Annotated in this window: 104 protein-coding genes and 1 pseudogene (1 of these 105 running past the window's edge); 43 read left to right on the top strand and 62 right to left on the bottom strand. The window is 35.5% G+C overall.

Annotated elements, in window-relative coordinates; genetic code table 11:
• Positions 1 to 391 precede the first annotated feature (391 nt).
• The 26 genes from I5677_RS08105 (at position 392) to I5677_RS08230 (ending at position 33,026) form a co-directional block, all read left to right on the top strand.
• The gene (locus tag I5677_RS08105) at positions 392 to 943 is read left to right on the top strand and encodes an ATP-binding protein (protein ID WP_197661080.1); all 552 of its coding nucleotides are present in this window, start codon (positions 392 to 394) and stop codon (positions 941 to 943) included.
• A 174-nt stretch (positions 944 to 1,117) separates the two neighbouring features.
• Positions 1,118 to 2,977: an ABC transporter ATP-binding protein gene (locus tag I5677_RS08110; RefSeq protein WP_243456533.1), complete on the top strand. Its 1,860-nt coding sequence runs from the start codon at positions 1,118 to 1,120 to the stop codon at positions 2,975 to 2,977.
• Positions 2,977 to 4,812, top strand: a complete 1,836-nt coding sequence (locus I5677_RS08115; RefSeq protein WP_197661081.1) for an ABC transporter ATP-binding protein — start codon at positions 2,977 to 2,979, stop codon at positions 4,810 to 4,812. The genes I5677_RS08110 and I5677_RS08115 overlap by 1 nt, the downstream gene beginning before the upstream one ends.
• 150 nt (positions 4,813 to 4,962) lie before the next feature.
• Positions 4,963 to 5,415 carry a hypothetical protein gene (locus I5677_RS08120; protein WP_197661082.1) on the top strand — a complete coding sequence of 151 codons (453 nt, stop codon included), beginning with the start codon at positions 4,963 to 4,965 and terminating at the stop codon, positions 5,413 to 5,415.
• Between the two features lie 154 nt (positions 5,416 to 5,569).
• Entirely contained in the window at positions 5,570 to 6,325 is a 756-nt protein-coding gene (locus I5677_RS08125; protein WP_197661083.1) for an inositol monophosphatase family protein, read from the top strand.
• A gap of 229 nt (positions 6,326 to 6,554) precedes the next feature.
• Entirely contained in the window at positions 6,555 to 8,033 is a 1,479-nt protein-coding gene (spoIVA, locus tag I5677_RS08130) for a stage IV sporulation protein A (protein ID WP_197661084.1), read from the top strand.
• A 519-nt stretch (positions 8,034 to 8,552) separates the two neighbouring features.
• Positions 8,553 to 9,635: a C40 family peptidase gene (locus I5677_RS08135; RefSeq protein WP_197661085.1), complete on the top strand. Its 1,083-nt coding sequence runs from the start codon at positions 8,553 to 8,555 to the stop codon at positions 9,633 to 9,635.
• A 622-nt stretch (positions 9,636 to 10,257) separates the two neighbouring features.
• Complete coding sequence (locus tag I5677_RS08140) at positions 10,258 to 11,928, top strand: MutS-related protein (protein WP_197661086.1); 1,671 nt, start codon at positions 10,258 to 10,260, stop codon at positions 11,926 to 11,928.
• A gap of 188 nt (positions 11,929 to 12,116) precedes the next feature.
• Positions 12,117 to 12,593 (top strand): ribonuclease HI, encoded by a 477-nt coding sequence (gene rnhA / locus I5677_RS08145; RefSeq protein WP_197661087.1) that lies wholly within the window; start codon positions 12,117 to 12,119, stop codon positions 12,591 to 12,593.
• Between the two features lie 176 nt (positions 12,594 to 12,769).
• Positions 12,770 to 15,481: a DNA mismatch repair protein MutS gene (gene mutS, locus I5677_RS08150; protein ID WP_197661088.1), complete on the top strand. Its 2,712-nt coding sequence runs from the start codon at positions 12,770 to 12,772 to the stop codon at positions 15,479 to 15,481.
• 99 nt (positions 15,482 to 15,580) lie between these two features.
• On the top strand, positions 15,581 to 17,563 hold the full coding sequence (gene mutL / locus I5677_RS08155) for a DNA mismatch repair endonuclease MutL (RefSeq protein ID WP_197661089.1): 1,983 nt from the start codon (positions 15,581 to 15,583) through the stop codon (positions 17,561 to 17,563).
• Between the two features lie 324 nt (positions 17,564 to 17,887).
• Positions 17,888 to 18,856, top strand: coding sequence for a tRNA (adenosine(37)-N6)-dimethylallyltransferase MiaA (gene miaA / locus I5677_RS08160; RefSeq protein ID WP_197661090.1), 969 nt, complete (start codon positions 17,888 to 17,890; stop codon positions 18,854 to 18,856).
• A gap of 238 nt (positions 18,857 to 19,094) precedes the next feature.
• Positions 19,095 to 20,315 (top strand): methionine gamma-lyase family protein, encoded by a 1,221-nt coding sequence (locus I5677_RS08165; protein ID WP_206762685.1) that lies wholly within the window; start codon positions 19,095 to 19,097, stop codon positions 20,313 to 20,315.
• Positions 20,316 to 20,830: 515 nt separating this feature from the next.
• A complete protein-coding gene (locus I5677_RS08170; protein WP_197661092.1) occupies positions 20,831 to 21,106 on the top strand; it encodes a DUF4321 domain-containing protein in 276 nt (91 codons plus the stop codon).
• Positions 21,107 to 21,232: 126 nt separating this feature from the next.
• A complete protein-coding gene (gene radC, locus I5677_RS08175) occupies positions 21,233 to 21,931 on the top strand; it encodes a RadC family protein (protein ID WP_197661093.1) in 699 nt (232 codons plus the stop codon).
• A gap of 49 nt (positions 21,932 to 21,980) precedes the next feature.
• A complete protein-coding gene (gene mreB, locus I5677_RS08180) occupies positions 21,981 to 23,003 on the top strand; it encodes a rod shape-determining protein (protein WP_197661094.1) in 1,023 nt (340 codons plus the stop codon).
• 224 nt (positions 23,004 to 23,227) lie between these two features.
• On the top strand, positions 23,228 to 24,094 hold the full coding sequence (gene mreC, locus I5677_RS08185) for a rod shape-determining protein MreC (RefSeq protein ID WP_197661095.1): 867 nt from the start codon (positions 23,228 to 23,230) through the stop codon (positions 24,092 to 24,094).
• 18 nt (positions 24,095 to 24,112) lie between these two features.
• Positions 24,113 to 24,619 carry a rod shape-determining protein MreD gene (mreD, locus tag I5677_RS08190; protein ID WP_197661096.1) on the top strand — a complete coding sequence of 169 codons (507 nt, stop codon included), beginning with the start codon at positions 24,113 to 24,115 and terminating at the stop codon, positions 24,617 to 24,619.
• A gap of 2 nt (positions 24,620 to 24,621) precedes the next feature.
• Positions 24,622 to 27,471, top strand: a complete 2,850-nt coding sequence (locus I5677_RS08195) for a penicillin-binding transpeptidase domain-containing protein (RefSeq protein ID WP_197661097.1) — start codon at positions 24,622 to 24,624, stop codon at positions 27,469 to 27,471.
• Positions 27,472 to 27,507: 36 nt separating this feature from the next.
• Positions 27,508 to 28,182, top strand: a complete 675-nt coding sequence (gene minC, locus I5677_RS08200) for a septum site-determining protein MinC (RefSeq protein ID WP_197661098.1) — start codon at positions 27,508 to 27,510, stop codon at positions 28,180 to 28,182.
• A gap of 252 nt (positions 28,183 to 28,434) precedes the next feature.
• Positions 28,435 to 29,226: a septum site-determining protein MinD gene (gene minD / locus I5677_RS08205; RefSeq protein ID WP_197661099.1), complete on the top strand. Its 792-nt coding sequence runs from the start codon at positions 28,435 to 28,437 to the stop codon at positions 29,224 to 29,226.
• Positions 29,227 to 29,238: 12 nt separating this feature from the next.
• Positions 29,239 to 29,514, top strand: a complete 276-nt coding sequence (minE, locus tag I5677_RS08210) for a cell division topological specificity factor MinE (protein ID WP_197661100.1) — start codon at positions 29,239 to 29,241, stop codon at positions 29,512 to 29,514.
• Between the two features lie 12 nt (positions 29,515 to 29,526).
• Complete coding sequence (locus I5677_RS08215) at positions 29,527 to 30,648, top strand: FtsW/RodA/SpoVE family cell cycle protein (RefSeq protein WP_197661101.1); 1,122 nt, start codon at positions 29,527 to 29,529, stop codon at positions 30,646 to 30,648.
• A 4-nt stretch (positions 30,649 to 30,652) separates the two neighbouring features.
• Entirely contained in the window at positions 30,653 to 31,051 is a 399-nt protein-coding gene (locus I5677_RS08220; protein WP_197661102.1) for a methylglyoxal synthase, read from the top strand.
• 122 nt (positions 31,052 to 31,173) lie between these two features.
• The gene (locus I5677_RS08225; protein WP_197661103.1) at positions 31,174 to 32,145 is read left to right on the top strand and encodes a D-alanyl-D-alanine carboxypeptidase family protein; all 972 of its coding nucleotides are present in this window, start codon (positions 31,174 to 31,176) and stop codon (positions 32,143 to 32,145) included.
• A 461-nt stretch (positions 32,146 to 32,606) separates the two neighbouring features.
• Complete coding sequence (locus I5677_RS08230; RefSeq protein ID WP_197661104.1) at positions 32,607 to 33,026, top strand: twitching motility protein PilT; 420 nt, start codon at positions 32,607 to 32,609, stop codon at positions 33,024 to 33,026.
• A 118-nt stretch (positions 33,027 to 33,144) separates the two neighbouring features.
• On the opposite strand, the gene I5677_RS08235 is transcribed toward I5677_RS08230, so the two are convergent.
• Entirely contained in the window at positions 33,145 to 33,345 is a 201-nt protein-coding gene (locus tag I5677_RS08235; RefSeq protein WP_197661105.1) for a DUF378 domain-containing protein, read from the bottom strand.
• Positions 33,346 to 33,609: 264 nt separating this feature from the next.
• Here I5677_RS08235 and I5677_RS08240 point away from each other — a divergent pair, with 264 nt between their 5' ends.
• The 10 genes from I5677_RS08240 to I5677_RS08285 all read left to right on the top strand — a co-directional run bounded on the left by I5677_RS08240 (position 33,610) and on the right by I5677_RS08285 (position 43,142).
• Positions 33,610 to 34,995 carry an HlyD family efflux transporter periplasmic adaptor subunit gene (locus I5677_RS08240; RefSeq protein ID WP_197661106.1) on the top strand — a complete coding sequence of 462 codons (1,386 nt, stop codon included), beginning with the start codon at positions 33,610 to 33,612 and terminating at the stop codon, positions 34,993 to 34,995.
• A 221-nt stretch (positions 34,996 to 35,216) separates the two neighbouring features.
• Positions 35,217 to 36,080, top strand: a complete 864-nt coding sequence (locus I5677_RS08245) for a YggS family pyridoxal phosphate-dependent enzyme (protein ID WP_197661107.1) — start codon at positions 35,217 to 35,219, stop codon at positions 36,078 to 36,080.
• Between the two features lie 5 nt (positions 36,081 to 36,085).
• Positions 36,086 to 36,643 carry a cell division protein SepF gene (locus I5677_RS08250; RefSeq protein ID WP_197661108.1) on the top strand — a complete coding sequence of 186 codons (558 nt, stop codon included), beginning with the start codon at positions 36,086 to 36,088 and terminating at the stop codon, positions 36,641 to 36,643.
• Between the two features lie 9 nt (positions 36,644 to 36,652).
• Positions 36,653 to 37,426 (top strand): YlmH family RNA-binding protein, encoded by a 774-nt coding sequence (locus I5677_RS08255; RefSeq protein ID WP_197661109.1) that lies wholly within the window; start codon positions 36,653 to 36,655, stop codon positions 37,424 to 37,426.
• A 13-nt stretch (positions 37,427 to 37,439) separates the two neighbouring features.
• Positions 37,440 to 38,111 carry a DivIVA domain-containing protein gene (locus tag I5677_RS08260; protein ID WP_197661110.1) on the top strand — a complete coding sequence of 224 codons (672 nt, stop codon included), beginning with the start codon at positions 37,440 to 37,442 and terminating at the stop codon, positions 38,109 to 38,111.
• Positions 38,112 to 38,201: 90 nt separating this feature from the next.
• Positions 38,202 to 39,290 (top strand): 3-dehydroquinate synthase, encoded by a 1,089-nt coding sequence (gene aroB, locus I5677_RS08265; RefSeq protein WP_197661111.1) that lies wholly within the window; start codon positions 38,202 to 38,204, stop codon positions 39,288 to 39,290.
• Between the two features lie 258 nt (positions 39,291 to 39,548).
• Positions 39,549 to 40,091 (top strand): signal peptidase II, encoded by a 543-nt coding sequence (gene lspA, locus I5677_RS08270; RefSeq protein WP_197661112.1) that lies wholly within the window; start codon positions 39,549 to 39,551, stop codon positions 40,089 to 40,091.
• A 4-nt stretch (positions 40,092 to 40,095) separates the two neighbouring features.
• Entirely contained in the window at positions 40,096 to 41,049 is a 954-nt protein-coding gene (locus tag I5677_RS08275) for an RluA family pseudouridine synthase (protein WP_197661113.1), read from the top strand.
• Positions 41,050 to 41,061: 12 nt separating this feature from the next.
• Positions 41,062 to 42,354, top strand: a complete 1,293-nt coding sequence (locus tag I5677_RS08280; RefSeq protein ID WP_197661114.1) for an ATP-binding protein — start codon at positions 41,062 to 41,064, stop codon at positions 42,352 to 42,354.
• 416 nt (positions 42,355 to 42,770) lie between these two features.
• Positions 42,771 to 43,142 (top strand): BlaI/MecI/CopY family transcriptional regulator, encoded by a 372-nt coding sequence (locus I5677_RS08285; RefSeq protein ID WP_243456534.1) that lies wholly within the window; start codon positions 42,771 to 42,773, stop codon positions 43,140 to 43,142.
• A gap of 1,025 nt (positions 43,143 to 44,167) precedes the next feature.
• On the opposite strand, the gene I5677_RS08290 is transcribed toward I5677_RS08285, so the two are convergent.
• From I5677_RS08290 to I5677_RS08450, 33 genes are all read right to left on the bottom strand, one after another.
• A complete protein-coding gene (locus I5677_RS08290; RefSeq protein ID WP_197661115.1) occupies positions 44,168 to 44,488 on the bottom strand; it encodes a DsrE/DsrF/TusD sulfur relay family protein in 321 nt (106 codons plus the stop codon).
• 2 nt (positions 44,489 to 44,490) lie between these two features.
• Positions 44,491 to 45,075: a class I SAM-dependent methyltransferase gene (locus I5677_RS08295; protein ID WP_197661116.1), complete on the bottom strand. Its 585-nt coding sequence runs from the start codon at positions 45,073 to 45,075 to the stop codon at positions 44,491 to 44,493.
• A gap of 243 nt (positions 45,076 to 45,318) precedes the next feature.
• On the bottom strand, positions 45,319 to 47,595 hold the full coding sequence (locus I5677_RS08300; protein WP_197661117.1) for a glycoside hydrolase family 9 protein: 2,277 nt from the start codon (positions 47,593 to 47,595) through the stop codon (positions 45,319 to 45,321).
• Positions 47,596 to 47,808: 213 nt separating this feature from the next.
• Entirely contained in the window at positions 47,809 to 48,387 is a 579-nt protein-coding gene (locus I5677_RS08305; protein WP_197661118.1) for a sugar O-acetyltransferase, read from the bottom strand.
• 237 nt (positions 48,388 to 48,624) lie between these two features.
• Positions 48,625 to 48,981 carry a hypothetical protein gene (locus I5677_RS08310; RefSeq protein WP_197661119.1) on the bottom strand — a complete coding sequence of 119 codons (357 nt, stop codon included), beginning with the start codon at positions 48,979 to 48,981 and terminating at the stop codon, positions 48,625 to 48,627.
• 43 nt (positions 48,982 to 49,024) lie between these two features.
• Positions 49,025 to 49,969, bottom strand: a complete 945-nt coding sequence (locus tag I5677_RS08315; protein WP_197661120.1) for an amidohydrolase family protein — start codon at positions 49,967 to 49,969, stop codon at positions 49,025 to 49,027.
• Between the two features lie 255 nt (positions 49,970 to 50,224).
• Positions 50,225 to 50,791: a GNAT family N-acetyltransferase gene (locus I5677_RS08320; RefSeq protein WP_197661121.1), complete on the bottom strand. Its 567-nt coding sequence runs from the start codon at positions 50,789 to 50,791 to the stop codon at positions 50,225 to 50,227.
• A gap of 111 nt (positions 50,792 to 50,902) precedes the next feature.
• Positions 50,903 to 51,433 (bottom strand): AAA family ATPase, encoded by a 531-nt coding sequence (locus tag I5677_RS08325; RefSeq protein WP_197661122.1) that lies wholly within the window; start codon positions 51,431 to 51,433, stop codon positions 50,903 to 50,905.
• A gap of 158 nt (positions 51,434 to 51,591) precedes the next feature.
• Positions 51,592 to 52,293: a lysophospholipid acyltransferase family protein gene (locus tag I5677_RS08330; RefSeq protein WP_197661123.1), complete on the bottom strand. Its 702-nt coding sequence runs from the start codon at positions 52,291 to 52,293 to the stop codon at positions 51,592 to 51,594.
• Between the two features lie 53 nt (positions 52,294 to 52,346).
• Entirely contained in the window at positions 52,347 to 52,562 is a 216-nt protein-coding gene (locus tag I5677_RS08335; protein WP_330617881.1) for a DUF6019 family protein, read from the bottom strand.
• 84 nt (positions 52,563 to 52,646) lie between these two features.
• Positions 52,647 to 53,204: a histidine phosphatase family protein gene (locus tag I5677_RS08340; RefSeq protein WP_197661124.1), complete on the bottom strand. Its 558-nt coding sequence runs from the start codon at positions 53,202 to 53,204 to the stop codon at positions 52,647 to 52,649.
• A 601-nt stretch (positions 53,205 to 53,805) separates the two neighbouring features.
• Positions 53,806 to 54,711 (bottom strand): hypothetical protein, encoded by a 906-nt coding sequence (locus I5677_RS08345; protein ID WP_197661125.1) that lies wholly within the window; start codon positions 54,709 to 54,711, stop codon positions 53,806 to 53,808.
• Between the two features lie 24 nt (positions 54,712 to 54,735).
• Positions 54,736 to 57,660, bottom strand: coding sequence for a hypothetical protein (locus I5677_RS08350; RefSeq protein WP_197661126.1), 2,925 nt, complete (start codon positions 57,658 to 57,660; stop codon positions 54,736 to 54,738).
• A 16-nt stretch (positions 57,661 to 57,676) separates the two neighbouring features.
• Complete coding sequence (locus I5677_RS08355; protein WP_197661127.1) at positions 57,677 to 58,393, bottom strand: hypothetical protein; 717 nt, start codon at positions 58,391 to 58,393, stop codon at positions 57,677 to 57,679.
• A 438-nt stretch (positions 58,394 to 58,831) separates the two neighbouring features.
• On the bottom strand, positions 58,832 to 59,056 hold the full coding sequence (locus I5677_RS08360) for a hypothetical protein (RefSeq protein WP_197661128.1): 225 nt from the start codon (positions 59,054 to 59,056) through the stop codon (positions 58,832 to 58,834).
• A gap of 207 nt (positions 59,057 to 59,263) precedes the next feature.
• Entirely contained in the window at positions 59,264 to 59,713 is a 450-nt protein-coding gene (locus I5677_RS08365; RefSeq protein WP_197661129.1) for a hypothetical protein, read from the bottom strand.
• A 16-nt stretch (positions 59,714 to 59,729) separates the two neighbouring features.
• Positions 59,730 to 60,170 (bottom strand): GNAT family N-acetyltransferase, encoded by a 441-nt coding sequence (locus I5677_RS08370; RefSeq protein ID WP_197661130.1) that lies wholly within the window; start codon positions 60,168 to 60,170, stop codon positions 59,730 to 59,732.
• A gap of 27 nt (positions 60,171 to 60,197) precedes the next feature.
• A complete protein-coding gene (locus tag I5677_RS08375; protein WP_197661131.1) occupies positions 60,198 to 60,956 on the bottom strand; it encodes a class I SAM-dependent DNA methyltransferase in 759 nt (252 codons plus the stop codon).
• Between the two features lie 133 nt (positions 60,957 to 61,089).
• Positions 61,090 to 61,917 (bottom strand): amino acid kinase family protein, encoded by an 828-nt coding sequence (locus I5677_RS08380; protein ID WP_197661132.1) that lies wholly within the window; start codon positions 61,915 to 61,917, stop codon positions 61,090 to 61,092.
• A 55-nt stretch (positions 61,918 to 61,972) separates the two neighbouring features.
• On the bottom strand, positions 61,973 to 62,173 hold the full coding sequence (locus I5677_RS08385; protein ID WP_197661133.1) for a hypothetical protein: 201 nt from the start codon (positions 62,171 to 62,173) through the stop codon (positions 61,973 to 61,975).
• A gap of 166 nt (positions 62,174 to 62,339) precedes the next feature.
• Entirely contained in the window at positions 62,340 to 62,984 is a 645-nt protein-coding gene (locus I5677_RS08390; RefSeq protein ID WP_197661134.1) for a creatininase family protein, read from the bottom strand.
• Positions 62,965 to 63,108 carry a hypothetical protein gene (locus tag I5677_RS08395; RefSeq protein ID WP_197661135.1) on the bottom strand — a complete coding sequence of 48 codons (144 nt, stop codon included), beginning with the start codon at positions 63,106 to 63,108 and terminating at the stop codon, positions 62,965 to 62,967. Before I5677_RS08395 ends, I5677_RS08390 begins: the two co-directional genes overlap by 20 nt.
• Before the next feature lie 73 nt (positions 63,109 to 63,181).
• Positions 63,182 to 64,141 (bottom strand): metallophosphoesterase family protein, encoded by a 960-nt coding sequence (locus tag I5677_RS08400; protein ID WP_197661136.1) that lies wholly within the window; start codon positions 64,139 to 64,141, stop codon positions 63,182 to 63,184.
• Between the two features lie 135 nt (positions 64,142 to 64,276).
• Positions 64,277 to 64,552, bottom strand: coding sequence for a hypothetical protein (locus tag I5677_RS08405; protein WP_197661137.1), 276 nt, complete (start codon positions 64,550 to 64,552; stop codon positions 64,277 to 64,279).
• Between the two features lie 53 nt (positions 64,553 to 64,605).
• Positions 64,606 to 64,860, bottom strand: coding sequence for a class I SAM-dependent methyltransferase (locus tag I5677_RS08410; protein ID WP_197661138.1), 255 nt, complete (start codon positions 64,858 to 64,860; stop codon positions 64,606 to 64,608).
• Positions 64,861 to 65,488: 628 nt separating this feature from the next.
• Complete coding sequence (locus I5677_RS08415) at positions 65,489 to 65,971, bottom strand: GyrI-like domain-containing protein (RefSeq protein ID WP_197661139.1); 483 nt, start codon at positions 65,969 to 65,971, stop codon at positions 65,489 to 65,491.
• Between the two features lie 267 nt (positions 65,972 to 66,238).
• Positions 66,239 to 66,724: a GNAT family N-acetyltransferase gene (locus I5677_RS08420; RefSeq protein WP_243456535.1), complete on the bottom strand. Its 486-nt coding sequence runs from the start codon at positions 66,722 to 66,724 to the stop codon at positions 66,239 to 66,241.
• Positions 66,725 to 66,906: 182 nt separating this feature from the next.
• Entirely contained in the window at positions 66,907 to 68,757 is a 1,851-nt protein-coding gene (locus I5677_RS08425) for an ABC transporter ATP-binding protein (RefSeq protein WP_197661141.1), read from the bottom strand.
• The gene (locus I5677_RS08430) at positions 68,758 to 70,578 is read right to left on the bottom strand and encodes an ABC transporter ATP-binding protein (protein ID WP_197661142.1); all 1,821 of its coding nucleotides are present in this window, start codon (positions 70,576 to 70,578) and stop codon (positions 68,758 to 68,760) included.
• A gap of 336 nt (positions 70,579 to 70,914) precedes the next feature.
• The gene (locus I5677_RS08435) at positions 70,915 to 71,295 is read right to left on the bottom strand and encodes a hypothetical protein (protein WP_197661143.1); all 381 of its coding nucleotides are present in this window, start codon (positions 71,293 to 71,295) and stop codon (positions 70,915 to 70,917) included.
• A 184-nt stretch (positions 71,296 to 71,479) separates the two neighbouring features.
• A complete protein-coding gene (locus I5677_RS08440) occupies positions 71,480 to 71,848 on the bottom strand; it encodes a hypothetical protein (RefSeq protein WP_197661144.1) in 369 nt (122 codons plus the stop codon).
• Positions 71,849 to 72,018: 170 nt separating this feature from the next.
• Positions 72,019 to 72,441, bottom strand: a complete 423-nt coding sequence (locus I5677_RS08445) for a VOC family protein (RefSeq protein WP_197661145.1) — start codon at positions 72,439 to 72,441, stop codon at positions 72,019 to 72,021.
• 39 nt (positions 72,442 to 72,480) lie between these two features.
• Positions 72,481 to 72,927: a hypothetical protein gene (locus I5677_RS08450; RefSeq protein WP_197661146.1), complete on the bottom strand. Its 447-nt coding sequence runs from the start codon at positions 72,925 to 72,927 to the stop codon at positions 72,481 to 72,483.
• Between the two features lie 191 nt (positions 72,928 to 73,118).
• Between I5677_RS08450 and I5677_RS08455 the strand changes: the two genes are divergently transcribed.
• The 5 genes from I5677_RS08455 (at position 73,119) to I5677_RS08475 (ending at position 77,476) form a co-directional block, all read left to right on the top strand.
• Positions 73,119 to 74,435, top strand: coding sequence for a class B sortase (locus I5677_RS08455; protein WP_197661147.1), 1,317 nt, complete (start codon positions 73,119 to 73,121; stop codon positions 74,433 to 74,435).
• 133 nt (positions 74,436 to 74,568) lie between these two features.
• Positions 74,569 to 75,711, top strand: coding sequence for an aminotransferase class I/II-fold pyridoxal phosphate-dependent enzyme (locus I5677_RS08460; protein WP_197661148.1), 1,143 nt, complete (start codon positions 74,569 to 74,571; stop codon positions 75,709 to 75,711).
• Positions 75,712 to 75,792: 81 nt separating this feature from the next.
• Positions 75,793 to 76,470, top strand: coding sequence for a Pr6Pr family membrane protein (locus I5677_RS08465; RefSeq protein ID WP_197661149.1), 678 nt, complete (start codon positions 75,793 to 75,795; stop codon positions 76,468 to 76,470).
• Between the two features lie 260 nt (positions 76,471 to 76,730).
• Positions 76,731 to 76,964, top strand: a complete 234-nt coding sequence (locus I5677_RS08470) for a chorion class high-cysteine HCB protein 13 (protein ID WP_197661150.1) — start codon at positions 76,731 to 76,733, stop codon at positions 76,962 to 76,964.
• A gap of 335 nt (positions 76,965 to 77,299) precedes the next feature.
• Positions 77,300 to 77,476: an H-type small acid-soluble spore protein gene (locus I5677_RS08475; protein WP_197661151.1), complete on the top strand. Its 177-nt coding sequence runs from the start codon at positions 77,300 to 77,302 to the stop codon at positions 77,474 to 77,476.
• Between the two features lie 144 nt (positions 77,477 to 77,620).
• On the opposite strand, the gene I5677_RS08480 is transcribed toward I5677_RS08475, so the two are convergent.
• From I5677_RS08480 to I5677_RS08490, 3 genes are all read right to left on the bottom strand, one after another.
• On the bottom strand, positions 77,621 to 78,886 hold the full coding sequence (locus I5677_RS08480) for an MFS transporter (protein WP_197661152.1): 1,266 nt from the start codon (positions 78,884 to 78,886) through the stop codon (positions 77,621 to 77,623).
• Between the two features lie 231 nt (positions 78,887 to 79,117).
• On the bottom strand, positions 79,118 to 80,851 hold the full coding sequence (locus I5677_RS08485) for a glycoside hydrolase family 43 protein (protein ID WP_197661153.1): 1,734 nt from the start codon (positions 80,849 to 80,851) through the stop codon (positions 79,118 to 79,120).
• Positions 80,852 to 80,972: 121 nt separating this feature from the next.
• Complete coding sequence (locus tag I5677_RS08490) at positions 80,973 to 82,403, bottom strand: ABC transporter substrate-binding protein (protein WP_197661154.1); 1,431 nt, start codon at positions 82,401 to 82,403, stop codon at positions 80,973 to 80,975.
• Positions 82,404 to 82,629: 226 nt separating this feature from the next.
• On the opposite strand from I5677_RS08490, the gene I5677_RS08495 reads away from it, so the two are divergent.
• Entirely contained in the window at positions 82,630 to 83,718 is a 1,089-nt protein-coding gene (locus tag I5677_RS08495) for a GntR family transcriptional regulator (protein ID WP_197661155.1), read from the top strand.
• 157 nt (positions 83,719 to 83,875) lie between these two features.
• Here I5677_RS08495 and I5677_RS08500 read toward each other — a convergent pair whose 3' ends face one another.
• The 15 genes from I5677_RS08500 to I5677_RS08570 form a co-directional block, all read right to left on the bottom strand.
• Positions 83,876 to 85,900: a glycoside hydrolase family 127 protein gene (locus I5677_RS08500; RefSeq protein WP_197661156.1), complete on the bottom strand. Its 2,025-nt coding sequence runs from the start codon at positions 85,898 to 85,900 to the stop codon at positions 83,876 to 83,878.
• A gap of 70 nt (positions 85,901 to 85,970) precedes the next feature.
• On the bottom strand, positions 85,971 to 87,521 hold the full coding sequence (locus I5677_RS08505; protein ID WP_197661157.1) for a glycoside hydrolase family 43 protein: 1,551 nt from the start codon (positions 87,519 to 87,521) through the stop codon (positions 85,971 to 85,973).
• A gap of 245 nt (positions 87,522 to 87,766) precedes the next feature.
• Positions 87,767 to 89,260: a glycoside hydrolase family 43 protein gene (locus I5677_RS08510; protein ID WP_197661158.1), complete on the bottom strand. Its 1,494-nt coding sequence runs from the start codon at positions 89,258 to 89,260 to the stop codon at positions 87,767 to 87,769.
• Between the two features lie 321 nt (positions 89,261 to 89,581).
• A complete protein-coding gene (locus tag I5677_RS08515) occupies positions 89,582 to 91,276 on the bottom strand; it encodes a vWA domain-containing protein (RefSeq protein WP_243456536.1) in 1,695 nt (564 codons plus the stop codon).
• 1 nt (position 91,277) lies between these two features.
• Positions 91,278 to 92,000, bottom strand: a complete 723-nt coding sequence (locus I5677_RS08520; protein ID WP_197661160.1) for a hypothetical protein — start codon at positions 91,998 to 92,000, stop codon at positions 91,278 to 91,280.
• A gap of 394 nt (positions 92,001 to 92,394) precedes the next feature.
• Positions 92,395 to 94,128: an arsenical pump-driving ATPase gene (gene arsA / locus I5677_RS08525; protein ID WP_197661161.1), complete on the bottom strand. Its 1,734-nt coding sequence runs from the start codon at positions 94,126 to 94,128 to the stop codon at positions 92,395 to 92,397.
• Between the two features lie 117 nt (positions 94,129 to 94,245).
• Complete coding sequence (gene arsD, locus I5677_RS17340; RefSeq protein WP_197661162.1) at positions 94,246 to 94,833, bottom strand: arsenite efflux transporter metallochaperone ArsD; 588 nt, start codon at positions 94,831 to 94,833, stop codon at positions 94,246 to 94,248.
• Between the two features lie 204 nt (positions 94,834 to 95,037).
• Complete coding sequence (arsB, locus tag I5677_RS08535; RefSeq protein ID WP_197661163.1) at positions 95,038 to 96,093, bottom strand: ACR3 family arsenite efflux transporter; 1,056 nt, start codon at positions 96,091 to 96,093, stop codon at positions 95,038 to 95,040.
• Positions 96,094 to 96,127: 34 nt separating this feature from the next.
• Positions 96,128 to 96,481 (bottom strand): ArsR/SmtB family transcription factor, encoded by a 354-nt coding sequence (locus tag I5677_RS08540; RefSeq protein WP_197661164.1) that lies wholly within the window; start codon positions 96,479 to 96,481, stop codon positions 96,128 to 96,130.
• Positions 96,482 to 96,710: 229 nt separating this feature from the next.
• Positions 96,711 to 98,363 carry an FAD-dependent oxidoreductase gene (locus I5677_RS08545; protein WP_197661165.1) on the bottom strand — a complete coding sequence of 551 codons (1,653 nt, stop codon included), beginning with the start codon at positions 98,361 to 98,363 and terminating at the stop codon, positions 96,711 to 96,713.
• Positions 98,354 to 98,677, bottom strand: coding sequence for an ArsR/SmtB family transcription factor (locus tag I5677_RS08550; RefSeq protein WP_197661166.1), 324 nt, complete (start codon positions 98,675 to 98,677; stop codon positions 98,354 to 98,356). The genes I5677_RS08545 and I5677_RS08550 overlap by 10 nt, the downstream gene beginning before the upstream one ends.
• A gap of 396 nt (positions 98,678 to 99,073) precedes the next feature.
• On the bottom strand, positions 99,074 to 99,448 hold the full coding sequence (locus tag I5677_RS08555) for a hypothetical protein (protein ID WP_197661167.1): 375 nt from the start codon (positions 99,446 to 99,448) through the stop codon (positions 99,074 to 99,076).
• A gap of 227 nt (positions 99,449 to 99,675) precedes the next feature.
• Positions 99,676 to 103,821, bottom strand: coding sequence for a DEAD/DEAH box helicase (locus I5677_RS08560; protein ID WP_197661168.1), 4,146 nt, complete (start codon positions 103,819 to 103,821; stop codon positions 99,676 to 99,678).
• Positions 103,822 to 104,162: 341 nt separating this feature from the next.
• On the bottom strand, positions 104,163 to 105,650 hold the full coding sequence (locus I5677_RS08565) for a phytoene desaturase family protein (RefSeq protein WP_197661169.1): 1,488 nt from the start codon (positions 105,648 to 105,650) through the stop codon (positions 104,163 to 104,165).
• 2 nt (positions 105,651 to 105,652) lie between these two features.
• Positions 105,653 to 106,225 (bottom strand): TetR/AcrR family transcriptional regulator, encoded by a 573-nt coding sequence (locus tag I5677_RS08570; protein WP_197661170.1) that lies wholly within the window; start codon positions 106,223 to 106,225, stop codon positions 105,653 to 105,655.
• 366 nt (positions 106,226 to 106,591) lie between these two features.
• Here I5677_RS08570 and I5677_RS08575 point away from each other — a divergent pair, with 366 nt between their 5' ends.
• Positions 106,592 to 108,013 carry a PQQ-dependent sugar dehydrogenase gene (locus tag I5677_RS08575; protein ID WP_243456537.1) on the top strand — a complete coding sequence of 474 codons (1,422 nt, stop codon included), beginning with the start codon at positions 106,592 to 106,594 and terminating at the stop codon, positions 108,011 to 108,013.
• 177 nt (positions 108,014 to 108,190) lie between these two features.
• Here I5677_RS08575 and cysK read toward each other — a convergent pair whose 3' ends face one another.
• The 10 genes and pseudogenes from cysK to rpiA all read right to left on the bottom strand — a co-directional run.
• Positions 108,191 to 109,126, bottom strand: a complete 936-nt coding sequence (gene cysK / locus I5677_RS08580) for a cysteine synthase A (protein WP_197661171.1) — start codon at positions 109,124 to 109,126, stop codon at positions 108,191 to 108,193.
• A 205-nt stretch (positions 109,127 to 109,331) separates the two neighbouring features.
• Entirely contained in the window at positions 109,332 to 110,363 is a 1,032-nt protein-coding gene (locus I5677_RS08585; RefSeq protein WP_197661172.1) for a hypothetical protein, read from the bottom strand.
• Positions 110,364 to 110,525: 162 nt separating this feature from the next.
• Positions 110,526 to 110,669: pseudogene (locus tag I5677_RS08590) on the bottom strand (cysteine-rich KTR domain-containing protein); the annotation flags it as partial.
• Positions 110,670 to 110,699: 30 nt separating this feature from the next.
• Positions 110,700 to 110,882 carry a DUF1048 domain-containing protein gene (locus tag I5677_RS08595; RefSeq protein ID WP_330617882.1) on the bottom strand — a complete coding sequence of 61 codons (183 nt, stop codon included), beginning with the start codon at positions 110,880 to 110,882 and terminating at the stop codon, positions 110,700 to 110,702.
• A gap of 160 nt (positions 110,883 to 111,042) precedes the next feature.
• On the bottom strand, positions 111,043 to 111,468 hold the full coding sequence (locus I5677_RS08600; RefSeq protein ID WP_197661173.1) for an arsenate reductase ArsC: 426 nt from the start codon (positions 111,466 to 111,468) through the stop codon (positions 111,043 to 111,045).
• A gap of 201 nt (positions 111,469 to 111,669) precedes the next feature.
• Entirely contained in the window at positions 111,670 to 112,074 is a 405-nt protein-coding gene (locus I5677_RS08605; protein ID WP_197661174.1) for a thioredoxin family protein, read from the bottom strand.
• A 187-nt stretch (positions 112,075 to 112,261) separates the two neighbouring features.
• Positions 112,262 to 113,263, bottom strand: a complete 1,002-nt coding sequence (locus I5677_RS08610; RefSeq protein ID WP_243456538.1) for a permease — start codon at positions 113,261 to 113,263, stop codon at positions 112,262 to 112,264.
• Positions 113,264 to 113,470: 207 nt separating this feature from the next.
• On the bottom strand, positions 113,471 to 113,602 hold the full coding sequence (locus tag I5677_RS17345) for an LDCC motif putative metal-binding protein (protein WP_279380753.1): 132 nt from the start codon (positions 113,600 to 113,602) through the stop codon (positions 113,471 to 113,473).
• A gap of 238 nt (positions 113,603 to 113,840) precedes the next feature.
• Positions 113,841 to 115,238 (bottom strand): Na+/H+ antiporter NhaC family protein, encoded by a 1,398-nt coding sequence (locus I5677_RS08615; RefSeq protein WP_197661175.1) that lies wholly within the window; start codon positions 115,236 to 115,238, stop codon positions 113,841 to 113,843.
• A 71-nt stretch (positions 115,239 to 115,309) separates the two neighbouring features.
• Positions 115,310 to 115,343, bottom strand: the final stretch of a protein-coding gene (gene rpiA / locus I5677_RS08620; RefSeq protein ID WP_197661176.1) for a ribose-5-phosphate isomerase RpiA. It continues 641 nt past the right edge of the window; the window shows 34 of its 675 coding nt (coding positions 642–675); the start codon falls outside the window, past its right edge; it ends in the stop codon at positions 115,310 to 115,312.

Below are 115,343 nucleotides of genomic sequence, written 5' to 3' on the forward strand. Positions count from 1 at the left end.
CTTATAAATCACCTTCTTTCATAGTGTTAGCGAGGCAGTACGAAAGTAGTGGTAGGCGATTTATAAGTGTATTTTATTACAAATAAATATCGGGGTGAAGTACCACCCCAATATTTATTATAGAACCCCTTTTTTTTTGAGAATAGACAAAGGACCTAACTAAACGATATGTTTATTTTTTTAATAAAAATGGTTGGTATTACCAATTCGTTGTGATATAATATGCATATTTCTGTAAGATAATTAAATTAATACCTAATAAGCTTTTGCTAGTAAAGTATTCTAATATATAACATTAATCGAATGAAATAAAATCTAGACACAATAATCGAACAATTATTTTTTTATCTAGTGTCACAATATAAAATAAAATATTAGCGGAGGTATTAATATGATTCAAAAAATACATATTCTTGGTGCATCCGGTTCTGGAACAACAACCTTAGGAGAAGAATTATCGAAAAAGCTTGGATACCAGCATATTGACACAGACAATTATTTCTGGGTTCCTACCGATCCTCCTTTTCAAGTGAAGAGGGATACAAAGGATCGACAGGAATTATTAATGAAGGAACTAAAAAACCATTCCAACTGGATTTTAACTGGTTCCTTATGTGGATGGGGAGATATCTTTATTCCTATGTTTGATCTGGTTGTTTATCTTTGGATTCCTGCAGATCTAAGACTGAATAGACTCCATGTTCGAGAAGCAAAACGATACGGTAAAGATGCAGTCATGGAAGGTGGCTGCCATTATGAAAAAACAAAAGTTTTTCTTGATTGGGCATCAAAATACGATACCGGCGGTATGGAAGTAAGAAGCAGGGTATTACATGATCATTGGTTACAAAGCTTAACTTGTCCGGTTATTCGCTTGGAGGGTGATCTGACCGTGGAGGACCGGGTAAGAAAAGTTGAGGATTTTATAAGTAAAAACAATTAATGGTAAAAAGCTCTAACAGTATTAATACAGTCTGCAAATATAAGAGATATTAATTTGATTCATCAAAGTTATGTACTGTTTTATGTTAATATTAGTCACACCTGATTTTATTTACGTCATAGAAAAATTGATTCTATGTAACATGTGAGCGATTTTTTATCAACAAATAATTTTATGAAATATAGGATAGGGAGTGGAACATTAATGAAAAAACAGCCGGAGATTAAAAAAACCCGAGCATTGAAAAATAACCTTTACTGCGTCCGCCTGATGTGGGATATCAGTAGAGGTGCTGTTATTCATGCCGGTTTAATGACAGCTTTTAATTATATTGCCTGGGTATTTTACAGTGCATTCTTTATTAAGTATCTGGTAGGTGCTCTTAATAGGGCCGATAGCTTTTCTGATATATTCCGTTACATACTCTTAGCTGGTGGCTTCTTTATGGCGACCGCTATTTATTATGCCTATGTGGAGGGAGCTTACATACCTATGGCAGGTGTCAAGGTATATCATAAGCTTTACCGAAAACTCTACCAGAAGGCAAGAAATGTAGAGCTTCGTTGTTTTGAGGATAGTAGTTTCTATAATAAATATACCCTGGCGGTGGATGGCGCCAACGAGAAGTTAATACAAGTAATTATTAATCTATTTGGAATTATCTGCGGTGCAATCGCTGCAACTGTTGTCTTTACTCAGATGTTTCATATTGACAAAACGGCGGTATTATTCGTGTTTTTTCCGATCATAGGAAACTTTGTGTTTGGTTATATTTATAACAAGTATTTATTTAACAGAGATCGTGCCATGGCTCCATACAAGCGAAGGATTGAATATGTGAATCGTGTCATGTACCTGGCGGATTATTCTAAGGAAATGCGGTTATCGAATGTATTTTATCTAATGAAATATAAATACCTTAAGGCAATTGATGGCATCTTTGATGTCGTAGATCAGTATGCTTTTAAAATCAATCTACCCTTATGGTTTCGTAATTACTTTACCTTTACCATTATCTTTGAAGGGGTACTGTTGTACGGGGCTTACCGTACCATTGTAGGTAAAACCATGAGTCTGTCGGAATTAGCCGTCCTCTCCAGTATCATGGTATCTGCCACCTGGATATTAATCCGATTTGCAGAAAATATTCTGGAAAGTATGAAACAGGGGCTTTTTATCGAGAATTTGCGTACCTTTCTGGAATACGAAGAAAATCTTCCTGAGGATTACGACGGATTAACTCCGGAGCCGGAGATTACATCCATTGAGTTTCGTAATGTCAGCTTTGGCTATAAGAAAGAGGAATATATCATTAAAAATCTCTCCTTTCGAATTGAGGGTAAAAAAAGTATTGCGCTGGTTGGTCATAACGGAGCCGGCAAGACAACCATAATTAAATTGTTGTTTCGTCTCTACGATCCCGATGAAGGCGAGATTTTATTAAACGATAAAAATATCAAAGAGTACAATCTAAAAGCATACCGTTCTTTGTTTGCCGCAGCTTTTCAGGATTATAAGGTATTTGCCCTTTCTATTAAGGAAAATGTATTGATGCGCAAGGGAACCCCGAAGGATGATACTTTAGTGATCGAAGCTCTTAAAAAAGCAGGAGTATATGATAAAGTCATGACTTTACCTGACGGAATTAATACAAATTTAACGAAAGAGTTTGATGAACAGGGAGCTCAGCTTTCCGGAGGAGAATTCCAAAAGATTGTAGTGGCCAGAGCCTTTGCAAAGAATGTTCCCATCAAGGTATTTGACGAACCCTCCAGCGCCTTAGACCCCATAGCGGAATATGATTTATATGAAAGTATATTAAAGGACAGCTTCGGTAAAACCATGATCTTCATTTCCCACCGGTTATCCTCTGTACGCAACGCAGATATGGTTTATATGCTGGAAAAAGGAACAATCATAGAACAGGGAAGCCACATAGAATTGATGGATCTGCACGGTGCTTATGCGGATATGTATCAGAAACAAGCGAAGAACTATCTCGCGGTAGAAAGCCTGCGGGAGGTGACCGCCTAATGGAAGAACAAAAGAATAAGAATAAACAGAGTTTAAAGAAAATTCTTTCAAATAATTGGTTTATCATCAAATTATCCTTCCAAACAGCACCTTTTTTTATGATCTATATGATTTTTGAGGCTGTAAAACAACGATGCCTTGTATTTCTTGAGCATACCTATGGAATAAAGTTTGTTTTGGAGGCGGCAGAGTATCAAAAACCGTTCATCGTAGTAGTTCGGTTCCTTCTTATTGTGTTCGCGGCCTGGGCAATTTCCTTTATCTTTAGCGGTATTTATCAAAACCGGGTCTCCCAAAAGGGGTTACCCAAGATTCAAAAACGTCTAAAAGAACTGATGTATGAAAGAGTGAAGGCTCTTGATTTGGAGTGCTATGACGATCCTACTTATTACAATGAATTTGTATTATCCTTATCGGAAGCTGAAAAATCAATTACAAGAACACACCAGATTATCGAAGCATTTTTTGGTGGTGTGACAACACTAATCACCAGCGGTATTTTCTTTTTAACCACAGATTCTCCTTCTGTTCTTTTCGTATTAGGTTCCTTTGGTCTCACCTTCTTCTTTGCGCAGATACTAAATAAGGTAAACTACAAAAACCGAATTGAAAAAAATCCGGAAGAAAGAAAACGTACCTATATACATCGTGTATTTTATTTAAATGAATATGCGAAGGAGATTCGTCTGAATCCGGATATGTCAGAACGGCTTTACGAGGAATTTGATACCACGAACGATAACCTGTATCTAATCGAAAAAAGTTATGCCAAAAAGCGAACCGGCCTTCAGTTTCTTGTAAATTATGTTACCAATGATTTTATCAGTGATGTAATTTACATTACATATTTAGTATACAGGGCTGCCATAATGCATGCAATTTCCTATAGCAGCGTGGTAGTCTTATGGAATTCATCGGGAAGCCTAAAGAACAGCTTACGAAACATATCCAGAATTTTTCCTCAAATTTCTGAAAACAGTCTTTACATTGAAAAGATTCGAAATTTTTTAAACTATGAAACAAAAATTATAAGTACCAAAAATTTACCGATGCCAAACGTCCCTAAAACTCTTGAATTTAAGAATGTATCCTTTGGATATAACAAGGAGGACGGTAATATTCTTCATAACGTGAATCTTATAATCCATCCTAACCAAAAGATTGCTTTGGTAGGGTATAACGGCGCAGGTAAAACCACTCTAATCAAACTAATTATGCGACTTTATGATCCCAGCGAAGGTGAAATCCGATATAACGGTATTAATATCAAGGATTATAATGTGAAAGAGTATCGCAACATGATCGGTACAATCTTCCAGGACTTTAAGATCTTTGCCGCATCAGTGAGCGATAATGTAATTCTCGATTATATGGAAGATGCTTTAAAAAGCAAACGTGAAAAAGAAATTCGTCATGCACTTACTTTTAGCGGTTTTGATTATAAATTAAATTCTTTACCACAAGGTCTCTCAACTGAGCTTACAACAGAATTTGAAGAGGATGGGGTTGACTTATCCGGTGGTGAGAGCCAAAAGCTGGCTACTGCCAGGGCCTTTTATAAAGATGCCCGGATGGTTATTCTGGATGAACCCTCCAGTGCCCTTGATCCGATTGCCGAGTATCAACTAAATGAAACCATGCTTCAGGCTGCTGCCAATAAGACTGTTATTTTTATTTCTCACCGATTGTCTACCACCCGTAATGCGGATCGCATATTAATGCTGGAGCATGGTCAAATCATTGAGGAGGGCACCCACGAAGAACTGTTAGAGCTTAAGAATAAATACGCCGCCATGTGGAAGGCGCAGGCAGGAAAATATGTGGATATAGAGTAAATCATAGGAACCGATATAATTTATATTCATTTTTTGTTCCTGTTACTGAAGTGTATTATGAGAAGCTTAATCGGCAGATAATTATATGTATGAGATATCGTTGTTGGTGATTAAAAGGCTCTAAACATTATGAATAGAAAGGATAAAAGTATGATACATTTAGTATATTGTGATAATAAAGAAAAGGTTTTGGAGAAAATATTGGATGGTACGAAGACTATGATTGTCCGTGGTGCTGCAGGAAGAAAAATTCCACATAGCAGAGTATTCGAGGGTGAAACATTGTATTTTATGAGAAAAGGTTCAGCTAAGATTACTGCTAAGGCCACCGTAAAAAGTGTACAAAACTATGTGAAACTTTCAGAGGATGAGATTATAAAAACCTTAGCCGATAATCAGGATAAATTAAATTTAACAGAAAAACAAAAGGAGCGTTGGCATAAAAAATGTCTCTGTTTGGTGGAATTCCAAAATGTTCAAGTAATTGACCCCTTAGAGTTTGATCATCAGAGTAATATGGATGACTGGCTAATATTAGATAAAATTGAAGATGTGGTTGTGGGGACAAGCATTCCGTATAATTATGAGAAATCTAAATTATAATACCTTATTTATAATGAATAGATGATAGAATAAGATATCCTTTGGTAACTTGACTATACTCTATGGCGTAGCAAAACGAAAAACACAATTATCATATGTCATACCTTTTGAAGGTTATGATATCAGTAGAAAAATACATCCAGGAGGCTGACAAATGACAGAAGAAATTCTTAAAGTTATAAAAGAAGCAGGTAAGATAATACTTAATGCCCATGATATCAGTTTTGATATTGAGAGCAAACAGGGGGATGCCAACTTCGTAACACAATATGATACTCAGGTACAGGACTTTTTATATAAAGAATTATCCAAAATTATTCCAAATGCAACCTTTATCGGAGAAGAAGATAAGAATCAAAAGAAAGTAAATAACGGTTCCTGTTTTATTATTGATCCGATTGACGGTACGACGAATTTTATCTTTGATTATAAGCATAGTGCCATATCTGTTGCATTCATGCAAAACGGTGAGATTATTACAGGGTATGTATATAACCCATACCTGGATGAGGTTTTCTATGCACATAAAGGTAAGGGTGCCTACTTAAATGATCGTCCGCTTCATATGAAAGACATTCATTTAAAGGATGGCATAGCCGGTTTTGGCACCTCCCCTTATTATCGCGATATGACAGAGCAATCCTTTGCATTGGCAAGAAAACTATATAACAGGGCATTGGATATTCGAAGAAGCGGATCGGCAGCTTTGGATATTTGCTATGTAGCGGCGAATCGTTATGTTTTATTTGCTGAATTTTGTCTTTCACCATGGGATTATGCAGCCGCGTCTTTAATCGTTCGGGAAGCTGGTGGAAATATAACAACAATGGATCAACAGCCTTTGACCTATGACAAACCTATCTCCATATTGGCAGCTAACCCTGCGGCTTATAAAGATTTTATTCATTAAGTTAATTGTTTTTAAAATCGATATATGTTCCCTTTTTCATTATAAGAGCTACTATATAATGATTTTATCCATAATTATTATTAATATCTATTTATACTTAATAATCTTTTATACAAAGTATATTTAATATTTATGTTACTTAATAATCTTTTTGAACAAGTATATTTCAGATATCATAGAATGAAACTGCCCTGCATATCTTTAACTATAACCATAAGGAGGTTGACATATGTTAGGGCAGTTTGATGTTTATAATGATATTCAGGCTAGGACAGGCGGTGAAATATACATAGGTGTGGTAGGGCCGGTCAGAACAGGAAAGTCTACCTTTATTAAGAGATTTATGGATCTCTTAGTAATACCAAATATTGTAGATGTCCATAGCAAAGAAAGGGCCATTGATGAATTACCGCAGGCTGCGGCCGGTAAAACAATCATGACAACCGAGCCCAAATTCATACCAAAAGAGGCTGCCGAACTCTTACTGGATGATGAAACCAAAGTAAAAATCCGATTGATTGATTGTGTTGGATATATGGTTGACGGTGCATCCGGCCATGTAGAGAACCAGCATGAAAGAATGGTGAGAACCCCTTGGTTCGATCAAGAAATTCCTTTTACTCAGGCTGCTGAGATCGGAACAAAGAAGGTAATCAATGACCATTCCACCATAGGAATCGTAATTACCACCGATGGCAGCTTCGGTGAAATTCCAAGATCCAATTACAAAGTTCCCGAAGAGAAAACGATTGTAGAATTAAAGAATCTTGGAAAACCGTTTATTGTTCTTCTGAATACAAACAAGCCTTATTCCAATGATACCCTTAAAGTTGCAGAAGAAATAGCGCAACAATATGAAGTTACCGTAATGCCTGTGAATTGTGAACAACTAAAGAAGGATGATATTAATAAAATCATGGAGAATATCCTGTCCGTATTCCCGATTACTGAATTGGATTTTTACCTTCCAAAATGGGCTGAGATGCTTCCAAACGATCATTGGTTGAAGGTTGATTTAATCGCATCAGTTAAGACTCTGTTTGATAATATTACGGAAATCAAAGATGCAAAAGCAGCTAATTTCAATACAGACAGTAATTATGTGAAGCGTTTCAAAATTGATAAGGTAGATATGCAAAACGGTAGTGTTGCAATTAATGTAGAATTTGATGATATGTATTATTATAAAATTCTAAGTGACTTAATCGGTGTACCGATTACAGGTGAATATCAGTTGATATCAACCTTAAGAGAATTAGCTGCGAAAAAAGCAGAGTTTGAGAAGGTTTCATATGCAGTTGATCAGGTAAGAGGAAAAGGCTATGGTGTTGTATCACCTGTAATGAGCGAAATTCGGATTGATGAGCCGGAGGTTATGAAGCATGGTAGTAAATACGGTGTTAAGATTAAAGCCAGTGCTCCTTCCATTCACATGATAAAAGCCGATATTATGACCGAAGTAGCACCTATTGTTGGATCAGAAGAGCAGGCCAGAGATTTAATCGAATATATTAATGCAAATGCCAAGGAAAATCCGGCTGGTATCTGGGAGACCAATATTTTTGGTAAAACCATTCGTCAGCTGGTTGATGAAGGTATTAATTCAAAAATTAATAAATTAACAGACGACAGTCAGTTGAAACTTCAGGAAACCATGCAGAAAATAATTAATGACAGTAATGGTGGTCTTATCTGCATTATAATTTAATTAATGGCACTACGAATATTCAAGATAAAATGAGAGCTGCTTAGAATACGAAACTTTTCGTGTTTTTGCAGCTTTCTTTTTTTATCTAATAAAATAAATCTTACTAGTATTGCTTTAGCTAAAAATATAGATTGAAAAAAAACAAAAATAATTCCTCTTAGATCTCTTAAAAAACACATAAGTTGTTGATACAAGCCAATTTAGGAAATGATTATCTATCATATAAAATTGTTAATAGTTAAAAATAATAACGAATGTAATTTCTCTAGAAAATAGTATTAAATATAAGAAAATCATATAAATGAAATACTTTTAAAATAAATTTGACATAGAGTTGACAAACTTATAAGGGTTTGCTATAATACTCACGTAATATATTTAATATTTATGTAATATTTAATTCATTACAAGTTCAATGATTTTTTTACATCATGATTACGTCTTGTACACTACTTGATTACATAGAGCATTATTATATATTTCGTGTAATAAAACAAGTGAATATTTGGAGGACATTTTATGGAAAGAAAGCTTCTAAAGTTTTCCTTGGTTTTTGCAACGGGAGCAATAATACTCGCAGCAAATCCTAAATCTGCAATGGCTTATGAAGAAGCCGTAGCGGGTTACACATTTGATAAACAGAACATTCAAGTTACTTCAGATAAAGATAGTTCAGCAATTGCTACATTATCTACAGATGAAATACCAATCCCAGGTTTTACGAATATTGGTATTGCCATGGTAGACACAAATCTATTAATTAGAGAAAAACCTGAGCAGAATGGTAAAATTATCGGTAAGCTTCCAAGACATGGTGGTATCACCGTGGTGGAAGAGGATAATGGCGACGGATGGACTAAAGTATCCTTTGGAAAATTAACCGGTTATGTGAAATCTCAGTATTTACTTACCGGACCGGAAGCTTCTAAAATGGCAGTGGAAGTTGGTAACTATATTGCTACCGCTAATACCAACGGGCTTCGCGTAAGAAAAGAGCCCTCCATTGATTCGGAGATTCTGGATCAGATAGCGAAAGGAGAAGAATTATTAGTTCTTGATGCTTTGGTAGTAACCTACGGCGAAGAACATAATAAATGGGTTAAAGTAAGCCTTGACAGTGAAGACAGTGAAGACGGTAAAGAAGCTTATGTTGCTAAAGAATTTGTTGATTTATCCTATGCTTTAGCAAAGCCGATGTCTTTAGAAGAATTACAATATGGCACAGGCGTTTCCTCCACCCGAGTTAATTTGGTGAACTTAGCAAAAGAATATTTGGGTTATCGCTATGTTTGGGGGGGTAATACCTTAGGTAAAGGTGTTGACTGTTCCGGATTCACACAACAGATTTATAAGAGATTTGGTTACTATATTCCTAGAGTATCCAGAGATCAGGCAAGAGGTGGTACAAGAATCTCCTCCTCAAGCATTAAACCAGGCGACTTAGTTTTCTACGGTAATAATTCTTCCGGTTATATCGATCATGTTGGTATCTATATTGGAAACAGTAAGATTATCCATGCAAGTAATAAAAGAGACGGTATTAAGATATCTAATATGTATTATAGACAACCTGTAAAGATTGTAAGATATATTAATGATTAAGATGACTAAGTAATATGATAAGGGACAGATACAAAACACCTATATAATAGAGTTTTGTATCTGTCCCCCTTTTTGCGCGAAAGCAAGAGGGTTAGCTCACTAATTGTGCGGCGCACTTTTTACGTTACTGGTGTTTATCACACAATAGGTCTTTTAATAAGGTGTAATTATCATCCACCAGAGACACGTTTTCACTCGGATGCCGCTCATAGCGGTACTTAGGTTGTGACAGATAGAATCTGCCACAACCTAAGTACCGATGGCGGCAAACGGTCTCCTTATGGATGATAATTACACCCTATTCGCCTTTGTTAATGATGTGATAAAACTTACTGTTTTTTGAGTGCGCCGTCCTACTTTTAAGTTTTTATCAATTAAAACTTCCATTATATATCTAATGTAAAATTCCAGATAATGTTGGGTGCGTTTGTTAAGCATTTCTAGAGGAAATAAATTTAGAAGATTGTATAATATAATAATATAATCTAATAAATATTAGGATATGATTACATATCTGTTAATATCTGGTTTTTCGTTGACAGTTCATAATAGTCAATTTATAATAGTCATATTACTTATAAGATTAACCACCGGCTCTGAAGGGGTAGATTGGAGTTTTTGCATGGAATTTTTATTTTATATTCTAATCGTTGTTCTTGGTTTGGTTATATGGAGCATCTTTAATGAAAATACTGTACTCAAAAGAATGAAACGGGACTTAAAAGAAAGATGGGGACAAGTACCGGAAGAAGAATATACTTCAGAGAAATTTGAATCTTTAAAAGCCTTTTACCAATCCATTATGGACGATCATCTAGATGTAGATGATATCACTTGGAATGACTTGGATATGGATGAAATTTATAAAATTATGAACAATACACAATCCTCCGTTGGAGAAGAATATCTATATGCGCTTCTTCGCAAACCCTGTTTTTCAAATGAGGAATTAAAAGAGCGCAATCGTCTGATGAAATTCTTTCATGAGAATGAGGATTTAAGAATACAGTTACAGATGAAATTAAAACAAATCGGAAAGCTAAGACAGATATCAGTTTATGAATATATGAGTCGTCTGGGAGATCAGGAAGCGAAAAGTAATTTCCCTCATTATCTGATGGCTTTTGGATTAATTCTATCCGTTGTTTTTATCTTTATCATTCCTCAGTTAGGTGGCGTTTTCACCTTCCTCTTTGTAGGTAATAATATATATCGGTATTATAAAAGAAAAGCAGAAATCGAGATGTATTTTACGGTGTTTGCCTATCTGTTAAGATTTTTAAATCACATAAAGGGAATTGTAAAATTAGATATACCTGAACTTAGGTCTTATCTAGAAACCTTAAAGCAGGATAGCACTATATTTAACCGTTTTAAGAAAGGTGCCGGAATTGTCGTTTCACAAAACAACAGCGGAAACCTTTTTGATATGTTTTTAGATTATTTTCGAATGTTATTTCATTTAGACTTGATAAAATATAATTCTATGCTTAGTTTTTTCAAATCAAACCGACAAATATTACAACGTATTTATATTAACATAGGATTTTTAGACAGTATGATTGCCTCTGCATCTTTTCGTGCTTGGCTCGTGTATTACAGTGAACCCATACTTACAAAGGACACCAATCCAAAGCTTAGAGTAGAGCAATTATACCATCCCTTATTGGAGGCTCCGGTATCTAATTCCATTAACGAGAATAGAAGTGTATTGCTTACCGGCTCAAATGCCTCCGGTAAATCTACCTTTATAAAAACCCTGGCAATCAATGCCGTGTTATCACAAACCATTTATACCTCCATCAGTAAGGAGTATAAGGCCAGCTTTTTTATCATCTTCTCATCCATGGCCTTAAGAGACAGCATCTTTCGAAATGAAAGCTATTATATTGTAGAGATAAAATCTCTTAAACGGATATTAGATCGGATTAACAAAGATATTCCTATGCTTTGTTTTATTGATGAGGTACTACGAGGTACCAATACCTTAGAGCGAATTGCAGCCTCTTCAAGGATATTGGCTTCCTTGGCTAAAAAGAATACCCTATGTTTTGCGGCTACCCATGATATTGAACTAACCTATATTCTGGAAACATATTATTCAAATTATCATTTCCAGGAAAAGATTGTAGAGCATCAGATCTTATTTGATTATATTCTGTATTCAGGTAGAGCTGTTTCTAAGAATGCGATAAAGTTACTTGGTTTGTTGGGGTACTCACAGGATATTATATCTGCCGCTGAACAGGCAGCGAAAGATTTCCAGACGAATGGAGAATGGAATAAGCTCTAATATTGCATATCCCAGTATATAAACAGAGTAAAACTAGCAGTATAGATTAAAGTAATAAAAATAGAAAATGAAACAACGTTAGAATTAACATCTAATTAGATAAGAAACGTGATAAATGATAAGATAATTAACATATAAGAGTGTATTTAACAAACTTAGAATAAAATCAGAATTAGCGGAGGATAACAATGGATGTAACAATATACACCGACGGTTCAGCCAGGGGCAACCCCGACGGTCCTGGAGGATATGGAACAATTGTGGTATATGTCGACCCCAAGGGGAATGAACATAGAAGAGAGTATAGTGCAGGTTATAAAAAGACTACCAATAACCGTATGGAACTCATGGCTGCTATTATTGGTTTGGAAGCACTTACTAAGCCCTGTAACGTTTCTCTTTACTCCGATTCCCAATACCTTGTCAAAGCATTCAATGAGCACTGGCTCGAAGGTTGGATCAAAAAAGGTTGGAAGAGAGGTAAGAATGAACCGGTTAAAAATGTGGACTTATGGAAGCGGCTCTTAAAAGCTGTGGAACCCCATCAAGTAACCTTTCACTGGGTCAAGGGACATAACGGACATCCTATGAATGAACGCTGTGATGAATTAGCCACTACGGCAGCGGACGGAACGGATCTTATGGATGATGTTATTGTCGAATAATGAAAGCAAAACCATTGCAATTAGATGACGGTATGTTATAATTGTAATGGTTTATTTTTAGTAATAGAAATTACGTCCAATTACATAAAATGCACTCGCACCGGATGTTAGCAGTGCGATTTTGGAAATTCACTTTTTGATAATTTTTTTATTCAAAAACGAAAGGAACGTTACCAATGACTCAGCTTACTCCCCTGATGCAGCAATATATGCAGATTAAGGATCAATATAAAGATTGTATTTTATTCTATCGCTTAGGCGATTTTTATGAAATGTTTTTTGAGGATGCCATTACCTGCTCAAAGGAGCTGGAGATTGCCCTGACCGGTAAAAATATAGGTCAGGAGGAGAGAGCTCCTATGTGCGGCGTTCCCTACCATGCTGTAGATAATTATCTAAGTAAACTGGTAAGCCGAGGCTATCGGGTTGCCATCTGTGAACAGGTAGAAGACCCAAAAGCAGCCAAAGGACTTGTAAAACGTGAAGTGGTCCGTATCGTTACTCCGGGAACGAATCTGAACACGCAGGTTTTGGACGAAACAAGAAATAACTACCTGATGGCAATTGTACATACAACCAACGCTTACGGAATTTCAATTGTAGATGTTACAACCGGAGATTATTTTGTTACAGAGGTTGATAACAGTCGTAAGCTGATGGATGAAATCTATAAATGGTCTCCATCTGAAATCATATGCAATGATACTTTTTTTGTATCCGGCATTGATATAGATGCCATTAAAAATATCAATCAATTAGCCTTATCTCCCTTGGAGCCTTGGTACTTTGACGACGATTTGTGTGTAAGAGCCTTAAAAGAACATTTTAACGTGGCTGCCTTGGAGGGTCTTGGTTTAAAGGATTATACCATAGGAGTTATCGCGGCAGGCTGTATCATGCAGTTTCTTAGAGAAACCCAGAAAAGCTCCTTATCCCATATTACAAAGCTAAGCCCATACACTTATGAAAAGTTTATGTTACTTGATAGTTCCACAGTGCGCAATTTGGAACTAACAGAAACAATTAGGGAAAAGCAAAAAAGAGGTTCTCTTTTATGGGTTTTAGATAAAACCAAAACAGCCATGGGCGCCCGTCTGTTACGAAGCTACATGGAACAGCCCCTCATTGATTATGATTTAATCAATCAAAGACTGGAGGCTGTCAGTCAGCTGAAAGAGAATATGATATCAAGGGAGGAGATTAGAGAATACTTAAATCCAATCTATGATTTAGAGCGACTGATGAGTAAAATAAGCTATAACAGTGCCAATCCCAGAGATCTGATTGCATTTAAATCATCCCTGTCCATGCTCCCTCATATCAAATTTCTTATGAAAAGCTTTGATACCACACTTCTTCAGAATATATATGTAGAACTGGACAGTTTAGAAGATATTCATCAACTGATTGAGGAATCCATCGCAGAAGAGCCTCCCCTTAATGTGAAAGAAGGGGGTATTATAAAAGAAGGTTTCCATGAAGAAGTGGACCGCCTGCGTAAAGCGAAAACCGAAGGTAAGAACTGGTTAATGGAACTTGAAGCCAAGGAGAAGGAAGCGACAGGAATCAAGAATTTAAAGATAAAATATAATCGCGTGTTCGGCTATTACCTGGAAGTAACAAACTCCTATCAAAACCTAGTTCCGGATAATTGGGTTCGTAAACAGACCTTAGCCAATGCCGAACGTTATACTACCACGGAGCTTAAGGAACTGGAAGATATCATTCTGGGTGCTGAGGACAAATTATTCTCCTTAGAATACGATCTTTTTTGTGAAATACGAGACCGAATAGGTCTGGAAGTAAAACGGATTCAAAAAACCGCTAAGGCAATCGCAAAAATTGATGTTTATGCATCTTTGGCTGTAGTAGCAGAACAGAATAACTACGTAAAACCTGCCATGAATACCAGTGGTTCTATCATCATTAAAAACGGTAGACATCCGGTGGTAGAACGAATGATTTCTCATGATATGTTTGTATCCAATGATACTTTACTTGATAATAAGAATAATCGTATTTCCATTATTACCGGTCCTAATATGGCAGGAAAATCTACTTATATGAGACAGACCGCATTAATTGTTTTGATGGCACAGGTAGGTAGTTTCGTACCGGCGGACAACGCAGAAATTGGAATTGTTGACCGTATCTTCACCAGAGTCGGTGCCTCAGATGACCTTGCCAGTGGCCAAAGTACCTTTATGGTAGAGATGACCGAAGTAGCGAACATTCTAAGAAATGCTACAAAGAATAGTCTGTTAATACTGGATGAAATCGGAAGAGGAACCAGTACCTTTGACGGACTCAGTATTGCCTGGGCGGTAGTTGAGCACATCAGCAATACCTCCTTATTGGGTGCCAAGACTCTATTTGCCACTCATTATCATGAACTGACAGAATTGGAAGGTAGGCTTGAGGGAGTTACTAATTATTGTATCGCCGTGAAGGAACAGGGAGATGATATCGTATTCCTTCGAAAGATCGTAAAGGGCGGTGCAGACAAAAGCTATGGTATCCAGGTGGCGAAACTGGCAGGAGTACCGACAGGAGTGTTACGGCGTGCAACCGAAATTGCCAATGAACTTTCCGGCAATGACCTTGCATTAAAAGCGAAAAATTTGTCTGCCGGTGAGATGGTCTTATCGCAAGAAGAATTTATTCAAGAACAATTATTATTGGATGAATTAATCGAAGTAGCTGAAGAAAAAGTCTCTGACAAAAAGAAGGGTAAGAATTCATTTTCAAATCAGCTTTCTTTATTTTCCGTATCAGGGAATGAGGATATCATTATGGAAATCAGGGATATGGATTTGGTAAGATTAACCCCGATCGATGCCTTAAACAAGCTGTATCAACTTCAAAAAAGAGTAAAAGACCAGATTTAATAGATGTAGGAGTAGCCAGCCGCTTTATCTTGTCAAAAAATCAATAAAAAAATCATATATACATTGATTAATCCAAAAAGAAAGGTAGGAGATAACAAAATGCCATTCATACATGTATTAGATGAACCTACCATTAATCAAATCGCCGCCGGCGAAGTCGTTGAGCGCCCTAGTGCCGTAGTTAAGGAACTGGTGGAGAACGCAGTGGATGCCGGTTCCACCGCAATCACTGTGGAAATAAAAGAAGGCGGTTTAAGCTTGATCCGAATTACAGATAATGGTGCAGGAATCGCAAAGGAGGACATTCCTATGGCGTTTCTTCGTCATGCCACCAGTAAAATCCGAACAGCGCAAGATCTTCTATCCGTAACAAGCCTTGGCTTTCGTGGAGAGGCTTTGTCAAGTATAGCTGCCGTTTCTCAGGTGGAACTGATTACAAAAACATCTTCTTCCTTAAACGGCTATCGGTATATCATAGAAGGTGGTGACGAAAAATCCTTGGAGGAGATTGGGAGTCCCGGAGGTACAACAATCCTTATAAGGAACCTGTTTTACAACACGCCGGCCAGAAGAAAGTTTCTTAAATCAGCCGTTACAGAAGCAGGTTATATCAGTGACCTGATGGAACGACTTATGGTTTCCCATCCTGATATCTCTTTTAAATATATAGTAAATAATCAAGTTAAGTTGCAATCTTCCGGCAATAATAATATAAAAGATATTCTTTATAATATATACGGCAGGGATATAACGAAGGAAATATTGCCGTTACATTATGAATCCAATGAATTAAAAATCACCGGTTTTATTGGAAAGCCTATGATTAATCGCGGAAATCGTATGTATGAGAATTATTTTATTAACGGAAGATATATCAAAAGCAATGTTATAACAAAAGCAATCGAAGAAGCATATAAACCGTTTTTAATGCAGCACAAATATCCCTTTACTTCCCTATACTATGAAATCGACCCTAACACAATTGATGTTAATGTACATCCTCAGAAATTAGAGATACGGTTAAAAAATAATGAAACGGTTTATCAGGCTACTGTAGATGCCATAAGAGATATCTTATCCGGCAAAGAAATGATACCAAAGGTTACCTTAACAAAAGAGGAAACAAATGAAGAGCAAGCCACAAAGCTTCCGGAACCCTTTGAAGAAATCCGTAGAAAGCTTGTTCTGGAGCCAATGCATAACAAGAAATCCCCTCAAAATTTCGATAGTCATGGAGTAAACGCTAACTTTAATGGAAATTCCTTTAAAAATACTTCATTCGATAAATCTAGTGTTGGATATCATAACAGCTCCTACAATGCAGTACCTACCTCAGGGGATGAAGCACATAATTCTTCTTCAGATCAATCCCTTTTAGATCATTCTCCTACAGAATCAGTAGTAAAAGAAGATATCGCGTACGGTGAAACAAAGCAGTTAAATCTGTTTACTGAGGATAATCCTACAAAAGAAGAGAAGTTTTTATCAAAGACTTCCTTCGAGGAGCACAAAATCATCGGTCAGGTATTTTCAACATATTGGTTGGTGGAATACAAAAAAGAACTATATATCATTGACCAACATGCTGCCCATGAAAAGGTTTTATACGAAAAGATTATGGCCGCTGCAAAAGATAAAATCTATAGTTCGCAACAATTACTTCCACCAATTGTTCTTACCTTAACTCTTCGGGAGCAGGAGGTTTTACAAAAGCACGAAGAGTTTCTGAAGCAAATCGGCTATGAATTTGAACCCTTTGGAGGAAACGAATATTCTGTTCGGGCCGTTCCCGCTGATTTATTCGGGTTGTCTGAGAAAGAATTGATCTTGGAATTTATCGATGAACTGGCTGAGAGTCTTGTGAACAATACACCGAATCCTTCCTCCATATTGGAACGGGTAGCCTCTCTTTCCTGTAAGGCAGCGGTAAAGGCAAACCACAAATTCTCCTTACATGAGGCCACTGCATTGATTAAAGATCTGTTAACACTGGAAAATCCATATCATTGTCCCCATGGCAGGCCTGTGATTATTTCTATGAGCCAATATGAGCTTGAGAAGAAATTCAAGAGAATTCTTTAACTTATGTATGAGCTTACAAAGTAGTTGCTACATTAAGCTGTTATTGTATGAATTTTTATTATGTTTTAAATGTTTTTATATATAGGTAAGTTTTTTATTTAGAATGTTCTTGTATTTAGAATGTTTTTGTATTTAGAATGTTTTTGTATTTGGAATGTTTTTGAATATAGTTGATTTTTGTATTTAATATTTTTTAAGATATATAATGTATTTATATCTAATATGTTTTTGTATTTATATTTAATTTTTTTAAAATATATTTTAGGTGATAGTTAATCTTATGATATGCGGGAGCTACCATAAGCAACAACATGGAGAGTTTATATGGATAAAAAACCTTTGATCATCTTAACCGGACCTACTTCCGTCGGTAAAACAGCCCTTTCCATCCATCTTGCCAAAGCAGTGAATGGAGAGATTATTTCAGCTGATTCCATGCAGGTTTATCGATCGATGGATATTGGTACTGCTAAGATAACTGCCGAAGAGATGGATGGTATTCCTCATTATTTGATTGATGAGTTTGATCCGGATGAAGATTTTAACGTGGTTAGATTTCAACAATTTGCCAAAGAATATTTAAATCAAATACATGAAAAAGGCAAAATACCGATTTTAGTTGGCGGTACCGGCTTTTATATACAGGCAGTGTTATATGATATTGATTTTACTAAGAATGAAATTAATACCACTTATCGAGAAGAACTGGAACAGTTAGCTAAGGATAGGGGAGGAGAGTACCTCCATCAGCTTTTAAAAAAGACGGATCCGGATAGTGCCGAGGCTATTCATCCGAATAATATAAAGCGGATCATCCGTGCTCTGGAATATGCTAAGCTGACCGGTAGCAAGATCTCCGTTCACAATCAAAAACAAAGAGAGAAGAAATCCCCCTATAGCCATTGCTACTTTGTATTAACTAAAGACAGGGCAAAGCTTTACGATACCATCAATAAACGGGTTGATATTATGATCGATAGGGGACTTCTTGATGAAGTAAAAGCTCTGTTAAATCGCGGCTATACAAAAGATATGGTATCCATGCAGGGACTGGGATATAAGGAACTTATCGCTTATCTGGAAGGTGAAACCACCTTGGAGGAGGCCATAGATATCCTTAAGAGGGATACCAGGCATTATGCCAAAAGACAACTCACCTGGTTTAAACGGGAGAAGGATGTAATTTGGATTGATAAGGACCACTATCAGGATGATTCTGACATTCTTGATTTTATGATTCAACAGTTACTGAATCGAAATGTAATACAAGAATATGATCATAATGTGACTTAATATTATTATGTTAACCGATTGGTTTGTAACGCGAATTCAATAACTAAACAACATAGCCAGATAAAGATAATACTCATCCGTTAATCATACTTTTGGGTATTTACTTAAAGCACTTAATCACATTTTCAATTCTATGAGTGATTATGTAAGATATTAGGAGGATTTAAACGTGTATAAAGAAACATTAGAATGTTCTTATCAGGCCTTAGGTATTGACCCTAAGGTTTTAGCCTTTAGTATGGAAACGGAAAAAGCCTTACAAGAACGTTTTTTTATAATAGATAAAGTAGCAGAATATAATCAGCTTAAAGTATTGAAAGCCATGCAGGACAACCGTTTAAGCGACATACATTTTGCTGCAACTACAGGATATGGATATAATGATATCGGCAGAGATACCTTAGAGAAGGTATATGCAGATGTTTTTCATACAGAGGATGCATTGGTAAGACCACAGTTAATCAGCGGTACCCATGCCCTTACCATTGCTTTATCCGGGAATTTAAGACCGGGAGACGAAATATTATCCCCGGTTGGTAAGCCTTATGATACCCTGGAAGGCGTTATCGGTATTACCAAAACTAAAGGTTCTCTTGCGGAATTTGGTATAACTTATCGTCAGGTTGATTTGAAAGAGGATGGAAGTTTTGACTGGGATAAGATTAGAGCGGCAATAAATGAAAAAACAAGACTTGCTACAATCCAACGTTCCAAAGGATATGCAAGTCGACCTACCCTTTCTGTTGAGCAGATCGGTAGCTTGATCGCTTTCTTAAAAAAATTAAAACCTGATATTATCTGTATGGTGGATAATTGTTACGGAGAGTTTGTCGAGATCTTGGAGCCCTCAGATGTCGGTGCAGATCTTTGTGTCGGCTCTTTAATAAAGAACCCCGGAGGTGGTCTTGCACCCATTGGAGGCTATATTGTTGGCAAAAGCGAATATATTGAAAATGCTGCTTATCGATTAACGGCTCCCGGACTTGGAAAGGAAGTGGGAGCTACCTTAGGCTTGAATGCCAGTCTATTTCAAGGTCTCTTCCTTGCTCCTTCGGTGGTATCCGGTGCCTTAAAGGGCGCAATCTATGCAGCTAATCTCTATGAACGTCTTGGCTTTGAAGTTATGCCTAACGGCACGGAAAGCCGACATGATATTATTCAGGCTGTGAATTTAAACTCGGCGGAAGCGGTTATTGCTTTTTGTAAAGGAATACAGGCTGCAGCTCCCGTAGACAGCTATGTATCACCGGAACCTTGGGCTATGCCGGGTTACCAGTGTGATGTTATTATGGCTGCCGGAGCATTTGTTCAGGGTTCCTCCATCGAATTATCTGCTGATGCACCGATTAAGCCTCCCTATACCGTGTTTTTTCAAGGTGGACTAACCTGGTATCATGCGAAATTCGGTATTCTTATGTCCCTACAAAAACTTTACGAACAGAGACTGATACAATTATAACTAGATCTAATAAAAAGATAATAAACCTAATAAGTTCTCCAATACGAAGTATATTGCTAAAACCTGTTACTACATGCAGCATAGTAACGAGATTATACTTTTATTATAATCTTCACTATGAAACTGTAATAGTTACTATTCACTCCCCAGTCAAAGTAGAGGATATGATTTCGACAAAGGATTCCGACGCGGAGCCGCTCTCGCTTAGTTGCATTACGTAGCAGTACATAAGGTTCTAAAAAACAGAACCTAAGTACTGACGAATGCAAATACTCCTTTTCGGAATCATTTATCGAAATCATTGTGCCCAATTATTATATGCGAGTGAACAGTAACCTGTAATATTTACACTAATGTAACTGTTATATTTTTTATATACAAAATTCCTTACATATGATAAAATGTTATATGAAATTTTGGTATTTAGATAATAACATTAAAGAAAAAATCGGGTATCTTAAAGCGAAGAATGTAGAAAATACATACCGGATTTTATCCGGAGGGGAGCTGATATTATGGCTAAAACATATGGCAAAAATAAATGGGCATTATTTTTATTAATACTTGCCGGTATTGTAATCGGAAGCTTTGTTGGGTATTTAACTAAAGATATTAAGATTTTGTCTTGGTTAAATTATGGAATGGATTTTGCAATAGGAGATGTAGATAAAAATAATATAGTAAGTCTTAATCTTGGTGTTATTGTGCTTCATTTTGGCTTAAGGATTAAGATAAGTATTGGAAGTGTTATTGGGGCTGCATCCTCCATATTTATCTATAAAAGACTTTAATAGGTATTGAATGCAAACTTTGATTTATATCCTTATATAGATCCCCTGTTTGCTTTTAATTATAGAAAGTTTCTTTCATTCATGAAAAACCATCTGATTTCTTGGAGAGAGTAATTAGGAGGTATTATGAAAGAAAACTATTTAACAGTAAAAGAACTCCCTGTATCGGAGCGTCCCTATGAAAAATGCGAAAGATACGGAGCTTCATATCTATCTGATGCAGAACTTTTGGCCGTCATTTTAAGGACAGGCACTAAGAACCTAAGAGCAATTGATTTGGCGGTAAACATCCTTAATTATTCCTTAACTAATCCGGGGTTAAAGGGTCTTAATTACCTTACAATGAAGGAACTTGTTAAGATTAATGGTATTGGTAGGGTAAAAGCCATTGAACTTTTATGCTTAACAGAGCTTACAAAACGCATGTCAAAAGAGATACATCAAAACAGCTTAAAATTTGTTACTCCGGAAAGTGTTGCTAATTATTATATGCAGGATTTACGGCATCTTACCAGAGAACAGGTTCTTCTTTTAATGATGGATTCAAAAAGTAAGCTGCTGAAAGATATGATAATATCTACAGGAACTATTAACGCATCCATTATGCCGGCAAGAGAGGTGTTTGTACAGGCTTTAAAGTATGAAGCAGTCAACATTATTCTATTGCACAATCATCCCAGCGGAGATCCAACCCCCAGTGCGGAGGATATACGGGTAACCAAAAGAATGAAAGAAGCCGGCAATTTAGTTGGAATCACGCTTATGGATCATATTATTATTGGTGATAATAGATATATCAGCTTAAAAGAACAAGGGCTACTATGATGCGAAACTTATATTTTGACTACTTAGGATTATTAGGAGGTAATTCAATATGGCTTCGAAGGCTTTCGGAATAGATTTTGGTACAAGTACCATTAAAATTTGCAAAAAAGGCCAGGGAATAGTACTGGATGAGCGTAACATTATCGCGATCGCAGATCGTAAAACCGTAATTGCTTCAGGGAATGAGGCATATGATATGTACGAAAAAGCACCTGCCAATATCAATGTTACTTATCCTGTTAGGAGCGGAGTAATCGCCGATGTTGCTAATATGATGGCATTACTTAACCATTTTATGTTTCGCATCAGCGGATCAAAAAGACCCGGTACGGCAGACTATATTGTAGCTACCCCAACTGATATTACAGAGGTTGAAAGAAGATCCTTTTATGATCTGATTGCCAGCTCTAACTTAAAAGTCGGTAAAATTAAAATCGTAGAAAAACCGATTGCCGATGCAGTGGGCGCCGGATTGGACGTTATGACTGCTAAGGGTGTCATGGTTGTGGATATTGGTGCTGATACCACTGAGGTGTCCATACTATCCTTAGGAGGCATTGTGCTTAGCAAATTAATTCCAATTGGCGGTAATCGATTGGATGAATCCATTAAAAGTATTGTTAAGAAAAAATACAATCTCTATATTGGAGACAAGACCGCGGAAAACATAAAAAAACAACTGGCTTGTGCCTTACCTACGGTGGAAGGTCAAGTTAAAGTATACGGTAGAGATGTAGTAACCGGCCTACCGAAGGTAATGGAGGTTAGCTCTGATAATGTATATGAAGCCATATCAGAGTATCTATTTAACATCATCGATGCCATTCGAATTATATTGGAGCGAACGCCTCCGGAAATTTCTTCTGATATTATAGACAGCGGTATTTATATTACCGGAGGGTCTGCTAAAATCTTTGCATTAGATGAACTTCTACACAAAGAGACAGATTTAAAAATCAACATTTGCCCGGATTCCTCCAATACAGTTGTAAATGGTTTAAAGAGAATTATGGAGGATAATAAACTGGCTTCCCTTGCAGATGCCTTAAGACCGAAGACTCTTGTAAACTAACAGGATAAATCCATGTACGCTTTCTTTTTGCCCGTAAGACGGGCATAAGCTGTTTACAGGCATAGTTTCCATAACAGGTCAATAATAACGTATACTTTCGTATTATTAGTTTACGAGGTTTTAATCAATCAATATTCTAAAGTTTAGATATATTCAAAAAACAAAAATTGAAATACCATAAGTCAATCATGGTTGATTTCACTTATGAATTATTAGGAGTTTCTATGAGGCGAAGAGCAAAAATCCATATTAATCCAAAACATATATTAATTGGTAGCGTTATCCTTTGTATCAGCTTAATTATTGTATCCTTTCGATTTGGAGAACAGTTTGCTCCGGTCAAATCTGCTGTAGGAACTGTGGTTTCTCCGATGCAAAAAGGAATTAATACAGTTGGAAGTTTTATCTCCGATAAACTTGATACCTTAGCCAATATTAATGAGTTATTGGAAGAGAATGAAAAATTAAAAGAGCAGGTTCACATTCTCAGTTATGAAAACAAGCTTTTATTGCAAGACAAATATGAGCTGGACGGACTTCGAAAGTTGTATGAACTGGACCAGAAATTTCTTGATTATCCAAAGGTAGCAGCTCGGGTAATCAGTAAGGATACAAATAACTGGTATAATGTGTTTACCATTGATAAAGGAACCAGGGATGGACTGAAGGTTAATATGAATGTATTGGCTGGTAACGGTCTAGCAGGTATTATTACGGAGGTTTATTATAATTATTCTGTTGTTCGTTCCATCATAGATGATAACAGTAATGTAAGCGGTATGTTTCTTAAAACTTCGGATACCTGTATTGTACGGGGGGACCTGAAGCTAATGGATGAGGGTAAAATCCGGGTTGAATTAATCAGTAAGGATGCTGTCATTGAAGATAATTATGAGGTGGTTACATCCCATATCAGTCCTAATTTCCTGCAGGGTATTCTAATTGGGTATGTCAGTGATATTAAACTGGATTCCAGTAATATGACGAAAACTGCGTATCTTACTCCCGTTGTAGATTTTGAAAGACTGGAAGAGGTTCTGATTATTACTGAGTTAAAAGAGCCTTTATTAAAAGAACCTTTAATAGATTAAGAAAAGTAGGTAATCTTTGTGAAACGTTTTATTGTATATACATTATCGATCGTCATATGCTTTGTACTTCAAAGTGCAATGTTTCATTATATTGCATTAGCCAATGTGATGCCGAATTTATTATTAATATTGGTCGTATCCTTCGCTTATATGCGCGGAAGAATTACCGGTCTTTTTCTTGGGTTTTTTAGTGGAATCCTAGTGGATATTATATTCGGTAATGTTATCGGGTTATATGCATTATTGTATTTACTCATCGGCTATTTTATCGGTTTTACCAATCGGTTTTATTCCAATGACGATTATACTTTGCCGATTATTTTCGTAGCTGTCAGTGATTTCATTTATGGGTTCTTTTATTATATTTTCGAATTTTTATTGAGAGGAAGATTAGATTTTTTGTTCTATCTCAGAAGGTTTATATTTCCCGAAATTATATATACAGTCACCGTCTCAGTGTTTTTATATAAGCTGTTACATATGATAAATAACCGATTAAACGCTAGAGAAAATGAGGAGGCATAAGAGTGTTTGATATATTTTTAGAAGGTTTAAAAAAAATATTAAAATCCAGGTTATTTCCAATTACACTCATTTTTTTGGCTTTGTTTTCTGTGATTATCCATCGATTGTTCGTACTTCAGATAGTTCAGGGACCTTCCCATGCAGAGGAGTTTGACTTAAAACAGACGAAAAACAGGGAAATCAAAAGTACCCGGGGTAATTTTTATGACCGAAATGGTATACTGCTGGCTTCTAACATGCTAACCTATTCTGTTACTATGGAGGATAGCAACGAAATCACCTCCAATGAACAGCGAAATAAAGTAATTCACAAATTAATTAATATTATTGAAGATCAGGGCGATACACTGGATAACGAGTTCTACATTATCCAAACAGAGGATGGCGAATTTGATTTTACCATTAGCGGCTCAGCCTTAACCCGCTTTAAGAAAAACGTTTATACCTATATGCTTGAGAATAACCAGTTAACTGAGGCGCAACAAAAAGCTTCTGCAAAAGAGGTTTATGAGTTTTTGCGTAAGGGAACCGGAGATAATTATACAACTATGTTCAATATATCGGATGAATATAGCGTGGATGAGACCTTAAAAATCATGAGTGTACGTTATGCCTTATTAAGTAATTATCCGAAATTTGTTCAGATTACCGTAGCTTCTCAAGTATCTGATACAACCGTTGCCGCAGTTTTGGAAAACAGTGCTGATTTACCCGGTGTTGAGATACAGCAGCAAACACATCGCGTTTATCACGATAGTCTTTATTTTTCTCATATTCTTGGCTATACCGGCTTAATCAGTGCACAAGAACTGGAAGATTTAGATGATGGTTCTGATTATTATAACTCAACGGATATCATCGGTAAATCTGGGTTAGAGAAAGAATATGAAAAAGAACTTGGTGGCAAAAAGGGAAATGAAACTGTAACCGTTAATATCTATGGTAAGGTTACTGATGTAGTAGACCGTGAAGATCCCATTGCTGGTAATGATGTATATCTAACCATTGACAGTAATTTGCAAAGAGCCGCATATCATATGCTAGAGAACAAAATTGCCGGTATCTTAGTTGAAAAATTACAACCGGATATGAATTACGGTAGTAAAGGAGAGAGTGCGGCGGATATTCTTTTACCGGTCTATGAGGTATATTTTGCTTTAATTAATAATAATGTCATAGATATCACTGCTTTCGATGACAGAGATGCTACTTCTTTAGAAAAACAAGTATATCAAAAATACAGTACAAGACTTAATCAGGTGTTTGATCAGTTTGATACTTATTTGGATAGCAATAATACTGTCACTAACAGTAATTCCGGTGACATGGAAGATTATCTTATCTATTATTATCAGGTTCTAAAGGATTATGATATTTTACTTAGTAAGGATATACCTGCTGATGATCCGGTATATAAATCCTATATCAATGATAGAACTTCCTTAAGTAACTTCCTTCAACATGCCATTGCAAGCAATTATATTGATTTATCCAAGCTAAACGTTGGTGAAGAGTATTACAGTTCGGAAGAACTGTATCAAAAATTACTTGACTATACGAAGGATATCCTATTAAGTGATGATAAATTTAACAAAAAAATATATCGAGACTTGGTATTTTCATATAAATTATCAGGAACTGAAATTTGTCTTTTATTATTCGACCAAAATGTGTTAAAATCTAATAAAGACGAAAATGATCTGAAATCAGGCCGTATCTCAGCTTTTAATTTTATTAAGGATAAAATGACTAATCTTGAGATTACACCGGCCATGCTTGCCTTGGAACCATATAGCGGTTCTGTAGTAGTTACGGATGTGAAAACCGGCGATATTTTAGCTATGGTTACCTATCCCAGTTATGATAATAACCGTTTAGCCAACAAAGTAGATGCCGAATATTACAAAAAACTACTGGATGATTTAACAAAGCCCTTACTAAATCGTGCAACTTCCACGAGGACTGCACCCGGATCCACCTTTAAGATGGTAACCTCGTTTGCCGCTTTAGAGGAGGGGGTTACAACCCCTTATGAAAAGATACGGGATTTGGGTATATTTGAAAAAATAAATCCAGCTGCAAAATGTCATATTTATCCTCATTCCCACGGTTCAGTCGATATTGTGGATGCTTTAAAGGTTTCCTGTAACTATTATTACTATGAGATGGGCTTCCGCTTAAGCATTGATAGTACGGGTAAATTTAATGAAAAGCTGGGGCTTGAAAAATTACAGAAATACGCCGCTATGTTTGGCTTAGATCATACCTCCGGTATTGAGCTTTATGAAGCGATTCCCAATGTATCGGATAAGGATTCCGTCCGTTCCTCCATTGGACAGGGTTCCAACGATTATACTCCGGTTCAATTGGCAAGATATGTAACAACTTTGGCCAACAGAGGAATTAATTATGATCTTACCTTACTGGACAAAATCACCAATAAAGACGGAGATATAATAAGATATAACAGAGCAAAAATTTATAATGATTTAACGAATATTAAGTCCAGTACTTGGGATAGTGTACAAAAGGGTATGTACGCCGTTGCGAATGAATCAGGCGGTTCCGTTAACAGACTGTTCTCTGACTTTAGTGTTACGGTAGCCGGAAAAACCGGTACCTCGCAGATCAGTAAGGTGAATCCAAACAATGCGCTATTTGTATCCTATGCACCTTTCGAAAACCCGGAGATTTCAGTTACATCTGTAATCCCGAACGGATATACCTCCAGTAACGCAGCTGAGCTAACAAAAGATATTTATAAAGTATATTTTAACTTGGAGGATCCTGATGACTTAGTCAAACAGGAAGCTTCCGTTCCTGATAGTAACATTGCTTCCTATTTAGAATAATTTATTGTTTCTATTATGATACTAAAGGAGAAATGAATGAACACAGCGAATAATTCAGTTATGATCAAGGGAAATAAATACGGTATCATAGTCGTGTTGAGTCCTGATATTAAATTTGATGAATTAAAGCTTACGGTAGCTGAAAAGTTCAAAGAATCCAGTAAGTTTTTTGAGAATGCAAAAATGGCAATCAGCTTTGAAGGCCGAAAGCTATCCAGTGAAGAGCAAAAAGAAATTCTTGATATTATTGCTCAGAATACTGATATGCAGATTGTATGTGTAATTGATAACGATCCGGATACCGAAGAAACCTTTCGTAAAAACCTTGAGCAAAAACTTATGGAATTGGAGAATAATACGGGGCAGTTTTATAAAGGAATTTTACGTTCCGGTACTTCCCTTGAATTTGAAACCAGTGTTGTTATCATAGGTGATGTCAACCATGGAGCTAGAGTGGTATCCAAAGGAAACATCATTGTGTTAGGAGCTTTAAAAGGTAATGCCTTTGCAGGGGCCTGTGGTAATACCAATTCCTTTGTGGTAGCTCTCGATATGAGACCCATGCAAATAAGAATTGCGGATACCATTGCAAGGTCACCGGACAAGCCTGTTAAGGACGAAGTAAAAGAAGCGAAGATAGCATTTCTTGAAAACGGCAATATTTATATAGAACCACTTAATAAAAGTGTTTTGAATGATATTAATTTGTAAATTAAGATATAAGACATATATTCATGGTTTGTTATTACATTTATACAGTCATCGTATAATTTGTGATTAACGATAGATATATTATGTGGTATAATAATCACATAAAGCAATTGGGAGTAATCTTAATATTTTACTTCATATTTTGGGATCAGTTCCCGTAATATTGCAGGAGGATAAACCCTTCATTAATAAGGAGGATAATCCCTCCAAACTCAGGAGGATAATCCCTCCAAACTCAGGAGGAATGGGAAAATGGGAGAAGTTATCGTAGTAACATCAGGTAAGGGTGGTGTAGGTAAGACAACCACGACCGCTAATGTAGGTACCGGCTTAGCAATGCTGGAGAAAAAAGTAGTATTAATTGATACAGATATCGGTCTAAGAAATTTAGACGTTGTTATGGGCCTGGAAAACCGAATTGTCTATAATTTGGTAGATGTAATTGAAGGTACTTGTCGTATCCGTAATGCCTTAATTAAGGACAAACGCTATCCAAATCTTTATTTATTACCCTCAGCACAGACCAGAGATAAGAATGCTGTTAGCCCTGAGCAGATGAAAAAGCTGGCAGAGGAATTAAAAGAAGAATTTGATTACATATTAATGGATTGTCCTGCAGGCATAGAACAAGGTTTTAAAAATGCTATTGCCGGAGCGGACAGAGCATTAGTAGTTACGACACCCGAAGTTTCAGCAGTAAGAGATGCAGACCGCATCATCGGTTTACTGGAAGCTAATGAGATGAAACAAACCCACCTGATTGTTAACCGTCTTCGTATGGATATGGTGAAGCGCGGTGATATGATGTCAAGTGATGATGTATGCGAAATACTGGCTGTTGATTTAATCGGTATTGTACCGGATGATGAAAACATAGTTATCTCTACGAATCAGGGTGAACCCTTGGTAGGTTCTGATTCCCTTGCCGGGAGGGCATACATGAATATCGCAAGACGAATAACAGGTGAAGAAATACCCTTCATGGATTTGAATGAAAGGAACTCACTATTCGAGAAACTGTTTGGTAAACGGAAGAAAAACTAGGGAGGTTGTAGAATGGGCTTTGCAGATTTTTTTAAGAAAAAAGGGACCGGTAGTATTGCAAAGGACCGATTAAAACTTGTATTAGTTTCAGATCGTGCAGGATGCTCACCGGAAATAATGGAACAAATTAAGAATGATATCATTGGCGTGATATCAAAATATATAGAAATTGACTTAGAGGGACTGGATATTAAAATCACCCAGACGGAATCAGAAACACATAACGGTACTGTACCGGCCTTATTTGCTAATATTCCGATAAAGGATCTGAAGTCTTCTAAGAAATAAGGATGTATTCGGATGTTTAAATTTAAACAATATGATTTTAAACGATATAATATTTCAATGCTGATTGTAGTCATCCTACTGGGAGCAATAGGGTCATTTTTAATTAAGCAGGTACAGCTCGAGGATGAAAATCTGTTTATGAAACAGATTGTAGGTCTTGCGGGCGGTATCTTAATTGCCATATTCGTATCACTGATTGACTACCATTTTATGTGTAAATTCTATATCGTTTTGTATCTGATTAATCTTGTTTTGTTGGTTCTTGTTAGGGTAGCCGGAGTAGAAAGAAATAATGCAAGAAGATGGTTGGATCTGAAATTTTTTGAATTTCAACCCTCTGAGATAAGTAAAATAATTTTAATATTGTTTATGGCAAAGCTCTTTACAATATTTAAAGATAAGATTAACAATGCTTTTGTTTTATTACTTGCGATTATTACAATGGCATTACCGACTTTTTTGATATTAACGCAGACCGACTTATCAACCAGTATGGTCTTAATGTTTATTTTTGCTATGTTGGTTTTTGCCTCAGGGCTCAGCTGGAAGATTATCTTGCCGATATTATTAGTGGGAATTCCTTCCTTCGTAGGTCTTTTCTGGTATGTGCAACAAGATTATCAGGTACTGTTAAGTCCGTATCAACAGAGGCGAATACTCTCCATATTAAATCCAGAAGAGTATGCAGAGATCATGTTCCAGCAGGACAATTCCATACAGGCTATCGGTTCCGGGCAATTGCTTGGAAAACAATTTATTGAAAGCACCTCTGATATTCGTGGATACAACTATGTTCCGATATCCGAAAGTGACTTTATCTTCTCAGTAGCGGGAGAAGAGTTAGGATTTATAGGTAGCTGTATTATAATTTTATTATTTGGAGCAATTATATATAAATGTCTTGTTACGGCGAAAAAAGCACCGGATCAAATGGGCATGCTGATTGCAGTGGGAATTGCTTCGTTGTTCGTGTTCCAGGTGTTCGTTAATATAGGTGTAGCAACTGCTTTGCTTCCTAACACAGGAATACCGCTTCCGTTTTTAAGTTCGGGACTCAGTTCCTTATTAAGTAGTATGATAGCAATCGGTATCGTACTTAACATAAGATTACAGCCAAAAAAAAGTAGGGGGTAATAACATGAATATTGGTATGATAGCTCATGATGCAAAAAAGAAGTTAATGCAGAATTTCTGCATAGCTTATCGCGGTATTTTAAGTAAGCATAGTTTGTATGCTACAGGCACCACCGGGCGTCTAATTGAAGAAGTAGCAAATCTGAATGTTCATAAATATCTCGCAGGTCATCTTGGAGGTGAACAGCAGCTAGGTGCTCAAATAGAGCATAATCAGCTGGATTTAATCATATTTCTTAGAGATCCGTTAACTCCAAAGTCTCATGAACCTGATGTTAATAATATCTTTCAGCTGTGTGATAAACACAATATACCGCTTGCCACAAATCTTGCAACGGCTGAATTATTAATTAAAGCTTTAGATCGTGGTGATTTGGACTGGAGAGAGATATTTAAATCCTAATTACAGTATCTAATTATTAAAACAAGAAGTTATGCTTTGATTGAATCCTTTTCAATCACATACATTACAGAGGAATTCCTGATTACTATAGGAATAAAAAGAGGGTAGGTGAGTAGATACAAATGAGGAAAATACTTCTGATTTTTGTAATATTAGCCATATTCGTCATCGGAGGCTGCCATAAATCCTCTGATTTATTCTTATCCTTTGATAAGCTGGATGCTTCAACAGTTTCTGATGAAGCGAATCATTTAACTGAACATGATTTTTTTTCAAAAGATCTGGTTGTAACTTCAGAGGAAGCAGATCATGGTAATGCTGATTTTGTACGCTCTGAAGCAGCTATGTTATTCAACATCACCGATCAGGAAGTGATTTATTCAAAAAACATTTATAAAAAGCTGTATCCTGCAAGTCTTACAAAACTTGCAACTGCTTTGGTTGTTTTAAAACATGGTGATTTAACCGATTCTGTCACCATAAGCTACAATGCTTCCCATATCCCCGAACCGGGAGCGAAACTCTGCGGTTTTTTAGAGGGGGATGTAATTTCTGTGGAAACTCTTTTACACAGTCTCTTAGTACATTCCGGTAATGATGCCGGTATCGCTATAGCAGAACATGTAGGAGGAACCGTCGAACATTTTGTTAGTCTTATGAATATGGAAGCCGAACGTGTCGGTGCCGTCCACTCTAATTTCGTGAATCCCCATGGATTACATGATAATAATCACTATTCAACTGCTTATGACATTTATCTTATATTCAATGAATTATTGGAATATAATACATTCCGTAATATAATCGGGTTAAGCTCATATATCGCAGAATATGAAGATAAAGAAGGTAACTTAAAGCAGGTTACTTATCCGTCAACTAATCTTTTCCATAGTGAAGCGATTGATCCAGGAGAAGATATAACAGTAATCGGCGGAAAAACCGGAACCACCTCCAAAGCAGGAAATTGTCTTGTGTTATTATCTGAAGATACTAAGGGTAATTTTTATATATCCTTAATACTTAAGGCCTCTGATCAAGATGTATTATATTCGGAGATGGTTTCATTATTAACCTTGATACACAGTAATGAGTAGTGAAAAATGTATCATAAATATCAGAAATTCGAAGATCCATATCAATATATAGTAGAATAGAAATACCCCAAATTCTTATAATATCACCTGTAATGGTAATTTTTGCATGGCCCCTTATGACTAGTTGATAAATTCACTTATTATTTGTGATAATCAGTGGATTTCTACGAGTCATTGGAAGCCAGGATGAATCTACCATATTAGGTGATATTTTAGCATATCTATTTCGACCATTTATAAATCATTTTATCGATTGATTTGAAAATTACAAGAAATTTATGTCTTATTTTAACAGTATCTCTTTATAAAATAACTTACCTTAAATGGAATTTTGTAGTTGTTTTTTTGTACTAACTGTACTATAATTAATATATGCAATAAGATTTTTTATACAAATGGTACAATTTAATTATTGGCACCGCAAATTCATAATATGCGCCCATCATAAGGAGGAGATTACAATGATACAGATAATTGCAGGCGAGAAGGGTAAGGGAAAGACAAAAATCCTTATCGAAAAAGCAAACACCGAAGTGAAGGCAGCAAAAGGAAGCATTGTTTATCTTGACAAAAACAACAAGCACATGTACGAATTAAGTAATAAGATCAGGCTTATTAATGTGAGAGATTATTTCATTGAAAATCAAAGTGAGTTTATCGGTTTTATCTGCGGTATCATTTCTTGTGATCATGATTTACAATCCGTTTATCTTGATAGTTTCTTAAAAATAGCATATGTAAATGATGAAAACATTGAAACTGTTTTTGATAAAATAGAAAAGATATCAGAGCAATTCAAGGTTGATCTAATCCTTAGTATATCTATGAATTTTGAACAACTCCCTGAAAGATTAAAAAAGAATGTAGTTGTAACTTTATAAGAGTTACATTTTCATATTTATTATTACTTTTATGTAACAGACAAGAAATAAAGGAGCGTCGTCTAACGTACGCTCCTATTTTTATAACTCCTATTATTCGAATAAAATTCTTTTAGAGTTATTCGTCGTTTCTTAATCTGCCGAAAAAGCTTAGAGAGTATAAACCGGCAATACCAATAACTGCATAAATGATTCTGGATATCCAAGTCATATCTCCAAAGATTGCTCTTACCAGATCAAATTCGAAAAATCCGATTAAGCCCCAGTTGATTGCACCGACTGCTACTAGGATTAATGCAATGTAATCCAATGTTTTCATAAAGTCCCTCCTTTTGCCTTATGATTACTCATAAAAAGCTTACGTAAACTATTTCTTTAAGCTTTGAGAATCATCTCTTTTAATATAATTTCCTTTTTTTTCGCATTTATTCATTCTTAATGAAAAAGTATTATCTATGAAGACCATTTTTTTACATTTTGATTTTCTATCTAATAATAATTATGTTATAATTTAAAGAAAAGGGTTTCAAATTAGAATAAAAGTAAGTATAATATATTCAATACCGTTATAGGAGGCGAAACCTTGCGTAATAAAAATAGGGTAGTGAAGTTTAAAAAGCAGAAGAATATTAATATCGGTATTATTATTTTCTCTATTATGTTTATATATGTAGCAATAAACGTATACATTTACTTTACAAAGGAGCATATCTCAATCTATGAGGTAAAGGATGGATCCAATTCCGAGGATAATCTTATCACCGGCCTGATCTTAAGAGAAGAAAGTATCATATATTCGGAAAAAGCAGGTTACATATCATATCTACAAAAGGATGGAGCAAGAGTCGCTAAAAACACATCAGTATATGCCGTAGATGACAGCAGACAGATTCTTGATATAATTACGAGTGCGGAAAATCCGATTTCCTTAACGAAAGAAAACAGTGCTAAATTTCAATATGAAATCAAAAAATTTCAAACTTCATTCTCTGATCATAATTTTTCCTATGTTTATGAGTTTAAAGAGGATGCCAACAGTACCGTTTTGGAGCTTCTTAATACTGCTATGATAGAGAAAGGATTAGACATACAAGAAGAAACCGGAATTACCTATAATTATGAAATTTTGACCAGTCCGGATAGTGGTATCATATCCTACTATATGGATTCCTTTGAAACGGTAACTGCTGAAACTGTGAACCGGGATTTGTTTGTTACAGATAACTATGAACGGGTTGCCTTAAGGTCTACAGAAATTTATGGTCAAAATTCACCGATATATAAACTCATCACCTCTCAAAACTGGTCAATTATTCTGCCTCTTACAAAAGATCAGTATAGTAAGCTGGCCGGAAAGGAAACTTTGGATTTTACGATACTTAAGGATGATTTTAAAACATCTGCCAAGCTTCATTTATTCCAAAAGGACTCCGAATATTATGCCCAATTAGATATGGACAAGCATATGGCTAATTATATAGATGATCGTTTTCTTGATCTGGAAATCCATATGGATATCATCGATGGTTTAAAGATACCCCTGACCTCTATTGTTGAAAAGGATTTTTATCTTGTTCCACTAAGATATTTTACTATGGGTGGCGACAGCGGTAAGAACGGGTTAACCAAGCTAACTTATACAAAGACAGGTGATATTAATATAACCTTCGTTCCTGCCGATATATATTATCAGGATGATACCTATGGCTATGTTGATACCAGGTTATTTGAACCTGGAGATTGGATTCAGGCTCCTGACTCTACAGATCGTATACAACTTTACCAAACCGGTAAATTAACCGGTGTATTCAATGTTAATATGGGCTACGCTGTTTTTAAAAGAATAGAAATTATTTATCAAAATAAGGAATACTGTATCGTAAAGAAAGGAACTTCCTATGGTATCTCCTTATATGATCATATTGCCTTAGACGGTACAACTGCGGTGGAACAGGCAATTATATACTAACGTTCCATAAAGAATGTTTTCGCATATCAAACAAGTAAATTAGCCTTAGCGTATCAAATAAGTTTCGCTTATCAAATAGGCTTCGCTTATCAAATAAGCTTCGCTAATAAAATAAGCTTCGCTTATCAAATAAGCTTCGCTTATTAGTATATTAAAACTTTACAATCAAATTTGTTAACGATCTACATATTTGATGTTGTTGGAAAGGAGTGTATAGCAATATGCTAAAGGACAATCTCTTAAATATAGAACAAAGGATACAAGCTGCCTGCGACCGTAGTGGTAGAAAACGCTCTGAGGTTACTTTAATTGCAGTCAGTAAGACGAAACCGATTTCCATGATTAAAGAAGCATATGAAGCCGGTATGCGTCACTTTGGTGAAAATAAGGTACAGGAACTAGTACAAAAATATGATGACCTTACGGAAAAATTCCCGGAGGAAATCTCCTGGCATATGATCGGACATTTGCAACGTAATAAAGTGAAATACATTGTTGATAAGGCTGTACTGATACATTCCGTTGATTCCTTAAGGTTAGCATTACAAATCGAAGAAGAAGCGGCTAAGAAAGGGATCGTTAGCGATATACTGATTGAAGTTAATATTGCCGATGAGGATACGAAATTCGGTGTGTCCGAAGAAGAGGTTTTTCCTCTTCTAAACGAGCTTTTAAAGCTCCCGCATGTAAGAGTCAGAGGATTAATGACAATCGCACCATTTGTCGTAGATTCGGAGAAAAACAGAAAGCATTTTCGGAAATTACATGAATTATTTATTGACATAAAAACAAAAAACATCGATAATAAAGATAAAGGGAATATTGTCCAAGATAATATTCATATCAATAGTAGTTTGATTGAAAATTCTAACATCAATTTCGATAATATAAATACTGATGAACATAAAAGAAAGCCACCGGAAGAACAGGACAGTCTGCCTTACTTCAATATTCTTTCCATGGGTATGACCGGTGATTTTGAAGTCGCAATAGAAGAAGGTGCTACCATGGTCCGAGTTGGGACAGGCATTTTCGGTGAACGTTCAACAAATATACCAGTGTCAGCAAATATAGATGGGAGATAAGTAATATGTCTAATATTTTTAAAAACTTTCTAAATTCCATGAAATTAACCGAAGATGATGAAGATTATGAAGATTATCTCAATGAAGAAGCCGAAAAAGAAGTAATCAAGGCAAAACGATATGAGAGAAAATCTAAGGAATTGTATGATGAAGCACCAAAGAGTCAGGCCCCGGTGTCTCCGGGTACCAATGACTTAAAAAAAGAAAGGATGTCTAGAATGGAGAGAAGCTCAGCAAGTAAGGTTGTTCCCATTAGGACTACACCAAAGGGACTTGAGGTATGTATCATGAAACCTACGTCCTTTGAAGATTCCCAGGTGATCTGTGACATGCTTTTAACCGGAAGAGCTACTGTAATCAATCTGGAAGGGTTTGATGATAAATTAGCTCAACGTACCATGGATTTTATCTCCGGTTCTGTTTATGCAATTAACGGTAAATTACACCGCATCTCTAACTGTATCTTTATCGTATCCCCTGATACGGTTGATATTTCGGGAGATTATCTCGATATCATACAGGATAGCGGCTTTGAGCCTCCCACAATCCACTCAAAATTCTAGGCGGTAATAATGAACTTAGACAAAGAAGAACAACTACTACGCAGGCGTTTTCTGGATTTGGCGAACACGGCGGATAACCGTGGTATTTGCATTTTTTCAGATTTTTTGAATTTGAATGAACAGAGTATTTTATTCAGCATCAAACATGATTTACCGATAATAAAGTATTTTGCTTACGGTGGTTTTGCGGATGCCGAGAGGAAAATACTTTGTTTTTGTGGTGATGATACCTTACAATCAGATGCTGAAATTAATTATCCCATTACCTGCATTAAAATTGAACCACTAAACAAAAAATTTAGTGATACTCTTACCCATAGAGACTTTTTAGGAGCTGTACTTAATCTTGGTATAGACCGAGGCAAGGTAGGAGATATCATTACCATGGAGAATGAAGCTTATCTGTTTTGCACTTCTTCAATCAGTGAATTTATCGCTGATGAGCTAATTAAGGTAAAGCACACTATGATTCGTTCTTCTATCATTGACAAAAGCGACTTTAAGTATCAACCTGTATATAAAGAAATTAGCGGCACTGTATCATCGATCCGCCTTGACAGCATCTTATCCGTTGCTTTTCATACTTCCAGAAGCAGTTTAACCGGTCTGATCGCCGGAGGTAAGGTATTTGTTAACAGTAAAGTGGTTTTATCTAACAGTTATGTTCTTAAGGAAAATGATGTTGTATCCGTTCGAGGCTTAGGTAAGTTCATCTATGTTGGCACTTCAAATATAACGAAAAAAGGAAGATATTCGATTAAAATACGCTTATATACCGCATAGGGGAGGGAAGATAATGTTTACACCGTCAGAAATCAGAGAAAAGGGTTTTAAATCCGGAATTGGGTATGATAAAAAGGATGTAGAACAATTTATACAAGAGCTTTCCACCGAATACGAAGCTTTGTTAAATGAGAATATTGAACTAAAGAAGAAAATGAGTGAACTAAATGAAAGTCTCAGTTATTATAAATCCATAGAAAAAACATTACAAAAGGCATTGGTTTTGGCCGAAAAAACTGCTCAGGAAACCAAAGATACCGCCGTCAAAGAAGCCGAAGTAATTGAAAGGGAGGCTAAGGCAAAAGCAAAGCTTATTTATGCTGATTCAAAAAAACAGATTGAATATCTGGAGCATAAAGCGTTGAATTTAGTTCAGCAATACGATCTATTTAAAGCTCATTTTAAAAATCTCTTAAATGCTCAGGTGGAGTTGTTAAATAGCAATAGCTTTTCCCTAAAGACAGATGACTTCTTATATCAGGAACAAAAGCAATTTGAACAACATGATATTGAAGCTGATATAGATGTAGAAGAAGAGCAGGGTGATGAATTGCAAGGGGAGAGTAATGAGTTATTAGAGGAACGTAGCAAACTCGACTCACAATATGAAGAAGCAAAAGACAATTCCAATCAAAACAACACTTCGGAAGATGATTTTGAGTTTATTACACTTTCAGATGATTAAGATTGGTCGTGTATTAAGTACATAATATATACAAGATAAGGAGGAAGCATAACCTCGTCCCATGTAATAAGATGTGGTTATGCAATTTTTATGAATCATATACTAACCGTGAATTATGAAGAAAAACCCGCTTACGACATTATACTTGAACAGGATTTTCAAGGGTTATATGACAAACTAGAAGCCCTTGGAATGAATGGTCGTAAATTCATGATTATCTCCGATACAAATGTGAGTAAATATTATTTGGAGCAATGCATCGAGGCAATCCAATCAAATGCGAAATTGGTTGCCAGCTTTATCTTTGAAGCAGGGGAACACAGCAAAAACTTAGACACTGTGTCAAACTGCTATGAAAAACTCATTAACTTAGGCTTTGACAGGTATGATGTACTGGTGGCTTTGGGTGGTGGCGTAGTAGGTGATTTAACGGGCTTTGTTGCAGCTACCTATCTTCGTGGTGTTCGATTCATTCAGGTTCCTACCTCGCTTTTAGCCATGGTCGATTCCAGTATCGGCGGTAAAACAGGAGTTGATTTTAAGGCTTATAAAAATATGGTAGGAGCCTTCTATCAACCAAAACTGGTATATATGAATTTATCTACCCTAAATACACTACAGGAATTCGAATTCAATTCCGGAATGGGTGAACTTATTAAACACGGCATCATTAAGGATTCTGTATTATATTATTGGTTAAAAGAAAATACGAAGCAAATACAAGCCAAAGAATTCGAAGTATTAAAGGAAATGATCTTAAGAAGCTGCCTGATCAAAAAAGAGGTCGTGGAAAAGGATCCAAAAGAAACTGGAGACAGAGCTTTACTTAACTTTGGTCATACCATTGGTCATTCGGTTGAAAAACTTATGAATCTTACCCTTTTACATGGAGAATGTGTTGCCATAGGAATGGCTGCAGCTACCTATATTTCCATGAAAAGAGGTTATATTAATCAAAAAGATTATGAAGAAATTATTAATACACTTAAGGCCTTTCGTTTGCCTGTTCAGGTATCCGGTTTATCGGCAGAGGATATCTACGAAGTTTCAAGGCTTGATAAAAAGATGGACTCAGATATAATTAAATTTATCTTATTAAAAGAAATTGGCAATGCTGTTATTGATCCAACTGTTACAAAAGAAGAGATGCTTGATGCAATTTACTCTATATTAATTTAATTTTAATCCTTTTATCATAACTCATATAATAAAATGAGCTTATTCAGCTCTATACTAGCCTTAAAGTGTTAAGATATTAGCAACTCTTTTTAAAACACTTTGAAAAGGATGTACCCAGTTGATAATTTTATTATTTTAGTAATAATTTATCTATCCTTTCTGAGATTTATAGAGTTTACGCGTAATACGAAAATAGATGTTATCCTTATCTAGATTATTTATATAAGAATAAAGAAGGGATACTTACTTGGAGGTAGCATGAACAAACAAAGATTAAGACACCTGTTTTACTTTATTATTCTTCTATTGATTGATCAAGGATCAAAATATTGGGCAAGAACGATATTAATCAACGAGCCGGTTAATATTATACCCAAAGTATTTATACTGCAATATCATGAAAATACCGGAGCAGTCTGGGGAATTATGAGTGGTCAAATTGGATTTTTAATCTTACTGACAGCAATCATCTTAATGATTCTGATTTATATGTATCTTAAAATTCCTCAAGATAAAAAATATAATATCATTAAGATTATTTGGGTATTTCTGATAGCCGGAGCAGTCGGTAATTTTATTGACCGAATGTTCCTAAGATATGTAGTGGATTTTCTCTACTTTGAGCTGATTGATTTCCCTATCTTTAATATTGCTGACAGTTATTTGACAGTATCCTGTGCATTATTATTAATCTTAGCCTTATTTTACTATAAAGATGAAGATTTTGATTTTATAGATGAGATTTTCACCCGTAAGAAAAAGAATCGTTCTAAGCAGGATACTACCGGAAAGGATGCCTAGGCCCATGGATGAAGATGAACTTTACCTGTCGGAGCAGGATCAGATGATAGAGTTTATAGTAGATGATAAGAACAACGGTACCCGCATCGATAAATATCTATCAGAAATGAATGATGAACTTACTAGATCCTATATTCAAAAGCTGATTGATGAGGATAAAGTATTACAGGATGGAAAGCCCGTAAAATCCAATTCTAAGGTGAAAACAGGTCAAACAGTAACTTTATATCTTCCTGAGCCGAAAGAGGCTAAAATCGACCCTCAGGACATCCCAATCGATATTCTATATGAAGATAAAGATATTATTATAATCAATAAGCATAAAGGGCTGGTAGTACATCCCGCAGCCGGTCATGAATCAGATACACTGGTCAATGCTTTGTTATATCATTGTAAAGGGGAACTATCCGGGATTAACGGTATTTTACGACCGGGAATTGTCCATCGCATCGATCGGGATACCACCGGTGTCCTGGTTGCCTGTAAAAATGATAAGTCACATCAGTTTCTCGCACAGCAATTTAAGGATCATTCTATAACCCGTCGTTATCAAGCCATTGTATACCAAGCCTTTAAGACTGATAGCGGAAGAGTAGAAGCACCGATAGGAAGACATCCAAAAGATCGCAAAAAGATGGCTGTCAACCATAAAAACGGAAGATATGCGGCAACGAATTACAGGGTCTTGGAAAATATCAAAAATCAATATGCACATATAGAGTGTTCCTTAGAAACCGGGCGTACCCATCAAATAAGAGTCCATATGGCAAGCATTCATCATCCGTTACTAGGAGACACTGTTTACGGCCCCGGTAAAGATCCTTTTCGTTTAGAAGGACAAGCATTACATGCCGGATTACTTGGTTTTATTCATCCGACCACCAATAAATATATTGAATTTCAGTCCGAGCTTCCACAGTATTTTACCGATTTATTAGAGAAATTAAGACGATCATAAGGGGTAATAACTTTGAAAAGAAAAGTGATTGACGAATTAATCAGTTGGAAAACCATAGATAAGCGTAAGCCAATCCTGCTTACCGGAGCTAAAGGCGTGGGCAAAACATATCTTGCATATGATTTTGCCAAGGCCTTTTTTGAACGGATTTTATATATTAATTTTGAACGGGAGCATGGTGTAAGTGAGTTTTTTGAATCCAAGGACCCTGCCATAATAAATCAAATATTAAATAAACATTTTCATTTAAATGAAGAAGCTACCTGTGAGAACAAAATCCTAATTCTTGACGAAGTATCCTTCAGTTCTTCGGTTTTATCATCATTAAAGCCATTACAACAAACCGGGTATTATCCCTACATACTAATTATTACAAGTAATCCATTACCATCTGAGTATAAGAACGAATTTAATCATATACCGGTACATCCTATGGATTTCGATGAATTTCTAAAAGCGACCGCCAATGAATGGTATATTGAAGCCATTATAACTCACTATGAAGCAAATAAAAAAATTCCAGACATAGTACATAAGGAGCTATTGGCCCTACATGAGCTTTATATGCAGATCGGAGGTATGCCGGGAATCATTAATGAATATCTAAATTTATCCTCTACCGTAAACATTGCAGAACAGCATAGCTTTTTAATGAACTCATACCATGATTATATCATAAAAAGCAGCTTAGAAGGTGATGCCCTAAAGATGAATCAGGTACTTGACAGTCTGTCCTATCAACTTAGGAAAGAAAACAAAAAATTTCAATATAAATTAATTCGAAAAGGTACCACCCATGCAATGTATAAGGATGCAATTCAGAGCTTAATTGATAGAAATTATGTAATTCCATGCTTGAAGCTCTCTAACGAACAGATCATGCAACCAATTACATACCTGCAGACAAAGGAAATTAACAAGATAGAATATAATAATAATTTTAAGCTATACATGTCAGATATCGGTCTGTTATATACGGAGATAGCGAAAGAGGAGTTTCGTCCTTTTAACAAGATAAGTCAGAAATCTCTATTAGAAAACTATGTAGCACAGGCATTAATGGCTAAGGGGTATCAATTAATGTTTTGGGAATCAGATTCTATGGCTAAAGTTGATTTTATCATCATTAAGAATAATGAAATTGTACCGATAGAAATTCACCGCGGTAATAATACACGTTCAAAAAGTATCAGTGTATTAAAGCAAAAGTGTGAATTTCCATATGCAATTAAAATATCAGAAAAGAATTTTGAATATTCAAATAGTATAAAATACGTTCCTCATTATGCTGTATTTTGTATTTAACATACTTTTAAAAACAATTTTTATAAGCATTAAATACCTTTTTTAGTGTATCCATATCGTATTCACTTGACTAAATACCATCTTTTAACAAAATAATTACAAAATAATTAAGAAAATAGTTGACAAATTCATTCTATTGCTATAGTATATTAATACAAGCTGTCCGACTACAGATGTAGATGTAGGAATTGCTTTTTTTATTGAGATTATTCTACAACTGTAAGTCCTTGATAATAGGAGTATCACACGGGCGGAAGCATTTCATTGTACTATACTTAAGATAACGGTAAGATCTATAGAGTTTCGATTTTTATCATGAATTTAATATGAACCAAAAGAGATCTTATTAATAATAAATCAATTTCTACATTAGTAGAAGAACAAATTATGGTATTAATCAAAGGGGTGTAGTGAGAATGTCGTTACCAGAGATTCGTCTTCATGAAGGTGAACTTAATATTATGGAATTATTATGGTCTAATAAAGTATTAGCCGCCAAAGATATTTCAAAAATTATTAAGGAATATATCGGATGGGAGAAAAACACCACATATACTGTGATTAAACGTCTGATTGATAAAGGAGCGGTAAAGCGTGAGGATCCCGGATTTTTATGTAAAGCTGCAATATCAAAAAAAGTCGTTCAAAATATTGAAACTAAAGTTTTACTCAATAAATTATATAATGGTTCCTTAAGTACATTTTTAACTGAATATTTAAAGAACCAGGAACTATCCCGAGCAGAAATCATGGAACTTGAAAGAATAGTAGGAGAACAGAGATTTTAATCTCTGTTCTTTTCTTATAAAATTGTTTATATACTCATATCTTCAGTATTAAGATCATTAAATTTGATTAATTCGTATTTTACGCTGTTAATTAAAGTAATTGATATAGGTTTAATTGATACTTTTTATAGAATTGTATGATAATAGTAATTGTATATATTTGGTGTAATTATGATAAAGATGCAAGCATCATGATCTAGAAACAGCGATATACTAGTTTGGAAACGAGTGTTAGATAATAAAAAGCATTATCTCTAGAAAAACATTAATACAATTGATTTAGAATGATTGAAAGATAAGTAAGTTTGAGATTTGGATCATAAGTGTTTACTTAAAATAGAGAATAAAAATTCTTCTGATAAAAATTACGTTTGTGCTATTAGTCATAAAAGTTAAGATTTATGTTGTTTATTTTTTGAGTGAAGAACATATACACATAGATAAGCGATAAATAGGTTTTTGAACTAGGAATAAATTAATTCATATATTATATAAAGAAAAAAATCTGGCCAGGCGTTATCCATGTGGTGATCATCGTAGTTGGTAAATTATCGTGTAGTTAATGAGGATAACGAAACTTTAAAATTCATTAAGTAAAAAGTTGAACCGGTACAATATAATTATAAAAATAAAAATATTAATTTTGCACGAATAGCAGAAGCAAACCAAGTTTATTATGTCTATTCATGATATATGTGATAAGTACTATTCGCAAAACCTAAGTTTAACGAATAGGTGTGCATGTAAAAGTGTTGTATCCCAATAAAGTTCTATCGTTGTCTATTGAAATAAATTTTAAACAATGTTTGAAGTAAATATTAAGATAATGTTTCTTTACATACTAAAACTAATGAAACAATACAATTTTATTATATTTTACACTATTTATATTATTATTTATATATCGGGTTTTATTTGTCTTATTCCTTATTCACAAAAATTCCATATCTACATAGAAAGTAGATATGGAATTTTTGTGAATAGTTTCTATACTATAAAATATTATTATAAAATATTTTTTGATATTAAAATGTTATAGTTTTATCCGCCCATTCAACCATTTGAACACAGTCTATCATTGTAGAAATTGGACATACATCACTTTCTGCCATACTTCTGGATTTTAGACATGTGCCACATGCTAATAACTCTCCGCCTAATTCTACAAACGTTTTTAATTGCTCAGCTACATTATACTTCTCATGCGTAAGACTTTCACATTCCACACCTTCGCCCATGAGGAATACCTTAACTTCATGATTTTTCTTCTTTGCTGTTACAGCAAAGCGAAAAGCATTCCATGCTTTCTCATATTCATTTGTTTCAATAATTATTCCAATTTTCATAACTATACCTCGTGTTTTTTTATAAATACCATACCATAATGATAAGGTGGTAACTCAATTTGCTTATATAAATAAAACCCTGCAGCTACTGCCCATTTATTAATCATTTCTGGGGTTGGTCTAATTTCCATAGAAGGCCCTCTTGGTGTATTTTCATTTTTCCAATGGATAACTCCAATCTTTCCATTATCATTTAATAAGGAATATGCTGCATTTAATATATCTAATGGGTTTTCACAATGTAATATATTGAATAAACAGATATAATCTATATTACCTTGATAGTCTTTCAAATCATTGATTGTATTCTTAGTTGAAATATCACCCAAAATCAAGTCAATATTCTTTAATTTATGACCTTTTATTTTATTTTCACAAATATTAATCATTTCTCTCTCAATATCAATTCCGACAACTTTATTACTTACAAGTTTAGCAGCTGGAAGTAAGAATGTACCATATCCGCTCCCTATATCTAATAATGTATTAACACTTTTATTTACTTCTAATAATTTCAGTATTTCAACCGGATCAAAAAATGTCTGCCACATATTCTCTTCCGGCATTCCCGACTCTCTATATTTCATAATCACTCCAAGTTTCATAGTTTTTTTGTAATTTATCTTTTAATTTAGTTAATGTTTTTAATAATGCTTATGTTATATTTGTTTTTATAGTATGGACTTGTGTAAATTGAGTATACACAAGTCCATCCAAACTTTATTAAAAATATTAAACATACTATCCTATATCTTCGTAACTGTATTTCTGTTATGTATGTGAGTAATCTATTTCTTTTTGATATATATGTACTTTTCTTTTTCTATCCTTTATTCCTTCGCATTTAATCCAGCCATCAGATATACCAGAGGTGAATTCCAATACACCGTTACCTCATTACAGGAATAACTCTGTTCGTTATCCACATAGCATTTTGCAGCGGGCTTACCGTCAAGAACGTTCTGTGCATAAGGATCCTCTAGATTAGAGTTTGCACCGCCTACCAGCATACCTACCATAGTAATTCCAAGTGACTGGGATGGTCTATGATGAGTATTCTCCGGAGTCAGAGTTCCATAACCGGTAACAAAACAATAGGAAGTAGAGTTTGCACCCAATAGATAATCCAATTGTTTCTTAGCTAACTCATAATAGCTATCATTATCTTCCAATATCTTATTTGCCATTAATAGAACTTCTCCATTATTGGCTAGTGTCATATTACTTCCCCATGGATACACTTTACCCATCGAGGAGTAATATCCATCTTCTTCTATGTTTTTCTCTATTGTGACAAGATAAGATTTGAACTTCTCCATAAATCGATTACTCAATTCAGGATTTTGCTTGTCAGCCGTCAGATATGCATAGTAACCATATAAATCCACTGTCTGCCATCCCAAACCATTTTCAAGTGAATTAAGATCCAATAAACTTAGTTTTTCCTCATAGGAGGTATCTCCGGTTGTTTTATATAGTTCACTTAAAGCCCAGAAGTATTCATCTATATCCTCTGTATCGGGATATTCACCAGTAGTAACATCACTAGGATTTACAAAGCCGCCATCCTCTAAATTATTCTCCAGATAATTCAGTGCTTTGATTGCTGCAGTAAGGCATTCCTTTGCAAAAGCTTCATCATATTGCTTATAAACCCTTGCAGCCATTGCCATAACAGCAGCATAATCACCTGTTGCACAGTTAGAGATTGGCATAATATACAAGTCATCTGTAACTTCCTCAGGCATTACTGTGCCTGCAAATTTTAAACCTGTTACCTTATGGTATACACCCCCGGACTGGTCATCCTGCATCTTAAACATCCATTCAAGTTCATATCTGGCTTCATCCAGTACATCCGGTATACCATTACCGCTTTCAGGAATACCAACACTATCGTTAAATACTTCGTTATAATCTTCATAAGCAAGTAGTAAATCAGCTACTGCCTTAGCTCCAGGAACAACATAACGCCCATAATCTCCTGCATCATGCCAGCCACCGGATACATCCTTTGTCTCAGTTGTACCATAAATAGTTGCTTTCTGGACATGGCAGGCAGCATGTGCAAACGTATCTGCATGCTCCTCTGTCAATTCAATACCGCAGCGTTGTAGATAAAGCATCTTTACTGTATCTGCAAAAACGTCATCATATATGTTATCTGCAATCACGAACTCATAGGATTCACCGCTATTAGCAGCAGTAATCTTATATGTACCAGGTTTTGTTATACTTGTAAAATCTCCATGTGCAACTGTTTCACCTGCACTTTCAGTTTCTATGGAACCAACCACATCTCCTGTGAAAACCACATTTCCTGTAGCCACATCAACAACATCAAAGCTCGTATCCAAACTGCTGTCACGGAAAATTGCTATCTTGGTATCATTCGTACGATACCCCACCTGATTGATATTAATCGATGGTCCTATATCCCCTTTTGAAGAAGCAACTGCGTTGGAAGCATCGAGTAGGAACAGTTCTACATTATCAACATACACAGTGTGTGCTGCGAGTTCTCCATCAGATTCTTGGAAGCCCAGATTAATACAAAATCTCGGTGCGGGATCAGAAGCCTCCTCCATAGTAAATGTAGAAACTATATGTTGCATTTCTGTTGAAATAGCAACATTTTCCTGAGAAGTATATGCATGATAATCTCCTCCATTAAGCTGAATACGCCATTCCAGAGTCCGATCTATCGTAGATCTGATATCAAATGCGATCTCATACACTGCATTCTGGAGTAATTCAAAACCATCACAATATATCTGAACCGCATAATTTACGCGGCCTGTGTTATCAATCGTTACCTCCAACTGTCCATCTGTATTGACAGATATGGAGCCACTTCCACCTGATTCCTCGTATAGTCCCCACTTAGGGCTAAGTTCACTAAAATACCCTCCCGGAATTAGATTATCTGTATTTTCTTCACTGGATACCGGTTCCTCATCCGATGGTGGATCTTCTTCATTTAATACGTCTTCCATGCCTTCCCCTTCTACAGACACCTCCGGTATCTTCTCTGTTTCACCTTTACTGCAAGCAGCTAATAACAAAATAAGACCACCAACCAGTAATAATTTCAATAACCTCTTCATTATTATTTACCCTCCCCATATATAACTTTATTTAATTACTCTTTTGTTATTTCATTATACCACATTTTTCTTTTCTTACATAATAGATTCTTTTGTTTTACTTAGATTAATCATATCCTAATATTAGAATAATCTATCACATTATTATTCATATAACTAATTTTAATTTGAATAGATTTCATCTTCTTTTTTTATTTTGAAATAATTAATAATTTAGATTTTTCCGAGTCTATCTTCTGCTGTTATTTCACGTATTACCTTACAAGGAACTCCAGCTGCTATGACATTCGCCGGAATATCTTTCGTAACAACACTTCCGGCTCCTATGATGGTATTATCACCAATCGTTACTCCGGACAGAATGGATACGGAACCACAGATCCATACATCATTACCAATCGTAATAGGCAATGATTGTTCATAGCCCCTGGCTCGTTCCTCTTTATCAAATGCATGCTCCGGTGTATATAAGTTGACATTGGGACCAAATAATACATTATCTCCTATTTTGACCTTAGCACAATCTAATATGTTACAATTAGAGTTAGCATAGAAATTATCTCCGACAGAAATATTGTAACCATAGTCACAATTAAACGGAGACTCAATCCAAGACCCCTTACCTACCGAACCAAATAATGCATTGATTATCTCACTTCGCTTTTCCCGTTCCGAAGGCCGAACCGCATTTAATTCAAATAGTAGATCCTTAGCTCTCTCTCGCTCTTTCGTTAATTCATCGTCCCAAGCTATATAATATTCTTGATTTAACATTTTCTCTTTTTCTGTCATATGTACCTCCCACATAATTTAATAATATATTTATTGGTTTATAAACCTTTTAACTTACGTAAACCACTAACATTACTCTTATCAAAAAGTAGTTAATAAAACTCAAGTCTTACTAGTACATACAACATTCCAGGCGCGTTATTTTTATTCTACCTATCTTTTTGTTGATCCTTTATGCGCATCGCAATTTGAGCAAATTTTTCAGGTTCTTCAAATTGCGGAAAGTGAGCTGATTCCTCAAACCAAATCAATTCTTTTTCGGGAGCTTCTAACTGTTCGTAATACTTTTCGATTATGATCCCAATTAACAACAAGGAAGTTTTCTTCCAGTTCTTCTTGATACTTACGGGCAAAGGATATCTGAGAATATCCTGGCCCACCATGTAAGAAAAGTAAGATTGGATTATCTGTGTCTTCCCCCCTGGTCATTATAAACTGATCTATTCCTCCAAGTATAATCTTATCTATTGATGCTATGCTTTTATTGCCTTTAATTCTGGGAGTTCTTGAAGGCAAAAATAATATCAATGATACGATTACTATAGAGATATCAGTATTAACAATAAAGCTTTTTTCATTCGTTTCATAAATCATGTCTCCAACTATGTTTATATGAAAAAGTTCCTATTATAATTAACTACTTCAATCCATTCAATCTGATTTCATTGAGCTCTTCTGCTGTAAACAAACCACTTGTGTATACATCTAAAAATTCCTGCGATACACTATTACCGAATACTAAGACATCGTCCGAGTTAATCGTTACGATTACTCCGTTGTCAAATAGCTTTCTTATAGGATGCTTTTCCAACGAATCAACTCTTGATAACTTCACATTGCTGGTGGGACAAATATTGAGTCTTATCTTATTATCAGCAAGAAAATTCATTACTTTCTGAGATTGCGCTGCTGCTATTCCGTGCTGTACTTCATCAAGCTCTAGCTCTTCAACTGCTCGCATCACATCGTCAGCAGTACCCCACTCTCCTACATGAGCTCTTAAAATAAGCTTCTTTTCCTTAGCTTTTCGATAAAGCGGCTTAAAGGTTTCTATTGGTTGTGCAAATTCATCAGCATATAAATCAACCGAATGAAAACAATCTTGTTCAAAAAAGTCTTCGGACCAACCTAATAGCCATTTTATATTACAATGCCTTGATAAACCGATCTGTAAGCTTAGTTTGGTGTTTGGAGCATAAGCTTCATTACTATTCTTAAATGCACTTATTATTTCTTCAATATTACCACCATACAGTGCATCCTTAGCCCAAACATCCTCACCTATATCTAAAATAGTTATGTTATCCTCTGCAGCTTGTTGAAAGCAGGCATCGATTGCCAGCTTTCTTCCGTCCATCCCCTCAAATAGATTGCCAACATTTTCAGCTACCCATCCGTGCATATCATTCATGGACTTTAATTTTCCACTGATCGGATTGATTAGCTTTCCGGTTTTACTATATATAAAATCCTTATTTCCTCCTAAGGAAAAATGATTATGTAAATCAGCTTTTGGAACACTTTTTAATAGATTAATATCCTTTTCTATCAGTCCTTCCATGAACCTTATTGAATCGTCCATAAATCCTCCACCAAAAATTATTATTTTCAATGCCAAGAATTATTGATTATCTTTCTAGTAGGCATTCTATCCTCAATATAGAACAACTTGGGAGCATTCGTAATATGCTCCGGTAAAACTTTGTATCAATCACACATTATCCTAATATAATATCTTTATCGTAAGATTATGTAATTAATTCTAGATGGTTCTTTATTATAGTCTCCATCTATCGTATACCCTTTGCTTTTTAACCATATTGTATGAACAAATACATTACTCCGGTTTCATACCGTTTAAGAATAAACACATAAAGTATTCATCTGCATAAGTTCCATCTGCATACTTTAATGCATGCTTTTTGGTTCCATATATGTCGAAACCAAAGCTTTTATACATTGTAATAGCGCGTTCATTTTGAGTAACAACTTCCAGTTCAAGTTGTTCAATACCCTTTTGATTACACCAATTGATACATTCCTGCATCATCTTTTTACCTATACCCTTGTTCCAACAATCCTTTCTTACAACAATAGCCATTCCTGCTCTGTGAAGATACCTTTTGTTATTTACTTCTATTCCAACATAGCAATTTCCTATGATATTACCATCTAGTTCTGCAATTAGAAAACGTCCATTCTCTTCGTTATTCTTATTTCTAATAAAATCTATTTCATTTTCCAATGTGATATTAAATTCACCGGGTTCACGTGATAAAAATTTAGTTTCATTATCAACTGTCTGCATAAGATTTATTAACCCTTGTGCATCCCCTTCTTCCGGTGTTCGTACGATAAGTTTTTGACCGTCTTTTAATATATACTCATTTCTATAAGGTTCCATAGAAGTCCTCCTGATTATTAGTTATTATAGGTTCCTTTGTATTCACATTTGCTTCATTCACAAGTCTTTTATATCAGTAATGTCATCCGTTATGTGCGTTACCCTCAAAACTCAACAGACGAGATCAGCAAAATATTTTGAATACGTTTCTTCCGGAGTTTCTTCAGAGCTATCAATATAATTATCAATACCAATATAGCCTTGAAGTTTGTAAAAAGCATCATAAAGATCATTAACACAATCTTCACCTGCTGTCCAACACTCCCTGGTTTTATCCCTTTCAATTATCACTTCTTTACTTGAAAATAAAACTTTAATTACAAGATTGTTTTGAAAGGCTTTTTTATATTCATCAATCCTTTTTTGTCCTAAGATTATATAGTCAATCACAACATTCTTACCAAGTTCAAAATTCTCTTTCGTTTTTTGAAACATTTCAATATATACCTTCTCTAAGGCTTCAGGATAATCCGTTATTCTTTCAATTTCAGGAAAATGTTCGTCTTTGATTTCATCCCCACTAATACGTATAAACTTACCAGTACTAGCAATTATATCTGTTATGGTTGTTTTTCCGGAACCACAAGGACCGGTTACTATAAGAATTATTGGTTTTTCTTCATTATGAAGTTTTATAGACATGATTTATCCTCTTTTCTTAAGTAAACTTGATACCTATCATTAATATTCCTTAGATTCGATAATCCACATTATGTTTCATTTTTACTTGGACTTGTATGTCATAGTAATAGACTAATTAAAAAAATGATAGATCGTCCAATCATCTATATACCCTCCAATTACTTATATACTCCTCTATAATTCTCAGGTAGTAACTCCGCTATTTTCTTCATTATATAATGTGAGGCAAAATCTTCATAATCTTTTTTATCTTGCTCTTTTGCTCTCTTAGGAAATTCAAATTGTTTTCCAATATTGATATGAACATCTGCACGATGAAAGGTTTCCGCACTCATATCTCCTTCTTGATTAACCGGTAACAGTTTTTCTGTTCCATATAATCCAATGGGTACAATAGGAGCTCCTGTCATAATTGCAATGAGAATAATTCCTTTTTTTGCTTCAATCAAACTACCAACTCTGCTTCTGGTTCCTTCAGGGAAAATCAATAAGCTTTCTCCTTGCTTAACAAGATTAATCGTTTTCATAAGGCCCTCTTTATCAGCAGTGTTAGGCTTTATATTCGTAGTCTTTATTACATTCATCCCTATGCTTGTAACAGCATTATCAGATAGCTTTACACCTGCTACAAAAGTCGGATCAATCTCTTTTAAAACCTTGTCTAATATCAATCCATCTGAATTACTTAAATGATTACATATAAAGATCGTTGGTGTTTTAATTCCCTTTAAGTTTTCACTTCCATTTATCTTAATATTGGCATATTTTTTTAGGTATTTATCTAAAAATTTCTTAGAAAGATATGTGGCTAAGCTATGCGGTAAAGTATTAATCATTTTTGCTGTTGCAGTGGATATCATTGACAAACTCCTTTATGAAATTAAGATAGTATATTAAAACATTTAAATGAAATTTATATGTCGTTACCTTTTTGATTATTTTTAGTAATAAAATTATCTAATGTTTTACGTAGTTCTGATTCTGAGGGTGTCTCTGTTTCAATTCCCGTAATTTCAGTGAAAGCTTCTCTTATACCGTTTTTTACTGCACATTTTATGATAAAATAGAGTGCAATAATGAAAATAATAGCAGTTCCCGCACTAATTCCAAGTTCTTGTAATATATTCACAATAATCTTTCTCCTTTTTCTTTTATATAATTGATTTAGACTTCATTTTGCTGTTTGTCACTTATCTCAGAAAGGCTATGTGTTTTATTCCATATCATATTCAGCAACTTGACAATTATTTAATACATATCTGTTAAACTTTTCCTCTGATAATTTATTAAAATAACCATATATTTCCCTAGATACGTATCCATGAGTTACAAGAATTATATTACAACCTTTATATGTATCTTTTATATATTCTAATCCCTTATACACTCTCTCCCTAACCTGTCTCATAGATTCACCTTTGTGAAGATTACAATCATACAATCTTAACACATTTTGATTCCAAAGATCAGGATATCTTAAACTAACCTCTTCTCTTGTTAAACCCTCGTATAGACCAACATTTCGTTCAACAAAATCACCTAGAGCTACAACTTCCTTTCCTATACGTTCAGCAATAATTGTTGCCGTTCTCATAGCTCTTTTTAAGGTTGACGACATAATAATATTAATTGGTTTATCTACAAATGTTTCAGCAAGAACCTTAGCTTGATTTTCTCCGATTTCATTAAGTTCAACATCTGTACTTCCCGCATACTTCCCTTGAATATTGAAATCTGTCTCCCCATGTCTCACAACATATAATTTACTCATTAAATTCTCCTTGTCAGAAATATGTATTAACAGCACAATGAAAATTGTGTGGTTTCATGTCCTTTACTAAAGTAATTTAAGCTCTTTTTTCTCTTTTTCTAACACACTTAAAAATTGTATTATTCAATAAACACCCTTTCTCAGTCATAAAACTCTTTTTTTAGTAATTCGTTGCAATAAACGGTCCTGCTTTTCCAAGAACAGTTTTTGTATACTGAATGACGCAATCTGTAGATTGTTTGGTATTTATCTTCATTAAATATCCTTCTTAAATAAACATTACATTTCTTCAACTTTTATGTAAAAGTATTCGGTGACTTTGGCTTTGTCGTAAATATTTATTCGTAAGCCTTAGAGCTCTTTATTTCTATTTTATACAATCATAATAATATACAAGTAATATTATGTCAATTTGTATAATTACAATATAACGTAATATAACTTTCTATAAATAAGGTATAAAAATTAATGACGGTTTATCAAGAATATGAATAATTTTCTTGATAATACCGTCATTAATTAATTTAGTAGCTGCTTAGAGGATTGCGTTCATAAAATAAACTTTTTTGTCTTTCTAATTTCATAAAATTTTGTTGTCATATTAATCTAAGAGTAAAACACTATCTATAATTGCCTCTTTTTCCTTCTGACTCTTTTGTATAGATTCTTTGGTTGGTGGTTTATCTTCCATGATATCTTTATCAATAATTTTAATCGCGTCATTCATTATTTTATCTTTTTCTTCTTTACTTTTACGTTTATCCTCCTCATTTGGCTCAATATTAACTAATTTAGAAGCCTTCTCAGTTTCCAACAAATTAGCCATGATTAATTCTTTTTCTTCCTGACTTTTTTTCATTGAGCTCTTTGTTGGAGCCTTATCCATCAATCTACTCTCTTTTTCATTTATTTCAAGCATTAACTTTTCTTTTTCCTCAATATTTTTTTTCATCATCTCATCCGTTGGTAGAATATCTTTGTTATCCTTTGATCTCTCAATCATTGCTACCTCTTTCATAATAGCTTCTTTTTCTTCGGCACTTTTACGTTTTGATTTCGCATCAGGTAATATATCCTCCATTTTTAATGCTTCTTTTTCCTCTGCAACTTTTATTAATATTTCTTTCTCTTCTTGATTTCTTTTATGCATTTCCTCTATAAATGGCTCATCATCAATATCTTTACCATTAATTATAGTAGCATTAGTCAAAGACTCTTTTTCTTCTAGGCTTATTTTTAAAGTGTCTTCTGTATGTGGTAAATCATTATTCACGTTAAATTTTTCCATCTCTTCTACAGATTTCATTAATATATCTTTTTCTTCAATACTATTACGAATAGATTCTTCCGTAGGTGTTTCATCTTTTTCTATCATTGGTTCAATCAGGAAATCATCTTTATCTAACGGATTAGACATGTTACTCTGTAAAGCATAAGCAGTAGAAGGTATCATTAAGACTATAACTATAATTAAAAAAATAAGCTTTCTTCTGAATATTTTTTTCATATATATCTCCCTTCATAAAGTTAGTTATCTCATATAACCACAATCATTACAATATCTATCTGTACTACTACTATAAATGTGGCTGTAATCATAGACATAATACGAATAAGAGCAGTTATTACAACTTACCAATCTCTTCTCACAGGTTCCTGAGGTTGCCACATCTGTCCATGATCCATATGTATAACTATGTCCCGGTGCTGTTCTGGAGTAACTGCAATCATTACATGTACTATCTGTACAACCGGAGTATATATGGCTGTAATCATAGATATAATACGAATAAGAGCAGTTATTACAGCTTACCAATCTCTTCTCACAGGTTCCTGAGGTTGCCACATCTGTCCATGATCCATATGTATAGCTATGTCCGGGTGCTGTTCTGGTGTAACTACAATCATTACATGTACTATCTGTACAGCCAGAGTATGCATGGCTGTAATCATAGACATAATACGAATAAGAGCAGTTATTACAGCTTACCAATCTCTTCTCACAGGTTCCTGAGGTTGTTACATCCGTCCATGACCCATATGAATAACTATGTCCCGGTGCTGTTCTGGTGTAACTGCAATCATTACATGTACTATCTGTACAGCCAGAGTATGCATGGCTGTAATCATAGACATAATACGAATAAGAGCAGTTATTACAGCTTACCAATCTCTTCTCACAGGTTCCTGAGGTTGCTACATCTGTCCATGACCCATATGAATAACTATGTCCCGGTGCTGTTCTAGAGTAACTACAATCATTACAGATACTATCTGTACAGTCTGAGTATGCGTGGCTGTAATCATAAACATAATACGAATAAGAGCAGTTATTACAGCTTACCAATCTCTTTTCGCAGGTTCCTGAGGTTGTTACATCTGTCCATGACCCATACGTATAACTATGACCTGGTGAAGTTCTTGTATAAGTGCAATCATTGCAAGTGCTATCTGTGCAATCAGTATAAGCGTGGGTATAATCATAGGCATAGTAAGAATATGTACAATTATTACAACTTATTAATCTTCTCTCACAGGTTCCATCTGTAGCCACATCCAGCCATGATCCATATGTATAACTATGACCTGGTGCCGTCCTAGTATAACTACAATCATTACACACACTATCCGTACAACCAGAATATGCATGGCTATAATCATATACATAATAGGAATAAGTGCAATTATCACAACTAATTAATCTCTTTTCACATGTCCCATCCGTAGCTACATCTGTCCATGACCCATATGTATAGCTATGCCCGGGAGCTGTTCTTGTGTAACCACAGTCATTACAAGAACTGTCTGTACAATCTGAATATGCATGGATATAATCATATACATAATATGAATATGTACAATTTTTACAACTCAACAATCTTTTTTCACATGTTCCTGCAGTTGCTACATCTGTCCACAAGCCATAGCTGTAACTGTGTCCTGGAGCCGTTCTTGTAAAACTACACTTATTACAGTCAGTATCCAAACAATCATTATAGCTATGCGATACGGTTGTTGTTCTTATAGCCATACAATCATTACATTCAGGATCACAGCCGTAATCATAGGAATGAGATTTTGTAGCAACATATCCGCATGTACTACAGGTGCGTTCACACTTATTTAAAGTTGTATTAGATGTCCAACCTCCATAGGTATGTGTAGTATCAGTATTAACTAACATACGAAAAGTACAGTTGTTACATTTATCATAAAATTCTCTACAAACAGTACTGGTAGCAGGGTACACAATCTCTACTACAATTTCATGGTTTGGAGCTTCTCTAGCCCAATTACACTTTTTGCAATTAATAGTAGTACAGCTATCAGTAAAATCATGAGAACTTATAATGTCTTCTTTGTTTTGATGGCATTTAGAACATGCCTTTATAGCTTTATAACATTGATTTTCAGTAGAAATTAGTTCTTCAGATACCAAGCTCCAATTATGTGTAAATGGAAAACACCATGATGTACCTGTATAACCGCAGTCTATACATTTATTATTACTATCTAATAAATGTGATGTGTCATTATATGTAAAAGAATGACCGCTAGCACAGGAATATGTTATCTTACTACAAATATTTTCACTGGCTACTTTTATTGATGAACCAGATATAAATGGAGATGTACATCGATTAACTATAATCAACCCACATTCTGAGCAGTTTATTTGGTGTCCTGAGCTACCTACATAATATCCTACTTCAACTGGGTTATGATTTTCTCTTTGAAATCCGTCACAGATAGTACAAACTTCTTTATGATAAACACCTGAATCTTGGTGTGTAGTAAATGCATGATCGCTATTTCCGTGTAGTCCTGTTACTACTTTTGCTCCATTAATATCATATTTTGTTGGTCCAGTTGCTGATCCTCCAGAATAACCATACATAAGTATATCACTTCTAACATAGACATCATGTAAGCCTATCATATGACCTACTTCATGAGCCATTGTAACAGAATTTGCAGATCGGGTACTTGGCATTTGAGCTGCATTCATTACTATAACTCCGTTCGTATGGTGCCTATGATTACTGTCTCCACCCACTTCGGTGGAAGAACCACCTCTCCAATAAGCTATTGTTGATGTATCAGCTCTATATTCAGCAGATACAATGTAAGGACTACTACTACTTTCAGTGAAACTTAAGGATGGAAGACTTGATGTCCACTTATTTATTCCGTCAGTAAATGCAGTATAAAGATATGTACTGGCTTGTACACCATTAACATCTGTAGTATTTATAAATGTAGCATCATCAAAGCAATAGGTAAAACTTGTATTTTTATTATGAGACCCAAATGAATACTCTTTAATAACCCATCCCGTATCGGAATCGGTATAAAGTACATTGGTTAACTCTGGATGAGCAAATGCATATTTAACGGGATATATAAAAAATATTAGAGTTAACAAAATGGTTGCCCATTTCTTAATCATTCTCATTACTATTCTCCTTCCATCATTTAACATCTGTAGAATTTTTTTGATCTTTTAATAAAGCAACCAAATCAGTTTTTGTTATTTTTTGTGAATAAGCAACCGGGTTTTCCGGATTAGTAGTAACTACATCCTTTTTATCCATTTTATAGTATTTCTCATTATTAGGTATCGGTAGAGCTATTCCTCTTTTATATAAGAATTCCCCATCCTTTTCTTTTACAATATCATAAACACTTTCTTTCCCTAGATATGCCCCCCAATAACCATCTGTTTTTTTATTTTGTATTAGGAACATAACATATTCTTGATCAATTCCAAGTAGAGGATCCCCTTTCATTTGCCATTCCTCGTTACCAAATTGTGAAATTATAATACTTTCATCTAATGTTTTATTTTTTGAAAAATCATAGGTAATTAGAGCTTCATAATATGACCATGAAAGATAGTCATATTTACCCACCCCTTTAATTTCATCATATTCATCCACATCAAGCTTTCTTATTATTTTTAATCGAACTGGTCTTGTCTTATGTTTTAGAATATCCTGTGCAGATACTTCAATTTCTTGTGCTTCAATAAAACCTTGAAATTTTTTACTACTCGTAGCATGTGTCTCATTATCTACTATCTGGGGTAAAAAATAACTAGCTACTACTAGTAATAACACTACTGCCACTACTGACGTTATTATAAATATTACTTTTTTACTCTTTGGTATAAGTACTTTTTTTAACATCAGCCAACCTCCTAATAATTTTATGTTTCGTTATAAATATACTATTTTCGTATATTTGATTTAATAATATCATACTATATATAATGTCAATATTTTCCTTTTCCAACAAAATTGATACAATCGAAATAACAATCCAAAATAACAAAAAACTCAAAGCATTAGCCTTGAGTTATAAATTCAAAAAAATGTTTAGTTGTTTATATGTCTTTAAGATAATATTTATTTTGGTGCAATTAACAAGGCATGCTATCAGCGCAAACAGTTTATGGAGGCACCAGTGTGTAAACCCTAAAGCATATCACTTTAGTGCTTGCACTTAGGCTTTGGGTATGTCCATGGACATTTACTCCACAGGATGGTATCGTAAAATTCTTCTATCTATTCACAATATGCAGTGATACTATCTGAACTCCTTACATTTTAGCAGTATTACCAGGATTATTCTTCACCGATCTGCTTCAGATATTCCTCCTCCTTACAAGGAATTGTCACTGTAGTAGTGTCCACCGCAACAAGGTCGCAAGAAAGATCACCAATCTCCCACGTACCACCATAGCAGTACAGTGTAAATCCGCAATAAAAAGTATCACCATTCAACTCGTATAGCGCAGTCCGGTAAGCGATATTCTCTGTTCCGTACCTATTGCACCTTTCTATTAACATCTTCAGGTACAGATCCGAGGTGACCCTTAATTTCACCTCCGGATTAGAATCTTCTAACAAGCAGTCTTAGATCATATTCTCGATTATCTTTACCTCTCTTTTGATAGTTAACTTATCCCTGGACTATAGTAATGTAAGCTCTTTTGTCTCTTTTCCTAACATACTTAAAAATTGAATACAATAATGATGATGGGTTGTCTGCAATTATTACTCTTCGGCAACACTAATAACTACATCTTTAACACGTTTACCATTTAGATAAATCTCTACGTTATACTCATTTTTACCATTACTCGAAGGAAGAAAGCCCGGAAAATCATTTACAGTAAATAATCTATCCTTTCTCTCTCCGGATTTTTCTTCGTCATATATAACAATAAATACACCATCACTTTCATACATCTCAAGTCGCTTATATGGCTTATAATTATCAAATGCTAATATCACTTCATTTGAAATGTGCCCCCATAGATATGTAATTTCAACCCCTTCGTCAATACGGTTTCCAACATTATAATTTGTATTATCATTATAATTAATCATTCGAGCATTATCTGATATTTGCGGATAGCGCACTCTGTTATTCATATATATAAAATATGTAAGCAATACACTAAGTAATATAATGCTTATGCCGAAGAAAACCACTTTTTTCAATAGAATCCCTCCCAATTCACGTGTTGATACAAAATATTTGTTCCTCGTTACCCCAGTAATCTTTCTTATCATCTATTTTAGTAAATCCATACTTTTCATAAAGGCCTTTCTCACCGCTCACAAGATACACCTTACTAAATCCAATATTCTTAGCATAAGCGAGAGCAGCCTTTATCATATGTTCACTAATGCGCTTACCACGATATTCTTCTCCAACAAACACATGGCTTATATATGGTGTATAACTTACATCGGGAATACAATCCGTTTCTACCAAAGAACAGTACCCCATAAGATTTACTCCTTCTACTGCTATAAACACTCTTTCCCAATCAGAAAAATCGTTGTTTAGCATTTTCTTAGCAAGAAACGGTCCTGCTTTCCAAGAACAGTTATTTGCGTACTGAATGGCCTGATTCCATAATTCATCTGTAGCTTGTATCGCTTTAATTTCCATAATAATTCCCTTCTATTTATATAATGTCTAAAGCTTGTAACCTATAAAATGAATATTTGATCCCTTTTCTATTATCTCAATATTAATGAAACCTGCTTCCTTTAACAAATCTACAAATACAGCACTTTTAATAGGATAATAATCCGATACTTCTACTTCCATGCTTTTCTCACCCGATGTTTTGTCTTCAACCAGATATACAACATTAAATCTAATAATATCATCCAGATAATCAAAAACATAAAGAATGCTAACTATTTTTTCATCTTTTTCATCATGAATCCTCATAGGTAGAAACTTAGGTTTATTAATAAGCATATCATCATAGTTTCTAATATCAAAAACTGCAAGCCCTCCATTATTTAAACAATTATATATGTTTGTAAAAGCATCCAGTATATCACAATTTCTATGTAAATGTGGAATAGAGTTACCAAAACTTATTACTGCATCGAAAGAACCATTCATCTTACTTTGTATATCTCTAAAATCCGCCTGTATAAAATGTATATCTTTAATTCCGTCTTTTTCAGCATTTTTCCTTGCTATTTCAAGCATTTTATTACTGATGTCACTGCCGGTAACATGAAATCCTTCTTTAGCTAAGCCAATTGCTTGAAGACCTGTTCCACAAGAACAATCAAGAACTGTCCGAACTTTATTTATATGTAATAATGGAATCAATTCTTGCATTTGCCTTTTCATAGCATTATCCCACGAAGAAAAAAACCAATGATATTTGTCTGCTATTCTTTCATAGAAACTCTCAGTTTGGTGATTACCCATGAAAATACCTCCAATATTTTTATATTATTTAGAATATTAATATCACTAATATCGCTTTCCAATTGTAACCACCTCCTATAATATATTAACTCATTATATATTAAACGCGCACGGATGCGCGATATTTTAATTTTCATCCTACTCTGAATATTGTTCTTTCTACATTCCCTAATAACAAATCTTTAATTTTATATTTTGCATGTCCAATAATAACTGTAGTCCCGTTTTTGATTGGCTCAGATATATATTCTAATTTAGCTCTCATGCCATTTGCACCTTGCCTACTTGCACCGGAACAACATCTTTTCAGTTCATTTATATTATCAATCAGTTCATAAACATTTTTTCCAATAACTTCTTTTACTAAAGAGGTTTCATCTTGTGGGTCTTCCAGTAATCCTATGGATGAAGTTAATATTAACAAATATTTTGCCTTGACTAAGGATGCTATCTCAGATGCGGTCTCATCGTTATCAATACACTCTACAACCTTTTCTTGTTGCTTGCGTAGGCTAAACAATTCCATTTTTCTTGTTTCCTCATTACTTACAGAATCATTATAATTGACAATAGGTATTGCATTTTGTTTTACACAATCAAGCAATAATTTCTTGATGAATTTGCTTTTTTCAGGCTCATTAAAGTGCTGATGCTCAACCAAAACCTGCCTAACTGAATATGACGGATTTACAAACTTCCGATAATTCTCCATTAAAATACTCTGCCCTTGAGCTGCATAACACGCATTCACTTCTCCTTGAGCAGAATCAAGTATTTCCTTGCCCCCATTTCTTCTCATATAATCAATACGCCCTATCTCTACAGCTCCTGAACTTATCCATATGAAACCAGGCTCCAGCTCAGCTCCTAATCTACTAAAAACATTATAGTCTATATCATAATCATCACGCCTTATTAATGCCATTGATCCGATCTTTCCAACTAACTCACAATCAAACATTTCTTTCCTCCAAAGGATTTTAGTATAAGTAATCATACAAATTGGAATTTGCATATTATCGCTTTCTAATCTTATAGATAACATTACCTCCGATTAGTAAAATCCATGCAAGAAATCCTACTCTGAATCCAATTATCCAAATACTTTCATATTCCAGTCCAAATATTAAATCAAATATTTTAATCACAACAGTTCCACATAACGCTAAAGCGATAAGCAAAAGAATTGCTAACACAACATTTCTTATATTTACCATGTATAATCTCCTCCTTCCATTAAAAGATGTTGTTATGTCTTTTTAAATTTTTCTATTCTCATAGAAACCTCATTAAAAAATTATATACTTTTACGCTACTCTTCAGGCTCTGGGTATATTTGGTAACACATTGTTGAAATACAGTAATAGCAACTATATAAAATTATCAAATTAATTCTTGCACCTTTAAAATAAGTTGTTGCTTTTCTAACTCAAGACGTTTCATACCTAAGTCAATGCTAATCAATTCTCTCAATTGCTTATCTAACCCTAACTTTCGTTCACATTCATCTTCTCCCAGTTCATTAAGTTGCACTAAAGAATTATTGATATGTAACATTTCTGATGTCTCTTCTACTCCTGCATGTAAGTAATCATCTGTCATTAGTTCCTTTGGAAAAATTGCCTTTTCCGAATGCCAAATGATAACTCTAAACTCCTTATTATTAAACTCTTTTTCAAATTCTTCAAGGATGTTAATTTGCTGTGGCGATAGATGGCCTGTACCTATTACTAAAACTTTAAATTGGTTTCTTCTAATATTCTTGATTAATTTTTTACATCGAGTTTTAAAGAATTCTATGTCATCTAGAAAATTTCCTAGTAGCTTTTTGTTTACTACAGATTCTAGGCACCAGTACTCTTCTCCGTTTGCTTCTATCAACCCATCTGTTCCACAACAACATTGGTATTGGAGAGGAATATCCTTGTCATATGCAATTGTTTCAATTAATGTTGATTGCTCGGATGGAAAAATCCATGTATTGAGATATTCAATAAAATCTTTTTCGTTATAAATACCATCGTGCATGAGGACTTTCCTGTAACCATTTATCACAAAATTCTATACAATACTTACTAAGATTATCTGCTACAATATCCGGGACTAAATAAACCGACGGATTATTATCTTCACTTAGCAAAACATATTTCATATTTATTTTCACTCCTATATGTAATCTTGAAGTGCAACAATATATAATCTCTTTACGGGATAATATTATTATATTAAGGAAGGGTCGAAAATTTAGTTTTACTTTCCTCAAACCAGCTTCTTACAGCTTCAGCCCATATATCATTGTCAAATGGCCATGCAGTATTTTGAAGCTCCCTAGCTACTTCCCATGCATGATGAAAGAAGAATGTAATATCATCTCTTCCTGTATTCAATTCGCCGATAATAATATCACACCAACCTTTTGCACATTCATATAACTCAGATGACTTAATCTCTTTAACAAGTCTATCTATATCGTACGCTACTCTTCGTTCTTCTATAGTAATTTTACTGTCAATTATGTCAACTATTGTGTAAGCTGCTGTACATTTATAGTCCAAAGGTAATCCGCAAGATCCAGAATTGATTAGTATCTTATTATTTATCGTAGTATGCCACTGAACATGAGAATGACCAAATACAATTATATCAGCATCAATGTTATGCACCTCATTCATTATAGTTTCATCTGTATGTAATATTTCTTCTATGTACTCTGCAAATTCCTTATCATTAAATGGTTTTCTTTCCATCTTCTCTGCATACTTTGAACTTGATAGTAAATTTAAGTTTGAATCCTTGATCAGATTTGTTATATCATGCAACAATAATATTTTTATGGTTCCATCATTGATCTCAATTACCGCTTTATCTTGTAATTGTTGCAGATATAATAAATTCTCTTTTCTTAATTTTTTATAGTTCCAATACAAACTATTAAATTGGTTATGAACCCAATCTGTTTGGTCAATTTCCTTAAGCTCAACTAGATACCCCTCCTTATTACCTGATACAATAAAACTATTATCTAAGTTTCTCATAGTATCTACAACTTCATTAGGATATGGAAAATCAGCATAATAATCTCCGGCAAAGATATATCCATCTACCTTTTCGTTTCTCGCGTCTTCTAAAACAGATAATAGTGCGGGAGCATTTCCATGTATATCTGAAATAATTGCATATTTCATTTGCATGTCCTCCAAATTTTGTGTTTTATTAGTGGGCCCATCTTTCATATACGTGTCGTGTGATTTTCCGAAGCCTAAAGGTGACCACTCATACCGGGGCACCCTATGAGTCGGCTAATGCAGTCGGGACCTCGGTTAGCGAAGGGTTATCCGAGAAAATATTGAAAGGCAATTTCTCATCAACCCTTTGACATATAATATATCTTTTTTGCCACCGTACTCATAACCATCATATGGGTACCTTGTTAATGCCTCAATTATTCTAAACTTATGTTTATCAAGAAGCCTTACAATTTCATCTGTATTAAAAAATATATAATCAAGCATCACTTCTTCATCAAATAAGGAATTAACATGTAATACCTCATCACCTACATGAAACGATAAAAACAATAATCCATTGTCCTTCAATACAGTCCTTAAATTAACAAACATTTTGTCTATCTCTATTATCGTAAAATGAACTATTGAATAATATAAAATGATACCTGCAAGGCTTTTTTCTTTGGTTTAAGTTCTAAAATATTACCTTTAATAAATTCAATATCAGGATTTTTTTCCTTCGCTTTTCTCAACATACCATCAGATATATCTATACCACAAACATCTATACCTTGATCTTTTATAAAGCGTGTTATATGACCAGGGCCACATCCTAGATCACATACTTTACCATTTCCTCTTAAACAATTACAAAATTCTTTTATTAAGTATCTCATTTTTAAATACAATTGTCTTTACTGCACTTCTAATCGCCATATACTAAAACTCCTTCTGCAGAAAATATTAATATTTAAAGTAATACTATCGATGTATTCTCACTCCATTTTGTGTTAATATATCTAAAGCAGACGATAGAACAGCCTTATCTCTCCCAACAATTATGCAGCCTATAGCTTCTACCGCACTTATTGATTCTTAATTGAATTCTCATAATCTGTTTTTCTCTGTTAGCATAAAAACCTAGTGCTTTTTAATATGAATATTTACAGAATCATATTTAGTTTCTATCGATTGATTTAGTGAATTCAATTCATATTCATTCGTAATTGGAACAATAAATTCATTCAAATACCTATAATCTACTTTTTCCAAATCAAGTATCCGGTTTAATTCACATATAACATCACTATCTTTAGATATCTCACTTCGAATTAAAAACTAAACAAGAATTATTGTTAATCAGTATGCCGCCTAACGTTTCGTGTTCCCGACGCCCCTGAGCCTACAGACGACTGCTCATGCCGGGGACCCTATGGGTCGACTAATGCAGGCGGTGTCTCGGTTGGCGAACCGGAAACATATTGATATACGCAGTATCAGAACATAAAATTCGAATTATATCTCTTACTCTATTATCGGAGTCAACGTATACATCTCAACATTTTGATCTTTAACAGCCTCTATAGGATAAACTTCAATGGAATATTCTTTATTTATCTTAATATTGTTCGCCTTTGCCCATGCTTTTACATTTCTTTTTCCCATTATTTCAGTAGTTAATTGGTAAAAAGATTCCGCATTGAAATTATCTTTAATATATTTCCCTTGTGGAATAATATATGAAACCCAGCCTTCCTCCATATTTTCTATTTCTGTTACAGCGCATCCCGTAATATAATCAGGTACTTTATTAAGGGCAATTGCATATTCGACAATAGGTTCTATTGCCTTTTTGACTTTACCCCGATATTTTTCACCATAAATGCCCCATAGTTTCCCAAGACTATCAAAAGAAAGAGGTAAACTTGATTTTTGTAAGCTTAATCCAACAACTTTTATTTCTTTATCAATTGTTATAACTTCTGTATTACTTTTTTCAATAAACATCTAAACCATCCTCTCAGATAAAATATTTCGATTAGTATCATTTCAATATTAGTTACACATATTAAGTAATACTCCAGAGCCCTGCTCATATTGATATTGCGTATAACTTCTGCATTCCCGAACACTATTTCGCAAATACCCTTTATTTTGTGGTATTCCCGAATCAAATGTCGGTAATACCCCTTATAGATTAAGCTTCAATATGGTAACTTATTCCATATTGAAACATAATGTAACCATATTAAAACATTTATTTATTTTCTGTTCCTACTCTTCCTGCCTTAATGCAATTTCGAATTCCATCTCATGCTTAATCGGAATATCATCCATACCAATTAATGGGATACTAGGCTTTAGCTTACGAGAAACTTCTATCGCATTAATATGAGCAGCTTTTAAATCAAAGCCTTTCTTTTGATAGAACCGTATTGCTTTGATATCATCATTCGTTGTGATAAGCCATAATCTTTGACAATTGTTTTTCTTAGCCATATCAAGAACTTCTTTAATTAATGCTGATCCAATTCCTCTATTCTCTTCAAAACTGTTAAGGGTAACGATCTCGCATTCCTCATTCTCGATATGATAAGTAACTACACCTTTTATCACTTTATCTTCAATAAATAGAAATCCGGGTAAAATTGTCGTATCTATGATTCTCCCTCTTGATATTGAAGGAGGGCAAATCCATTCCTCCTTTAATATTTTATTTACTGCATCGCGATATTTTTCATCGATTTCTTGAATATACATTAATATCATCACCTACCTATATCTGTTCCAATATAAGATATTTATAAAGAAATTTGCTTATCATAAAGACACTTGCTATATGCATTCTCTTTTTACATCCAATGAGTGCGATTGTCATGATTTCATTCTAAAGGTCATCCTATGTCGTTTCTAAATTAATATTATCTTCAAAAAATCATAGACTAGGCATAATACTGTGCCTGTGCGGTCCAAAGCTGATGATATAGATTCTCCGCATCCTTTAGTAATTCATCATGACTTCCATCCTGTACAATTGTTCCCTCATCGAATACGACGATATGATCACAGAAACGGCAGGAGGACATCCTGTGGGATATATAGATGGCTGTCTTATCTTTTACCAACTCATCAAACCGCTTATAGATATCATATTCAGATACCGGATCTAAGGCAGAGGTAGGCTCATCTAGTACAACGAAGGGTGAATTCTTATAAAGAGCCCTGGCTATCGCTATCTTTTGCGCCTCTCCACCGGAGATTTCAACGCCGTTTTCTCTCATCTGATAGATATTGGTATCGATACCGCCTGGCATATCTTTCAGTCTTTCACCAAATCCGGCTTTTTCTAAACTATGTTCAATTCTATTTTTGTTATATTCTAAGGAAGCCGCTACATTCTCTGCCAGGGAGAATGAAAATAGTTGAAAATCTTGAAATACTATAGAAAACAAACGCATATATTCGTTGTAATCATACTCTTTGATATTAATTCCGTTTAGTAAGATCTCACCTTCTGTAGGCTCATACAGACGGCACAACAGCTTGATAAATGTGGTTTTGCCTGCTCCGTTCTTTCCAACTACCGCCATCTTTTGTCCAACCCGAAGTTTGATATTCACATGGGAAAGGACCATTTCACTGTTATTCGGATAATGAAATGATACATCTCTAAACTCTATTTCATATCGGTTACCATACCTTTTTTCAATCGGAAGTGTTCCCTTATGTTTTTGATTCTCAAGCTCCATAAAATCACTGAAATAAGCCAGATAACGACTTCTTATTCCGATATTAACATAGATATCCAGTAGACCGCCCAATCCGTCACGAAATTCTCTTAAGGCGCTGATATATCTTAATACACTTCCGATGGAGATCAATCCCAGAATAGTTTTGAGCCCCACATAGATATAACTAGCCACTTCAAATACTATTACAATCAGGTTACTGATGATACTGGAGATATTATAACTGTTCGTCATCTTGTTGGAGACTGTCTCCATCCGTTTATGGTCTTGATCTATTTCATCCATAATCATATCATCCATTCGATATAAACGGATGTCTTTACCTAAGGCATAATTCCATACGAAATTATAAAAATAACCAAAACGGCGATTGGACTCAACATTATCTTCAAAGCTTTTCTGTTCCTGCTTTCCGGTCCATCGGTTCAGATAAAAGGCTGCCAATAATGTAAATGCGATTATTATCAACAGCGAAAGGCCGCTGTACCCTGCATTCATAAATCCTGCCAGACCGCTTAGTTTACCGGCTTTTACCGGAATAAATAATCCTGCAAGTAGTCCGATGGAGCAAAATATTTTAAATATTCTCTCTATCAGTCTTCCAAGGAGATCGCAGAAGGTACCGATATCACCATGGCTGTTCATACCTGCTTCTGCCTTATGTATCATCGCCAGGGTTTCTTTTTTCTCAAGAAGCTCATAATCTAAGGATAAGGATTTTTCACTTATCATCTGACTGGTTCGTTCCGTGATAATCCTTCGAAACACTCCTGTTAGAAATTCTAGTCCCCACCTGCTGAGCGTCAGAATAAAATTCAATCCGACCATAACATAAACATATTGCATGATTTCATTAACGGAATTCCTATCAACTATCATATCTAAAATAATACTTCCCAGATATATATTAACGAAGGGTTGTCCCGCGGCAATTAATTTCGTTATCAATAAGAACGGCAGATAATCGGGCTTTAATTTTTTAACCAATTTAATTACTTTGAATACAGTACTTATTGTATTTTGCTTTTCATTCTTATGCTCCATTTACCCTACCGCCTTTTCCTGATAGTAATGACTTTGGATATCAAAGATCTCTTTATACTTACCTTGCTTTTGCATTAACTGTACATGAGCCCCTTCTTCTGCGACTGAACCATTCTCCAACAAAATGATACGATCACAGAATTTCGTACTGGAAAGCCGATGAGATATAAAAAGTGATGTTTTATCCTTCGTTAATTCGTTATATTCCTGATACATCTTACTTTCAGCGATAGGATCAAGTGCAGCCGTCGGTTCATCCAGTATTAAGATAGGACCGTCCTTATAGATTGCCCTTGCAAGCAGAAGTCTTTGTGTCTCACCGCCGGATAACTGAATTCCATTATCATGTAATGTCTGCGTGATAAAAGTCTGCTCTTTGTTCTCCAGCTTCTCGATCTTCTCCCATAAGCCGGCTTTTTTCAGACTCTCTATTAATCTTTCTCGATTGACGCCTTCTGTTTTACATCCTGCAACATTCATCTCGATGGTGAATGCCAAGGGATTAATATCCTGGAATAACACACTGATCAGTGACTGATACTCCGTTAGATTAATCTTACTAATATCTTTATCATTTACCAATATCGTACCGTCGGTTGGCTGATATAAGCCGCATAACAACTTTACAAGTGTAGTTTTTCCGGCTCCGTTATTACCGACAAGCGCTATCTTTTCACCGGGGTTTATTATCAGATTTATATGAGATAAAATGTCTTTATCCGATCCTGCATAACGAAAGGATACATCCCTAAATTCTATCTTAAGAGGCTGATCTATACTTGGAGCTTCTTCACCGCCCTGATGCATAAATACATCCTTCGTATCCATTACTGCCAGATATTCATTAAATTCATGACTTGATTTTCGCATGACGTTCAAGGAAAGTGAATAACCGTACATCCATTCAGAGAAGCCGGTAATTAGGCCTAGATATAAGGTAAAAGTTGCCGGTGAAATCTCACCGGACACTGCCTTGGTTACTAAGATATAATAAGCTAAAAGGTTTCTTGCCACTTCACAAAACTGATCGGATATGGTAGGCCAATACCAGCGAAAACCGGTCTTTCTCTGATATATCCCTGCAGCCTTAACCAGTTTATTATATACCTCATGAAACCAGCCTTCCATCTGATAGACCCGGACATCCTTACCTGCTTTCAGATCCAGACAGCTCTGGCTTAGATAACGTTTATTCCGGTAAATCTCCGTATTTTCTTCCCTGTGTTTATCAGAATACTTTAAGGCATGATTACGGAACATAAAATCCAGGACGAACATCACTATCATAATAAAAAGAATACGAATATCCAGAAAGAGTATCGCTGTTCCATAAGAGGTTAATCCAATGGTTAAGATCACAAATTCAACGGTTTCATTCATTAACCGTTCGGCTCCAATCCAGTTGCTGTTGATTGCATGTGCTCCTTTTTCGATTGCTCTTTGTCTTTCTTGCGGTTCCACATTAGAATAGTCAGTGGTCAGGTTCTTCTTCACATAGCGGTAAAAAAAGTGACCTAATCTGGTATAGGTTCGTTTATTTGATATGCGGGAACCCATAATACTAGTACAGGCATTAGCACCAGAAGCAAGCAGTATCACTCCAACCATTGCAGGAAGGAATTTACCGATATCCCCCTCTGTTATGTAAGCTATTGCAATGGTCGGTATTAATGTAGCCAGGAAAGGACCCGACACCTTACAGATCATATAGATCAGTACCTGCCACTTAGCCGTTTTGTAACGCTCAAACATAGCTTTCATTACCCGTATGACATTGCTAATCGCTATGTTATTACTCTTGTCATTCTTTTTTTTCTTCATTTTCTTTCCCTTCCCCCTAAATCCTAAAAACCAGAATTACACTGTAAAATTTATAGTAATTTTGTAAAATTTAATTAATTTTAACATATGTTACCAATAAAAACACTATTTATTTCAATAAATCTTACTCTTTATCAACCGTATTTGTGTTTAAATAAGATAGAAAAAGCCCCCTTTCATGTATACAAGTTTTAGATCTTTACTTGTCTAACAAGAAGGGAGCATATCATTATAAAATAGCCTCATTGTTAAATTATATTAATATGATTTTATATTATTATTTTTTAGTTTTAATGTTCAAAAAAGATAAATTTAATCTTGCAATCATGTATTTTTTTATTGTCTCCATTTTCCATTAATCTGAACATTACCCTCGGCAATCGAAGCTGCTTTATTCTTATATAATATAATTAAATAATTCGCCCCTGTTTTTAGTTCAATCTTAATCATTTCATCATTTTGCATTACCATCTTCCAAGTACCATGTTCTGCACTGTTGTTTTCATCGGTACAAATGATACTTCCTGTCAAATCATTATTGAGAATAGTTTCAAAGCGATATGTGTTTTGTGATTGTGTATAAGTTCCATCAATAAAAATAGTTTTATTCAAGTCCGGTAGTGTTTCATCTGCATTAGCAAAGTACTTAAAGTAGATAAAGATTCCTACAACTAATAAAATTACTATTAACAACCCTGTTCCTTTACTCCTGTTCATAAGCTACCTCCTTTATTATTGAACATGCTTTAAGATTGATTTTTTAACAATATCAATGTTGTCCTGTTCGTTCTTCTTTAACAAGGTAAACTTTTTCTTACTACATAAGATGATACAAATTAAAATGTCACATAAACTGGCTATGATAAATATACAATCGTAGGAAGCCATCGGGCGAGCAAGCTTAAACATGATCTTTCAAGCTTAATACCACAAAAAATGTAGATATCATAAATATGACACCAAACATAATCACCATAGCCCATTCATTGTTCTGACCGTAATAGCCTGCTGCATTAATGACAGAGTAGATTAATAATCCCATAGCTAGCAAAAACCATTTCTTAGAATTATTTGTATCTTTGAAAAGTTTAATCCCAGCTATAATTAATGTGATAGCCAGTAAGATTTCCGAAAAAATATGTAGTGAAATACTAATCGGTTCAGTACGAAGTTCCGGTATCTGACTACTTAAAAATAGCATTATCCATAGTGAAATAATTGAAACTCCAATAAAAATTGCAAAAATAGCTTTTCCTTTTCTTAAGTTCATAAGCTCCTCCTAAGTATAAATTAATCTTAACCTTTCTATTATCATTGGAACAAAACATAGTAAAATAATTAACTTGCTCCTTTAATAGTTTTTCATCTCATCTAAGTGTTCGTATGTACAATTAATAACAAAAATTAATTCAGAGCCACGGTTAAATTCAGACTTGCCTATTATTTTACTCGTAAAGTCATAGGATGATTTTCATGAAACTGTACCAGATCCCACAGGTTGCCATATAAGTCCTTAAAAACAGCTACAGTACCATAGTCTTGTTCTTTTGGTTCTCTAACAAATTCAATATCTTTTGCAAGCATATTATGATAATCTCTCCAAAAATCATCCGTACCAAGAAACAGAAAAACCCTACCCCCGGCTTGATTACCAATGAAAGTTTCCTGCACTGCACTCGATGCTTTTGCTAGTAATATGGTAGTTCCTTGATTACCGGGTGGGGATACTACAACCCAACGCTTATCTTGCTCCGGTTGATAAGTATCTTCAATTAAGTTAAACTGTAGTTTTTTTGTATAAAATTCAATTGCTTCATCATAATCCTTTACCACAATTGCAATATGTACAATAGCTTGTTTCATTATATACTCTCTCATTCGTTTTGATTATTTTTTGCCTTATTACCCTGTAACAAATTCATCTATTAACCAAGAATCATCACTTTGCTTCTTTAGAACAACATAAAATGATGTTTCCGTTTCACCGTATAGTGCTGATGTTTCTGCTGTTTCCATTTCTACATCGACAAAGACACGGGCCTCATTTTTTTTAATATTTTCTTTTTCCTCTTTTAATTCGTATGCCTTTGCCCATACCATTCCAAAAACATCACCTTCATGAAAATAATAGCTTATACATTCTTTTGAGCAAAAATTTTTCATACTTTCATATTCAGCTTTCTCAAAAGCGGAGAAGAAATCCTCTACAACTTTTAAAGGTTCTGATATGGTTTCTTCTGAACTGTTTTTAATGTCATTATCAATCTTTGTAACGTTGCTGCTATTGCTACATGCAATAAACATCAGAGTTATAACAAGTATCAGGAATAAAATTATATATTTTTTCATAACCCTCTCCTTCCTTAATCAGCGAAATAAAACAATAATTAATTCTTCTAACTATATTAATTATAATATTTCAATAGGTATTCTTTGTCAATTACAATTAAAGTATATAGTTTTTAGTTAAGACTTTACCATAATATACCTTTGAGGTATAATTAATTAGCTAATTATTACATATACGAGGAGTTAATAAGATGTCTGATCAGAGATTTACAGATGAGAATAACAACGATGAATGTAATACCATATTATATGTTTCTAAAAAAGCATCTAATTCTAAAAAAGTAAAATCCAAAATGAAAATACTCTATACCATTCAATCTATTCATGGCTTTTTATTAATATATTTATTCTTAATTATCACCTTATTCATTAAGGAGCTCGTTGTGTTGCCTATCTATACTAACAAAGCTATTAACACAGCCAAAGAATCGAATTATAAAAATTCGACAGAATTAAAAACTTCTGAAGGAGTATCTGATGGGATGCCTTCTCCTTCACCGATGCCGGCTGTTGCTACAACTGTACCGATTTCATCTCGTGTTAGTGAAGCCTCAACTCCGACCATATATTCAACACCCACACCTTTACCTACTCCTACTCCTTCTACAACTCCAACTCCTACTCCCTCGCCAACTCCTTCACCTTCCCCAACCCCTACGATTGCACCTACCCCAACAGCGACTCCCACTCCATCATCAATACCTACACCTACACCGATTCCAAAGAGGGATAAAGAAGGTCGTTTACTTAAGTTTAAGGATCTGCTGGCAAAGAATAAGGATGTTAAGGGTTGGATAAAAATTAGCGGTACCAATATTGATTATCCGGTTATGCAGCCCGGTGCAAATGATCCGGATTATTATCTTCATAAGGGATTTGATAAAAAATACAGTAAAGCCGGTTCCTTATATTTGGATCACAGATCTTCTGTTGAAGAAAACACACAAAACTATGTGATATACGGGCATAATATGATCTCTACACCAGAAAAAATGTTTCATTATCTCAAATATTATAAATTAAAGCTTAGCTATTACAGGAAACACCCGGTAATCACATTCGATACTCTGTATCATCAAGGGAAATGGAAGATATTTGCCGTGTTTATTACCACGCCGGATGCTAAAAAAGATTACTTTTTTGACTATAGAAAATCTACGTTTAAAAATTCCTCTGAGTTTTTAAACTTTGTATACCAGATACGAATTCGTTCCTTAATTAACATTGACGCAGTTGATGTCAATGAAAATGATCAGCTATTAACACTCTCCACCTGCTCTTATGAGGTAAATGATAATTACCGAACCGTTGTCGTTGCCAGAAAAGTTAGAGAAGGAGAAACCACTGATGTTAAAGTGAATAGCGTTTCTTTCAATAAAAAACCTCTATATGCAGATGATTATTATAAACGATATGGCGGAAAGGCTCCTAAATTACCTGCTACCTTTGAAAAAGCACTGGAAAAAGGACAAATCAAATGGTATAAACCACCCAAAGAAAATGATTAAGAATTTAATTAATAAGTAGCCGATATCGTGCAAGAATATGTTTTTCTGTATCCCATACGTATCTTTCTATTGTATAATGTAAATTAGGAATAACATACTACAAAACTACTATATTCACTGTTAAGGAGAAGCTATGAACATTGAATTTTCAGAAAGATCCAATCGATTTGGAAGCAATATATTTCATACATTAAATGATTTAAAGAACGAACGTTTAAAGGAAGGTAAACCAGTATACAATTTTACTGTAGGTACACCGGATTTTCATCCCGATGCCCATGTGATGGAGGCAGTGTCAAAAGCTGCCCTCGAACCGGAGAATTATAAATACTCTCTGGGTGATACCGAAGAGCTTATTGATGCAGTGATCAACTGGTATCAGAGACGATATCAAGTTACACTAAGCAAGGATGAAATCACTTCTGTGTCCGGTACACAAGAAGGGATGGCTCATATCGGATTGGCATTAATAAACTATGGAGATACCGTTCTTGTACCCAATCCCGGATACCCAATCTTTGAAATAGGTCCTTACTTATGCGGTGCAAAGATTGCATATTATAATCTTTTACCCGAGAATAATTATCTGCCTGATTTGAGTTCAATTTCTAAAGAGGTTGCGAACAAAGCCAAGATGATGGTTGTATCCTATCCTTCCAATCCTGTATGTACCACCGCTCCTTCCTCCTTCTATGAAGAATTGATTGCTTTTGCTAAACACCATCAGTTAGTAATTATTCATGATAATGCCTATTCTGAAATTATCTATGATGGTAGGAAGGGGACCTCTTTCTTAAGCTATCCCGGGGCAAAGGATGTCGGAGTTGAATTCAATTCCCTGTCAAAAACTTATAACATAACCGGAATACGAATCTCCTTCCTACTTGGTAATAAGGAAATAATACATAAATTCAAAACCCTTCGTTCCCAATTTGATTATGGTACCGGTCATCTGGTTCAAAAAGCCGCTATCGCAGCTCTTAACGGTCCTCAAGACAGTGTTACCATCAACTGCAAGGAGTATGAGAAAAGACGTGATGCACTCAGTAATGGACTTACCAAACTGGGTATGAAGGTGCAAAACTGCGAAGGCTCCATGTTTGTTTGGGCTCACATACCGGAGGGATATACTAATTCCAATGAATACTGTATGAAGCTATTTCACGAAACCGGTATCCTATGTACTCCGGGCAGTAGCTTCGGTACCCTTGGTGAAGGTTATATAAGATTTGCCCTGGTTCTTCCGGTCGATGTAATAAATGCTATATTCAACTAAATATTTTGAATGAAAAATGAGATATAAAAGCTATATATAATTGCATTAAAATCATATATAAAATTGAGGAGGATTGTTAAATTGGAAATCACGGTTCTAAAAAGAAAAACATTTTATATTGGGATGTTACTTAAATTAGGTGTTATTATATCATGTTGTATCGGTATCTACTATACAGCGGGAGGAAAAGGCTTTATGGGTTCCTCTTCTATGTGGTTGTACTTTACAATACAAAGCAATGCCTGGATTGCCTTCATTAGTTTTATTTTTCTTATTTACGATATATTAAATCGTAATAGAGAAATTAGCAACCGTTTTTATATCCTCAAATTCATTTTTACGGTTTCCATCCTTCTTACCTTTGTTGTATTTGCAGTTTTGCTATCACCGTTGATGCCTTTAGATTATCTAATATCCCCATCAAATATATTCTTACATAACATCACACCTATATTAGCAGTGATTGATTTTATCTTATGTGATTATAAGTATGAAAGTAAATGGACACATATTTTATATGTGCTCATTATGCCTTTACTATATGTTACCTTTACTTTAATTTTATCCTTCAGTGGCATAATGTTTGGGAAAGAAATTGTTCCCTATTTCTTTCTGAACTATGAAAAACTTGGCTGGCTTTCCATAAATCAATATGGTATGGGTGTATTATATTGGATCATTATATTATTAATTTTATTACTAGGTATGGGCACAGGACTTCTAATGATTTTAAAAGTCCGTAAAAGAAAACTTCATTAAATTAGATATTACTACACATAAGAAATATATTGATATAGTTTACTGATACTCATAATGGCTTCAATGTATATCCGTTTATTATCATATATAAAGCTTCGATTTTTTTGTAATAAATTAAAATCATCCAGTGGTACTCCTTTATATTTTATATTGATATACATAAGGTTTTCTTATGTGACTAAGTCACATTGATATATGTCAATATATAAATAAAGCTGCATATGTTAAAGTATAAATAAAATTTTTCAGGAGGTTTCATTATGAGTGATGTTACATCAACTTCTTACTTTAACGATAATAAATGTAAATGTGATAATGGCATTAGCCCAATTTTCTTAATTCTTTTACTTTCCTTATGTGGAGGATGTGGAGGCGATAATGGATTTTTAGGAGGTTTATTTGGTGGTGGCGACAAATGTGGTTGTAATAGTGGTTTTGACGGCATTCTACCTATTCTCTTAGTCCTCTTATTAAGTGGTGGATCCTGCTTATAGCTCAGAAAAAGGCTGTTTCTTTGAAACAGCCTTTTATTCAATTTTATCTAACCTGTAATTTCCCAATTACAGCCGCTGGATTTACGATTTTCCAAGTTTATAGGTGTTAGTATTATGAATATAATCAATGGTGACCGCTGTCTCATCGATTACCTTTATGAACTCATCTGGAGTAATATCGGGTTTCACCTGACAGCACAATGGATAAAATCCGGCACACTATGGTACAGCCCAGCTTAAACCACCTTCATGAAGAATTTCATGGTATATTTCATGTTAGAAAATATAAAACTATATATGACAACAAAAATAAATTTTGATAAGGAGATCTTAAGATGAATAGAAGCCGTGCAAAAGAAATCGTTACTTCACCGGAGATGGTTAATGTAACCTACGATGGCCAACCCATTTATATTGAAAATGTTAACCCTACAAGAGATACTGCAAGTATTCATTTTCTTAATCGTCCTGAATATAGCCAGGAAGTACATTTAACACAACTGGTTGAATAGATAATAGTGACTATTCCTGTATATCTATTCAAGTTAAATTTTTTGAATAACCTAAGGGCTTTTAAGCCCTACTTACATAGTAAAAAAATTCATATGTAGAGTGTTTGCATTCTTTATATCAAAAAATAATACTATACCTACATTTTATGTCTCTTTGTTATGTAATAACAAACTCCTCATTTTTTCTGCCACTTCCCGCTCTTTGTCCGGTTGCACACGAAATGCTACATATAAATTTCCCAGTGAAAATATTGCTGCCATGAAGAAAACCCATTGACTGCCCCAGTTCATCCAGATATAACCCCCTGCAAATGCCGCTAATATTGATACGACATGATCCAGACTAATACCCATGGATAAGGTAGAGGTAACCTCTTCATGATCCCATGCAATGGACCGAAGATAAATGGATTTCACCATACCGATCTGCATTGATAAACGGTCTAAGACAAATAGCAAATATACAATCCAAATAGCATAACCTTGTTTTGGTAATACCTCGGATATAATACCCCAAACCACAAATCCATAGATAATATATACACCGATAAAAGTAAGTGCATCTACATACATCATTCGCTTAATACCAAAATAATCCATCCATTTTCCAAGTATGTTAAAAAAGAAAATGGAGATAAAACCAACCACAATCGTGAGTATAGCAAGGGTATCGGCTTTCTTCATTAATAGATCAACGATAACCCAAGTACCATATACATATGCTATTTGTTTCTGAACCCCATGAAGAATTGTAAGAAGATAAAAGTAGCGATATTGCTTTCGAAGAACCAGCTTCGTCTTACGTGCTTTCGTTTTCTTTGGTTTCGTTCTGGCTATCATAATGGCTGCCATTATGGTTGCACAGGTAAAGGCACCGGCAGCAACGATAAAGATCCATTTTATTTTCGTCTGAAAGGTAAAAAAGCCAACTCGAAATCCAAAAAAAACCAGAAGAGCCGCTGATAAACTAAAGATAGCGCGAACACTGGAAAACTGCCCCATACGTCGACCAATCATCTTCGGATCTGCCAGAGACATTCCAATGGCATCCTGTAAGGGCATAAAAAGGTGCATTCCCATAGAATTAATAAACAAAAATATCAGCATTACACCAAAAGAAGGTGTCAACAATCCAAGAAAAGTCACCCCAACGGTTGCTAAAACTTGAGCTATAAAGGCTAATCTTATATCTCCTAAAAAGCCTAAAGATCCTATTACAAATGCACACAATAAGCCAGGCATCTCCCGCGGGAATTCGATAAAACCTCTTTGAAACGCAGTTACATGATACACTTCTTTAAAATAGTTCGAGTAAACTGCATCACTCAGTCCATTACCAAAAGCCACTGCTGAAATTAAAATAAAGAACATCAAAACCTCTGGGCGCATATTTAAGATTTTATTTTTCATCTTGTTATTTCCTTTCCATTCTGTCCAGTTTTTAAAGTCATAATATAATGAATTATGTATACTTCAACTAGTTAAATTTGAAAAGTCTTTAAAGCTTTCATTAAGTTATCTATAGTCACATGATGCTATTATATATGTATAACCTAAAAATAGCTACCATATTTTCATTTAACATGATAATATGATAGCTGTAGATTATTAATTAATAATGCATTTTATTAGTATATCAATTTATTTTATAAATCTCCAAGTATCAAAAAGGAAACCTTCACCGTTAAATGTAAAATACAAATCTTGCACTCCGGTTACTTCACTGACTTCAATGGCTACCTCAACGAACTTATCTTCGCTTTCTGTATTGGGTATCTCCAGATAACCAATGATCTCACCCTCCGGTGAATCAAGACTGATTTGTATAACATTACCGGCTAATTCACTTGATACCTTAGCTGTAAAAGCATGTGGCGCAGTATTGCCAAAGTCCACATTTGATAAACCAAACCAGTCACCGGTTGATATATCAGATACAGCCTGATTAACTTCACCATAGTTTTCGCTAATCTCATCAATCTTCACCGTTGAAACTCCAGCACTCCAGGCAAAGGTCTCAGCCTCATTTAACTGATATGGATCGAAGCTTTTAATTTGTGGAACTCCGGCCTTAGATGCCTTAACAGGCTCTATCACACCCTCTTGGGTAATAATAGCCTCATCAACATGGGGACTGCGGTATCCACCTGTAATTCCCATGGCATCCTGTAATAACTGGGAATGATAAAAAATATACCATTTGTCATTGAACTGTATAATACTGTGATGATTATTCCCATAGGATCCAAAGAACTTACCGGGGTTTTCCAAAATGGAACCTTGATATTCCCAGGGACCCATTGGGCTTTTACTGGTCATATATATAATGTTGGCAGGTTCTGGTATATGCTCACCGACAGCATTTTCTCGACTTGACCAATTTGAGCAATAGGTATAATAATAGATATCACCGATTTTATTGATATAAGCTGCCTCAAAGAAAAAGGGTGCTTCTACCACCTTGGGAGTACCTATAAGGCTGATCATATCCTCACCAAGCTCTACAACCCTGGCAGAATTAGGCATCTCTTCCTTCCCTGTCGGTACGCCCCCGCCATAATACAAATATGCTTTTCCGTCATCATCAACCAAAACTGCCGGATCAAATAACCATGGGATTTCCGCTGAAGAAGATAACGGTGTTTGTCTGGATACCAAAGATTTTTGCAAGGGATCTTTAAACGGTCCTGTTGGACTATCACTGGTTAATACACCGATACCATTGGCTGAATTGGCAAAATATAAGAAAAATTTATCCTTTCCATTTATGTTTTTATAGGTAGCTGCCGGTGCCCAAGAATTATTCGCCCACATAGAAACACCATGATACCCTCCAATTACTACTTCTCCGTGATCTGTCCAGTTTACCAAATCATCCGAGGAGATAAGATTGAGCGACTTAATCTGACTATAAGAGTTCTTAAGAATCTTACCATCAGATTTTTCGATAATATCACCGGTCATATATACATAAACTCTCCCATTATAGACTAAAGCAAATGGATCTGCTCCAAATTTATGGGTCATAATTGGATTATGAAAATATTTTGATTTATAGCTTTCTGATAAAGTAATATTCTCAAACATAAGTGATGGATTTTCAATCGTGGGCTCAAACTCAAACGATGTTAACTGCTGCTCTTTCGTTCTGCTTTTTCCGGCTTCCTCTGCCATACTATTCCATTGCTCTGCAGCTTCCGTTGGCAGAGTTTCTTTCTGTGATAACTCATTATCTGTATTTGAAATTGTATTCGTACTTGAATTTATATCCGTACTTGGATTATTTTCTTCATTCTTTCCTGTTTCTTTCTGACAGCCTGCTAATACAACCATACATAATATAAGCATAGCACATTTCAGATAATTTTTTGCCATAATTCTTCTCCGTTTTCGCTAATTAGTTCCTTTATAATAAATGAATAATTAGGGTTGTATAGTTTCATGAATGAGAACTTTACAACCCCCTATTAATTCATATTTAAATTATAATGAAAAATTACTCAGTTTCAACACCGTTTGCGCCATCTATAAAGGACTGCCATTTTTGTTGAAGAGCTTCAATACCTTCAGCCGGAGTAACTGCTCCAGCGGCAACATCGAAGAAAAGATCTCCGTGATCTATACCATCAATCAATCTGATTAAATCGAGTGTTCCGTGCTTAGGATCATAGAATAAAGGTAATGTCTCATCAACGGCTCTACCATCTCTGAATGATGCATAATAATTGGTTCTCCAATCCACATCTTCATAGCCCGGTGTAGTTTCTGTAAATAGATTATAAGCAAAAGCTATATTTTCTGCGTCTTCTTTCTCAAGACTTACAGGCATAACTACGATATTTTCATTAAATACCGTCATCATTTCGCCCTTAGGTCCTTTCGGGAATATAACAAAGCCCCAATCATCTTGCATATCGGCCCAAGTGCCAACCTTATATTGTTCAGCCGCCTGCATCGCAACCTTACCCTCTTTAAATGCAGCTATAAACCAGTCCCAGTTAGCTCCCTCAGGTTCCGGCATATGAGTTCCATTATCAAAAAAGCTTCTGGCCCATTGTACGGCTTCTATAAAATTAGCTTCATTTGTTGCATTGTAGAATTTACCACTGTCATCTTTACCGATAAATTTTGCGTTATTGGAGAATACTGCACCTTTAAAGAATTCGACAGAAAAGCTTGCAGTTCCGTATACATCCGGTGTACCATCGTTATTGATATCTCTTGTTAACTGCTCGGCCATCTCTTCAAAAGCCTCCCAGGTCCATTCTCCACTTGCCTGTAAATCATATGGAAGTTCCGGATCAATACCAGCTTCTTCAAATAGTCTCTTATTCCAGAATACACCTAATCTAGGTTCCATTCTGCCGGTAGCCATTCCATAGGTATCATCACCAAGCTTCATCATTTCAAGAACTTGTTGGTTCCATTTTTCATCGGTAAAATCAAAATTCTCTAAAGTATTCAAAGGATAAAGCAATCCTTGTGAAAGTGGTGCTGAAACAAACTGTGTATCCATTATAAAGATATCTGCCGCAGGGTCTCCGGACATCGTAGATGTAACCATAATTTCTTGATATTCACCCCATGTACCAAGATTAACAGTTTTAATATTAAAATTATGTTTCTTCATAATTTCATTTCTATATGCGAGGGTATCTTCTTCCTGCTGAGTTGCCGGCGGTGCAGGTGGATCCTGTTCCCACCAGTTTCCAATCGTTATCTCCATTCCGCCTAAATCTTTTGCAGGTTCTTGAGTTGGTTCCGGTGTGGTTTCTGTTTCTGTTTCTTCAACAGGTGCTTGAGTAATCACAGCATCCTTATCTGTGACAATATCGGTACTTTCTTTTGATCCACATCCTGTAAGTAAGGAAAAAGTCATAGATGAAGCCAGTATAAGCCCCAATAGTTTTTTTACACTCAGTTTCATATAAATCCTCCTCTTATATATTTTCCACTATACGAATTATAAGAACTTAATAATCAATATAAGTCACTTTAAGTTGTAATAATTCGTAAATAGTTACAAATAAATTATAAAACTTGTACGGTCATCTATACAACTTGTTTTTCCAGTGATATAATAAAATTTACCAAGACTTGAATTTATGCTAATATACAATGTAAAAACAATGAGGAAACAAGGAGATGAAGGTATGAGTTCTAATAATACTCAGTTGAAATATTCTAAAATCATTGAAGAAATCAAAAATGATATTTTATCAGGTAAAATAAAAGTTGGCGATAAGATCACTTCTGAAAACAAATTATGTGAACAACATAAGGTTAGCCGTCATACGGTCCGCAAAGCTATATCAGATTTAGTAAACAAAGGATACCTTACCAGTATTCATGGAAAAGGAACCTATTATACGAAAAATATACATAGCGAAGCCCCTTCTCATAACATCGGTGTGATCACGACATACATTTCTGATTATATATTTCCCCATGTAATTAAAGGAATTGATCATGTATTATCAAAAAATGGTTATAGCATAATCCTAAAGAATACGGGAAACAGTCAGAGAATGGAGGAAAAATGTCTGGAGGATATGTTGAATAAGAATATAGACGGCATCATAATCGAGCCCAGTAAAAGTGATGTATTAAATCGTAATATTTATCTGTATGAGAAACTTGATGAATATAATATTCCATATGTATTTATCCATGGACTTTACCAACACTTTTCTGATAAACCCTATGTATTGTTGGATGAGATCCAAGGTTCTTACAATGCGACAAAACACTTACTGGATATCGGAAAGAAAAATCTTATTGGTATCTTTAAGATTGATGATTATCAAGGAAAAGAAAGGCATAAAGGCTATACTAAGGCCTTAAGGGAAGCCGGTATTCCTTATGATCCGGACCGAATTATTATGTTCCACACAGAAGATCGAAAAACAAAGCCCTCGCTGATGATAAGGGAATTTATTAACAATAAAACACCAATCGATGGCATCTTATGCTATAATGATCAGATTGCCCACTCAGTATATCAGGAGTTGATTTCATTGGGTATCAACGTTCCCGAACAAATCGCTATCGTAGGATACGATAATTCATTTATCGCAGAAAACAATCGTGTGCCTCTAACTTCTGTAAATCATCCAAAAGAAGAATTAGGTAAGATGGCGGCCAAACTTCTTCTGGATATTATCCATGCAAAAGCGGATAAGGATCAACTTCAAAAAATCATAGCACCGGAACTAATTCTTCGGGAATCCACGAAACTATGAAAGAGAGATATTTAATACTCAAGCTAAATTTAAGATAAACTTTGATCGTTGTTGCACATGCAAAAAAGTGGTGAAAATTCACCACTTTTTTACTGTATTGCCTAGAGGAGTTAAAAATGAAAAATTGATAATTACCAGAAGTTGTATTACAAGAATATTATGTTTGAATCCATACCCTCATTTCACCTTCCCCACGATTAGCCCAGGTATAATAAGGTATCCATTGGATTGTTATATTATCATAAATCGGTTTCTTATATTCGTTATATAATAAATTGAGATTATCATCAGATATTATTCTTCGTCTACCTGCTGTAGTAATGACTGCGATATCCTCTCCCATCTTTTCTACAAAATGAACTTCTGTTTTTGGCTCATCTGACAGTTCAAGCAAATGAAGATCTTTTCCATTATCTGCTTCTTCCATACAATATACAAGAGGACCTCTCATAACAGCCACTTTACCTATATTTTCTCTTACATGAGGATTAGCTTCAAGGAATTTCACTTTCATCGGAAATTCTATTTCGATCAACTCACCATCTACCCAGCATTTTTTAATATATAGATATCCGTCCTTCACATACTTTTCTGCTTTTTGTGCACCAATCAGCTTATAATCTTCACACCAATCAGGAATTCTTAATGCAATCGTAAAGTATGCATCGGATTTCGTTTTCACTTCGACTGAAACCTTACCATTCCACGGAAAACTGGAATAGATATTAATGTTAAATTCACTGCTTTCAAAAATTTTGGTTATTTGACTACCCATATATAGGTGAACAAACAGTGTATCGTTTGTTTCTGTATAGGCATAGGACCCAATGGAACATAATAATCTGGCTATATTGGGAGGACAGCAAGCGCAGCCAAACCACTTTTGCCTAACCGGCTTCACATGGGACTTTCGCTCATCCTTATGACATGCCTCCGGTAACACCTCAAGAGGATTCACATAGAAAAAGCTTTTACCGTCCAAGGACATACCACTCAAAATACCGTTATATAGGGCTCTCTCCATAACATTCGCATATTTTGAATCGGGCTTTATCTCAAGCATTCTCCTTGCAAAGAACATCAAACCAATGGATGCACAAGTTTCAGCATAGGCCGTATCATTCGGAAGATCATAGTTAAAAGAAAATGCTTCTCCTATGTGAGTTCCACCGATACCTCCCGTAATATAGAGCTTCTTATCCACTATATTATTCCATAGCTTCTCGCAGGCATCATAAAGTATTTCATCCTTTGTAATACGGGCGATGTCAGCCATACCGGAATACAAATAAACTGCTCGGACTGCATGTCCCACTGCTTCCTCTTGTTCTCTGACCGGCAGATGTGCCTGATGATAGTGATACCGTAGGGAGGTATCTCCCTCCGTCATCTCTTTTTTCTTTTCAATATCGAAGTAATAGGGTCTCTTCCCCCTTTCATCAATAAAATATTTACTAAGTTTAAGATACTTATCCTCTGATGTCTGTTCATATAAGCGAACCAATGCCATCTCGGCAATTTCATGTCCCGGATACCCCTTAAGCTTACCCTCCTCCGGTCCAATCCTTGAGGTAATGTAATCTGCGTATCTTTGAGCAGCTTTTAATAACTTATCCTTACCGGTTGCCTGATAATAAGCGACCGCTCCTTCTGCAAGATGTCCGAAACAGTATAATTCATGATAACTACATAGATCAGTAAAGATATGTTCTGGGTTATTGATAATATAATAAGTATCCAGATAACCATCCGGTTGTTGCGCCGCACATACAATATCAATTGCCTGGTCTGCCAACTGCTCCAATTGCGGATCAGGATATTGAATCAGAGAATAGCCTACTGCCTCAATCCATTTATAAAAATCACTGTCCTGAAACACAAAACCGTAGAAACGATCCTCCAAATGATCCATATCCTCCGGCATCGGTACAAAAACATCTGTAGGATAGGTATTTGCTATATAATCCTTACCTTTCTCTGATTTTTTTCCAAGGATTTTACCGGCAACTTTAAAATTATGCATACAAAAGCTGGGATTTGCCCCTTCGATTTGATCATTAAGAGCTTTCCACTGGTATGGTATCACTTCATTTCTAATTAGCTCCAATTCCTTTTTCCAAAAATAATCTATTATTTTAACATTTTTTAATGATAAGGGTCTGCTGTTTTCTATTTGATTCATTCTAATCCTCCTATTAACAACAGCAAGCAGCATTTTCTTGTGTTATCTAATAAATTTAAATGTTTTTCGATTATGATATCTGATATATAAATTGTTCAAAGTCAGCGATACCGCCTGTTTCTTCTGTAGAAAATAAGAATAATCCTACACGGCAACCCACGAAATGATCTAATCTAAAGTGTAGCTTATGAGTAATACCCAGTTTATACCACTTCTCATTCTTCTGATAATAAAAATAAGCTTCATCAACATTCTGCATGAAATTAGCACGGACCTTCAGCGTAACCTTAGTATTATTGATCGATATTCTTTCGTATTCTCTGCCTGGCTTTCTATCTCCTTCGGGTTCTCCCCAGATACTTTCCTCCGGATTTAACTCCTTTGCAATCATCACCAGCTCATATTTTCCTGCATTCCTTGTAAGGGCTATCAAACCATAACAGCCCTGCAAAGCACAGATTCCGGCATAATCTCCATCCTTTAATCCACTTCCATCCACAGTTACCGTAGCTTCACAAGTAGGCCCTATCATCCTTTGCGTCAGGGTATTAGAAGCTTGTACAACATTCGGGCTTAGTTTACCGGAATGTAGTCGCAAAGCACCTGGTTTTTGAATCACTGACCATAAATCATGATTTGGCGTATGATTCCATTGCCATACCTTCTTTAAGTTGATATGTCCCTGCTCATCCGCTACATAATGAAAATCATCACTATCTACCAAGGCTTCATATCTATAATCCGGTCTTGTATTACTAATCTCAAGCCTATGAGGTACTTTTCCCTCTACTCCGAATACCGGAAAATCATCTTTCCATTTTACCGGAACCAGTACCGGGATTCGACCTATGGCACCGTGGTCTTGGAAGAGCATAGCATACCAAAGCCCTTCCGGTGTATCAACAATTCCTCCTTGGGCTACACCGGCATTATAATAATTCATATCATCATCCAGTATATCTCTTCCTTTAAAATCCCCTTCCAAGGAATCTGACACAAAACATGCCTCTACTCTTCTTTTAGAGCCTTTTGCCAACCAGTGGATTAAGAATACATAGTATTTTCCATTTATTTTATATATATGGGCTCCTTCATAGCCTAAAGTTACATCTTCTTCATCCTTTATTATAATTCTATCTAATCCACAAGACATCGGTCCGGTTAAATCTGCCTTTAGCTCAGTAAGATGAATTTGTGTATTGCCATATACAATATAGACTTTCCCATCATCGTCAAAAAGTAAGGAACAGTCATGATAAAAGCCTTCAATATATTGCTTTTTCCATGGCCCCATAATATCATCTGCCTGATATAAATAGGTCTTTTTCGTATCGTTTGCTACAAAACACACATAATAAGTGCCTTTATGATAACGAAGGGATGCTGCCCACATACCTTTTCCATAGATATTTTGATCTTCCTCAAGCCTTTGTCCAGAGGTATCATCCAGTACATCATACACATAGGTAGCGATTTCCCAGTGTATCAAATCATATGAGCGTAAAATAATACCACCCGGCATAAAATGCATCGTTGTGCTTATCATGTAGTAAGTATCATCAACACGAATTACATCGGGATCCGGAAAGTCCGCCCATATGATTGGATTATTATCTCTCATAATAACTTCAGCCTTCCTTAATAATACATTTCAAAACCTTGACATGATCATTGTTTTATAATATTTCACGTCTTTATGTAATCTATCTTGTATTAACAATCCTTCTTGAATAAAATCATAACGTTGATAAATTGGATTTGCATCGATTAAGGTTAGTGTTATTTTTTCAATTTCTATCCTCTCAGACCAATCAATTAGAGTTTTTAGAAACTGCTTTTCAATATATCTGGAATAACCTATTATTACTATGAAAAATACCAATTCTTTATTTCATAATTTTCTCCATAGAAGATAAATATAAGGTCATGCTCACCTGTTACTTTTGTTAGCAGTTCTGTTGTATATTCCTGAAATCCATCATTATCTTCCGCTTCAATCTTTACATATCCAACCACCGGTCCGGTCAGATTATCAAGACGGATTTGAATCGCACCAGACTTAAACTTAGAAGGTTTAATATTGACTTTAAAACGTGTCGCACCCTCATTCCCAAAATCCGCACCATAAACAGCTATCCAATCACCGGTATGAGGCTCGGTTACAATCATATTACCTGTACCGCTATTCTCACCATTCTCTTCTAAAAGAGAGGTCTTAATGCCACCCATGGTTCCTATAGTTACAGCTTCTGTTTGCTTAAAAGGATTAAGGCTTTGCACCTGCTTAACACCCTTTTCAGTCGCTGTGATTGGTTCAATTGAGCCGTCTTTCTTTACAGTGACAGGATCAATATGGGTACAACGGTATCCGCTTGATATTCCAAGCCGTTTCTCCAGTATCTGAGTGTGATATGCTATATAAAATTGGCCTTTAAATTCAAACATACAATGATGATTATTACCATAGCACCCGAAGAATTCTCCAGGATTTCGTAAAATTGATCCCCGAAATGTAAAAGGTCCCATCGGATTGCTGCTTGTCATATATATGATCTCACCATTTTTGAATCCCAACGTTTTTGTAGCTTCCTCATCCACGTTAAAGTTAGAGCAATAGGTATAATAATAGGTGTTGCCAATCTTATTAATTCCAGAATCCTCAAAAAGATAAGGGATATCCACCATACTTACAGGCTCCCCTGCTAAACTTATCATGTCATCCCCTAGCTTAACAACCCGACCGGTGCCTGGATTCGCATGCTTCCCTTCCGGAACTCCGCCACCGACATATAAATAGCCTGTTCCATCATCATCTACGAATACAGCCGGATCAAATAACCAGGTTACATCCGCACAGTTTGGCGTTGATCTTGACACCAGAGCATGTCCCAAGGGATCAACAAACGGTCCGATTGGACTATCTGAGGTTAGCACTCCGATGCCATTCCCTCCATTAGCAAAATAGATAAAAAATCTATCTTTTCCTTCTATGTTTTTATAAGCAACGGCAGGTGCCCAGGAATTATTACCCCATTTCGCTGCACCTTCTTTGCCCGCTGCTTTAATTGCACCGTGATCCGTCCAGTTAACCAGATCTGCTGAAGAGATTACATTTAATGTATTTATCTTACTATAGGTGTTATTCGTACACTTACCTTCTTCATCATATTCAATGATATCACCGGTCATATAAATATAAACCCTGTCATTATAAACAATTGCATAAGGGTCTGCGCCCAAACGCTGTGTTATAAGTGGATTTTTATCTCCTAATTCTTTTATTGTTTCTGTCAGTTTAATTTCATTAAATATAGCCTCTATCTCTTTCTTTAATTCATTGGATTTTTGTATAATAGACATATTTAACCTCATTTCTCCGATTACACGGTCCTACTAAAATAAACCTATCCAATTATATTTTACAACTTGTACGCACATGAAAACAACTTGTTTTTTATAATATAAATATAGCTGACTTTATATTAATCATCCTCATATAGGCAAATAATACAATGTGAGAATAGATTATATAACATAAGTGCTTTTGTCTCTACACATATAAATAAGGAGTTATTTCATATATAAAAGATTTAATTAATACGGATATGACTTCTGTAGTTCCTTCTTAATTTAATCAGTTATTATGAAACAACTCCTTTTACCATCCAATTACCAGTTTATTTACATCTGTGCATTAAACAGATTCTTAATCTTATAGATGACATCATCTGAATCCGCATTGATACTGGAGGCCTCATTGATATTCGATATCGTCTGCAAAGCATCAATATTCGCATTGTATCCAATGGTATAGATCGGAATACCGCTTTCACTGATTACGGGTTCTACATAATCAAGCGAATTTCCTTCATTGGTTTCCCCATCACTGAGTAAAAATAACATTACTTTTGCCTGAGGATTCGCTTCTTTCGCCTCTAATAACATATTAATTCCAATCGTAACACCATCATAAGTAGCGGTGCCTCCGACTGCCCGTAGGTCTTCGACAGCCCCTTGAAAATAAGCTCTTTGATTAAGATCAAACTTTCTAATCGGAACTTCTATGGTTACATCCGAACTGTAGCTTACTAAACCCACATAATTATTATCGTTAATATATTGTGCTCCATTAATTAGACTCTTCTTCAACTGGTTAATCGGATCCCCATCCATACTTCCGCTTACATCAGCAACAAACACGGCTATAATCTCTTTACCACCGTCTTTATTCTCTTTCCATAACTGTAGTGCCTGTAATACAGTTCCACCCATAGTATCATATTTCTCATTTTGATAGCTGTTAAGTCCGTTAAAACCATAATCGGAAGCTAAATCCTGATTGTCCTCATTTAAGCAATATTCCTTGAACATATCTAATACTGCTTTTTTATCCTCATTCAATGTGCCAACTTCATATAAGGGATTATCATGTCTAATTCCAAAGGGAACAAATTCATATTTTGATAATTCGCCGTCATTTACATAGGTCTGATATTCCATTACCATACCGTCCAATTTACCGGAGGCTGCACTTTCTCTCATCTGCATCGTGGTATACGCTACATAAGGAACATTATTCTGAAACTCAGTAAACCCCTCTTTGGCTTTCTCACTTAACAGATTGGCCGAATCACTATAATATAGTGTATTTAGTAGAAAGTTAAGCCCTGTAGAACTGGCAAGGGGGTTGGTATAGCCCATAACCATTTCGTTCTTTTTTACCGCTTCTAACACAGCCTGCATATCAGCCTTACCGTAATTAGTCTCCAGCTTATCCTTAGTACTCTTATTTACAAGAATGCCTGCTACATTACCCACCAGTCTTTCTGATACAAGCGTTACTTCACCGCCCTGGGCATTAATTAAGTTACCCCACAAAGCTGATGAGGGTGAGAATGCGTCGGGTAAATGCTTATTCGCTATGATATAATCGGCTCCAAGACCCGAAGCAATGTTTCGAACTGATACTGAGATTGTCTTACCGTCAATGTTATACCCTTGTGAATTGAATTTCTCTGCTACTTCGACAATCCATCCATCCATTCCCTTACCTGACTTTTCCGGACTGGCAAATATCTCTATATCAATGTCTCCATCACCCTCAACTACTAGAGGATATTTATCAATATTCGGTAATTCATCATAAAGTGATGTTGGAGTTAATTCAATGGAAGCTTTTCTTGGATCATTCGTATTGATCTGTATTTTATTGGTAAGATACTCTATTTTTTCATTCAGATTTTTGCTGTTATAGGCTTCTAAATCTTTATCCTTAAGTTTAGTTCCCCCTGAACTTAGCACTGTTACAATGATTAATACCAGTGCAAAAACAATTGCTATTCCTGCAACAAATTTAATTATATTTTGCTTACTCAATTTATAAACCCTCCTCCTCATATTTGCTTGCCAGTTCTTCTATCTCATTCTCTTGGTCCGTACGAAGACTTTTCATGGCATTAACAACATCTCTTAGCTTGCTGATATCTGTATCCTCATTAATCTCTCCCATTCGTGAGGTTTCGGTTATTAATGTTTCGTATTCCGTTAAAACATCATTAATCTTATGTATCTGTTCCTCAATATAAGAAATGTGCTGTTTTATATTATCCGGAAGCCCTTCATCATCGAATATTTTTACCCTGTTAACAATTCTTTCAACATTGATGATTAGTGCATCTTCCACGGTCTCTACCAGTTCACCTAACGCACTGGCGTCAACTTCATTTTCATCCATATCGGCTACTTGAAACAACACGTTCTTACGTCTATTAAATCGATCCACCTGCTTGTTCACCATATCGATACATTGATTAAGACGGGCATTCCTATAATTTTTCTGATATTCTTCCAAGGTATAATTTAGTCGATCTAACTCGGTGACCTTAGCCTCCTGCGTTATCTCCTGTACTGTAACACCGAAGATGGTTTTATACAAAAACATTATTGCTAATAATAATACTAGGAATACCGATACGATCATCACGGTTTTTCCCACATTCCCAGCTTGGACTTTTTTAAAAATTATAATAGCTATGGGAACCGTTAAGGCAGCACTGACTCCTGTCATCCAATATAATGTGAAATTTTTTTTACCTTTCATCCTCATAATATCCTCCATGATGACGAATTTAATAATTTAATTGTAATATAGTACGGTTGATTATAAATTAAATTCGGCTAAAAATACGTTAAGAATTATCTTAAGATACATTAAATACCTACTGAAGAATTGCAAAGATATTAACTGTTAACCTTTTCCATTCATTATTATAACATCGATTGCATAAAAATAGCTACCATATATTTCATTTTAATGTAAAATGAATACAGGTAGCTATTATATATCTTCTTTTTTTATTAACTTGAATATTAAACGAATCCTGATAACGTATTATTATTGCTTCAAACTCCCTTTGTTATCTAATCGCTAGCTTTTCAATGCAGTTTTTTAACCTCACATATATTTTTGCTTAGTTTTAAGATGAAACCCTAGGTTATTTTAATAAACTATCCGCTTTAATATCTTCTGCACTCCATGGAATCACAGCAAAATTACCTTTGGTATGGGTATCCACTTTGTTAATCCATGTTATCTCATTTCTTGCTTTAGCAGCTAACAGCTGATTGGTGGTTTTGCTTTGATAAAAGGAGGCATTGATAATCCACCATTTTACTGCTATCTGTGCACGTTTTAAGTCTTCCTCCAGACGCATTGCCTCATATACAGGTGTTGCCTCAGCTAGACTGACAATAATTACTTCTGTTTCCTTTGGATTACGAAGTCTTGGAAGTAGCTTTCTGACTGCTTCCGGTATAACCCCTTGCGTTCTTTCTACCTCTTTATGATAACTCTGGGTGGAATCCAGTAATAAAAGTGTATGACCGGTAGGGGCAGTATCGATGACAACAATCTGGTCCTCTGCCCTTTCTACCACCTCAGCAAAGGCTCTGAAAACAGCTATCTCCTGTGTACAGGGTGACTTTAAATCTTCCTCTATATAAGCTAAGTCCTCCTCAGACATGGTTTCTCTGGCCTTGGAAAGAATCTCCTCCTGGTACTTTCTAAGCTCCTTTTTTTCATCAATATGACTCATAGTAATACTGGTGGTTTCATCAACAACGTATTTTAAGTGGGCAGCCGGATCTGTTGTAGTAAGATGTACCTTTTTACCCTGTTTTGCCAGGCCCAACGCAATAGAAGCTGCTATGGTTGTTTTACCGACTCCTCCCTTACCCATCGTAAATATTACTTTTTTCTCAGTTACTAAAAGATCGTTAATTACATTCTTTAATTCGGGAATGGATGAGGTATGAAGCGTTTCTGTTTGTATATCATAGGTATCCTTTGTTAGTAGTGCTCTAACATTTTCTAATCCGGTTATGTTATAGGCTCTTAGAGGAACAACATATATAACGATATCCTTCAGACCCTCAGGCATCGTACGAATCGCTTTTTGTTGTTTCTTATAAAGGCTTTCCGAGATCTTATCGTCATAGGAAGATAATACACCATTTAATAGCATTACTTGGTTCTTAACTCCGATATCCGAAAGCTCCTTCGATGCTCTCATAGCTTCTTTAAGCGGTGTTTCTTCGGGTCTTGAAACTAATACCAATGTAGTAAGCGTGGAATCGGATAAGGTTTTTACCGCATTTTTATATATTTCTTTTTTATCTTCAAGTCCTGAAAGCTGTCCTAAGCAGGAGGCTCCATGGGTATTTTCACTGATAAAATTACTCCAGGCAGAAGGTAACTGTAACATTCTAAGAGTATGACCGGTAGGCGCGGTATCAAAAATAATATGATCATAATCCTTTTGAATAGCTTTATCCGTAATAAACTTAGAAAATTCATTAAAAGCTGCGATTTCAACGGTACAGGATCCGGATAATTGCTCCTCCATATTGTTAAGTACAGCCTCAGGTAATAATCCTCTATAGGGGGCTATCACACTTTCCCGATACTCAGCCGCAGCCTCAATTGGATCTAAATTGGCCACCACCAGATTCGGAACCTCTTTGATGGGTGTTCCTTTATTCGTAAGCTCCATATCGAAGACATCCTGCAGATTCGAAGCCGGGTCGGTACTTATTAACAATACCTTTTTCCCATGATCCGCCAGTGTAACAGCGGTGGCGCAGGCTGTTGAAGTCTTACCAACACCACCTTTTCCGGTATAAAAGAGATATTTCGTTAATTCTATTTTCTGTGGATTAAATTCTGTCACTATTTAACATTCCTTTCTAAAAAAACCTTCGTAGAGCATGCTATATCATTCGATTTAATATTCCACTGTTTTATTTTATTTCACCGTTAAAAGGCTGATAATGTTATTAATAATTTTCTAGCAACAACCTCCGGAACAACAACTATCATCTGAACAACAGTTATCTTCTGTGCTACTGCTATTATCCGAACAGCAATCATCCTCTACACAGCAGTTATCTACGGCGCTACTGCTATTATCCGAACAGCAATCACCCTCTGTACAGCAGTTATCATCTGCGCTACTGCTATTATCTGAACAGCAATCACCCTCCGTACAGCAATTATCTTCTGTACAACAACCTTCTACACCGTCACTTGCAGCTGCTTTTTCTTCCCTTGATTGTTCTCCAACATAACTCATAGGTATATTTAACAATTCAATAAATTCTTCATTCCTTGGATATCTTCCGCTGATTACAATCTCCTCACCTAAAACAGTTATCGGTAATGCCTCCACCCCTTCGATTTTAATAAAATCATTAACTACCTTATTGGTAACAAACTCCTGAGGCGAATTTGACAAATTAAAACGATCCACTTTTACACCGTTTTTTTCCATCGTATTGAGAACAGTTGATATTCTTAAGAGTTCCGGATCCACACCTACACCGCATAATCCCGTGGAGCAACACATTGCCGGTTCAAATATCTGCATTTTTTTCATTTTAAACGCTCTCCTAACATATCTTATTTCTGTATTATTTGTGTTATTTGGTTTTTGTTTATATACATATTTGCTGCTTTTTGTTATGAAATATATTACCAGTTTCTATCGTGACATTTTAAGATATATTAATTTTATGTCATTTTATTTAATCCTTAGTGTTATTGGCATTAATATAGGTATTATAATGAATTTTTATAAATTCTAGTGTTCTGCTTTCGGAAACCAGTGTCTCGTATTGTTAGCAAACTTCACAAGCATTAGCATGACAGGTACCTCTACTAACACACCCACCGTGGTAGCCAGGGCCACGGGAGATTCCATGCCAAATAATGCAATAGCAACGGCAACCGCCAGTTCAAAGAAATTAGAAGCTCCGATCATCCCTGCCGGTGCTGCTATACCGTGATTTAACTTAAGTAGCTTTGCCGGTATATAGGCGACAAAGAAGATGAGGACGGTTTGGATAATTAACGGTATCGCTATTAGGATAATATGAAGAGGATTCCCCAATATTACTTCACCTTGGAAGGAGAATAACAGTATTAACATTAAAAGCAATCCAATGGTTGTAATGTTATCAAATTTGGGCAAAAACGAATTTTCAAAATATTCTAACCCTTTGCTTCTGGTCATCAATATTCTTGTTAATATACCCGCAGTTAACGGGATTACTACAAATAGTACAACGGATATAATTAATGTATCCCAAGGAACCGGTACATCGCTGACACCAAGTAAAAACTTAACGATAGGAATAAATGCTATCAAAATAATTAAATCATTGGTAGCTACCTGAACTACAGTATAAGCAGGATTCCCCTTGGTCAACTGACTCCATACGAATACCATGGCTGTACAAGGGGCAGCACCCAGTAATACTGCTCCGGCCAAATAATCTTTCGCAAGATCTGCAGGAATTAGGCCTTTAAAAATAATATAGAAAAATAGTGATGCTATTCCGTACATAGTAAAAGGTTTAATCAGCCAATTTGTAACCCAGGTAATATATAATCCCTTAGGGCTTTTACCGACATTCTTAATGCTTTGGAAGTCTACCTTCATCATCATCGGATAAATCATAACCCATATTAAGATCGCCGTAGGTATGGATACCTCGGCATATTCAAATCGATCAAAAAACTCCGGTATAAAAGGTAGAAACTTACCAATCAATACCCCAACAATCATACAGATTGCAACCCATAGGGTTAAATATTTTGAAAAGAAACCTATTGTGTTTGATTTTTCATTACTCATCTCATTCTCTCCTAGTATAATATTTTTATATTCATTATAATTCATTTTCATTTCTTATGTTGGAACATAAATTCTGCTTACAACATTTTTCACATTCATCTATGTCTTTATGATAGGTTGGTATTTCTTTTAACCTTACACGTAAATACTGATATAGTTCCCGATGTTTTTGTATAAAATCCTCACTTATTTTGTAATATGCCCATTGTGCTTTTTTATTAACATCTAAGATGTCACTATTTTTAAGTATTGCTAATTGTCGGGATGCATTGGATTGTGACATATTTAAGCTGGCCTCGATCTCACAGACACATAGCTCCCTATCCATAAGCAAGGCTAAAATTCTTAACCTGCTTTCCTCTGACAGTGCTTTAAAAATATCAATCACCTGTGACACCACCTTTCTGCCAGTAGTCCTATTGATAACCTTTCAAGAGACTCCTTTCCTAAGAACTTATCCTTATATAACTTTATATGAGCATATATGCATATAATATGACGGATAGTTCCTTTGGTTACATTTTAATTACGTTGAAAATTGTACTTTCACTGAGATCAGCTTGCTACATAATCTTATATCAGTAGGAGTTTTCTTCTAATTGATATTAATTATAGGTCTACTGCTCATTATTATTCATATTAGTTCTACTGTAATGTTTATGACCTCCGGACAGATTATAAACCTCCTTAAAGCCTTTATTCATTAAGATATTTTGTGCTGCATTACCTGTAACACCCTTATTACAATAAGTAACTGCAACCGTATCCTGATTCAATTGCGTAATAGAATCCCTAAGCTTCCCATGAGGTATATTCTTAGCCGTGGGGACATGAGCCTTTTCATACTGCGCCGTAGCCCTTGCATCTACAAGAACATAATTCTCTCCTGACTTAATCAATTGATCCAGTTCTCCTGCTGTTATCAGCTTCCTGCCTTTGTTAATAGCATTATCCAGTATCATACCCGTATACATAACAGGGTCCTTCGTTGTTGAAAATGGAGGTGCATAGGCTAGATCCAGATGAAACAGATCTTCTACTTTGGCTTTGAAAGTAATGGCAGTTATAAATACATCGATTCGTTTATCGACACCTTCATATCCCACAATTTGTACCCCCAATAATCTTCCGCTAACCTTATCTGCTATTCCTTTGATTACCAGTTCTTTACCACCTAAATACTCAGGTTTATTCGGCTTAATATTATGACAGACAGTAACCTCATAACCTAGCTCTCTTGCTTCCCTCTCGGATAATCCTGTCTGGGCCACTGTCATATCAAAGATTTTAAAAATACCGGTTCCCAGACTGCCTCTATAGGTTAGATCTCCTCCGGTCATATTATCACCTGCAATTCTTCCTGTTTTATTGGCAGTGGAGCCCATCGGACGATAGATAGGGTTGCCGGTTACGACATGAAATTGTTGGATACAGTCTCCGCATGCATAGATATCCTTTATGTTCGTCTGCATTTGTTCATTAACTTGAATTGCACCGGTTACACCAAGTTGAATTCCAGCCTGTTTTGCCAGTTCAATATTAGGCCGAACCCCCGTTGATAGAAGTACCAAGTCTGCTTTGATTTTACTACCGTCAGACAATATGACCTGACTTTTGGTTATTTCATTAGCGGATATGCCTGTTAATACGGTAATGCCATTTTTCTTAAGATGGTCCTCAACATAAATTGCCATATCACCATCAAGTCCCGGTGTAACCTGAGGAAGTCTCTCTACTAATGTAATCTCCATACCAAGACCCTTTAGATTTTCACATACCTCCAACCCAATAAAACCGGTACCAATAATCGCAGCAGTTTTCGGTTGGTTATCATTCATATAATTCTTAATTTTAATCATATCATTAATGTTTCTTAAGGTGAAAACATGCTTCTCGTCCACACCTTTAATGGGAGGTAAGACCGCTGAGGCCCCTGTTGCAATTACTAATTTATCATAATGATCTGTTAACACATCACCGGATGTTAAATTCTTAACCTCTAGGGATTTGTTTTCCGGGTCAATCGATAATACCTCATGTAAAGTTAGTATATCCACATTATATTTGCTTTTAAAAAATCCCGGATCCCGTGGGGTAAGTTCCTCTACACTGCCTACTTCATTCCCTATATAATAGGGCATTCCACATCCGGAATAGGAAATAAAACGATCCTTTTCATAAATAAGAATTTCTGCTTCCTCATTATTTCTTCTGGCCTTCGCCGCAGCGGATGTACCGGCTGCTACTGCTCCAATGATAACTATTCGCATATTCCTACCTCCTTGCGATTATGACAAATACAGTCTTTATGATCTGTTGTAATATTTGTCCAATATTCATTTACACTTGTAACAATCTCTTCATTAATGCTATATCTTATCCATGAGCCTTCTTTTCGCCCATTAATAATTCCGCTGTCAGTTAATATTTTTAAATGATAGGATAAGGTAGGTTGTGTGATTTGAAATGATTCTAATATATCACAGGCACATAATTCCCCACAGGATAGCATTTCCACAATTTTTAGTCTTGTTTCGTCTGCCAAAGCTTTAAAAATCGGTACAAACTTAATCTCAGTTTCCACTTTATTCACCTCCCGTTAATGAAAATATATTAAATTTCTTACTTAATACTGACGGTAGAGTCATAATATTATCCGTTTTCATATTTTAAGATCAATTTAGTTCTAACAATATCATGTTTTTGTAAATATTTTCATAATAATATTTATGGTAAGAGAATCCATGTTATCAATATGATTTTGTCATATGTGATTTCACTCACATAGAACATCATCTATATAGAACATTATCTATATGTTTATAATAACCATCATATAGATAAATGTCAATATATTATTTTATTATTATTAAAAATTAATACATGGGTAATCAAATAAAGCGAAACATAAATAAAGTAACATTCCTATAGGGATATGTCCCCATAAGAATGTTACTATGAATTAGTATTACTACGCTTCTTATACCTGAAGAGCCGTAATCCAAAAGCATATGGCAGATGTAACAGAAAGAGGCGTAACGATATATCTTTCTTTCTTACTATTCGACAGCGCATTCATAATAGAGTTAAGTGATAAATAAGCTGCAAAGAAAAAACAAATCATAGTTGTTACTTTCTTAGTGAATACTAAAGGTATAATACCTCCTGTTTGCAGTATAATCATGATTGCAAATAATTGAACAACCACCGATACAGCACAAATGATTCTAAAATTCGTTGGTAATACCTTGTATTTACCACCCCATGCAAATTCGCCTAAGGGAAGTCCTAAGGCTAAAAGAATATAAATAATGGTTGCGATACCAAAAATCGAAGCTCCTAATACTGCTATCATATGTTTTCCCCTTTCAGTTATGAAATCATTTCATCTATCGTTAAATTTTAAATATACTTAATCTAATACTTCAATTATTTTTTAGTTTTCTTACCGTAAGATATCATAAGTAGCAGGTCAACAACAGAAGATTAATTATTAGTATCTTTTTATTTCTATATATCTGCACACCTATTTATAATGCATAGATATCTTCGATGAATATCATTATAATACAGTTGACAATCTTATATAATTCCCCGATATAACACATAATCCTGCATCTCCCGTTTAAAACCGGCGCCGGCGAGTGCTTCAGCCGCTTCAATAGGGTATTCCTTTATTGTAATTCGGTTTTGAGTCGGAAAGATACGTCGTCTATTGTAATCATCGGCAAAATTACGCATTACCTCCGATAAGGAGGATGTATCAAACAACCGAAGTACTTTACCCTGACGTTCTAACACTGCAACAGGCGCTCCGGAACATAAGGCGACTGCGGTTCCTGCTACACTGATAAATGATCTGTCCTGCATATGAAGAAGGCTTTTTCCCCAAGGCTGTACCGGATCAACAGCATTTAACCAAATAATATCCTTTGGAGGATTCTCAAGGAATGCCATCGTACCAGCAAAGTCCTTATCACGAATAAACTGAACTCCCGATAATCCTTCGATAAAATATCCCCTTCTTACCCTTCCGGTATATTCCCAGATACGCAGTATCTCCAAGGCTCTCCCCCAAGAAAGACCCTGTATGGTCTCACGACATAAGATAACTACCCGGTCAAACAAACGCTCCAGCTGCTCTTCAGCGGTTGGTTTAAGAAGCGGACGGGCAATTTCCCAACGTCCGGAGGTCAACACCTTTGTCCTTGCCATCACTCTTTGCTTTGCGGTACCTTTATTTAATTTATCCCGGTTCATCCATTGGCGAACAGGTACAAAGCTGTCTGCGTATACCAAACCTTTTTCAGCAAGATTAAGCAGAGTATCATAGGGAGATACCCCTTCTAAAAGACCGGAAAGTCTCTGCATAAAGCTGGCGCCCCGTTTTAGCAAAGCCTCATATATAATTTTTTCATTTTCCTCCAAAGTATCTGCCACCTCTGAAAGATCCGAATCCCAATCGATGTCATCATACCGATGAAAACTTATTCCCGAATCCGGTGTGATCTTCCAAAACAAATTCCCCTGGGAAAGAAAGGTGTCTATTAACTCTGACCGATAACCCTTTACCCGCGCAGGCAGTAAGATATTCTCCCACATATCCGGTGAAAATGCTTGATCACATAATAGCTTCATGGATTTTTCCAGCTGTTCATTAACCGGTGCTATGATACGTACACGGCTTGTCATAAGCGCGGCGTAACGCTCAGATGGAAGGGTTTTTATCTGACTACGACGATTTTTTATGGTTTCCAGTCTTGCCCGGTTGTATAGCTTGGCATGATAGTAAAGTCCGTCGTATTCAACGATACTCTCCTGCTGATTAAGAGCAGTGAGTATCTCCTTTACCCTACCATCTGTCCATAAATAACGTTCTCCTACCTGTTCCGGTGTCTGTGCGCCACGATATCGCAACATACGACGAACGATATGCTTTCTAGCTTCCAGATCTTCCTGAACAAACGCAGCTTCATACTCTTTTTCATGCTCTGCCGCAATCCATAATCCGGGTTCAATATATTTGACTTGCTCCTTATGCGCCAGGTTTTCTAACCAGTCAATTGGAACCTCCAGTTCTCCTGCAATTAAATCCCCTTCTATCATTAATAGTGAGTGTAATTGTTTCTCATCCTCGGGAAGATGGGTTCGTTCAGAGACTAAAGCCAGCTGTTCCGGAGATGGGGCAATCATCTGTGTCTGTTTAAGCGCCTCCTCAGCTGCATAGTGAATGCTGGAAGGTGTCGGCGTATAATCATACATCATGGTAGCTTCTGTCTGCTGCCTGAGTGGTAACGACATGGGTGAAGGTTTCTCAAGATGCATTTCACATACCGTGATTGCTCCTGATCTTATTCCGTTTAATACATATTCCACTCCGGCTAAGTCCCAATAATCCTCCAGACATTCCCGCCTAGTTTCCCTAATAAGCGGATGATTTTTATAGGTAACTAAGGTATCCAGCATCTGTGCACTGCGAAGCCGCTGTACCCATAAGGGCTGTCGTCCTGCCTTTCTTACACCCATCATCAGTGCCCTTGCTGTATTATAGCGAAAGGTCATATTAAAAGTCGGAGTCGCAGGCAGCAATGCTTCTAACACAGGCTTTGCCTTTTCCGGAGCTATGGTTTGCAATAACCCCTCCGGTAATGGGGACTCCCCATAGGGAAATAGAAGAAAGCCGTCATCATCATCAAAGAAACTGACATTGGTGTTCAGACGACGTTTTGCCTCCACATGGGTAAGGATAGCCAGAGGTTCATTTACCTGTCTTCCAAACACAGAATGCACCATCATCTGATGGTTTCCTGTCTCATCACGATAATGTTCTACTATTATAGTTCGATCATCGGGCAATACTCCGGTAACATCTAACTGTCTCTGTAAAAATCCCTGTGCATTGACCGCAGAGATTTCATCCAGACCCAGTTCACATAGTACCTGCAAAAGAGAATCTGTCTCATGGGCATTCCCAAGTCTTCGAAGTATCTTACCAAAGGCAATACCAGTCTGTAACGCTCTTCCCTTCTTTTCCCCTTTCCAGAAAGGAGGTCTTGCACCTATGTTATTAGCTTGTGTTACAATAACCGAATCCTTCTGAATACTACATATCTTCCAAGCAAAAGAGCCCAGCATGAATTTATCACCGATTTTGGCTTCAAAAACGTACTCTTCATCCAGCTCACCAAGCTTTACTCCATTTTCCGTTTTTACCGTATATAAGCCCATGTCCGGAATTGTACCTGCTGCCGATATGGCTAACATACGGCTGTAGGGATCTCCCTCCACCCGGTCATGGATGCGGTCATATAAGATTCTTGGACGAACCGGAACATCCTGCGCATGTTCATAATCTCCGGCCAGCATACTTAAGACATCCCTGACATCCTCCAAAGTCAAATCCTTAAAAGGATATGCCCGGGGTAAAAGCTCCATTACTTCCTCCAGGCTATAGCCATCACCCGTAGCCATTGAAACCAGGTGTTGCGCCAGTACATCCAGGCATAATTTAGGCGGACGGCAATATTCTATTCCACCGTTTCTAACTACCTCTGCGGTCAGACCGCTATAAAGTCCTTCCGAGGCAGACCGCGGAAATATATGCATAACACTAACACGACCCGGATTATGTCCGGCCCGTCCTAATCGTTGTAGTGTACTTGATATAGACCGGGGACATCCAATCTGAAACACCTGGTCGATATCCCCCACATCAATTCCCAGCTCCATAGAAGAGGTTGCACATAGAAGACGAAGTTGACCATTACGAAGGGCTTCCTCCACTTCATAACGCTGTTCTTTGGATAAGCTGCCATGATGGGTTCTGGCAAAACCATCTCCACCCAGTTGATTGACAAAGTAGGCTAATTTCTCAGCATAGGCCCGTCCATCTACGAAAGCTATGACGCTGTTCGCACCCATACAATGATCATAAACAGTCCTTGACAACTCATGCCAGACAGAATCCCTATGAACAACAGAATGGTCCGGCCAGATGCTTGTAACTGCCAGTTCAACCTTCTTGTGCATCTTAGGTGCTACGATGGTTACCTTCTCCGGTGACAAGTATTCCGCCGCTTTCTCCAGAGGTTCAATCGTGGCAGAAAGCCCGATCCGTTGAAGTGGCTGGGGACACAACTTGTCCAACCGGGCAATGGAAAGCATCAGATGAGCTCCCCGTTTGGAATCGATTATGGCATGAAGTTCATCAATAATGATTGCCTTAGCCGTATTGAGAATCTTCTGACCTGACAGGCTGGTTAACATCAGATACAAGGATTCCGGTGTAGTTATCAATATATGAGGTGGCGTTTTTATCATCCGCCTGCGATCCTTTTGGGGAGTATCACCGGTACGGATCGCTATATTTAAATCAAAGGGTGTACTTTTTGTATTAACACTGTCCTTTCTTTCTTCTTCAAAAATCCCATTTAAAGGTTTCCTAAGATTTTCCCTAATATCACCGGCAAGGGATTTTAGGGGTGAGACATAAATCAATTGAAGCTCTTGCTTTAAGGTGCCTGCCCGAGCCTGTGCTTTTAACTGATCGATGAACACCAAAAAAGCCGACAGTGTCTTACCGGTTCCTGTCGGTGCAGATACTAAGGTGTGTTTACCCACGGCAATAGCAGGCCAAGCAACTTCTTGTACCGGCGTTGGAGAACCCAGTGCTTGGGTGAACCATCTGGCGGTTAGTTGATCGAAAAGTTCTAGTACATTCGTGGACATTCAAAGCTTCCTCCTAACTTCATATTAAACGTCTCATAAATCCATTGGTATTTATAGGAACACTATAATATTAAAACAAGTGAACTGATGTCTCAATTCACCTGTTAAAAACATATCAATGTATCATATTAATAATGAGAACATTAGATAAATACTTAACTTTCTGCATTTTATTATACCAGGTTTATCCAATTTACTCTATATATTTTTTAAAGTAGTTTTATATTTCCTTATTAATCATATCCTCCATTTAGACTATGATTAGCTATTAATTACTTCTTCTCTCATCAACTACTCATATATAAAAAAATCAGTTACAAAATCAAATTTATCTAAAATTCTTAAGAATGAAATTCTTTCTTCTCCTTCTTACAAATCCTCATAATCGTATCTTTACCGGTCATTACCGCAACCGGTAGCCCTCCAGGAGGTTGGAGCCATTGTCCGCTTAAATATAGATTATCAAGTCCTTTGATGCGTCCTGTATGAGCCATCATTTTTCCTTTGATTGTAGGTAAGAAGGACATAAATGCACCCCTGTAAGCATTACAATATCGTTCATAGGTGATTGGGGTCGCAAAATCCAGTAATTTTATCTTTCCTTTCATATCAGGATAGTGATCTTCTATCGCACCTATAACCTCTCTCCCAATCCTATCTTTTTCAAGGCGGTATGCATTGGGATCACTTGCCAAGGCTTTCCATGCGTCATAATCATCATGGTACTGATTAATCGCACAGGTAATAACCGTATGGCCTTCAGGAGCAAAGTCTTTCTCATACTGATAATGATTTACTAATAAATGTTTAATCGGTGTGTTATTAATTATAATTGGGTTTATGGCAAAACGAGTACTTCTTTGTAAATCTTTTAATTCTCCCTCATAACCCAATGCTATATAAATGTTAGAGGCTAACGGATAATTGATCGGATCATTAAATCTTTTCTCAAACTTTGGATCAGGGTGTTTTCCTTTTAATAACCTTTCGAATAACACTTTTGCATCACAAGCTGCGATAACATAATCTGCATTAAAAGATTTCCCGTTCTTACATATGACTCCGGATACCGATTTTTTATTACTTTCTAATTGCGTAACCTCACTTAAGGTTTCTATTCGTCCTCCAAGGCTTTGATATCGCATGGCCATCCTCATAGCCATTGCCTTAGACCCTCCATATGGGATAGAGGCATCACCTTTCGTAAACGATGCCAGGGCAAAGAAGATTGAGGAAGCACTATAGCCTTCCGGTACAAAAGTAGCCAAAGTATCTCTTAGGGCCGGATGCCTAAATGTATTGGCATATTGGATCAGACTGATCTTACCATACTTACTCATAATGGTTCCGGCAGCTTTCATAGAGCTAAATAATTTAATCTTCTCTTTCAATGTCATCATGTCCATCGGCTTATCGGTAGGCATTTCGAAACTATGTAACTGTTTGATGCCTTGATAAAATTCCTCTATAACCGCTTTATCTTCAGGCGATAATGCTAACCAGCTTTCCCTAAGTCGTTCTAAATCACGGTATAGATGTACCGTACCTTCCTTATGTTCAAAACTCAAGAAGGTTTCAGGGTGATATACTTTAACTCCATCAAGAGCTCCCACCTTCGTCCAAAGTTTATGCATTGGGGTTCCTTCTTTGGTACCGACTAACCAGTGAATGCAACCATCTACATGATAACCATTTCGATCCCATCCGGTACATTCTCCACCGACGGTATGATGTTTTTCTAAAATAATACTGTCAAATCCGTTTTTCTGAGCGAAGATTCCCGCACTAAGTCCTGCTATCCCTCCGCCGATGATAATAACTTTTTTCATATTTAACCCTCCCTATATTTTCTATTTTGACCAAGGAACAGATCTTCTCCGACTTCCATTAGTAAAGTTTCTGCATCATCCTCTTGAAACCAAGAGGGTATCATCCGGTTCGCCAACATAACTTCCATACCGATCTGGAAACACCTGACCTTTAAAAGTAACCTTCTTCTTTCTTCCAAAGTCCAATCCTTCATCTCTTCGGATTTTGCCATTGTTTCAAGCAAATAATTCTCTACTGTATCATAGTTTTCCATATATGGATTCGGTTTCATAATCAGTTCCCGAAGTAAAACCGGATATTTTCTAGCGAAAGCTATGCTGGCTTTCCCCATATTCTCAAATACATCAGAACCATTTTGCTCCGCCATAAGTTCTTCTGACAGTGCAAATACCCGTTTGATCACAGCATCCATCAATTCATCAATAGTTTTAAAATTCACATAAATCGGTGCTACTGAACAGCCTAGATGCTTAGCCAGAGTCCGGGCGGTTATAGCAGAAAACCCATTTTCCTTAGCTATTATAAAGGCGGCTTCAATAATATCTTCTTTCGTAACTTTCGCTTTTGGTGGCATAAAAATCCTCCCATCTTTTTCTTTTTCATTCTTATTATAGAGCTTCGCATAAATTAAGAACTTAATCTGATTTTATATAATATCTAAACATATCATACAATCATTTGCTTTAAGTTACTTTTTAAGCATTCGTATCTGTCTTTATAACAATTCTTCCATAAATACCATACTTAATAATTGAATATATAACATATGTTATATAACGTTAGTTATATTATTTCATAACTGAGTATTTTTGTCAATATAAATTTACAGTCATAAGATATTCTCACTATATTAGTTACACATATGTAATAATAAAAATTTATAATATTTATTGTCCTTAACGGAATACATTATAGTAATGGATACGTAAAGGAGTTTTTTATGTATCATAGGAATAAAAATGATAATACCCATAGTAATAATTTAGCAGAAGGAATGAAAAACAGATATCTAAATCCGGAAGATATCTATCTTCCACCGGGTTATTCCATTGAAGTGTTTGCCCAAGGATTAAATACACCCAGTGGTTTATTATTTACCAGCGCCGGAGATTTGCTAATCGCAGATACAGGCTATATTACTGGAAATCCGGTTATTTACCGCTATGTTGACAATGAATTTATAGTACTGGCAGATGGTTTTCATGTTCCTCTTCTTGGAATTACCGAGTTTGAAGATAAGATCTATGTCGCTCACCGAGCTACCGTTACAATTATTTATCCTAATGGGACCCGTAGTGATATCATAACCGGATTGCCCAGTTACGGAGATTACAGTAACAGTAAGGTGGCCTTCGGACCTAACGGAAAGATGTATTTTGGACAGGGAACCGCAACCAATTCCGGAGTCGTAGGTATAGATAACCTTTGGATAAATCAACATCCTTTCTTTCATGATTACCCAGGCTCCTATATTATGATAAACGGGCAAAATTTTGAAACCCCGAATATATTGCTGCCTAATGTTGAAGATGTAACATTAACCGGAGCATTTTCCCCTTTTAGCGTTTCCAACTTATCCTTTGAAACAAGAAAAGGTCATATCCGGGCCTCCGGTGGTATTCTAAGGTCGAATCCCGATGGTTCGGATCTTGAGTTGGTAGCATGGGGGTTTCGAAGTCCTTCCTATCTAAAATTCGATGAAGCAGAAAGGCTATTCGTTGCAAACACCGGCTATGATGTCAGGGGAAGCAGACCGATAGCAAATGCTCCGGATGAGTTTCAATTCGTTACACCGGGCTTATGGTATGGGTGGCCGGATTATGCTGCCGGTGAGCCCGTTACTGCATCTGTTTTCACTCCGGAAGGGGGAATTCAACCGGAGTTTTTATTAGTAAGTCATCCTAATATTCCACCAAAACCCTTTGCAATGTTTCCTCCGAACGCTACGATCATCGGATTTGATTTTAACTATAATACTAACTTTGGGCCATATGGTGATGTATACATCGCCGAGTTTGGAAGTGTGAGGCCAAGAACAATTCTTGATATAGATGGATCATATCACGGTGTAGGCCATAGAGTATCCCGCATCGATATGAGTACCGGTGAAGTAAATACCTTTGCAATCAATAAATCTGGCTTCCCTTCCTATTTAACCAGAGAAGGTGGTCTTAATCGACCTTCTGATGTTGTATTTGGACCGGACGGTGCAATGTATGTCGTAGATATGGGCCTTAATACGGTTGAAACCCCCAATGTCTTTTTACCAAATACCGGGGTGATTTGGAGAATTACCAGAACAACCGAGAGAGTATATCATCAATATCCGAGAAAACACATTGCCTCTAATAATCTTTCATGAGTTTTGTCTATGAGATAAATTGCATCAATAGACTATGCTAATTAAAGGATAAAAAATAAGTTCATGGAGTCTTCTAAATGATTGATTAGAAAACTCCATGAACATTTTCTTTGGAAAAGCTACAATATGTTCAATTTACTTGTTCTTTATTTATATTAATTAAAATAATATACCTTCTTAATTATCATTACCAAATAAGGGTGTTGAGAAATACCTCTCAGCAGTATCCGGCAGTATCGTTACTACTGTTTTTCCTTTTCCCAGTATTTTAGCCATTTTTAATGCTGCTGCCACATTCGTACCACTGGAAATACCACACATTAGTCCCTCATATCTTGCTAAATCCCTGGCTGTATTAATTGCATCTTCATCCGTAACGATACAGATATCCTCATAGATATTCTGATTTAAAATCTTAGGTATGAGACCATCCCCTATTCCCATCTGAATATGCGTTCCTATAGATCCTCCGGCTAAAATTGCTGCATTCGCCGGTTCAACCGCCCAGATAAGAATATCCGGATTGTGTTCTTTTAACACTTCTCCAATTCCCGTAATGGTACCGCCTGTACCTATACCGGAACAAAACCCATGAATTGGACCTTCTACCTGCTTTAGAATTTCTTTAGCGGTATATTGACGGTGAACCATAGGATTTGCCTCATTCTCAAATTGCTGCGGAACATAAACATTGGGATTTTCTTTGGCCATTGTTAGAGCAGTATTTAAGCACTCGTCGATACATTCTCCTATATTTCCAGCATCATGAACTAATATTACCTCAGCCCCATAATGTTTTACTAATTTTCTTCTCTCCTCACTGACAGAATCTGGCATGATGATTATGGTACGATATCCTCTGACTGCTCCGACTAAGGATAAACCTATCCCTTGATTTCCGCTGGTAGGCTCTACAATAATCGTATTCTTATGTATAATTCCTTTTTTCTCCGCTTCTATTATCATATTAAGGGCTGTTCTGGTTTTTATAGAACCTCCTACATTAAGCCCTTCATATTTTACCAAAACCTGTGCACTGCCCTTATCAATCAAATGATTTAAACGGACCATTGGTGTATCTCCAATTGCCTCAAGCACGTTATTAAAAATCATATTTATACTCCTTCGCTATGCTTAGTGCCATCTTAATGCAATATATTATGAAAGATGAATCTTTAACCTTCATTTGCTTTATGTTTACTATAGGCTGATACTATGTCTTAAGAATTCGCTAAATATGCATATGAAATTAACGAATAACTTTCCTTTCCTATAGATAATTAAATTTATCCCCAGATACAGAAATGGCTTATAAAGTTTATCTGGCATCGTTGCCATATAAAATAGTATAATCAAGCAAATCAAGGGTATCCTCTGGTAATATTACCGGATATATTTTCTTAGAATGACGAAATGTGAGTAATCCCTCATGAAACTTCTTCACTTCGATAGCCGTATTACGATTTGAGGTAATAACCAAATCCGCATTTACTGTTTTAGGAAACCATTGTTCTGTATCCGATGGAACATTAAAGTTTAATGATATCTGATAATATGGAGCATTATATTCTTTCATTTTATCAAAATTAAAACTTTCAGTAGCTGAAATATTGGTATAGGTCTTTTCACTAAGTTCTGATAAAATCCTATTGATAATTTCCTCATTCCTGATATGTAACATGTTTACCAATTTCCTCTTGCCATTATTATTATTATATTGGTAAATCGTGATTTTTCTGGGCATTTGAATTGTTTTTAGGTAAATCTGCTTTTGAGGAACAAAGATATAATCTTTAAAATTCGGATATTGATAATAAAGCAAAATAGCAATTAATATAATATATCCAATTGATTTCAAAGTAGTTACTTTTTTTTCTTCTGATTTCTTTTGTTTTAAATTGTTTATAAGGCTGCCAATCGCCGGTTGAAAAATCAAGACTATAAATCCGAACAAACAAATCCAATAGGAATATCTTAAGTTATAGCGATTTGATATATATACTAAGTATACGGAGATTGAAAAGGATATTGTAATTGCTGTAGTGATGCATAGATAAAGGATAACAGATTTTCTTCTAAGTGTTCCGTTTTTTAGATGTTTTCTATAAGGTGATATTACATTAAGAAGGAAAAAAGCTACGGACGCGCTAAAGAGCAATATAGAGTTAAGCCTATTCCCTTCACCTGCAACCATACTTACAATAAGCACTATAAACAATCCTGTAAATAAAAAATAAGTATATTTCGTCTTAAAATCTTCGTGATTATTATCGTTGTTAAAATTAAGATCTATGTTATCCAGCCTTTCATTTAATTCTTTTATTTCGTTATAGTCTTGCTTCTGATTCATAGCTTCCTCCATAAGTTACTAGTAGAGATCATAAAAAACAATATAATTATAGCAATATCTGTAAACATTTACAACAAATTCCTATAAGAATTAGGTAGGTCCATATCATGTAGTATGGAGTTTTATCATAAAAAAAGCCGACAACTGTGATTTTATTCACGGTTATCGGCTCGGCACCTTAGCGTCTGGCTCTTTGATAACTGACATATTCCTTTGTATTACATTAATTAAGGTTTCCTGTTTACATTTAGGACAAAACAACGGAATGTTTTCAAGTACTGTATTATCACGTACCTTAACCCGCGTATTGCACCTTTTTTTAAGGCAGCGCCCTCTTCAAAAAAGATCAACAATCCCTGAAAGCAGTCCCGTCCCTTCGGTTAGCTGGACAGGGCCGACTTTAAAGAGATATTTTTGGATCTCCTTATAAACAATCTGATAATCTTGCGGTAACGCTTTAACACGCACCACGTGTGCTCGCCACTCTTTTTTGCCTTCGATGATATCTTGTATACTCATATTAACCTCTTTAGTAACACGTAGTAGATACCTTGTCAATAGCCAATATGATAATTATGAACGCCGCTCAATGCTTATTATTTCTATATATGAAAAAGGAGGCTCCCATTGACGAATGGACCTCCTTCCTCTATCCTAGTATGCAAATAATTATTCTTATCTAACCTTGAGCCAATCTATCCCTTAACTCCTTAATTTTTCTATCAATGGTTTCAATTATCTTAATAAACTCTTCATCACTTTTGCCTGAAGGATCCTCAAGGCCCCAATCCTCTCTTATTTTACAAGGTAATACAGGACAATCGACATTACATCCCATCGTAATTACCACATCCGGGCTTGGTATTTCTTCGATCAGTTTATTTCGCTGTGTTTTTTCCATATCAATATTATATAACTTTTTCATCAATCTGACTGCATCCGGGTTAATATGGTCTTTTAAATGAGTACCGGCAGAATAACTCTCAAATACATCTTCGGCGTATAATTTTCCTAAGGCTTCTGCCATCTGACTACGGCAGGAATTGTGTACACAGATGAAAGCCACTTTAGGTTTACTATTAAATTTAATCTTATTATTATCCATCTTAACATCTCCTGTTCTTCTATTAATTATAGTGAGTATGTGAATTTTTCGAATAAGGCAATTGCAACAACCACTGCTAATTCATCTCATTCATTCAATAATATGTCCATTATGCTTCTTTATCTTTATATAGCCTTTTAATGGGATATGAAATTCATACCAGATACACTCTGTCCTTCTATTCACAGCAAATGCACACTCCTATACTAGCTTCTCCATAAGTTTCATTACTTCATTGGGCTTTAAGACTTTACCATAGGATACAACTTTTTCATTCACGACCAGGGCAGGTGTTGTCATCACACCATATCCACTAATCTCAGCTAAATCCGTAACTTTTACAACAGTTGCATTTAATTTCATCTCTTCAAGAGCTTTATGAACATTATCCGCCAGAGTAACACAGTTCTTGCAACCGGAGCCAAGTATTTTAATAACTAACTCCTCCGTATTTTGAATCTGAACATTCTCCTCAGTTGTTGATTCGTTCAATTCTTCACCACTGTTACAGCCACAATTCTTGATGTCCTGCTGAGTTAGCATCTCATCATTATTTCCACAACAGCAAGGCGTGGTTTCTTTTTTTGTCTTTTTAAAAAATCCCATAAATAACCTCCTCCTATTTAATGATAATTGTTTTATAATAATATTATTATCTTCACACATCTTTAAATATTTAAATATCAAGCATACTTTTAATTGTATTGTTAATTCAATTCATAAACAAACTATAATATAAAATTTATTTCTTTTCGTGCTGGTCTATTAAATACCCTGACGGACTATCTTCTTACTATAAAAACAAATTTAGGGCATTAAAGAGATAGCCAATCAAAATAATACCAATTGTTACAATTCCTATAAAATACGCTAACAATCTAGGTTTTACTACCTTTTTTAATAAAATCATAGATGGCAGACTTAACGCTGTTACCCCCATCATAAAGGATAATATCGTCCCTGCTCCAACTCCCTTAGCATATAAAGCCTCTGCAATCGGTATTGTTCCAAAGATATCAGCGTACATCGGTACTCCCACTACGGTTGCCAATAAAACGGATAATGGATTATCATTTCCTAAAATAGTTTGGATAAACTCCTCCGGAATCCAGTTATGAATGACCGCACCAATTCCTACTCCAATTAAAATATAGATAAAGACTTTCTTAACAATGAATTTCACCTGTTCACTGGCATAAACCATTCTTTCTTTTACGCTTAACGAAGGCGCCTCGATGTCTAATGTTTTATTATTACTATTAAATTTTACAACATACTTTTCCAGTCCCAGTTTATCGATCAATGTTCCACCGATTACTGCAAGAATTAGTCCAACGATAACATAGGCAAATGCAATCTTAGGGCCAAAAACACTCATTAATAACACCAATGCCCCTAAATCTACCAAAGGGGATGAGATTAGGAATGAAAACGTAACACCAACCGGTAAGCCGGCATTGGTAAAACCAATAAATAAAGGGATGGAGGAACAGCTGCAAAACGGAGTAACAGTCCCCAGTAAAGCACTTAAAATATTGGCTTTTATCCCTTTAAACCTGCCAATAATCTTCTTTGTTCTTTCTGGAGGAAAAAAGCTTTGAATATAAGAAATAACAAAGATTAATACGGATAATAGTATCAGTATTTTAATTGTATCATAGATAAAAAATTGTATACTGTCACCCAGCTTGGTTTCCATATCTAGCCCCAGTGCTATTAAAATCTTTCCTACGAAATCATTCAACCATTGCATCCCAAGTATTTGATTTTGAATTACATCCCACACTGCTTTCATCTTTAACAATTCCTTTCTTGTCCTAACATATCGATAATCATCAATCTATTATCAGTATAGGTAATAGATTGATATTTGTCAATATAGGATAAACAAAAATAAGCACAAAAATAGACCGGTATATTCGAGCTTACGAATACCGGCCATATTTCATGTTTAAAGTCTCTATATTTATTCCATTCATATTAGAAACACATATATGCTAATCTATTTCTTATTTTCCTGCTTACTTAAGGAGCAACAGTCAAGCTTTCCTTCTCCAAAAGCTTTTTTATTCTCTTCTGCCAGATGATTCAGATAATTGTTAAATGATTTCTTGATTTTCGTCCATAATTTCATGATAAACCTCCGTTTCGGAATCGTACCCAAATTTCGTACTTTGTTTCCAGTTACATGGTAATTATAATATAGTAATGTGGAGGTTTTATGGAGAATCGTTATTCTTTAAAAGTATTTACAATTAACACCAAGCTGAAGCTAAATAAACTTTCAATATGAGTTAGTTTTATCAAAGAGCGTATTGAAAATTTAGATAGAACAATCTGACGTAAGTAAAAATCATTATATATTACTACTCTCATATAAAGAATCCAACGATTACATAGCACAATGTTGTTATAACAATACCTCCTACAAAATAAGGGAACGAGGTTGTTAAATGATCCCCATAGGATATATCCGTCATCTCAGCAGCCAAAGGGGCTATTACTTCTGCCACGGCACCACCAGCCCAAACCGTTCCTATCATCAGAGGCAGACTTACTCCTGAATTAGCTGCAAAATTAATCGCTAAGGGCATCATCAAAGCCCAGGTTGCCCAAGAAGATCCTATGGAATACGCAATTAAGCCACTGATAACAAATAATATAGAAGGGATTAAATACCTTGGTATACTCTTTACCAAATCCTCACTGATAAGCTCATTAAAACCCAGCTCCTGTGTAACAGCAGTCAGGGCCCAACTTAAGATTAAAATAATAACCAAGGATAAAAGCTTTTCACCACCCATAACGATATGAGTTTCAATCTCTGCCAAACTGATTTTTTGAAACAGGAAAAATATCGTGGTAAATAAAAGAGTTAGCATGATACCTGAAAATATAGATCTGCTGAAATCTGCATTTTCCAAAGCATTAAAAAAACCGGTGGCATTTTCTCTGCCTGTCCACCAAAAAAAGAAGATTGTACTGGTAAGCAAAACAGCAACCGGAATAATAAGGTTTTTGCTGTTCTTTGGATATTCCTCTAAATCTTTGCTAAGCAGTGCTTCTCTTTCCATATGTGCCTTTGTGAATTCCTCATGGGGCTTCGTAGCCTTACCCATTCTATATTTGCCAAACCCTAAGCCAAACAAGGTTACAGCAAGGGCAATGAGGAGCATAACCCAAGAATAGAAGTTAAAGAATACACTTTTGACAACAAGGGAATAGGCTGATTGTTCTATCCCATGTAATTTAATGTTATTGGTCACCAAGGTTACCATATAACCCAGATAAGCGGTAGCTATCGGTATAATAATGATAAGCTGAAGACTGGTTACTGATAATACAAATGCAAACTTCTCCTTGGAACCTTTCACTTTCTTTAGTATGGGTGAAAGTACGGTTCCGACCGCTATCATATGAAAGGAGCCGTCAAAAAAAGTAATGGCACTTAAGAGCCATGCCCACCTTAACACACTTTTTTCGTTCTTAGCCCATTTACTAACTTTGTCGCTAAAGCCGGCAATCCCTCCTGCCATCTCAATTAAGTCCGCCAGGGAACCAAAAGCAACTAAAAAGGATAAGGTATAAGCACTATCCTTACTGGCTACTGCTCCCATCATATATTCACCTAGGGATGTTAACCCATCAATAAATCCATTCTTAATAAAAGAACCTACTAATACACCGATAAATAAAGAAATGATTAGTTTCTTTGTTTTAAAAGTAAATAGAATCGCTATAACAGCCGGTATTAAGGATAACCATATCATATCAATCACATCACCTTATCTTTTTTTATTAAGTTTTACATAAGATGATGGATTTATGCCTTTGGTTCACTTTATTTCTTCGTATTTTCTATAATTTTAACTCCG

This window comes from Mobilitalea sibirica, assembly GCF_015999265.1.
Classification (GTDB): Bacteria; Bacillota; Clostridia; order Lachnospirales; family Lachnospiraceae; genus Mobilitalea; species Mobilitalea sibirica.

Bases quoted from the DNA above. Each gene is read 5' to 3' on its own strand.
- I5677_RS08505 (WP_197661157.1), bottom strand. From the start codon at position 87,521: ATGAGAGATAATAATCCAATCATATGGGCGGACTTTCCGGATCCCGAT.
- I5677_RS08325 (WP_197661122.1), bottom strand. From the start codon at position 51,433: ATGTCTATAAAACTTCATAATGAAGAAAAACCAATAATTCTTATAGTA.
- I5677_RS08460 (WP_197661148.1), top strand. From the start codon at position 74,569: ATGAACATTGAATTTTCAGAAAGATCCAATCGATTTGGAAGCAATATA.
- I5677_RS08115 (WP_197661081.1), top strand. From the start codon at position 2,977: ATGGAAGAACAAAAGAATAAGAATAAACAGAGTTTAAAGAAAATTCTT.
- I5677_RS08340 (WP_197661124.1), bottom strand. From the start codon at position 53,204: ATGAGTAAATTATATGTTGTGAGACATGGGGAGACAGATTTCAATATT.
- I5677_RS08425 (WP_197661141.1), bottom strand. From the start codon at position 68,757: ATGGAGCATAAGAATGAAAAGCAAAATACAATAAGTACTGTATTCAAA.
- I5677_RS08400 (WP_197661136.1), bottom strand. From the start codon at position 64,141: ATGAAATATGCAATTATTTCAGATATACATGGAAATGCTCCCGCACTA.
- mutS (WP_197661088.1), top strand. From the start codon at position 12,770: ATGACTCAGCTTACTCCCCTGATGCAGCAATATATGCAGATTAAGGAT.
- I5677_RS08370 (WP_197661130.1), bottom strand. From the start codon at position 60,170: ATGGAAATTAAAGCGATACAAGCTACAGATGAATTATGGAATCAGGCC.
- I5677_RS08440 (WP_197661144.1), bottom strand. From the start codon at position 71,848: ATGAACTTAAGAAAAGGAAAAGCTATTTTTGCAATTTTTATTGGAGTT.
- I5677_RS08395 (WP_197661135.1), bottom strand. From the start codon at position 63,108: ATGAAATATGTTTTGCTAAGTGAAGATAATAATCCGTCGGTTTATTTA.
- I5677_RS08610 (WP_243456538.1), bottom strand. From the start codon at position 113,263: ATGAAAGCAGTGTGGGATGTAATTCAAAATCAAATACTTGGGATGCAA.
- I5677_RS08595 (WP_330617882.1), bottom strand. From the start codon at position 110,882: ATGAGTATACAAGATATCATCGAAGGCAAAAAAGAGTGGCGAGCACAC.
- I5677_RS08215 (WP_197661101.1), top strand. From the start codon at position 29,527: ATGTTTAAATTTAAACAATATGATTTTAAACGATATAATATTTCAATG.
- I5677_RS08520 (WP_197661160.1), bottom strand. From the start codon at position 92,000: ATGAAAGGTAAAAAAAATTTCACATTATATTGGATGACAGGAGTCAGT.
- I5677_RS08575 (WP_243456537.1), top strand. From the start codon at position 106,592: ATGTATCATAGGAATAAAAATGATAATACCCATAGTAATAATTTAGCA.
- I5677_RS08255 (WP_197661109.1), top strand. From the start codon at position 36,653: ATGAACTTAGACAAAGAAGAACAACTACTACGCAGGCGTTTTCTGGAT.
- cysK (WP_197661171.1), bottom strand. From the start codon at position 109,126: ATGATTTTTAATAACGTGCTTGAGGCAATTGGAGATACACCAATGGTC.
- arsB (WP_197661163.1), bottom strand. From the start codon at position 96,093: ATGAGTAATGAAAAATCAAACACAATAGGTTTCTTTTCAAAATATTTA.
- I5677_RS08600 (WP_197661173.1), bottom strand. From the start codon at position 111,468: ATGGATAATAATAAGATTAAATTTAATAGTAAACCTAAAGTGGCTTTC.
- mreC (WP_197661095.1), top strand. From the start codon at position 23,228: ATGAGGCGAAGAGCAAAAATCCATATTAATCCAAAACATATATTAATT.
- I5677_RS08415 (WP_197661139.1), bottom strand. From the start codon at position 65,971: ATGTTTATTGAAAAAAGTAATACAGAAGTTATAACAATTGATAAAGAA.
- I5677_RS08245 (WP_197661107.1), top strand. From the start codon at position 35,217: ATGCTAAAGGACAATCTCTTAAATATAGAACAAAGGATACAAGCTGCC.
- I5677_RS08605 (WP_197661174.1), bottom strand. From the start codon at position 112,074: ATGGGATTTTTTAAAAAGACAAAAAAAGAAACCACGCCTTGCTGTTGT.
- I5677_RS08315 (WP_197661120.1), bottom strand. From the start codon at position 49,969: ATGGACGATTCAATAAGGTTCATGGAAGGACTGATAGAAAAGGATATT.
- I5677_RS08615 (WP_197661175.1), bottom strand. From the start codon at position 115,238: ATGATATGGTTATCCTTAATACCGGCTGTTATAGCGATTCTATTTACT.
- I5677_RS08480 (WP_197661152.1), bottom strand. From the start codon at position 78,886: ATGAAAAATAAAATCTTAAATATGCGCCCAGAGGTTTTGATGTTCTTT.
- I5677_RS08285 (WP_243456534.1), top strand. From the start codon at position 42,771: ATGTCGTTACCAGAGATTCGTCTTCATGAAGGTGAACTTAATATTATG.
- I5677_RS08470 (WP_197661150.1), top strand. From the start codon at position 76,731: ATGAGTGATGTTACATCAACTTCTTACTTTAACGATAATAAATGTAAA.
- I5677_RS08585 (WP_197661172.1), bottom strand. From the start codon at position 110,363: ATGAATCAGAAGCAAGACTATAACGAAATAAAAGAATTAAATGAAAGG.
- I5677_RS08455 (WP_197661147.1), top strand. From the start codon at position 73,119: ATGTCTGATCAGAGATTTACAGATGAGAATAACAACGATGAATGTAAT.
- I5677_RS08490 (WP_197661154.1), bottom strand. From the start codon at position 82,403: ATGAAACTGAGTGTAAAAAAACTATTGGGGCTTATACTGGCTTCATCT.
- I5677_RS08380 (WP_197661132.1), bottom strand. From the start codon at position 61,917: ATGTTTGATTGTGAGTTAGTTGGAAAGATCGGATCAATGGCATTAATA.
- I5677_RS08165 (WP_206762685.1), top strand. From the start codon at position 19,095: ATGGAAACGGAAAAAGCCTTACAAGAACGTTTTTTTATAATAGATAAA.
- I5677_RS08475 (WP_197661151.1), top strand. From the start codon at position 77,300: ATGAATAGAAGCCGTGCAAAAGAAATCGTTACTTCACCGGAGATGGTT.
- I5677_RS08450 (WP_197661146.1), bottom strand. From the start codon at position 72,927: ATGAAAAAATATATAATTTTATTCCTGATACTTGTTATAACTCTGATG.
- I5677_RS08375 (WP_197661131.1), bottom strand. From the start codon at position 60,956: ATGGGTAATCACCAAACTGAGAGTTTCTATGAAAGAATAGCAGACAAA.
- I5677_RS08410 (WP_197661138.1), bottom strand. From the start codon at position 64,860: ATGAGATACTTAATAAAAGAATTTTGTAATTGTTTAAGAGGAAATGGT.
- I5677_RS08445 (WP_197661145.1), bottom strand. From the start codon at position 72,441: ATGAAACAAGCTATTGTACATATTGCAATTGTGGTAAAGGATTATGAT.
- I5677_RS08260 (WP_197661110.1), top strand. From the start codon at position 37,440: ATGTTTACACCGTCAGAAATCAGAGAAAAGGGTTTTAAATCCGGAATT.
- I5677_RS08110 (WP_243456533.1), top strand. From the start codon at position 1,118: ATGAAATATAGGATAGGGAGTGGAACATTAATGAAAAAACAGCCGGAG.
- I5677_RS08355 (WP_197661127.1), bottom strand. From the start codon at position 58,393: ATGTTAAAAAAAGTACTTATACCAAAGAGTAAAAAAGTAATATTTATA.
- I5677_RS08295 (WP_197661116.1), bottom strand. From the start codon at position 45,075: ATGAAATATAGAGAGTCGGGAATGCCGGAAGAGAATATGTGGCAGACA.
- I5677_RS08495 (WP_197661155.1), top strand. From the start codon at position 82,630: ATGAGTTCTAATAATACTCAGTTGAAATATTCTAAAATCATTGAAGAA.
- lspA (WP_197661112.1), top strand. From the start codon at position 39,549: ATGAACAAACAAAGATTAAGACACCTGTTTTACTTTATTATTCTTCTA.
- I5677_RS08290 (WP_197661115.1), bottom strand. From the start codon at position 44,488: ATGAAAATTGGAATAATTATTGAAACAAATGAATATGAGAAAGCATGG.
- I5677_RS08545 (WP_197661165.1), bottom strand. From the start codon at position 98,363: ATGCGAATAGTTATCATTGGAGCAGTAGCAGCCGGTACATCCGCTGCG.
- I5677_RS08170 (WP_197661092.1), top strand. From the start codon at position 20,831: ATGGCTAAAACATATGGCAAAAATAAATGGGCATTATTTTTATTAATA.
- minC (WP_197661098.1), top strand. From the start codon at position 27,508: ATGAACACAGCGAATAATTCAGTTATGATCAAGGGAAATAAATACGGT.
- I5677_RS08225 (WP_197661103.1), top strand. From the start codon at position 31,174: ATGAGGAAAATACTTCTGATTTTTGTAATATTAGCCATATTCGTCATC.
- mutL (WP_197661089.1), top strand. From the start codon at position 15,581: ATGCCATTCATACATGTATTAGATGAACCTACCATTAATCAAATCGCC.
- aroB (WP_197661111.1), top strand. From the start codon at position 38,202: ATGAATCATATACTAACCGTGAATTATGAAGAAAAACCCGCTTACGAC.
- I5677_RS08135 (WP_197661085.1), top strand. From the start codon at position 8,553: ATGGAAAGAAAGCTTCTAAAGTTTTCCTTGGTTTTTGCAACGGGAGCA.
- I5677_RS08420 (WP_243456535.1), bottom strand. From the start codon at position 66,724: ATGTATATTCAAGAAATCGATGAAAAATATCGCGATGCAGTAAATAAA.
- I5677_RS08125 (WP_197661083.1), top strand. From the start codon at position 5,570: ATGACAGAAGAAATTCTTAAAGTTATAAAAGAAGCAGGTAAGATAATA.
- I5677_RS08120 (WP_197661082.1), top strand. From the start codon at position 4,963: ATGATACATTTAGTATATTGTGATAATAAAGAAAAGGTTTTGGAGAAA.
- minE (WP_197661100.1), top strand. From the start codon at position 29,239: ATGGGCTTTGCAGATTTTTTTAAGAAAAAAGGGACCGGTAGTATTGCA.
- I5677_RS08345 (WP_197661125.1), bottom strand. From the start codon at position 54,711: ATGAAAAAAATATTCAGAAGAAAGCTTATTTTTTTAATTATAGTTATA.
- I5677_RS08275 (WP_197661113.1), top strand. From the start codon at position 40,096: ATGGATGAAGATGAACTTTACCTGTCGGAGCAGGATCAGATGATAGAG.
- I5677_RS08485 (WP_197661153.1), bottom strand. From the start codon at position 80,851: ATGGCAAAAAATTATCTGAAATGTGCTATGCTTATATTATGTATGGTT.
- I5677_RS08235 (WP_197661105.1), bottom strand. From the start codon at position 33,345: ATGAAAACATTGGATTACATTGCATTAATCCTAGTAGCAGTCGGTGCA.
- I5677_RS08350 (WP_197661126.1), bottom strand. From the start codon at position 57,660: ATGAGAATGATTAAGAAATGGGCAACCATTTTGTTAACTCTAATATTT.
- I5677_RS08565 (WP_197661169.1), bottom strand. From the start codon at position 105,650: ATGAAAAAAGTTATTATCATCGGCGGAGGGATAGCAGGACTTAGTGCG.
- radC (WP_197661093.1), top strand. From the start codon at position 21,233: ATGAAAGAAAACTATTTAACAGTAAAAGAACTCCCTGTATCGGAGCGT.
- I5677_RS08310 (WP_197661119.1), bottom strand. From the start codon at position 48,981: ATGATTTATGAAACGAATGAAAAAAGCTTTATTGTTAATACTGATATC.
- arsD (WP_197661162.1), bottom strand. From the start codon at position 94,833: ATGAAAAAAATGCAGATATTTGAACCGGCAATGTGTTGCTCCACGGGA.
- I5677_RS08435 (WP_197661143.1), bottom strand. From the start codon at position 71,295: ATGAACAGGAGTAAAGGAACAGGGTTGTTAATAGTAATTTTATTAGTT.
- minD (WP_197661099.1), top strand. From the start codon at position 28,435: ATGGGAGAAGTTATCGTAGTAACATCAGGTAAGGGTGGTGTAGGTAAG.
- I5677_RS08555 (WP_197661167.1), bottom strand. From the start codon at position 99,448: ATGATAGCAGTATTAGGAGCTTCGATTTTTGGTATCGCAACCATTATT.
- I5677_RS08390 (WP_197661134.1), bottom strand. From the start codon at position 62,984: ATGCACGATGGTATTTATAACGAAAAAGATTTTATTGAATATCTCAAT.
- I5677_RS08300 (WP_197661117.1), bottom strand. From the start codon at position 47,595: ATGAAGAGGTTATTGAAATTATTACTGGTTGGTGGTCTTATTTTGTTA.
- I5677_RS08560 (WP_197661168.1), bottom strand. From the start codon at position 103,821: ATGTCCACGAATGTACTAGAACTTTTCGATCAACTAACCGCCAGATGG.
- I5677_RS08385 (WP_197661133.1), bottom strand. From the start codon at position 62,173: ATGGTAAATATAAGAAATGTTGTGTTAGCAATTCTTTTGCTTATCGCT.
- I5677_RS08500 (WP_197661156.1), bottom strand. From the start codon at position 85,900: ATGAATCAAATAGAAAACAGCAGACCCTTATCATTAAAAAATGTTAAA.
- I5677_RS17345 (WP_279380753.1), bottom strand. From the start codon at position 113,602: ATGAAATTATGGACGAAAATCAAGAAATCATTTAACAATTATCTGAAT.
- I5677_RS08230 (WP_197661104.1), top strand. From the start codon at position 32,607: ATGATACAGATAATTGCAGGCGAGAAGGGTAAGGGAAAGACAAAAATC.
- I5677_RS08250 (WP_197661108.1), top strand. From the start codon at position 36,086: ATGTCTAATATTTTTAAAAACTTTCTAAATTCCATGAAATTAACCGAA.
- I5677_RS08430 (WP_197661142.1), bottom strand. From the start codon at position 70,578: ATGAAGAAAAAAAAGAATGACAAGAGTAATAACATAGCGATTAGCAAT.
- I5677_RS08570 (WP_197661170.1), bottom strand. From the start codon at position 106,225: ATGCCACCAAAAGCGAAAGTTACGAAAGAAGATATTATTGAAGCCGCC.
- I5677_RS08510 (WP_197661158.1), bottom strand. From the start codon at position 89,260: ATGTCTATTATACAAAAATCCAATGAATTAAAGAAAGAGATAGAGGCT.
- I5677_RS08305 (WP_197661118.1), bottom strand. From the start codon at position 48,387: ATGACAGAAAAAGAGAAAATGTTAAATCAAGAATATTATATAGCTTGG.
- I5677_RS08330 (WP_197661123.1), bottom strand. From the start codon at position 52,293: ATGATATCCACTGCAACAGCAAAAATGATTAATACTTTACCGCATAGC.
- I5677_RS08140 (WP_197661086.1), top strand. From the start codon at position 10,258: ATGGAATTTTTATTTTATATTCTAATCGTTGTTCTTGGTTTGGTTATA.
- spoIVA (WP_197661084.1), top strand. From the start codon at position 6,555: ATGTTAGGGCAGTTTGATGTTTATAATGATATTCAGGCTAGGACAGGC.
- I5677_RS08320 (WP_197661121.1), bottom strand. From the start codon at position 50,791: ATGGAACCTTATAGAAATGAGTATATATTAAAAGACGGTCAAAAACTT.
- I5677_RS08360 (WP_197661128.1), bottom strand. From the start codon at position 59,056: ATGTTAATAGAAAGGTGCAATAGGTACGGAACAGAGAATATCGCTTAC.
- I5677_RS08105 (WP_197661080.1), top strand. From the start codon at position 392: ATGATTCAAAAAATACATATTCTTGGTGCATCCGGTTCTGGAACAACA.
- I5677_RS08220 (WP_197661102.1), top strand. From the start codon at position 30,653: ATGAATATTGGTATGATAGCTCATGATGCAAAAAAGAAGTTAATGCAG.
- rnhA (WP_197661087.1), top strand. From the start codon at position 12,117: ATGGATGTAACAATATACACCGACGGTTCAGCCAGGGGCAACCCCGAC.
- mreB (WP_197661094.1), top strand. From the start codon at position 21,981: ATGGCTTCGAAGGCTTTCGGAATAGATTTTGGTACAAGTACCATTAAA.
- miaA (WP_197661090.1), top strand. From the start codon at position 17,888: ATGGATAAAAAACCTTTGATCATCTTAACCGGACCTACTTCCGTCGGT.